Annotated in this window: 130 protein-coding genes and 4 pseudogenes; 102 read left to right on the plus strand and 32 right to left on the minus strand. The window is 33.5% G+C overall.

The annotated features are described in order from the left end of the window. On the plus strand, positions 1 to 859 hold an 859-nt coding region (locus AC3WTA_RS00645; protein WP_492332777.1), incomplete at its 5' end, for a BC_2427 family protein. Between the two features lie 296 nt (positions 860 to 1,155). Here AC3WTA_RS00645 and AC3WTA_RS00650 read toward each other — a convergent pair. Beyond that, the gene (locus AC3WTA_RS00650; RefSeq protein WP_000027171.1) at positions 1,156 to 1,587 is read right to left on the minus strand and encodes a GNAT family N-acetyltransferase; all 432 of its coding nucleotides are present in this window, start codon (positions 1,585 to 1,587) and stop codon (positions 1,156 to 1,158) included. An 834-nt stretch (positions 1,588 to 2,421) separates the two neighbouring features. On the opposite strand from AC3WTA_RS00650, the gene AC3WTA_RS00655 reads away from it, so the two are divergent. Then, positions 2,422 to 3,282 (plus strand): DegV family protein, encoded by an 861-nt coding sequence (locus tag AC3WTA_RS00655; RefSeq protein ID WP_000538283.1) that lies wholly within the window; start codon positions 2,422 to 2,424, stop codon positions 3,280 to 3,282. Positions 3,283 to 3,315: 33 nt separating this feature from the next. Here the strand turns inward: AC3WTA_RS00655 and AC3WTA_RS00660 are convergent, their stop codons facing one another. Then, positions 3,316 to 3,750: an Lrp/AsnC family transcriptional regulator gene (locus AC3WTA_RS00660; protein WP_000357671.1), complete on the minus strand. Its 435-nt coding sequence runs from the start codon at positions 3,748 to 3,750 to the stop codon at positions 3,316 to 3,318. Positions 3,751 to 3,892: 142 nt separating this feature from the next. Between AC3WTA_RS00660 and AC3WTA_RS00665 the strand changes: the two genes are divergently transcribed. From AC3WTA_RS00665 to AC3WTA_RS00690, 6 genes are all read left to right on the plus strand, one after another. Next, entirely contained in the window at positions 3,893 to 5,161 is a 1,269-nt protein-coding gene (locus tag AC3WTA_RS00665; RefSeq protein ID WP_000064915.1) for an APC family permease, read from the plus strand. Between the two features lie 116 nt (positions 5,162 to 5,277). Beyond that, positions 5,278 to 6,867 carry a M3 family metallopeptidase gene (locus tag AC3WTA_RS00670; RefSeq protein WP_001002154.1) on the plus strand — a complete coding sequence of 530 codons (1,590 nt, stop codon included), beginning with the start codon at positions 5,278 to 5,280 and terminating at the stop codon, positions 6,865 to 6,867. Positions 6,868 to 6,897: 30 nt separating this feature from the next. Continuing rightward, positions 6,898 to 7,896 carry a phosphotransferase gene (locus AC3WTA_RS00675; protein ID WP_000566843.1) on the plus strand — a complete coding sequence of 333 codons (999 nt, stop codon included), beginning with the start codon at positions 6,898 to 6,900 and terminating at the stop codon, positions 7,894 to 7,896. 20 nt (positions 7,897 to 7,916) lie between these two features. Then, positions 7,917 to 9,308: a 5'-methylthioadenosine/adenosylhomocysteine nucleosidase gene (locus AC3WTA_RS00680; protein ID WP_001079700.1), complete on the plus strand. Its 1,392-nt coding sequence runs from the start codon at positions 7,917 to 7,919 to the stop codon at positions 9,306 to 9,308. 81 nt (positions 9,309 to 9,389) lie between these two features. Beyond that, positions 9,390 to 9,848, plus strand: a complete 459-nt coding sequence (locus tag AC3WTA_RS00685) for a GNAT family N-acetyltransferase (RefSeq protein WP_000659780.1) — start codon at positions 9,390 to 9,392, stop codon at positions 9,846 to 9,848. A 100-nt stretch (positions 9,849 to 9,948) separates the two neighbouring features. Beyond that, positions 9,949 to 10,446, plus strand: coding sequence for a DinB family protein (locus tag AC3WTA_RS00690; RefSeq protein WP_000504416.1), 498 nt, complete (start codon positions 9,949 to 9,951; stop codon positions 10,444 to 10,446). Positions 10,447 to 10,491: 45 nt separating this feature from the next. Here AC3WTA_RS00690 and AC3WTA_RS00695 read toward each other — a convergent pair whose 3' ends face one another. Further along, positions 10,492 to 10,908 carry a hypothetical protein gene (locus AC3WTA_RS00695; RefSeq protein ID WP_000591751.1) on the minus strand — a complete coding sequence of 139 codons (417 nt, stop codon included), beginning with the start codon at positions 10,906 to 10,908 and terminating at the stop codon, positions 10,492 to 10,494. 121 nt (positions 10,909 to 11,029) lie between these two features. Here AC3WTA_RS00695 and AC3WTA_RS00700 point away from each other — a divergent pair, with 121 nt between their 5' ends. The 3 genes from AC3WTA_RS00700 to AC3WTA_RS00710 all read left to right on the plus strand — a co-directional run bounded on the left by AC3WTA_RS00700 (position 11,030) and on the right by AC3WTA_RS00710 (position 15,053). Further along, positions 11,030 to 11,677: a response regulator transcription factor gene (locus tag AC3WTA_RS00700; RefSeq protein ID WP_000865982.1), complete on the plus strand. Its 648-nt coding sequence runs from the start codon at positions 11,030 to 11,032 to the stop codon at positions 11,675 to 11,677. Continuing rightward, positions 11,670 to 13,046 carry a sensor histidine kinase gene (locus AC3WTA_RS00705; protein ID WP_001037283.1) on the plus strand — a complete coding sequence of 459 codons (1,377 nt, stop codon included), beginning with the start codon at positions 11,670 to 11,672 and terminating at the stop codon, positions 13,044 to 13,046. The genes AC3WTA_RS00700 and AC3WTA_RS00705 overlap by 8 nt, the downstream gene beginning before the upstream one ends. Positions 13,047 to 13,247: 201 nt before the next feature. After that, complete coding sequence (locus AC3WTA_RS00710) at positions 13,248 to 15,053, plus strand: Xaa-Pro dipeptidyl-peptidase (RefSeq protein ID WP_000516708.1); 1,806 nt, start codon at positions 13,248 to 13,250, stop codon at positions 15,051 to 15,053. 62 nt (positions 15,054 to 15,115) lie between these two features. Here AC3WTA_RS00710 and AC3WTA_RS00715 read toward each other — a convergent pair whose 3' ends face one another. Continuing rightward, positions 15,116 to 15,397: a hypothetical protein gene (locus tag AC3WTA_RS00715; RefSeq protein WP_097860265.1), complete on the minus strand. Its 282-nt coding sequence runs from the start codon at positions 15,395 to 15,397 to the stop codon at positions 15,116 to 15,118. A 194-nt stretch (positions 15,398 to 15,591) separates the two neighbouring features. Here AC3WTA_RS00715 and AC3WTA_RS00720 point away from each other — a divergent pair, with 194 nt between their 5' ends. The 3 genes from AC3WTA_RS00720 to AC3WTA_RS00730 all read left to right on the plus strand — a co-directional run bounded on the left by AC3WTA_RS00720 (position 15,592) and on the right by AC3WTA_RS00730 (position 17,426). Then, on the plus strand, positions 15,592 to 16,356 hold the full coding sequence (locus AC3WTA_RS00720; RefSeq protein WP_000490930.1) for a class I SAM-dependent methyltransferase: 765 nt from the start codon (positions 15,592 to 15,594) through the stop codon (positions 16,354 to 16,356). 202 nt (positions 16,357 to 16,558) lie between these two features. After that, entirely contained in the window at positions 16,559 to 16,822 is a 264-nt protein-coding gene (locus AC3WTA_RS00725) for a hypothetical protein (RefSeq protein ID WP_000409900.1), read from the plus strand. A 373-nt stretch (positions 16,823 to 17,195) separates the two neighbouring features. Beyond that, positions 17,196 to 17,426: a hypothetical protein gene (locus AC3WTA_RS00730; protein ID WP_000789031.1), complete on the plus strand. Its 231-nt coding sequence runs from the start codon at positions 17,196 to 17,198 to the stop codon at positions 17,424 to 17,426. A gap of 260 nt (positions 17,427 to 17,686) precedes the next feature. Here the strand turns inward: AC3WTA_RS00730 and AC3WTA_RS00735 are convergent, their stop codons facing one another. Then, the gene (locus tag AC3WTA_RS00735) at positions 17,687 to 18,118 is read right to left on the minus strand and encodes a cytidine deaminase (RefSeq protein ID WP_000939247.1); all 432 of its coding nucleotides are present in this window, start codon (positions 18,116 to 18,118) and stop codon (positions 17,687 to 17,689) included. 170 nt (positions 18,119 to 18,288) lie between these two features. Between AC3WTA_RS00735 and AC3WTA_RS00740 the strand changes: the two are divergent. The 8 genes and pseudogenes from AC3WTA_RS00740 to dltD all read left to right on the plus strand — a co-directional run. Continuing rightward, positions 18,289 to 18,351, plus strand: a pseudogene (locus tag AC3WTA_RS00740) (ankyrin repeat domain-containing protein); the annotation flags it as partial. Positions 18,352 to 18,368: 17 nt separating this feature from the next. Continuing rightward, the gene (locus AC3WTA_RS00745) at positions 18,369 to 18,965 is read left to right on the plus strand and encodes a DJ-1/PfpI family protein (protein ID WP_492332778.1); all 597 of its coding nucleotides are present in this window, start codon (positions 18,369 to 18,371) and stop codon (positions 18,963 to 18,965) included. 394 nt (positions 18,966 to 19,359) lie between these two features. Then, on the plus strand, positions 19,360 to 19,716 hold the full coding sequence (locus AC3WTA_RS00750) for an FtsB family cell division protein (protein ID WP_001228713.1): 357 nt from the start codon (positions 19,360 to 19,362) through the stop codon (positions 19,714 to 19,716). Between the two features lie 259 nt (positions 19,717 to 19,975). Continuing rightward, the gene (locus AC3WTA_RS00755) at positions 19,976 to 20,302 is read left to right on the plus strand and encodes a DUF3870 domain-containing protein (RefSeq protein WP_000271317.1); all 327 of its coding nucleotides are present in this window, start codon (positions 19,976 to 19,978) and stop codon (positions 20,300 to 20,302) included. 154 nt (positions 20,303 to 20,456) lie between these two features. Then, on the plus strand, positions 20,457 to 21,518 hold the full coding sequence (locus AC3WTA_RS00760) for a dipeptide epimerase (RefSeq protein WP_122974116.1): 1,062 nt from the start codon (positions 20,457 to 20,459) through the stop codon (positions 21,516 to 21,518). Between the two features lie 39 nt (positions 21,519 to 21,557). Further along, positions 21,558 to 22,559: a C40 family peptidase gene (locus tag AC3WTA_RS00765; RefSeq protein ID WP_000755434.1), complete on the plus strand. Its 1,002-nt coding sequence runs from the start codon at positions 21,558 to 21,560 to the stop codon at positions 22,557 to 22,559. A 20-nt stretch (positions 22,560 to 22,579) separates the two neighbouring features. Continuing rightward, complete coding sequence (locus AC3WTA_RS00770; RefSeq protein ID WP_000758263.1) at positions 22,580 to 24,202, plus strand: peptide ABC transporter substrate-binding protein; 1,623 nt, start codon at positions 22,580 to 22,582, stop codon at positions 24,200 to 24,202. Positions 24,203 to 24,535: 333 nt separating this feature from the next. Continuing rightward, positions 24,536 to 25,717 carry a D-alanyl-lipoteichoic acid biosynthesis protein DltD gene (gene dltD, locus AC3WTA_RS00775; protein WP_000782287.1) on the plus strand — a complete coding sequence of 394 codons (1,182 nt, stop codon included), beginning with the start codon at positions 24,536 to 24,538 and terminating at the stop codon, positions 25,715 to 25,717. Between the two features lie 39 nt (positions 25,718 to 25,756). Here dltD and AC3WTA_RS00780 read toward each other — a convergent pair whose 3' ends face one another. After that, positions 25,757 to 25,981 (minus strand): hypothetical protein, encoded by a 225-nt coding sequence (locus tag AC3WTA_RS00780; RefSeq protein ID WP_098822469.1) that lies wholly within the window; start codon positions 25,979 to 25,981, stop codon positions 25,757 to 25,759. Between the two features lie 171 nt (positions 25,982 to 26,152). Beyond that, entirely contained in the window at positions 26,153 to 26,758 is a 606-nt protein-coding gene (gene uptA / locus AC3WTA_RS00785; RefSeq protein ID WP_000254807.1) for an undecaprenyl phosphate transporter UptA, read from the minus strand. 277 nt (positions 26,759 to 27,035) lie between these two features. Here uptA and AC3WTA_RS00790 point away from each other — a divergent pair, with 277 nt between their 5' ends. After that, on the plus strand, positions 27,036 to 28,436 hold the full coding sequence (locus AC3WTA_RS00790; RefSeq protein ID WP_000711892.1) for an HD domain-containing protein: 1,401 nt from the start codon (positions 27,036 to 27,038) through the stop codon (positions 28,434 to 28,436). A gap of 191 nt (positions 28,437 to 28,627) precedes the next feature. Here AC3WTA_RS00790 and AC3WTA_RS00795 read toward each other — a convergent pair whose 3' ends face one another. Further along, positions 28,628 to 29,392 carry a DUF1836 domain-containing protein gene (locus tag AC3WTA_RS00795; protein WP_000447228.1) on the minus strand — a complete coding sequence of 255 codons (765 nt, stop codon included), beginning with the start codon at positions 29,390 to 29,392 and terminating at the stop codon, positions 28,628 to 28,630. 259 nt (positions 29,393 to 29,651) lie between these two features. Here AC3WTA_RS00795 and AC3WTA_RS00800 point away from each other — a divergent pair, with 259 nt between their 5' ends. Both AC3WTA_RS00800 and AC3WTA_RS00805 read left to right on the plus strand, forming a co-directional pair. Then, positions 29,652 to 30,101, plus strand: a complete 450-nt coding sequence (locus AC3WTA_RS00800; RefSeq protein WP_000914488.1) for a hypothetical protein — start codon at positions 29,652 to 29,654, stop codon at positions 30,099 to 30,101. Then, positions 30,089 to 30,397: a YxcD family protein gene (locus tag AC3WTA_RS00805; protein ID WP_000447756.1), complete on the plus strand. Its 309-nt coding sequence runs from the start codon at positions 30,089 to 30,091 to the stop codon at positions 30,395 to 30,397. The genes AC3WTA_RS00800 and AC3WTA_RS00805 overlap by 13 nt, the downstream gene beginning before the upstream one ends. A gap of 24 nt (positions 30,398 to 30,421) precedes the next feature. Here AC3WTA_RS00805 and AC3WTA_RS00810 read toward each other — a convergent pair whose 3' ends face one another. The 4 genes from AC3WTA_RS00810 to AC3WTA_RS00825 all read right to left on the minus strand — a co-directional run bounded on the left by AC3WTA_RS00810 (position 30,422) and on the right by AC3WTA_RS00825 (position 33,988). Then, positions 30,422 to 31,657, minus strand: a complete 1,236-nt coding sequence (locus AC3WTA_RS00810) for an NAD(P)/FAD-dependent oxidoreductase (protein WP_001000576.1) — start codon at positions 31,655 to 31,657, stop codon at positions 30,422 to 30,424. Next, complete coding sequence (locus AC3WTA_RS00815; protein ID WP_001080017.1) at positions 31,654 to 31,986, minus strand: (2Fe-2S)-binding protein; 333 nt, start codon at positions 31,984 to 31,986, stop codon at positions 31,654 to 31,656. The genes AC3WTA_RS00810 and AC3WTA_RS00815 overlap by 4 nt, the downstream gene beginning before the upstream one ends. Next, positions 31,983 to 32,255 (minus strand): (2Fe-2S)-binding protein, encoded by a 273-nt coding sequence (locus AC3WTA_RS00820; RefSeq protein WP_000182240.1) that lies wholly within the window; start codon positions 32,253 to 32,255, stop codon positions 31,983 to 31,985. The genes AC3WTA_RS00815 and AC3WTA_RS00820 overlap by 4 nt, the downstream gene beginning before the upstream one ends. Positions 32,256 to 32,326: 71 nt before the next feature. Further along, the gene (locus AC3WTA_RS00825) at positions 32,327 to 33,988 is read right to left on the minus strand and encodes a sigma-54 interaction domain-containing protein (protein WP_000885725.1); all 1,662 of its coding nucleotides are present in this window, start codon (positions 33,986 to 33,988) and stop codon (positions 32,327 to 32,329) included. 180 nt (positions 33,989 to 34,168) lie between these two features. On the opposite strand from AC3WTA_RS00825, the gene AC3WTA_RS00830 reads away from it, so the two are divergent. The 7 genes from AC3WTA_RS00830 to AC3WTA_RS00860 all read left to right on the plus strand — a co-directional run bounded on the left by AC3WTA_RS00830 (position 34,169) and on the right by AC3WTA_RS00860 (position 41,810). Beyond that, positions 34,169 to 35,344 (plus strand): NAD(P)/FAD-dependent oxidoreductase, encoded by a 1,176-nt coding sequence (locus AC3WTA_RS00830; RefSeq protein ID WP_492332779.1) that lies wholly within the window; start codon positions 34,169 to 34,171, stop codon positions 35,342 to 35,344. Further along, on the plus strand, positions 35,341 to 36,378 hold the full coding sequence (locus AC3WTA_RS00835) for a proline racemase family protein (RefSeq protein ID WP_001257547.1): 1,038 nt from the start codon (positions 35,341 to 35,343) through the stop codon (positions 36,376 to 36,378). Before AC3WTA_RS00830 ends, AC3WTA_RS00835 begins: the two co-directional genes overlap by 4 nt. Then, positions 36,375 to 37,316: a proline racemase family protein gene (locus AC3WTA_RS00840; RefSeq protein WP_098822467.1), complete on the plus strand. Its 942-nt coding sequence runs from the start codon at positions 36,375 to 36,377 to the stop codon at positions 37,314 to 37,316. Before AC3WTA_RS00835 ends, AC3WTA_RS00840 begins: the two co-directional genes overlap by 4 nt. A 22-nt stretch (positions 37,317 to 37,338) precedes the next feature. Further along, entirely contained in the window at positions 37,339 to 38,235 is an 897-nt protein-coding gene (dapA, locus tag AC3WTA_RS00845) for a 4-hydroxy-tetrahydrodipicolinate synthase (protein WP_000789607.1), read from the plus strand. Between the two features lie 18 nt (positions 38,236 to 38,253). After that, positions 38,254 to 39,738 carry an aldehyde dehydrogenase family protein gene (locus AC3WTA_RS00850; RefSeq protein ID WP_098116496.1) on the plus strand — a complete coding sequence of 495 codons (1,485 nt, stop codon included), beginning with the start codon at positions 38,254 to 38,256 and terminating at the stop codon, positions 39,736 to 39,738. 113 nt (positions 39,739 to 39,851) lie between these two features. Beyond that, positions 39,852 to 41,342 carry an alanine/glycine:cation symporter family protein gene (locus AC3WTA_RS00855; protein WP_078183826.1) on the plus strand — a complete coding sequence of 497 codons (1,491 nt, stop codon included), beginning with the start codon at positions 39,852 to 39,854 and terminating at the stop codon, positions 41,340 to 41,342. A gap of 102 nt (positions 41,343 to 41,444) precedes the next feature. Then, positions 41,445 to 41,810, plus strand: coding sequence for a carboxymuconolactone decarboxylase family protein (locus AC3WTA_RS00860; protein ID WP_000399731.1), 366 nt, complete (start codon positions 41,445 to 41,447; stop codon positions 41,808 to 41,810). Between the two features lie 146 nt (positions 41,811 to 41,956). On the opposite strand, the gene AC3WTA_RS00865 is transcribed toward AC3WTA_RS00860, so the two are convergent. Continuing rightward, positions 41,957 to 42,253 carry a P-loop NTPase family protein gene (locus AC3WTA_RS00865; RefSeq protein ID WP_176505888.1) on the minus strand — a complete coding sequence of 99 codons (297 nt, stop codon included), beginning with the start codon at positions 42,251 to 42,253 and terminating at the stop codon, positions 41,957 to 41,959. A 107-nt stretch (positions 42,254 to 42,360) separates the two neighbouring features. Between AC3WTA_RS00865 and AC3WTA_RS00870 the strand changes: the two genes are divergently transcribed. The 5 genes from AC3WTA_RS00870 (at position 42,361) to AC3WTA_RS00890 (ending at position 47,538) form a co-directional block, all read left to right on the plus strand. Beyond that, positions 42,361 to 42,864 (plus strand): GNAT family N-acetyltransferase, encoded by a 504-nt coding sequence (locus tag AC3WTA_RS00870; RefSeq protein ID WP_098655826.1) that lies wholly within the window; start codon positions 42,361 to 42,363, stop codon positions 42,862 to 42,864. 399 nt (positions 42,865 to 43,263) lie between these two features. Further along, positions 43,264 to 43,779: a DinB family protein gene (locus AC3WTA_RS00875; RefSeq protein WP_000915564.1), complete on the plus strand. Its 516-nt coding sequence runs from the start codon at positions 43,264 to 43,266 to the stop codon at positions 43,777 to 43,779. Between the two features lie 247 nt (positions 43,780 to 44,026). Beyond that, a complete protein-coding gene (locus AC3WTA_RS00880; RefSeq protein ID WP_000850068.1) occupies positions 44,027 to 44,692 on the plus strand; it encodes a lytic polysaccharide monooxygenase in 666 nt (221 codons plus the stop codon). Positions 44,693 to 44,853: 161 nt separating this feature from the next. Beyond that, positions 44,854 to 45,783: a manganese-dependent inorganic pyrophosphatase gene (ppaC, locus tag AC3WTA_RS00885; RefSeq protein ID WP_000416841.1), complete on the plus strand. Its 930-nt coding sequence runs from the start codon at positions 44,854 to 44,856 to the stop codon at positions 45,781 to 45,783. A 108-nt stretch (positions 45,784 to 45,891) separates the two neighbouring features. Further along, positions 45,892 to 47,538, plus strand: coding sequence for a M3 family oligoendopeptidase (locus tag AC3WTA_RS00890; protein ID WP_070168882.1), 1,647 nt, complete (start codon positions 45,892 to 45,894; stop codon positions 47,536 to 47,538). 18 nt (positions 47,539 to 47,556) lie between these two features. Here the strand turns inward: AC3WTA_RS00890 and AC3WTA_RS00895 are convergent, their stop codons facing one another. Next, positions 47,557 to 47,754, minus strand: a complete 198-nt coding sequence (locus AC3WTA_RS00895) for a DUF4017 family protein (protein WP_000789489.1) — start codon at positions 47,752 to 47,754, stop codon at positions 47,557 to 47,559. Between the two features lie 161 nt (positions 47,755 to 47,915). Between AC3WTA_RS00895 and AC3WTA_RS00900 the strand changes: the two genes are divergently transcribed. From AC3WTA_RS00900 to AC3WTA_RS00910, 3 genes are all read left to right on the plus strand, one after another. After that, complete coding sequence (locus AC3WTA_RS00900; RefSeq protein WP_001059727.1) at positions 47,916 to 49,121, plus strand: hypothetical protein; 1,206 nt, start codon at positions 47,916 to 47,918, stop codon at positions 49,119 to 49,121. Between the two features lie 20 nt (positions 49,122 to 49,141). Continuing rightward, positions 49,142 to 49,591 carry a DUF6884 domain-containing protein gene (locus AC3WTA_RS00905; protein ID WP_000824886.1) on the plus strand — a complete coding sequence of 150 codons (450 nt, stop codon included), beginning with the start codon at positions 49,142 to 49,144 and terminating at the stop codon, positions 49,589 to 49,591. A gap of 305 nt (positions 49,592 to 49,896) precedes the next feature. Then, positions 49,897 to 50,112, plus strand: coding sequence for a hypothetical protein (locus AC3WTA_RS00910; RefSeq protein WP_033657660.1), 216 nt, complete (start codon positions 49,897 to 49,899; stop codon positions 50,110 to 50,112). Here AC3WTA_RS00910 and AC3WTA_RS00915 read toward each other — a convergent pair. The 4 genes from AC3WTA_RS00915 to AC3WTA_RS00930 form a co-directional block, all read right to left on the minus strand. Then, complete coding sequence (locus AC3WTA_RS00915; protein WP_000877592.1) at positions 50,097 to 50,549, minus strand: SET domain-containing protein; 453 nt, start codon at positions 50,547 to 50,549, stop codon at positions 50,097 to 50,099. The genes AC3WTA_RS00910 and AC3WTA_RS00915 overlap by 16 nt on opposite strands. Positions 50,550 to 50,691: 142 nt before the next feature. Then, positions 50,692 to 51,048 carry a hypothetical protein gene (locus AC3WTA_RS00920; protein ID WP_000606236.1) on the minus strand — a complete coding sequence of 119 codons (357 nt, stop codon included), beginning with the start codon at positions 51,046 to 51,048 and terminating at the stop codon, positions 50,692 to 50,694. Positions 51,049 to 51,177: 129 nt separating this feature from the next. Then, positions 51,178 to 51,801, minus strand: coding sequence for a hypothetical protein (locus AC3WTA_RS00925; RefSeq protein WP_000287710.1), 624 nt, complete (start codon positions 51,799 to 51,801; stop codon positions 51,178 to 51,180). A gap of 684 nt (positions 51,802 to 52,485) precedes the next feature. Then, the gene (locus AC3WTA_RS00930; protein WP_000813317.1) at positions 52,486 to 52,647 is read right to left on the minus strand and encodes a hypothetical protein; all 162 of its coding nucleotides are present in this window, start codon (positions 52,645 to 52,647) and stop codon (positions 52,486 to 52,488) included. A gap of 285 nt (positions 52,648 to 52,932) precedes the next feature. Between AC3WTA_RS00930 and recQ the strand changes: the two genes are divergently transcribed. The 19 genes from recQ to AC3WTA_RS01025 all read left to right on the plus strand — a co-directional run bounded on the left by recQ (position 52,933) and on the right by AC3WTA_RS01025 (position 69,569). Further along, complete coding sequence (recQ, locus tag AC3WTA_RS00935; protein ID WP_000494294.1) at positions 52,933 to 55,050, plus strand: DNA helicase RecQ; 2,118 nt, start codon at positions 52,933 to 52,935, stop codon at positions 55,048 to 55,050. Positions 55,051 to 55,075: 25 nt separating this feature from the next. After that, positions 55,076 to 55,459 (plus strand): gamma-glutamylcyclotransferase family protein, encoded by a 384-nt coding sequence (locus AC3WTA_RS00940; RefSeq protein ID WP_000546568.1) that lies wholly within the window; start codon positions 55,076 to 55,078, stop codon positions 55,457 to 55,459. Between the two features lie 183 nt (positions 55,460 to 55,642). Further along, a complete protein-coding gene (locus AC3WTA_RS00945) occupies positions 55,643 to 56,386 on the plus strand; it encodes a class I SAM-dependent methyltransferase (RefSeq protein WP_001004309.1) in 744 nt (247 codons plus the stop codon). A 116-nt stretch (positions 56,387 to 56,502) separates the two neighbouring features. Next, positions 56,503 to 58,578 carry a HelD family protein gene (locus AC3WTA_RS00950; RefSeq protein WP_492332780.1) on the plus strand — a complete coding sequence of 692 codons (2,076 nt, stop codon included), beginning with the start codon at positions 56,503 to 56,505 and terminating at the stop codon, positions 58,576 to 58,578. 81 nt (positions 58,579 to 58,659) lie between these two features. After that, entirely contained in the window at positions 58,660 to 58,983 is a 324-nt protein-coding gene (locus AC3WTA_RS00955) for a DUF952 domain-containing protein (protein WP_098655825.1), read from the plus strand. A gap of 145 nt (positions 58,984 to 59,128) precedes the next feature. Beyond that, positions 59,129 to 59,476 (plus strand): PadR family transcriptional regulator, encoded by a 348-nt coding sequence (locus AC3WTA_RS00960; RefSeq protein ID WP_000339351.1) that lies wholly within the window; start codon positions 59,129 to 59,131, stop codon positions 59,474 to 59,476. Continuing rightward, complete coding sequence (locus AC3WTA_RS00965) at positions 59,463 to 60,464, plus strand: HAAS signaling domain-containing protein (protein ID WP_001048853.1); 1,002 nt, start codon at positions 59,463 to 59,465, stop codon at positions 60,462 to 60,464. The genes AC3WTA_RS00960 and AC3WTA_RS00965 overlap by 14 nt, the downstream gene beginning before the upstream one ends. Positions 60,465 to 60,507: 43 nt before the next feature. Further along, positions 60,508 to 61,020 carry a GNAT family N-acetyltransferase gene (locus AC3WTA_RS00970; protein ID WP_000617497.1) on the plus strand — a complete coding sequence of 171 codons (513 nt, stop codon included), beginning with the start codon at positions 60,508 to 60,510 and terminating at the stop codon, positions 61,018 to 61,020. 204 nt (positions 61,021 to 61,224) lie between these two features. Further along, positions 61,225 to 61,596 (plus strand): hypothetical protein, encoded by a 372-nt coding sequence (locus AC3WTA_RS00975; protein WP_000739872.1) that lies wholly within the window; start codon positions 61,225 to 61,227, stop codon positions 61,594 to 61,596. 32 nt (positions 61,597 to 61,628) lie between these two features. Beyond that, complete coding sequence (locus AC3WTA_RS00980; RefSeq protein WP_000680428.1) at positions 61,629 to 62,045, plus strand: GNAT family N-acetyltransferase; 417 nt, start codon at positions 61,629 to 61,631, stop codon at positions 62,043 to 62,045. A 285-nt stretch (positions 62,046 to 62,330) separates the two neighbouring features. Beyond that, positions 62,331 to 63,137: a GH25 family lysozyme gene (locus AC3WTA_RS00985; protein ID WP_000540640.1), complete on the plus strand. Its 807-nt coding sequence runs from the start codon at positions 62,331 to 62,333 to the stop codon at positions 63,135 to 63,137. Positions 63,138 to 63,377: 240 nt separating this feature from the next. Continuing rightward, on the plus strand, positions 63,378 to 63,782 hold the full coding sequence (locus AC3WTA_RS00990) for a GNAT family N-acetyltransferase (protein WP_000288959.1): 405 nt from the start codon (positions 63,378 to 63,380) through the stop codon (positions 63,780 to 63,782). 15 nt (positions 63,783 to 63,797) lie between these two features. Then, positions 63,798 to 64,151 carry an MmcQ/YjbR family DNA-binding protein gene (locus AC3WTA_RS00995; protein ID WP_492332781.1) on the plus strand — a complete coding sequence of 118 codons (354 nt, stop codon included), beginning with the start codon at positions 63,798 to 63,800 and terminating at the stop codon, positions 64,149 to 64,151. A 21-nt stretch (positions 64,152 to 64,172) separates the two neighbouring features. Further along, positions 64,173 to 64,880 (plus strand): class I SAM-dependent methyltransferase, encoded by a 708-nt coding sequence (locus AC3WTA_RS01000; RefSeq protein ID WP_492332782.1) that lies wholly within the window; start codon positions 64,173 to 64,175, stop codon positions 64,878 to 64,880. 65 nt (positions 64,881 to 64,945) lie between these two features. Further along, complete coding sequence (locus AC3WTA_RS01005; RefSeq protein WP_492332783.1) at positions 64,946 to 65,332, plus strand: ribosomal maturation YjgA family protein; 387 nt, start codon at positions 64,946 to 64,948, stop codon at positions 65,330 to 65,332. Between the two features lie 21 nt (positions 65,333 to 65,353). Further along, positions 65,354 to 65,872, plus strand: coding sequence for a DNA topology modulation protein (locus AC3WTA_RS01010; RefSeq protein ID WP_000821261.1), 519 nt, complete (start codon positions 65,354 to 65,356; stop codon positions 65,870 to 65,872). Positions 65,873 to 65,904: 32 nt separating this feature from the next. Next, positions 65,905 to 66,582 carry a formylglycine-generating enzyme family protein gene (locus AC3WTA_RS01015; RefSeq protein WP_001078763.1) on the plus strand — a complete coding sequence of 226 codons (678 nt, stop codon included), beginning with the start codon at positions 65,905 to 65,907 and terminating at the stop codon, positions 66,580 to 66,582. 69 nt (positions 66,583 to 66,651) lie between these two features. Beyond that, complete coding sequence (locus AC3WTA_RS01020) at positions 66,652 to 67,845, plus strand: macrolide family glycosyltransferase (RefSeq protein ID WP_492332784.1); 1,194 nt, start codon at positions 66,652 to 66,654, stop codon at positions 67,843 to 67,845. A 356-nt stretch (positions 67,846 to 68,201) separates the two neighbouring features. Beyond that, positions 68,202 to 69,569, plus strand: a complete 1,368-nt coding sequence (locus tag AC3WTA_RS01025) for a lytic polysaccharide monooxygenase (protein WP_001065137.1) — start codon at positions 68,202 to 68,204, stop codon at positions 69,567 to 69,569. A gap of 304 nt (positions 69,570 to 69,873) precedes the next feature. Here the strand turns inward: AC3WTA_RS01025 and AC3WTA_RS01030 are convergent, their stop codons facing one another. Then, complete coding sequence (locus AC3WTA_RS01030) at positions 69,874 to 70,338, minus strand: hypothetical protein (protein ID WP_000024964.1); 465 nt, start codon at positions 70,336 to 70,338, stop codon at positions 69,874 to 69,876. Positions 70,339 to 71,039: 701 nt separating this feature from the next. Between AC3WTA_RS01030 and AC3WTA_RS01035 the strand changes: the two are divergent. Beyond that, positions 71,040 to 71,641, plus strand: a pseudogene (locus tag AC3WTA_RS01035) (DUF6944 family repetitive protein). A gap of 179 nt (positions 71,642 to 71,820) precedes the next feature. Here AC3WTA_RS01035 and AC3WTA_RS01040 read toward each other — a convergent pair. The 3 genes from AC3WTA_RS01040 to AC3WTA_RS01050 all read right to left on the minus strand — a co-directional run bounded on the left by AC3WTA_RS01040 (position 71,821) and on the right by AC3WTA_RS01050 (position 73,349). Further along, entirely contained in the window at positions 71,821 to 72,255 is a 435-nt protein-coding gene (locus AC3WTA_RS01040; protein ID WP_000555722.1) for a GNAT family N-acetyltransferase, read from the minus strand. A 106-nt stretch (positions 72,256 to 72,361) separates the two neighbouring features. Then, positions 72,362 to 73,024 carry a ribose 5-phosphate isomerase A gene (rpiA, locus tag AC3WTA_RS01045; RefSeq protein WP_033657767.1) on the minus strand — a complete coding sequence of 221 codons (663 nt, stop codon included), beginning with the start codon at positions 73,022 to 73,024 and terminating at the stop codon, positions 72,362 to 72,364. 4 nt (positions 73,025 to 73,028) lie between these two features. Beyond that, on the minus strand, positions 73,029 to 73,349 hold the full coding sequence (locus tag AC3WTA_RS01050) for a 2Fe-2S iron-sulfur cluster-binding protein (RefSeq protein WP_001125372.1): 321 nt from the start codon (positions 73,347 to 73,349) through the stop codon (positions 73,029 to 73,031). 142 nt (positions 73,350 to 73,491) lie between these two features. Between AC3WTA_RS01050 and AC3WTA_RS01055 the strand changes: the two genes are divergently transcribed. Next, entirely contained in the window at positions 73,492 to 74,178 is a 687-nt protein-coding gene (locus AC3WTA_RS01055) for an RNA polymerase subunit sigma-70 (RefSeq protein ID WP_492332785.1), read from the plus strand. A 21-nt stretch (positions 74,179 to 74,199) separates the two neighbouring features. Beyond that, entirely contained in the window at positions 74,200 to 74,781 is a 582-nt protein-coding gene (clpP, locus tag AC3WTA_RS01060) for an ATP-dependent Clp endopeptidase proteolytic subunit ClpP (protein WP_000991621.1), read from the plus strand. A 44-nt stretch (positions 74,782 to 74,825) separates the two neighbouring features. Here the strand turns inward: clpP and AC3WTA_RS01065 are convergent, their stop codons facing one another. Further along, on the minus strand, positions 74,826 to 75,683 hold the full coding sequence (locus tag AC3WTA_RS01065; protein ID WP_000727304.1) for a glycine betaine ABC transporter substrate-binding protein: 858 nt from the start codon (positions 75,681 to 75,683) through the stop codon (positions 74,826 to 74,828). 171 nt (positions 75,684 to 75,854) lie between these two features. On the opposite strand from AC3WTA_RS01065, the gene AC3WTA_RS01070 reads away from it, so the two are divergent. Both AC3WTA_RS01070 and AC3WTA_RS01075 read left to right on the plus strand, forming a co-directional pair. Further along, positions 75,855 to 77,060: a quaternary amine ABC transporter ATP-binding protein gene (locus AC3WTA_RS01070; RefSeq protein ID WP_000370615.1), complete on the plus strand. Its 1,206-nt coding sequence runs from the start codon at positions 75,855 to 75,857 to the stop codon at positions 77,058 to 77,060. Then, positions 77,053 to 77,889, plus strand: a complete 837-nt coding sequence (locus AC3WTA_RS01075) for an ABC transporter permease (RefSeq protein WP_000095063.1) — start codon at positions 77,053 to 77,055, stop codon at positions 77,887 to 77,889. Before AC3WTA_RS01070 ends, AC3WTA_RS01075 begins: the two co-directional genes overlap by 8 nt. 48 nt (positions 77,890 to 77,937) lie before the next feature. On the opposite strand, the gene AC3WTA_RS01080 is transcribed toward AC3WTA_RS01075, so the two are convergent. After that, positions 77,938 to 78,174 carry a hypothetical protein gene (locus AC3WTA_RS01080; RefSeq protein ID WP_000553347.1) on the minus strand — a complete coding sequence of 79 codons (237 nt, stop codon included), beginning with the start codon at positions 78,172 to 78,174 and terminating at the stop codon, positions 77,938 to 77,940. Positions 78,175 to 78,391: 217 nt separating this feature from the next. On the opposite strand from AC3WTA_RS01080, the gene AC3WTA_RS01085 reads away from it, so the two are divergent. From AC3WTA_RS01085 to AC3WTA_RS01115, 7 genes are all read left to right on the plus strand, one after another. Continuing rightward, positions 78,392 to 78,559 carry a glycine zipper domain-containing protein gene (locus AC3WTA_RS01085; RefSeq protein WP_000508406.1) on the plus strand — a complete coding sequence of 56 codons (168 nt, stop codon included), beginning with the start codon at positions 78,392 to 78,394 and terminating at the stop codon, positions 78,557 to 78,559. A 106-nt stretch (positions 78,560 to 78,665) separates the two neighbouring features. Continuing rightward, entirely contained in the window at positions 78,666 to 79,151 is a 486-nt protein-coding gene (locus AC3WTA_RS01090) for an HIT family protein (protein WP_000367659.1), read from the plus strand. After that, entirely contained in the window at positions 79,135 to 79,971 is an 837-nt protein-coding gene (locus tag AC3WTA_RS01095) for a PP2C family serine/threonine-protein phosphatase (protein WP_000557587.1), read from the plus strand. The genes AC3WTA_RS01090 and AC3WTA_RS01095 overlap by 17 nt, the downstream gene beginning before the upstream one ends. Before the next feature lie 17 nt (positions 79,972 to 79,988). Further along, complete coding sequence (locus AC3WTA_RS01100; protein ID WP_000558206.1) at positions 79,989 to 80,351, plus strand: DUF4181 domain-containing protein; 363 nt, start codon at positions 79,989 to 79,991, stop codon at positions 80,349 to 80,351. A gap of 61 nt (positions 80,352 to 80,412) precedes the next feature. Further along, entirely contained in the window at positions 80,413 to 80,856 is a 444-nt protein-coding gene (locus AC3WTA_RS01105; RefSeq protein ID WP_492332786.1) for an NUDIX domain-containing protein, read from the plus strand. 19 nt (positions 80,857 to 80,875) lie between these two features. Beyond that, positions 80,876 to 81,256, plus strand: a complete 381-nt coding sequence (locus AC3WTA_RS01110) for a DUF4181 domain-containing protein (protein ID WP_000267363.1) — start codon at positions 80,876 to 80,878, stop codon at positions 81,254 to 81,256. A gap of 39 nt (positions 81,257 to 81,295) precedes the next feature. Further along, on the plus strand, positions 81,296 to 81,892 hold the full coding sequence (locus AC3WTA_RS01115) for a uridine kinase family protein (protein ID WP_000523948.1): 597 nt from the start codon (positions 81,296 to 81,298) through the stop codon (positions 81,890 to 81,892). 26 nt (positions 81,893 to 81,918) lie between these two features. Here the strand turns inward: AC3WTA_RS01115 and AC3WTA_RS01120 are convergent, their stop codons facing one another. Together AC3WTA_RS01120 and AC3WTA_RS01125 are read right to left on the minus strand one after the other, a co-directional pair. Next, entirely contained in the window at positions 81,919 to 82,437 is a 519-nt protein-coding gene (locus tag AC3WTA_RS01120) for a GrpB family protein (protein ID WP_000901169.1), read from the minus strand. Between the two features lie 41 nt (positions 82,438 to 82,478). After that, positions 82,479 to 83,324 (minus strand): oxidoreductase, encoded by an 846-nt coding sequence (locus AC3WTA_RS01125; RefSeq protein ID WP_001034790.1) that lies wholly within the window; start codon positions 83,322 to 83,324, stop codon positions 82,479 to 82,481. A 135-nt stretch (positions 83,325 to 83,459) separates the two neighbouring features. On the opposite strand from AC3WTA_RS01125, the gene AC3WTA_RS01130 reads away from it, so the two are divergent. The 7 genes and pseudogenes from AC3WTA_RS01130 (at position 83,460) to lpdA (ending at position 91,103) form a co-directional block, all read left to right on the plus strand. Then, a complete protein-coding gene (locus AC3WTA_RS01130; RefSeq protein WP_098822460.1) occupies positions 83,460 to 84,419 on the plus strand; it encodes a helix-turn-helix domain-containing protein in 960 nt (319 codons plus the stop codon). 123 nt (positions 84,420 to 84,542) lie between these two features. Continuing rightward, positions 84,543 to 85,740, plus strand: a pseudogene (locus AC3WTA_RS01135) (MFS transporter). 41 nt (positions 85,741 to 85,781) lie between these two features. Beyond that, positions 85,782 to 86,261 carry a DinB family protein gene (locus tag AC3WTA_RS01140; RefSeq protein ID WP_000233780.1) on the plus strand — a complete coding sequence of 160 codons (480 nt, stop codon included), beginning with the start codon at positions 85,782 to 85,784 and terminating at the stop codon, positions 86,259 to 86,261. Positions 86,262 to 86,430: 169 nt separating this feature from the next. Continuing rightward, complete coding sequence (gene acoA / locus AC3WTA_RS01145; protein WP_000921268.1) at positions 86,431 to 87,429, plus strand: acetoin:2,6-dichlorophenolindophenol oxidoreductase subunit alpha; 999 nt, start codon at positions 86,431 to 86,433, stop codon at positions 87,427 to 87,429. Positions 87,430 to 87,446: 17 nt separating this feature from the next. Beyond that, positions 87,447 to 88,481, plus strand: a complete 1,035-nt coding sequence (gene acoB / locus AC3WTA_RS01150; RefSeq protein ID WP_000198910.1) for an acetoin:2,6-dichlorophenolindophenol oxidoreductase subunit beta — start codon at positions 87,447 to 87,449, stop codon at positions 88,479 to 88,481. A 27-nt stretch (positions 88,482 to 88,508) separates the two neighbouring features. Beyond that, positions 88,509 to 89,708 carry a dihydrolipoamide acetyltransferase family protein gene (locus AC3WTA_RS01155; RefSeq protein ID WP_000257796.1) on the plus strand — a complete coding sequence of 400 codons (1,200 nt, stop codon included), beginning with the start codon at positions 88,509 to 88,511 and terminating at the stop codon, positions 89,706 to 89,708. A gap of 15 nt (positions 89,709 to 89,723) precedes the next feature. Beyond that, positions 89,724 to 91,103 (plus strand): dihydrolipoyl dehydrogenase, encoded by a 1,380-nt coding sequence (gene lpdA, locus AC3WTA_RS01160; RefSeq protein WP_000041198.1) that lies wholly within the window; start codon positions 89,724 to 89,726, stop codon positions 91,101 to 91,103. An 82-nt stretch (positions 91,104 to 91,185) separates the two neighbouring features. Here lpdA and AC3WTA_RS01165 read toward each other — a convergent pair whose 3' ends face one another. Continuing rightward, complete coding sequence (locus AC3WTA_RS01165; protein WP_000914465.1) at positions 91,186 to 91,779, minus strand: hypothetical protein; 594 nt, start codon at positions 91,777 to 91,779, stop codon at positions 91,186 to 91,188. A 220-nt stretch (positions 91,780 to 91,999) separates the two neighbouring features. On the opposite strand from AC3WTA_RS01165, the gene AC3WTA_RS01170 reads away from it, so the two are divergent. Continuing rightward, positions 92,000 to 92,656, plus strand: a complete 657-nt coding sequence (locus tag AC3WTA_RS01170; protein ID WP_000873317.1) for a DUF4085 family protein — start codon at positions 92,000 to 92,002, stop codon at positions 92,654 to 92,656. Positions 92,657 to 92,704: 48 nt separating this feature from the next. Here AC3WTA_RS01170 and AC3WTA_RS01175 read toward each other — a convergent pair whose 3' ends face one another. Further along, a complete protein-coding gene (locus tag AC3WTA_RS01175) occupies positions 92,705 to 93,196 on the minus strand; it encodes a hypothetical protein (RefSeq protein WP_000835758.1) in 492 nt (163 codons plus the stop codon). 250 nt (positions 93,197 to 93,446) lie between these two features. Between AC3WTA_RS01175 and AC3WTA_RS01180 the strand changes: the two genes are divergently transcribed. The 6 genes and pseudogenes from AC3WTA_RS01180 to AC3WTA_RS01205 all read left to right on the plus strand — a co-directional run bounded on the left by AC3WTA_RS01180 (position 93,447) and on the right by AC3WTA_RS01205 (position 97,909). Then, positions 93,447 to 94,217, plus strand: a complete 771-nt coding sequence (locus AC3WTA_RS01180; protein ID WP_000493613.1) for a DeoR/GlpR family DNA-binding transcription regulator — start codon at positions 93,447 to 93,449, stop codon at positions 94,215 to 94,217. A 13-nt stretch (positions 94,218 to 94,230) separates the two neighbouring features. Continuing rightward, on the plus strand, positions 94,231 to 94,782 hold the full coding sequence (locus tag AC3WTA_RS01185) for a GNAT family N-acetyltransferase (protein ID WP_000586784.1): 552 nt from the start codon (positions 94,231 to 94,233) through the stop codon (positions 94,780 to 94,782). A 4-nt stretch (positions 94,783 to 94,786) separates the two neighbouring features. Continuing rightward, complete coding sequence (locus tag AC3WTA_RS01190) at positions 94,787 to 95,128, plus strand: NIPSNAP family protein (RefSeq protein WP_000499960.1); 342 nt, start codon at positions 94,787 to 94,789, stop codon at positions 95,126 to 95,128. A 311-nt stretch (positions 95,129 to 95,439) separates the two neighbouring features. After that, the gene (locus AC3WTA_RS01195) at positions 95,440 to 97,290 is read left to right on the plus strand and encodes a sigma-54-dependent Fis family transcriptional regulator (protein WP_000881422.1); all 1,851 of its coding nucleotides are present in this window, start codon (positions 95,440 to 95,442) and stop codon (positions 97,288 to 97,290) included. A 112-nt stretch (positions 97,291 to 97,402) separates the two neighbouring features. Continuing rightward, the gene (locus tag AC3WTA_RS01200; RefSeq protein ID WP_000873844.1) at positions 97,403 to 97,648 is read left to right on the plus strand and encodes a DUF3977 family protein; all 246 of its coding nucleotides are present in this window, start codon (positions 97,403 to 97,405) and stop codon (positions 97,646 to 97,648) included. 21 nt (positions 97,649 to 97,669) lie between these two features. Further along, positions 97,670 to 97,909: pseudogene (locus AC3WTA_RS01205) on the plus strand (hypothetical protein). A gap of 28 nt (positions 97,910 to 97,937) precedes the next feature. Here AC3WTA_RS01205 and AC3WTA_RS01210 read toward each other — a convergent pair. After that, on the minus strand, positions 97,938 to 98,135 hold the full coding sequence (locus tag AC3WTA_RS01210) for a hypothetical protein (protein ID WP_001138864.1): 198 nt from the start codon (positions 98,133 to 98,135) through the stop codon (positions 97,938 to 97,940). Between the two features lie 92 nt (positions 98,136 to 98,227). Between AC3WTA_RS01210 and AC3WTA_RS01215 the strand changes: the two genes are divergently transcribed. Then, positions 98,228 to 98,665, plus strand: coding sequence for an NUDIX hydrolase (locus tag AC3WTA_RS01215; RefSeq protein WP_000062931.1), 438 nt, complete (start codon positions 98,228 to 98,230; stop codon positions 98,663 to 98,665). A gap of 35 nt (positions 98,666 to 98,700) precedes the next feature. Here AC3WTA_RS01215 and AC3WTA_RS01220 read toward each other — a convergent pair whose 3' ends face one another. Beyond that, entirely contained in the window at positions 98,701 to 99,312 is a 612-nt protein-coding gene (locus tag AC3WTA_RS01220; protein ID WP_000795026.1) for a TetR/AcrR family transcriptional regulator, read from the minus strand. 159 nt (positions 99,313 to 99,471) lie between these two features. Here AC3WTA_RS01220 and kynU point away from each other — a divergent pair, with 159 nt between their 5' ends. The 5 genes from kynU to AC3WTA_RS01245 all read left to right on the plus strand — a co-directional run bounded on the left by kynU (position 99,472) and on the right by AC3WTA_RS01245 (position 103,937). Next, a complete protein-coding gene (kynU, locus tag AC3WTA_RS01225) occupies positions 99,472 to 100,758 on the plus strand; it encodes a kynureninase (RefSeq protein WP_000276314.1) in 1,287 nt (428 codons plus the stop codon). Positions 100,759 to 100,760: 2 nt separating this feature from the next. Beyond that, positions 100,761 to 101,390 (plus strand): arylformamidase, encoded by a 630-nt coding sequence (gene kynB / locus AC3WTA_RS01230; RefSeq protein WP_000842469.1) that lies wholly within the window; start codon positions 100,761 to 100,763, stop codon positions 101,388 to 101,390. 32 nt (positions 101,391 to 101,422) lie between these two features. Further along, positions 101,423 to 102,262: a tryptophan 2,3-dioxygenase gene (kynA, locus tag AC3WTA_RS01235; protein ID WP_000661964.1), complete on the plus strand. Its 840-nt coding sequence runs from the start codon at positions 101,423 to 101,425 to the stop codon at positions 102,260 to 102,262. A gap of 117 nt (positions 102,263 to 102,379) precedes the next feature. After that, positions 102,380 to 103,297 carry a serine hydrolase domain-containing protein gene (locus AC3WTA_RS01240; RefSeq protein ID WP_000346228.1) on the plus strand — a complete coding sequence of 306 codons (918 nt, stop codon included), beginning with the start codon at positions 102,380 to 102,382 and terminating at the stop codon, positions 103,295 to 103,297. A 16-nt stretch (positions 103,298 to 103,313) separates the two neighbouring features. Continuing rightward, positions 103,314 to 103,937 carry a Pr6Pr family membrane protein gene (locus AC3WTA_RS01245; RefSeq protein WP_492332787.1) on the plus strand — a complete coding sequence of 208 codons (624 nt, stop codon included), beginning with the start codon at positions 103,314 to 103,316 and terminating at the stop codon, positions 103,935 to 103,937. Positions 103,938 to 103,988: 51 nt separating this feature from the next. Here AC3WTA_RS01245 and AC3WTA_RS01250 read toward each other — a convergent pair whose 3' ends face one another. Continuing rightward, a complete protein-coding gene (locus tag AC3WTA_RS01250; protein ID WP_000734895.1) occupies positions 103,989 to 104,321 on the minus strand; it encodes a DUF3889 domain-containing protein in 333 nt (110 codons plus the stop codon). Positions 104,322 to 104,465: 144 nt separating this feature from the next. Between AC3WTA_RS01250 and sleB the strand changes: the two genes are divergently transcribed. The 9 genes from sleB (at position 104,466) to AC3WTA_RS01295 (ending at position 110,813) form a co-directional block, all read left to right on the plus strand. Further along, a complete protein-coding gene (sleB, locus tag AC3WTA_RS01255) occupies positions 104,466 to 105,245 on the plus strand; it encodes a spore cortex-lytic enzyme (RefSeq protein WP_001249038.1) in 780 nt (259 codons plus the stop codon). A gap of 15 nt (positions 105,246 to 105,260) precedes the next feature. Further along, the gene (ypeB, locus tag AC3WTA_RS01260) at positions 105,261 to 106,601 is read left to right on the plus strand and encodes a germination protein YpeB (protein WP_000943711.1); all 1,341 of its coding nucleotides are present in this window, start codon (positions 105,261 to 105,263) and stop codon (positions 106,599 to 106,601) included. A 26-nt stretch (positions 106,602 to 106,627) separates the two neighbouring features. After that, positions 106,628 to 107,224: a YhcN/YlaJ family sporulation lipoprotein gene (locus AC3WTA_RS01265; RefSeq protein WP_000697998.1), complete on the plus strand. Its 597-nt coding sequence runs from the start codon at positions 106,628 to 106,630 to the stop codon at positions 107,222 to 107,224. A gap of 107 nt (positions 107,225 to 107,331) precedes the next feature. Further along, positions 107,332 to 107,688: a hypothetical protein gene (locus AC3WTA_RS01270; RefSeq protein WP_000976462.1), complete on the plus strand. Its 357-nt coding sequence runs from the start codon at positions 107,332 to 107,334 to the stop codon at positions 107,686 to 107,688. A gap of 26 nt (positions 107,689 to 107,714) precedes the next feature. Next, the gene (locus AC3WTA_RS01275; protein ID WP_001020879.1) at positions 107,715 to 108,212 is read left to right on the plus strand and encodes a GNAT family N-acetyltransferase; all 498 of its coding nucleotides are present in this window, start codon (positions 107,715 to 107,717) and stop codon (positions 108,210 to 108,212) included. A 196-nt stretch (positions 108,213 to 108,408) separates the two neighbouring features. Then, complete coding sequence (locus AC3WTA_RS01280) at positions 108,409 to 108,867, plus strand: GNAT family N-acetyltransferase (RefSeq protein ID WP_000402852.1); 459 nt, start codon at positions 108,409 to 108,411, stop codon at positions 108,865 to 108,867. A 152-nt stretch (positions 108,868 to 109,019) separates the two neighbouring features. Further along, positions 109,020 to 109,556, plus strand: coding sequence for a DUF1697 domain-containing protein (locus AC3WTA_RS01285; protein ID WP_000158261.1), 537 nt, complete (start codon positions 109,020 to 109,022; stop codon positions 109,554 to 109,556). Positions 109,557 to 109,703: 147 nt separating this feature from the next. Further along, positions 109,704 to 110,132 carry a hypothetical protein gene (locus AC3WTA_RS01290; RefSeq protein WP_000514638.1) on the plus strand — a complete coding sequence of 143 codons (429 nt, stop codon included), beginning with the start codon at positions 109,704 to 109,706 and terminating at the stop codon, positions 110,130 to 110,132. A 96-nt stretch (positions 110,133 to 110,228) separates the two neighbouring features. After that, positions 110,229 to 110,813, plus strand: coding sequence for an SMI1/KNR4 family protein (locus AC3WTA_RS01295; RefSeq protein WP_000366666.1), 585 nt, complete (start codon positions 110,229 to 110,231; stop codon positions 110,811 to 110,813). A 139-nt stretch (positions 110,814 to 110,952) separates the two neighbouring features. On the opposite strand, the gene AC3WTA_RS01300 is transcribed toward AC3WTA_RS01295, so the two are convergent. Continuing rightward, positions 110,953 to 111,354 (minus strand): hypothetical protein, encoded by a 402-nt coding sequence (locus tag AC3WTA_RS01300; RefSeq protein ID WP_001080450.1) that lies wholly within the window; start codon positions 111,352 to 111,354, stop codon positions 110,953 to 110,955. 210 nt (positions 111,355 to 111,564) lie between these two features. On the opposite strand from AC3WTA_RS01300, the gene AC3WTA_RS01305 reads away from it, so the two are divergent. Together AC3WTA_RS01305 and AC3WTA_RS01310 are read left to right on the plus strand one after the other, a co-directional pair. Continuing rightward, on the plus strand, positions 111,565 to 112,734 hold the full coding sequence (locus AC3WTA_RS01305) for a ParM/StbA family protein (protein WP_000025618.1): 1,170 nt from the start codon (positions 111,565 to 111,567) through the stop codon (positions 112,732 to 112,734). Positions 112,735 to 112,745: 11 nt separating this feature from the next. Then, positions 112,746 to 113,081 (plus strand): hypothetical protein, encoded by a 336-nt coding sequence (locus AC3WTA_RS01310; protein WP_001257747.1) that lies wholly within the window; start codon positions 112,746 to 112,748, stop codon positions 113,079 to 113,081. Positions 113,082 to 113,144 lie beyond the last annotated feature (63 nt).

Raw genomic sequence — 113,144 nt, forward strand, 5'->3', positions numbered from 1 at the left:
AGTATCTGAAGTAAAGAAAGAAGAAGAAGTATCTGAAGTAAAGAAAGAAGAAGAAGTATCTGAAGTAAAGAAAGAAGAAGAAGTATCTGAAGTAAAGAAAGAAGAAGAAGTATCTGAAGTAAAGAAAGAAAATGCAACATCTGAATCACAATTAGAATCTTCAGTGCGTTCAATGGTAGTGAAAACACCATTTTCTATTATTTCTGAAGTGTCTAGTTTTAAAATATTTCCGAAAATAAACATAAAAAATCAAGAAGCGTTTGTTTTTCAAAATGAAAAAGATGTAGGTAAGCGTGAATTAGATTCTAAGTTATTAACTACAGTACAACAGTATCATTCGGAGGCTTATTGTGAAATAGTTTCTTTTAATCTTCATGAAAAGAGAGTGCTTATGGAATTATATAATAAAAAAGTTATAGGGAATATTGAAGAGAAAAAGGTAGAGACATCTTCATGGACCCCAATACATAGCATAGTATTAGAGGGTGAAAATGAAGGAGAAATAAATAATGTTATAACCGCCAAGCTACCAATAGAAATAGGAAAATATAAAGGTGAAATTATTTTACGAGAAAAAGTTGTATTTAAAGAAAAAGTCATAGGAATAAAAGAGGTGGAACAGGAGATTGTTTTGACAAAAACTGAATTCTTAGTGCCAAAAGTAATAAAAAATGGACAAAATACATTTACAGTTGAAAAAGGGAGCTTATTTGTAGAAGGCTATATTTATCAATGTATTGAATACATATCAGAACAAAGTACATTTCATAATAATGTGTATCAATTAATGCAAAATATTGTACTGGAATTAGTCGTTCAAGTAATACAAGAACAGGAAGTACAAGTACGAATGAAATAAAAATGAATATATTCTCTAAATGCTACAAATGGTTTTTCCTCAATAAATTCAGTGTAATATTTATGAATACTAATTTTTGCTAACGGGGATAGTTACTTTATTATATGAATCTATTTAGGTCTATGAAAAAATAAGTGCTAACATGTTTGAAAACAAACTTACTAACACTTATTAAAAACAGATATAAAATTTGGATTATATGTGGTTTAATTTAAGAATTTAATAAAAAACATTGATAATTACTTGTTATAAACTGATGTGTAAAATAAAGTGTATTCACTTCTTTTTTACAGGACTCACAATTTAAATAGTAATACATGTTTATCATAATTTTCTAAACACAAATTATATTTTTTTAGAATAATTGGATGGACAATTTCTTTCGTTGTATCAACATCAGTAAAGCCGTATGTTTTATAAAAACTCTCGAGTTCTTCAAAAGGAAGACAATATACGTTTTGTATTTCTAATGTTTTCGCAGTTTGTATTAAGAATGACACGAGCTTCTTAGCTAATTGTAGACCTCTAAATTTAGGAAGAATAAAAATCCCGCCCATTTCTATAGTATCTTCATCTATTTGGACTAATCGACCCACACCTGCATACTCGTTGTTGTATGTAATAATTGCAACTTTATCACTTTTTAAATCACTTCGTACAAATCCTATTGAATCATATTGATTATTAATCCATTCTAAATCGTTATATGTGGCCAATTGAATACTCATATACATCCTCCTTCGGAATATTAGCGCTATCTTCATTATATAAAACATAAGATGCTATATCAAAAGAACCTTGATATAGCACATTTATTTAAGTTATTAGTTGAAGGTATGGGTTTACTGGTATTGAAATGATGGCTTCACCAAACAGAGGATAATAATCTTGTGAATTTAGTGTTACATAGTCAAAATGAAAATTAGTTTATGCGTATAGAGATCATAGAGTTATTTTAATTAGCAGCTACTGTATTAATTGAAACTATTAAGGAAATGTGGTAATTGCCAGCCTGAGTGATACAAATCGTATTAAGATTTAGTCAAAAACTCCTCTTGAAATAGGGGAAAAGGAAGAGGGATTTAAATATAAGAGCACTTCGAAAAGTGCCCTTCAGTAATGACTACTCATTCTAAAAAGAAAGGATGCAATATATCATATGAAGTTAAGTGTATTTAATTATGGACCCTTTATATAAAAGTTTTATTTTATTCCAAATAAATAGGCGGTTGTTTCCGCAACCTCTTTTCAGTAAAACAAAGCACTACTTTATTGGATTTAGCTTTTAAATTTTAAACAGTATAAATTTGAAAAGATTATCCTAAATTAAATAATTTAAATGCAATTATGTAAAATTCCCATAAAATTATTTGTGTTATAGAAAAAATAACAATAAAAAAATGGTTAAAATGGAATGATTTTTAATAACAGTTCAAGTTTTGAAGAATAGTGCATACAATATAAAGTCTTTTCCTTTCTTCATTTAAGTTTTACGTATATAATTTAAAAGTACTATTTTTATTTTATATTTTTTATATTTATAACAGAATAGAGGTTTAAAAATGGGTGTTAAAATCATTACGGATAGTGCGGCGGATTTACCGGTAGAATTGCTGCAAGCATATGATATTGATTTAATTCCACTCCGTGTTTATGATGAAGCAGAAACAGAGTATTTAGATGGAGTTACATTAGAGTCAGTTACATTATTGCAAAACATGAGAGAAGGCGCTGTTTATAGAACGTCATTGCCTTCACTTGAAACTTTCCAAGAAAAATTTATTTCTTATGCAAAAGAAGGTAATCCTTGTATATATTTAGCTTTTTCATCTGAACTGTCTGGTACATATCAATCTTCAGTTGTTATTAAAGAAGAAGTGAAAGAAACATATGCTGATTTAGATTTAGAAATTATCGATACGAAATGTGCTTCGCTTGGTCAAGGGCTTGTCGTATTAGAAGCTGCTAAAATGGCAAAAGACGGCGCATCAAAGGAAGATATTTTAAAACGTGTTGATTTTCTAATGAACCATATGGAGCACATCTTCACTGTAGCTGATTTACAGTACCTTGTGAAAGGTGGACGTTTAAGTAAAGTAGCTGGTTTTATCGGTGGTTTACTAAATATTAAGCCAATCTTAAACGTGGAAGAAGGAAAGCTTGTACCACTTGAAAAAGTACGAGGGAAAAAGAAAGTACTTGGCCGAATTGTAGATATTATGGAAGAGCGCGGAAAAGACCTTAAAGGTCAAACAATCGCTATGACTCACGGTGATGACTTAGAAACAGCTGAGGCTTTAAAAACATTAATTACGGAAAGATTTGGTTGTGAAGTATTTATTGTAAATACAATTGGAGCAGCAATCGGTGCGCATACAGGACCTGGTGCGTTAACATTGTTCTTCTTAAATGAGGTAGAGTAAAGGATTGGTCTTTTGATCAATCCTTTTTTCTTATTAATCTGTAATAATCGGTCTATATGGTATCGGTGAAGATAATATCATCGAAGTTTTCACCGTGCCAAACGGAATAACGATATCAATTAATTCCTCTAATTCCTTCATAGAGTGAACTGCTACTTTTAAGTAATAGCTACTTTCACCTGTTACTCGATGACATTCGAGTATTCTATATTCTTCGTAGATTTTCTCCTCAAATTTTTTACAAGGAATCTTTAGATTTTCAATTCTTAAAAATGCTTGAATTGATTTTCCAACTGCATCTAATGATATCCGTGCGGTATATTTCTCAATTATTCCTGCATCTTGTAATCTCTTTAGTCTTTCGGTAACACTAGGGCGGCTGAGGTGTAAGTGCTCAGTCATTTCTGTAATTGTCATTCTGGCATCTTCTTGTAGCAATAGGGTTATTTTCTTGTCAATTTTATCCATGAATTATACTCCTTTGCAAAATTGAAAGTAAATTTCTTAAACAAATACATAATATAAAACCTTAAGTTAAATTACATACACTTTTGCATATTGAATAGACTGATAACTCTCTATAATTAAAATATAAATGGAGGTGCTTGTAATGTCTAATCATTTTAATGAAACTATTTCTATTAAAAGGGGAACAGCCTTATACGTCGGAGCGGTTTTAGGATCGGGAATTCTTATATTACCTGGTATGACAGCGAGTATAGCAGAAGGGAATGCGATTGTTTCTTGGCTTGTTATGATATCCCTTAGTATTCCACTTGCATTCACATTCGCTTTTTTATCGATTGAGCATCCAAATACGGGTGGAATTGCTACTTTTTCAGAAAAAGCTTTCGGTAAAAATATTGGTGCTATTATAGGTTGGTGTTTTTTTATTGCGGGTAGCGTTGGGCAAATCGTTGTCTCAATGACTGGTGGAATGTATATAGTGAAAGTGTTTGCTTTATCATCATATTTTTCTTATGTTATAGCGTTTATTATTTTAAGTATTTCAATAGGTTTCAATTTATACGGGTTAAAAATGAGTGGATTGTTTCAAATATGTATTGGTGTATTAACGTTCTTTATTTTAATCGTAACAATTATTAGTGCACTACCTTATATTGAAATGAAAAATATAAATGTACATATTTCTATGCAAGAAATAAATCCGATTTTAGATGCATCTTTATTAATTTTTTGGTCTTTTTTCGGCTGGGAAGCCATTGCAAGTTTGGCTCCAGAATTTAAAACACCTAGAAAAAGAAATATTATTTTATCTACGGGATTTGCGATCGTTATTATTGGAGTTTTATATATTGGTATTGCATTATCAGTAATTGGAACGAAATCTTATCATATAAATACTGATAATACGACAGCTCTCGTGCTTGTAATCAAGCAAACATTAGGCGGCAAATTTTCATGGATAATTGGATTTGTAGCTTTTATCATTTGTTTAGGGACGACAAATGCATTTATCGCAAGTATGGGGCGCCTAGGTTATTCACTAGGAAAAGAAGAAGTTGCACCGCGCTATTTAGCACATATTAATAAAAAAAGAGAAACACCAACAAATGCAGTAAAAGTTGTAGGTTGTATTGCAATAATAGGTTTGTTAATAAGTTTCGTTTTCCATATTAGTATAGATAAAATTGTTTTAATACCGAATTCGTTAGGGATTGTTACATACATAGTAGGTACTGCTTCTGGAATGAAATTAATAAAGAATAGGTTAGGTAAAATTTTTTCTATAGTAGCTTTTACATGTTGTATAGTAGTTTATCCTTTTATTGGAGGAGTAATACTGATTCCAGTAGCCGTAGCATTAATATGTTTATGTTATGTGCGTTTCAGTAGCAGAAGAAAAGAATATAAATAAGAATGTGTTTGTATAAATCGAAATATTTAAAGATATTAAAATTTTTACATTTCGTTTATAATTGTGTGGGGAGAAACATCTGTAACTATTTGTAAAAATAGGAGGCGGCTATAAAAGTGAATGAAATTGCTAAGTGGGATTTAGATCGATTGTATCCGATTGAGAATATTTTAACTCCAATATTGGGGCTGAAAGAACAATATTATGCGACAAAAGATGTAGCGATTCTTTCAAAACTTATACAAGCTATTGAAAAAGCAGAATACTTTTTGTATTGCCGATCAGCTGAAGAAAGTGTTTCATCTGATCTTACCATATTGACTGCTACAGTAAAAAATCTGAAAAGAGAAGTGCAGCAAGTAATACAAAAAAGTGAAGTGGAAACTTCCGATAATATTAATACTAGGTTAATAAAAGATGAACTTAACGCATGGGAAAATATGTACATACAATTAAGGAATAAAATAGAAATAGAGCACGATAATAAGCACTTATCATTTGGCCAAGCAAATAATATTGCAATGAATAGTGATAATGAAAAGGAAAGATTAGAAGTATTCGAGTTATTAACAAGTGCCTTACATAAGGAAAAAGAAATCTTCGCTACTGTCTTAAATCAATTAGGGAGATTACGCAATACAAAGAGTAATGAATTAGAAGATAGAGTGATTTTAACTCAATCTCTACATGCGAATGGTATTTCTGAAACTGTATTATTACAAATGTGGAATGCGACAGAAGAAAATCTTGATACATTAGTAAGTGCTTTAAACGTGTATAAGAAGGGGGAATCTTCAATTACATGGCATGAACTTATGACAGTAAAAGAAAATAATGAGGTTAATATCCCTTTTTCAGTAGCACTTCAAAGCATATACGATGCGTTTGAAAATATAGATAAAGAATTAGCAGAATTTGCACGGAATGCAATAGAGAATGGATGGGTAGATGCGGAACCGAGAGAGAATAAACCACCAGGTGGCTTTTGTGCTCCTTTCTTCGGTGAAAAAGAATCACGGATCTCTATGCGTTATGACGGAAGTATTGATAGTGTAAGAGTACTTGCACACGAACTAGGACATGCTTGGCACTTTTATAATATGAGTTTTGAGCAATCTACTTCTTTTTTAGATGATTATTTGCCAATGAGTACGGCTGAATCGGCGTCTATATTCTTTGAAACCGTGCTTATAAACTATCTAATTCAAACAACAGATAGTATAGATATGAAAAAGTCATTGCTTAGTTGGAAAATAAGAAACTGTTTTAATTATGTAATGGCAATTCGAGCATCATTTGAATTTGAGAAGAATTTTTATGAAAAATGTAAAGAAGGTCCTTTAAGTGCTGATGAAATCGAGAAATTATCTATAGTAGCGCAAGAAAAAGCATACGGGAATGCATTATTAGAATATCAGCCGTTTGTTTGGATGAAATATGTTCAGTTTTATATAGCAGATTTTCCTTTTTATAATTATCCATACACATTTGGCTATTTAGCTAGTTTTAGTTTATTAGAAATAGCTCAAGAAAGTAAAAGTACTTTTCATTCGAAATATAAGGAGTTTTTACGAGAAACAGGAAAAGCTTCAGTGGAAGAGCTTATGAAAAAACATTTTGAAATAGATATAACAAGCTATTCGTTCTGGAATAAAGCTTTTAGACAAATTTCTAAAGATGTTGATGAATATTTGCAATTGATGTAAGGAACGCCACGTAAAGGAAGGATAAGTAAGATGATTGATCCATTATGTAATAAAAAAGCTGCAATGATTTTTCAAGAGCTGAAGGTGGAGTGTGAATTTTTATTTAAGTTTAAAATTCGAAATGCAATACCTATTCATCGTGGTTGGCTAAATTTAAAGTGGAAACTCGAAACGGATGCAGGATCTTTTGTATTAAAGCAATATAATAAAGAACGATACAAAATGTATAACCCAGAAATTTTACTACAAGCATTACAACAACAGCAAAGATTACATAATAATGGTGTAAGTTGTCCAAAGCTCCTAACTTATAAAAATAATGTAATGCATACATCAAAAAATAATGAAAGATTTATAGTTTTAGAACATAAAGAAGGTAATCTAATTTCACCAGGAAAATTGAATGAAAAGGAAATCTACTCTCTTGGTAAGACAATAGGTCAAATGCATGATTTGTTAAATGATGGCTCTTTAATAGAAGGAGAAAAACCTAAATTTGTTCCGCCTACTAAAGAGGAAAGGTTGAAACATTGGGAAGATAAAAGGAGAGAAGCAGAACAGCTAGGAAAAGAACATATTCTCTACCATATAAAATTACAGCAAGAAGCAACACAATTAGTAAATATAGGTCAATTTTATAGTAGTAAAAGAGGATGGGTGCACCGTGATCTATGGGTAGATAATTTCTTATTCCATAACAATGAAGTCTCAGCAATTCTAGATTTTGATCGTATGGATTATGATTATGTAGAGTTGGATATTGGGCGTGCGATTATATCTTGTGCCTTACATGATGGAGTATTAAATAAGAGTCTAGTTGCATCATTTTTAGCGGGATACCGTAATAAATTAGACTTTCCAGTAGGGAGTATTGTTCGGACAATTCAAATGCTTTGGTATATGGAGAGTACATGGTGGATTCATGCCAACATGGATCAGCATAGTGTACCACCTTCACGCTTTGCGGATGAAATGAATTGGATAGCTGAAAATTACGGTGCCTTACATAATATATTGGCAGATTTATAAGAAAAAAGGAGACTACATTCATGAACAGAATCGGCATTATCGGAGCAATGCAAATTGAAATAGACTTACTTTTAGAAAAACTAGCTATACAAGAGGAACAGACGATTGCGGGAATGCCTTTTTACATTGGCGAATTCATGGGAACTGAAGTGATTATTACAAGATGTGGTGTAGGAAAAGTAAATGCAGCCGCATGTACGCAAATATTAATTCATAAATTTGATGTAGATGCTATCATCAATACGGGTGTTGCTGGTGGGTTACATCCAGATGTAAAAGTTGGTGATATCGTTATTTCAACGGATGTTACCCATCATGATGTAAGTAAAACTCAAATGAAAAACTTATTCCCGTTCCAAGAAGAATTTATCGCAAGTAAGAAATTAATAGAGTTAGCAAGTACAGCATGCAATAGTAGTAGTTTACATATGGAGATTCATGAAGGAAGAATCGTCAGCGGTGAATGTTTTGTTGAAGACTCAAAACTAAAAGCGAAATTAATAGACGAATATGCACCGCTTTGTACAGAAATGGAAGGTGCAGCAATTGGACATGTTGCCTACATAAATGATATACCGTTTCTCGTTATACGATGTATTTCTGACAGTGCAGACGATGAAGCGCAAGTTTCCTATGATGACTTCGCGAAAACTGCCGCAAATTATTGTTCAGAAATTATCGTGGAGATGCTGAAAAATATATCGAGTAATACTTATAGTTCAAAAGGAGAGAATGGAATGTTACATGCATTAATTTTTGATATGGACGGAACGTTATTTCAAACAGATAAAATTTTAGAATTATCGTTAGATGATACATTTGATCACTTAAGATCACTACAATTATGGGATACGGTAACGCCTATTGATAAATACCGTGAAATTATGGGTGTGCCTTTACCGAAAGTTTGGGAAGCTTTATTACCGAATCATTCTCTTGAAGTAAGAGAACAAACTGATGCATATTTTTTAGAAAGATTAATTGAAAACATTAAGAGCGGAAAAGGTGCTTTATATCCGAACGTAAAAGAAGTTTTTACATACATAAAAAAAAATAATTGTTCAATATATATTGCTAGTAATGGTTTAACTGAATATTTACGAGCGATCGTATATTATTATTCTTTAGACCAGTGGGTTACTGAAACATTTAGTATTGAACAAATAAACTCTCTTAATAAAAGTGACTTAGTAAAAAGTATTTTGAACAAATATGAGATAAAAGAAGCAGCGGTAGTTGGGGACCGTTTATCTGATATAAACGCAGCTAAAGATAATGGCTTGATTGCGATTGGATGTAATTTTGATTTTGCACAAGAAGATGAACTTGCTCAGGCAGATATAGTAATAGATGATTTAATGGAGTTAAAGGGAATATTGTCTGAAGTGAAGAATACGCACGCTACGAGTTGAATAAGGTAACAATCATAAAAATGCTCAGAATAAATGATTCTAGAGCATTTTTATGTATTTTCAAATTAAGGGGGAAATCACTTGAAAGAAAAGCATATTCAACAAATTGAAGATTTAATGATATACGAACACGATTATCTTGTTCAAGAAAGCAAAGAAGAAGGATTTAATTTCTTAATAAAACTAAAAAGTGAATATGAAAATAAAATAAACATATTTAATAAAACTGGAGAATGTTTATATGGTATTTTTCAAGGGGAAAAGTTAATTGGAATAGGAGGATTAAACGAAGACCCATACTCAGAAAATAATAAGATTGGTAGGGTAAGGAGATTTTATATTGTAAAAGAATACCGAAGGAAAGGATTAGGGAGGTTATTATTAGTGAGAATTATAAGCGATGCGAAAAAACATTTTAATATAGTTGTTTTAAATACAGATACAGTACAGGGGGACAAATTTTATACTTCGAGTGGATTTGTGAAAGGGATAAAATTTGTGGGAGCGAGCCATTATTTGAACTTACATAAAAGGATGTAGTGAATTAATATTTATCCCTCTAACAGAACTTTTGTTCGTTTTTTGTATAGAGTGATGGTATAATTTATTAGAATCTATTATTAGAATGGGGAATTGGATAATGGGGGAGAATAAGATTATTAATGATTTTAATGAATATTCAATTTGGTTAAATACATTGAAAGGTATGAAAAAGGAATTGTGGGTGGCTCCAATATCAGAGGGGAAATGGACTATTAGCGAGATCATATCACATATTATGAATTGGGATGACTATCTTTTACGTGAGACATTATCATCAGTGAGAAATGGACAGGGAATGGAGTTCCCTGATTTTGATACATATAATAAACTAGCATCTAATTATGCTAAATCAGGTATATCTAAGGTGAAACTTCTTGAAGAAGCAAAAGCTAAAAGAGAGTTACTCGTAAAAGAACTTAAATTACTGCCTGATGAAAATCTAAAGAAACCTTTAACAGCCAATGGGGTATCACACTGTCCTCATACTGGAACGCCGTATTCTCTTATATATATAATTAAAGAATTTATAGATCATGATAACCATCATAAAAGACAGGTTATTCATTTTTTAAATGAAAATGTAGTTGCTAACTGATAAATAAAAGATCCCGCAAATGATATTTGTGGGATCTTTCTTACATTATAATTTAACATTCATTTGTTTCAATAATCCCTTCGGATCACCTTTCACATAATAAAAATGCGGATTGTTTTCATCATCGTAAAGCATAATATAAGGCTTTTGATTAAGCGGGAGAAGAATAAGTACTTCATCAATTGTTGTATGTAACCATTGATTTGTAATAGAAACTGGTTTAGATAAAGGGATTTTTATCATGTGACCATCTTTTGGAACGACGTTTAAGTTTTTGAATGGGCCAGTAATCGATTTAGCATATTGAACAGCTTCTTTTTGAATAGCTGGATCTAAAGATTGTTTTTGAACGACCATTTCTTTTTGACAATCAAACACTTCAATTTGTTGATTTGTATTTGCGAACACATTTGTTGATAATAAGAAACAAAGAAGAGTAATGAACCCAATTTTTTTAATCATAGTACAACACCTCGTCTTTACTATACCCTTAAAAAGTTTAAATATTTTTCTGTCACATTTATGTAACAAAGAAGTTGTATAATACAATTGGTTTTTGTTTAATAGCAATGGAGGATAATGTATGAAAGTATTAATAGCAGATGATGAACAAGATATGTTAAGGATTTTAAAAGCTTATTTCGAGAAAGAAGGCTTCGAAGTTTTATTAGCGAAAGATGGAGAAGAAGCACTTCAAATATTTTATGATGAAAAAATTGATTTAGCTATTTTAGACTGGATGATGCCGAAACATAGTGGTATTACTGTTTGTCAGGAAATAAAAAGGAACTCAAGCGTTAAAGTATTAATGCTTACGGCGAAAAGTGAAAGCGAAGACGAATTAGCGGCGCTTCAAAGTGGTGCAGATGAGTACGTAAAAAAACCATTTCATCCAGGTATATTAATAACTAGAGCGAAAAAGCTTATACAGCATAATGATGTCATTCAAGTTCAAGATTTGAAAATAGACTTCACTAAAAATAAAGTTTATAAAAATGACAAAGAGTTAGATATTACAAAAACAGAGCTAGAATTAATAAAGTGTTTTTTAAATCATAAAGGCATGATTTTAACTCGTAAAAAATTGTTAGATATCGTATGGGGATTTGACTATTTTGGAGAAGAGCGAACTGTTGATACACATGTAAGAAGATTACGTAAAAAAGTAGGAGAAAATATTATAAAGACGCATCGTGGTTTAGGATATAGTTTGGAGGAGCAGAGTGAATAAACTTGGAAAAAAGCTATTTCTCAGCATTTCTTTAACTGTTATTCTTATTTTTACAATCTCTTTATTATTAATTAACTATCTTTTACCGAAATATAATATTTACAAAACACGAGAAAGTTTAGAAGGTATTACAGCACAAATACAGTCCATACCGAGCAAACAACTGGATGAAGCAATTACTAGTATTGAAAATAAAGGAAATGTTACGATTGCGTATACATCAATTAACAATTCGGAAGATCAAATTAATGATGAGTTACGTATGCAACTTACAAGGAAAAGGGTTGCCCTTAATAAACTTTGGATTACAAAAGAAGAAGTAATGAAAGTAAAGAACTTTGGGCAAGCGAATAAAATATATGATCAAGAAAAGATTAAATCTAGTTTTTTTGTGAAATACATTGCCAAAGACGATATGTTGATTTTAGTAGGAGTTTCGATCGCACATTCTAATGACGTAATAAAAACGTTAAATTCATTTTATTTTTACATTTTTGGCATTACGATTTTTCTCATTATCGTACTTGTATGGATACTTTCAACAACAATCACCAGACCATTGAAAGAATTAAGTAATGTTGCAGAAGATATTTCAAATTTGAAATTTGAACGAGCGAAAGTGAAAACAAATGATGAAATAGGGGACTTAGCTAATAGTATTAATATCATGAGTGAAAAACTAAATGAAGCCCATGAAGATTTAACAGATCGAAATGAACATTTAAAACGATTTATGGGTGATGTGACGCATGAATTAAAAACTCCAATCGCATTAGTGAAAGCATATTCTATGGGAATAAAAGATGGTTTAGATGATGGTACATACATAGATACAATCATAAAACAAACTGATCACATCTCAAACCTAATTGAAGAGTTATTACGATTTTCTAAACTAGAAAGAGATGTTTTAGAAAAAGAAGAATTCGATATTAAATCACTAGTCCAAAGTATATTAGATAAGCATAAGATTGAACTGGAATCGAAAGAAATCAATTTGCAAGTGAACTATAATGTTAGCGATGCAGTTGTTAATGCTGATGTAAATAAAATGAAAATGGTCTTTCAAAATTTAATATCTAATGCGATAAAATATACAGCAAATCAAAATATAAAAATTACTTTAGAAGATCGACATAAAAATATATATTTTCAAATTCAAAATGGTATGAATGCTGAACAAATGAAAGATATCGATAAAATTTGGGAACCTTTTTACGTCCTAGAATCTTCTCGTAGTAAAGATCATTCTGGTACAGGACTAGGTTTAGCGATAGTGAAAAGTATTTTAGAAAGACATGGTTTTGATTATGGAGTCTCTACAATAGAGGGAGATATAAGATTTTATATTAATATGAAGAATGACTAATTCGAAACTATAAAAAACATCGTCTATTATTAGACGATGTTTTTTTATGATAATATGAGAGCAGTAAATCAGAATATATAACCTCGAAAGCTCGTTTGAAGAGTGTTCTACAAATTTTTCAAGTTATTGCATGGGATATAAACTGAATTTTCTGTGATTTTGTTGTATAGTAAAAGGAGACATATATGGGGAGGAAAAAGTATGGGGAAAAAGAAAATAGCAATTACATTATCAACAATCTTATCTTTATCAGTCACATCAGGAGTTTCTAGTATGACTGCGTATGCAGACAATAAAGAAACAAACTACATAAATGAGAATGATGTGAAGTTAAATGGGAAAGTTTCAGAAGGGGTACAATCAGTACAATCAAATACGAAGATCGAATTAGAAAATGGGATGACAAAACCGATTTACTCGCTTGATGAAGCAATTATCGAAAATCTATTTGTAGAGACGGAAGTTGATAGTGATCGAGATGGAAAAAAGGATCGTGTATCAGTAAAAGTTATGCGTCCAAAAACTGATTCGAATGTGAAAGTTCCCGTTATTTATGAAATGAGTCCATATCGATCTGGCTTAAAAGATGTTCCTGTATATAATGTAGATGAAGAATTGTATGCGTATGAAGGGAAACCGTATGGAGCTGTTAATCTTGGTTCATACGGAAATTATTATGTGCCAAGAGGCTATGCAGTCATTTTAGGTGAAAGTATAGGAACTGGAAAATCAGACGGATGTCCAACTACTGGGGATGAGCAAGAAATATTAGGGACGAAATCTGTCATTGATTGGGTAAATGGGCGTGCGAAAGCATATACAGAAAATGGTGAGGAAGTTAAGGCTAATTGGTCAACAGGAAATGTAGGGATGACAGGAGTATCTTATAATGGTACGTTACCAAATGCTGTTGCGACGACTGGTGTTGAAGGGTTAAAAACAATTATTCCAATCGCAGCGATTAGTAGTTGGTATGATTATTATCGTGCAAATGGTGCAGTCATTGCGCCAGGTGGATACCAAGGAGAAGATACAGATAATATGGCCGAAGCAGTACTAACAAGAGAAAACCCTGAAGTTTGCGGACAAGTAATAAAAGAGTTAACAGCTGGACAAGACCGAAAAACTGGTAATTATAATGATTTTTGGGATAAACGTAATTATGTAAAAGGTGCTAAAAATGTAAAAGCAAGCGTATTTGTTGTTCATGGTTTAAATGATTGGAATGTAAAGACGAAGCAGTTCGCGCAATGGTGGGATGCACTTGGAGAAAATAATGTTCCTCGTAAAATGTGGTTACATCAAGGTGGACATGGTGGAACATCAACGAATGACTGGCAAAGAACACAAAATAAATGGCTCGATTATTGGTTGTATGGAATTGAAAATGGAATTATGAATGAACCAATGGTTGATGTTCAACGTGAAAATAAAACTTGGGATAAAATAAAAAATTGGCCGGATCCAGCAGCTGTACCGTCAAAAGTTCGTATGTATTTAAGTAACAAAGCAGTTAATTTTCCATTAAGTATGGGCTCTGCAAATAAAGTTTTCTCATTCGTAGATGACGCAAAAATGAAATCAAATCAATTAATAGCAAACCCAGAATTAGAAGTAGCCAATCGATTAGTGTATACAATGCCTGTACTTCAAAAAGATACGCGTATAAGCGGTACACCAAAGATTTCAATTACAGGAAATATTGATCGATCTGTATCAAATTTAACTGCTTTACTTGTTGATTATGGTGGAGCAAAGCCGGAAATTGTAACGAGAGGCTGGATGGATCCACAAAACTTAAAGAGTATAGAAAATTCAACAGCGATTCAACCGGGCAAAGATTATACATTTACATGGGATATGCAGCCTGATGATTATGTATTTAAAGCGGGGCATCAAATAGGGGTCATTTTAATCGCTAGTGACTATGATTATACAATTAGACCGAAAGCGGGCACAAAGCTTACAGTAAAATTAAGTGAAGTAACATTGCCGATTGTGAAATAAATAGTTATGAATAAAGAGCTTACTGCATAGTAAGCTCTTTAAACTTTGAAATGGGGAGTTTATTATGAATTTTTATTAGTAGATACAAAAATGCTTACAACAAATAAAAAAATTGCATTCATGATCAATAGACCACTAAAGGTAAGCCCAGCAAAACCTCCAGTGAATCCATCTCCTACTTTTTCACCAATTACGTGCAAAGTGGCGAAGAAAACAACAGGAGAAGAAAGTATGAAAATACCACTGGCTATTTTCCATATCCGTTTATATTTCTTTGCTATAAAGAAAATCAGTGTATTAAAAGTGATAAGAAGAAAAATAAATCCAATTAATGAATTCATCATATCCTCTTTTCAATATAATTCTGAATTTTCGTATGTTCATTTTGAATGGAATATTATACAATATAATTATATTGTATGGAAAGCGAGCGATATATTATGACAGTCAGCTCTTTCGAATTTTTATTAAAAATAAAGGTACAGGAAGATTAATTGAGTTAAAATCTTCCGTACGTATAAAACGGAGGAGAAAATAAATGTTTAGTTTTTATAGTACACTTTGCACGGAACTTTATGATTACACAAAGCCTGTCGGGTATTCTTTAAATGGTGATATTGAGTATTACCAAGAACGTTTAAAAAATGGTAGAGGAAGAATTCTCGAAGCGGCAGTAGGATCAGGGCGTGTTATCATCCCACTTCTTGAAGCTGGTTTTAAAGTGGATGGGATTGACTATTCACCTGAAATGCTAGAATCGTGCCGTATACGATGTAATGAGAGAGGCTTACATCCTCATTTGTATGAAGGAAGTTTACAACAATTTTCACTGCCGCATAAATATGAGGCAATTATCATTCCTACTGGATCCTTTTGTTTAATTGAAAATCGTGCGGATTCTATAAACGCATTGAAATGTTTTTATGAACATCTTAATCCAGGCGGGCGTTTAATCGTAGATATTATGCTTCCGCATGACTGGAAGACTGGAGAGGTTCATACATCGACCTTTTCTTTGCCAAGCGGAGACGGAATTACATTAGAAAATAAATCAATTGAAATAGATTGGTTGAACCAAGTTACTCTATCATATTTAAAATATGAAAAATGGAGTAAGGGACAGTTAGTACAATCAGAACTGCAACGCTTTGCGGTGCGCTGGTATGGAATAGACGAGTTTAAAATTCTGTTAGAAAGTATAGGTTTCTCTAACATTACTTGTTCGGCTGACTATGTTTATGAAAATGAACCGTCAAATGCAAATCAAATGTTTACTTTTGAAGCTATGCGAAACGAAAAATAAAGAACTATCTATGATAACAAGGCAGTCGATATAGTATCGATTGTCTTGTTTCAATTGTATAGTACCTATATGTTATTACGTTTTCATTGTCCAAGCATTCTTCTACTAACTACATATACTATTTATATTAAAGACAGTCGCTCTTTTCAATGGAACTGTTATTTTTCTATAAATGATATTTTAGAGGAGTAGGGGGATAAATTTGGAAAAGGAAGCACAAGGAAGAATTGAAAATCAAGTGTATTCAAATCGTGTATTAAGATCAGAATTTGATGCAAATTGGGAAACATGTATATCAAAAAGTGGTTATGTAATTTATGTAGCGACAAGTAATAATGCTGAAGTAATTGTCCTTCTTGGAGATGGTTCAAGTAAATTATTAATATTTGAAAAAGGCGGTAAAGTAGTAGTAGGCGGCGGTGGAACAAGTCATTACAGTAAACCGCATATCGCAAGAAATATTTAAGGTAGAACGCGTTAATTGAGAAGAAGCTGGAAAACGGTTCGTCATTCATGTTTAGAGCATGATAGACTAACCGTTTTTATTTCTTTAAATCATTTTAGAGGAACTTGATTTATTACAAATACATCGGGATGACTAGCGAAAATTGGAAGGGAATTGTACGGATAAGAATTCGAATTATAATATAAGTTTGGAAGAAACATAAAAGCAATATAAAAAAGCATTTCCTATTTCGGGAAATGCTTTTTCTATGTTATAGTATAATAGTGTTTCGAAAAGATGTTATTTTAATATACTTCAAATCTTGTTGTGTATTATTTTTATATTAAATTAGTCGTGCAAGTATTTTTTTATATAAGGAGTAACAATTAGAGAAATGAAAAATATAGACTTTATACTAGAAAGTGATGAGGCATTAAAACCGTCTGAACGATTAGTACTATTATTATTAGAGAAGCATAGAATGTTATATACGAACGATCTATTAGCGTTATCTAATTTATCATATAAAACATTAACGGATTCATTAACAGCGCTTGTTTTAAAATCATATGTGTTAAAGGAAACAGGTAAAGGAAGAAGACAGAATTGTTATAGATTAGTATGATAAGACTGCTTATTTTAGAGAATTTATATTGATATTTTTCGAATGTAAGGAGAAATAGAATTTTAATTTTCAAATGAAAAACGCGCCCGATGCGTACTTAAATATTTGAATTTCATTTTTATTAATGATAATCCTATCAGTAATAAGAATAGAAAAATAAAATAAACTGCATAAAAAAGAAATAAAAAAACAATCCATTTTAAAAATGGATTGTTTTTTTATTGGAATAATATTATTTGATGAATGGAAAACAGGAATGATTATTCTACTTCACTTGTGTACTTTTCAGGTAATAATTCCATTACGTTACATTTTACAAGTTCACCATTATAAGAAAGTATAACGTTTGTATTTTTTCCGTAATCACTTATTAATTCTCGACACATACCACACGGAGCAACAACCCAACATTTTTCTATGTCTTCATGAGGGTGTGGGTGAGCAACTGCTACAATGGTATCAAATTCATGATCGCCTTCTGAAATAGATTTTCCAATCGCCATAGCTTCACCACACACTGTAATTCTTCCAACATTCGCTTCAACATGCACTGCTGCATAAATATTACCTGTTTTAGTACGTACAGCGGAACCGATATGATGACGGCCATATTTATAGTTTTTTTCAATTACTTTTTCAGCAGATGTAATTAAATCATAGTCCTCACTATTTAAAGGTATTATTTGTAACATAATTTCTCCTCCTTATTAAACATAATTACCGCTATTTTAACAGAAAATTTTAATATTTAAAACAAAAGATGGAAATTGAAGATATAATATTATTATGTAAACTGTCGTTTTGACAGGAAAATATAGTAATTAATAGAACATATAGAAGAGTATACTTAAATATTTTGAAAGATGAGAGAATAGCATATGATATTGCATTAGAAAAAGGATACGAGCACCTTTTAAAACATTAAAAACAGGAAGTGAACGTATGATAAATAAATGGAGTGTAGGCATATTTTTATTTAACGAGGTAGAAGTGTTAGACTTTGCTGGGCCATTTGAAGTTTTTTCTGTAACCGAAGCGGATGAAGAAAAACCATTTACTGTTTATACAGTTAGCCAAAATGGAGAAATGCTTACAGCAAGAAATGGATTAAAGGTAAAACCGGATTATAGTATTGAAGATTTACCACCAATTGATATTTTAATCATTTCAGGTGGTAAAGGTGTTAGGGAAAATGAAGTGCAAAATGATATTATAATAAATTGGGTTCGTCAGCAAATGAAGGAAGTAAAGCTAATGACTTCAGTTTGTACGGGTGCGCTATTACTTGCGAAAGCCGGTTTATTGGAAGGCTTAAAAGCAACAACGCATTGGGCTAGTATTCAAACTTTCAAAGGTGATTTTCCGAATGTAGAAGTTATGGAGAATGTGAAATTTGTAGATGAAGGACACATTATTACATCTGCAGGTATTTCAGCTGGTATTAACATGTCATTTCACATTGTAAAAAATTTGTTAGGTGTGGAGATTGCTGAGGAAACAGCAAAAAGCATGGAATATGATATTGACTTACAAAATTAAAAAGCCCGATTTGGGCTTTTTTTATTATATTGAATGTATATAGGTAAGTTCCATTACAGATAATTTATGCTCCAAATCTTAGTTCTGAAACGATAGTATCGAATGTACGAAAATGCAGCTTTTTTCTCCTTGTAAGCATGTTAAAACGAGGAGAAATTTCGTATGTAAAAAAACTCTTCTACAATAGTAGAAAAAGAATAACAGAAACTACTATTTTATGGCAGCATACATAAAAAAATTCAAAGTAAATATGGAAATGTCGTCGAATGCTATCTTTAATTGGTTAATTTGTGAGATATTTTTGTGAAGGAGCTTATTTTATAAGAATAGAATTAAAGTTAGTAAGGGATTATGCCGAGGGTAGTGAAAATATATGTGTTAGGGGGATTTCATAATGAGGAAACTCAAGCGAATAAATGTTCCTAATATAGAAGAGCAACTATCACAGCCTAATGAGAAGCGAGCAATTAATAAGAAAAAACTAAGAAGATTTATATTCATGTTTATATTTATTGCGGCGACTACTTTGTACGTTCAATTTATTTTAACGAAACAACAAGAAATAATCGTAGAAAAAAAAGATACAATAACGAATCAAAAAAAACAATTGGTCTCTTTAAAGAAAGATCAGGATTCTTTAAAGACTAACATAGAAAATTTAACAGACGATGAGGAAGAAATTTTGAAGTTTGCGAGAAAAGAATATCAATTTTCTAAGTCAAATGAAACTATATTTGTGTTGCCGAAGTAGTGTAATAGAGCAGTTAGCGATTGCTAGCTGTTTTTTCATGTATGAATGGCATGGTACAAGTAACAATCACATATTGTAAAAATGAAGAGTTTGAGCTGTTTTTATAATTATGGAATATACACCGAAATAAATGTTGTTAAAATTCTGTCAATTGTATTATAATACAAGGTAAGCGGATACATTTTTTAATCAACGTTGAGTTTATCACTCATACGACTATTAAGAAAACCGTTATCCCGTATTAGAAAGGAAGGTAGCTGTGTACGCTTCAAATACAATTTATATCGTAGGGGATGCGAAAGCACCTCAAAATAATCCTATTACCGAAAAGTTCAAAAGTTATTTTGTAGCGTTTGTACTTGTTAAGGAGACAGGGGAAATTGTAGATGCAGATTGCTCAGCGACAATTGCGTTAACATCTCAATTCGTTAAATATTTGTTTCTACATAAAAATATTAATGATCCACTATTGGTAACTGAAATAAAAAATAGATACTTCGGTTCGTCTCAAAAAGCACTACTTGTAGCATTAAAAGATGCACAGAAAAAATATAATCAAATCGCTGCTTTGTCTACCCATTCCTAGACAAAATCCAGCCATAAGAATCTTCTTATGGCTGGATTTTTTTATTTCACATTAACTTCCTACATGAAAAGTAAGCGAAAGAGGAGATTTATTGCTCCCAAAAAATTAATTATTTTTTGGGGATTAAGGTTCCACTTTGTCAGACAACGAAAGGATGAGCAATATGAAAATTACCGATGTAAAAGTAAATCGTAGACGTGTAAATCTTCATACACCGTTTAAAACGGCGCTTCGTACCGTAACCGAAATAGAAAGTATAGATGTATATATTTATACAGATGAAGGAATTGTTGGGAAGGGTGCTGCAACCGCAACACCAGTTATTACGGGGGATTTCGCTAACGGGATTGAAGAAGCAATTTTAGGACCGATGCGTTCCTGTTTAATTGGTCAAGATATCATTCAATTTCAGCAGTTACTGCAGCACATTCAAATGAGTTGTATTGGAAACCCAAGTGCGAAAGCGGCGGTAGATATCGCTTTATATGATGTGTATTGTCAACACCAAAACGTTCCACTTTACGCATTATTAGGCGGGAAGAAAGAAATTTATACAGATATTACGGTGAGTGTAGATGAGCCTTTTATTATGGCGAAAGAGGCAAAGCAACATGTAGAAAAAGGATTTCAAACTTTAAAAATTAAAGTGGGAAAATCTGCTCATTTAGATTTAGAACGTATTGAAGCAATTCGAAATAGTATACCAAAAAATACGACGTTACGATTAGATGCAAATCAAGGGTGGAACCGAAAAGAAGCGGTTACGATCATTAAAGAGATGGAAAATCGTAATTTAAATATCGAGTTTATTGAACAACCTGTTCATGCGAAAGATTGGGATGGGTTAAAGTATGTCAAAGATCATGTACAAACGCCCATTATGGCAGATGAAAGCATATTTTCAGCGCGTGATGCATTGAAAATCATTCAAGGAGGATATGCAGACTTAATTAATATTAAATTAATGAAATGTGGTGGCATACGTGAAGCGTGGCGTATTGCCGATATTGCCGAAACAGCTGGCGTAAAATGTATGGTCGGAAGTATGATGGAATCTTCACTTTCTGTTAGCGCTGTAGCCCATTTAGCAGCTGCCCATCCTAATATTCATTACTTCGATCTTGATGCACCGCTTTGGTTAATGGAAGAACCGGAAGGAATGACGTATTCAGGGTCAAAGGTAAACCTTCAATCGACAGTGAATAGTAAATCTTAGGAGAAGAGACTAGTAAACTATCTTTTAAGGGGGATATGTATGAAAAAAGTAGGAACTGCATTTTTAACAACTTTATTTATATTTTCATCGTTTACATCAGCAAATGCTGAAGAGAAGAAAGATAGTAAAGCGTTTATCGATGTATCTGCCGCAACACTTTGGACTGCGCCTGATTCATTACGGCCAATAGATGTACCGAGCGCTACAAATCCAGTTGATTTATGGAAGTGGACGAAATCGATGACGCTTGACGAGAAACTTTGGTTAACAGATGCAAATAAATTAGAAACGCAAGCACTATTAGGTCAAGAAGTAACGGTTGTTGATAAAAAAGGCGACTGGGTGAAAGTGTTAGTCCATGGTCAACCAACACCACGAAACGAAGAAGGTTACCCGGGATGGATGCCTGAAAAACAATTAACATATAATCAAGAATTTGCAGATAAAACAAATGAACCTTTCGTATTAGTAACGAAACCGACAGCTATTTTGTATATTAATCCTTCTGAAAAACATAAATCGCTTGAAGTGAGTTATAATACGCGACTGCCGCTACTTAGTGAAGATACAATTTCGTACCGCGTGTTGTTACCAAACGGACAGAAAGCTTGGCTACGAAAAAATGATGGAACGGTTTACCGTTCTCAAAATGATATTCCAACTCCGGCGGCTGATGATTTAATAAACACTGGAAAAATGTTTTTAGGATTACCGTATATATGGGCTGGTACGAGTGGTTTTGGATTTGATTGTTCTGGATTTACACATACGATTTATAAATCGCACGGTATTACTATTCCGCGAGATTCTGGTCCGCAATCGAGAAATGGAATTGCAATTGATAAAGAAAATTTACAAAAAGGCGATTTAATCTTCTTTGCACATGATCAAGGAAAAGGTAGTGTTCACCATGTTGCTATGTATATTGGTGACGGAAATATGATTCACTCACCAAGAGCTGAAAGATCTGTAGAGATTATACCGCTAAATACACCAGGATATATAGAAGAATACGCTGGTGCTCGTCGTTACTTACCTTAAAAAATAGAGGGGGTTTTCAAATGAAAAAAGTTGTTCGTTACTCATTAGTTAGTACTCTATTAGTTTCTTCATTTTTAGTAGGATGCGCAAAAGAAAAAACAACGACAAAGCCGAAAGATGAGAAGAAAGTATTACAGTTACTAGAAACTGGTGAAATTCCTTCATTAAATTCAGGGAAAGTAACAGATGCAGTATCATTTAACGTTTTAAATAACGTAATGGAAGGATTATTTCGTTTATCGAAAAATGATGAAGTGATTGAGGCTGGAGCACAAAAATATGAAGTAAGTAAAGATGGAAAAACATATACATTCCACTTGCGTGAAGCGAAATGGTCTAACGGAGATCCAGTAACAGCACAAGATTACGTATACGCTTGGAAGCAGCTTATTAATCCGGATACTGCTTCTCAATATGCATACATTGCGTACGATGTGAAAAATGCGGAGAAAATAAATAAGAAACAATTAGGGTTAGAGGAATTAGGAGTGAAAGCGACGGATGATAAAACATTCGTTGTAGAACTAGAACATCCAGTGCCGTATTTTACGAAATTACTTATTTTACCGTCCTTCTATCCAATTAACGAAAAATATGCGAAAGAGCAGGGCGATAAGTACGGATTAGAAGCAAATAAAGCGGTGTATAACGGGCCATTTACATTATCAGAGTGGAAGCATGAAGCAAGCTTTACAATGAAGAAAAACGATAAGTATTGGGATAGAAAAGAAGTGAAGCTAGATGAAGTAAACTATCAAATTGTTAAAGAAATTTCAACTGCGGTAAATTTATATGAAACAGATAAAGTTGATAGAGCTGTCATTTCTACAGAATTCGTCGATAAATATAAAAATAATAAAGAGCTAAAACAATATACAGATCCGGTTATGTACTTCTTCCGATTCAATGAAAATGTACCGATTCTTAAAAATAAAAATGCACGTCTTGCGCTAAGTACAGTGTTTGATAAGAAAGGACTTGCGAATTCATTTTTAAATGATGGTTCGGTTGCTGCTAACTATTACGTACCAAAAGGATTTTTAAAAGGTCCAGATAAAAAAGATTTTAGAAGTACAGCAGGTGAGTTTAATAAAACTGATGTAAAACAGGCGAAAGAATATTGGGAAAAGGCGAAGCAAGAGACTGGTACAAATGAAGTAACGCTTGAGTTATTAAACTATGATTTGGAAAACTTTAAGAAAGTAGGAGAGTACATTAAAGAACAGCTAGAGAAAAACTTACCAGGCTTAAAGGTAAATGTAAAATTACAACCACATACGCAAAAGCTAGCGCTAGAGAAGAAGAAAGAATATGAAATGTCATTATCACGCTGGTTACCGGATTATCCAGATCCAATGACATACTTAGAAGTATTCCTTTCTGGAAGTAGTGTGAACAATACAGAATATGCAAACCCAGAATATGATGCGTTAATTAAGAAGATTAAAACAGAATTAGGTAATGATGAAAAAGCTCGTTGGAAAGCAATGCAAGATGCTGAGAAAACGTTACTGGATGATGCAGTAATTGCACCGGTATTCCAGCGCGGATTATCATACTTACAAAAGCCATATGTGAAAGATTTATATGTACATCAATTCGGTCCAGCTACAAGTTTAAAATGGGCAGATGTACAAAAATAAAAGTATAGAAAAACAGACTTCACGTATGTGATAGTCTGTTTTTTTGTACAGTTTCAAATGTAGAGACATTTTATATATTTTTTCATGTCTTAAAAATAAAATTATTAGTAAAATTCCAGTGTGAAATTTATGTAGAATCTTGTATAATTAACGTGTTTCTATGGAAACATTTTCTTGTGTTATTTATATAGGACTTAATAGAACAAGGAAAGAAATACATACATGTATATAATAGATAAATAGAATGGAACATGTATAGAGAAAAAGGAGAGAAATGATGGCGTGTCAAAAACAAGGGTTACAATTTAATAGCGATAGAAAGAGGAAGAGACGATGAAAATGAAGCATGCTTTTGGTCCCATAATTTTAGCGTGTGTGTTTTTTTTCATTATCATACTCATCCCATCGAAAAGTTTAGTATCACTTATTAGTGATAAGAAGGTAGAAGATGCGGCAACTTCCTTACAAAAAGAAAAATTGCAAAGTGTTTTCTTACAGCAAAAAATGTTAGAGAATTCGCAGTATTTACCGATGTATGGTTCATCTGAATTTTTACGAATGGATGCATATCATCCGTCTAATTACTTTAAAGTAAATCCCGCAGGTTTTACACCATATTTAATGGGGATTGGCGGTACGCAAAGTTTAGCTCATATATTAAATATGACGTCTACAATGGATGAGTTAGAAGGTAAAAAAGTAGTCTTTGTTCTATCACCACAATGGTTTACAAAGACTGGGGTATCACAAGGGGATTTTACGAACAATTTCTCTAAGCAACAAGCATATCATTTTATTTTAAATGATGAAATAAATGCTGAAATGAAGAAGCAAATTGCGAAACGACTATTAGACTATAAAGTTGTTCAAAAAGATGATATATTAAAGCATTCATTAGAAGGTATTGTATATAATGATACGAAACATAACATAAAAGCAGGTTTAGTTAAACCACTTGCTTATATGCATCGAAATATATTAGATCATAGAGATTTATTTAACTCTTTATTTAAGATTGAACCGATGAAAGAAAAAACTAATATGGGACTACGTTCAATATCTTGGGTAGATGCACGTAAACATGCAGAAGAAGAAGGGAAATTGGAATCTACTACAAACACATTCGGAATTGAAAATCCGTATTACTATAAACATAATTTGAAGAAAAAATTAAAAGGTTTAAAAAACTTTAGAGCAAATGAATCATATGAAGAATCACCAGAATATGATGACTTACAAATTGTTTTAAATATATTTAAAGAGAAAAATGTTAAGCCACTATTCATTTCTGTACCTGTAAATGGACCGTGGTATGATTACGCTGGTTTCCCTAAAGAACGCCGCGAAGTGTATTATAAAAAAGTTCGGGAACAAGTTGAGAAAGCAGGATACCCAGTAGTTGATTTTTCTGGCCATGAATATGATAAGTATTTCTTAAAAGATACAATTCATTTAGGTTGGAAAGGCTGGATTTACTTTGATGAAGCAGTGCATAACTTTTATACTGAAAAATAAGTGTGGAGAAAAAGGAACGGCTATAAGCTGTTCCTTTTTTTAGTACAGAGGATTTTGATGTGGGCAATTCGGAAAGGCATGTATATCTTGAATTTGTCTAAAATCATAATGCTTCATTGCGAATTGAGCTTGATAAAGGTATTCATACACATATAATTGACCATCATGTACTGAACATAATACACCAGAAGTTCCTTGCCCGTTCATGAAAGAAATGCCGATAGGGCGTCCGATTAAGTATTGTATTTTTTGTTGCCAATGCATAGGGGAATCACTCCTTTTTGAGATAATATACGAAATGGACGAGTGAATTGTTGCTTATCCATGTAAATGTTAAACTGAAGGGTTTTCTTGTAATTTCTACAGATTAGTCAATTTAAACATAAAAAACCGCTATAGTTCGTAATGAATGTATAGCGGTTTTTATTTATTATCTTAAGCAAGATTTTTACGTTTTTTTGTCCATTTTTTAATGATGAAGTATAAAAGAACGAGTATGACACCGCCAATTGCGAATGATTTCACATATGGCCCAGCAATATCATTAATATTCTCCCAATTTTGACCTAGTTTTTCACCTAAATAAATGAAAATGATAGACCAAGGGATGATTGCAAGTGCTGTTAATGTAGTGAAACGTAATAATGGCATTTTTGTAATACCAGCAGGAATTGAAATCGCATGACGTACTACTGGAATAAAGCGTGCAGTGAAAATTACACCAGTCCCGTAACGGTTAAACCAATCTTCAGCTGCATCTATATGTTTTTTATGAATGAAAATATATTTTCCGTATCGTTCTAATATAGGTCGTCCACCGTATCGTCCAAGCCAATAAATAAAGATTTGAGCAATAACGCCGCCAATTGTACCGAATGCAACGGCGCCTACAAATGAGATACTACCATTGAATACTAAGAATCCCGCATAAGCAAGGACGATTTCACTTGGAATAATCTCAATCATTAGACCAAGCATAATGCCCCAATAACCTAATCCTTCAAAAAACGTTAATACTGAATGAATAAAACTACTTACCATTGTTGCACCTTCTAGTTTATGTATTTTTGAATAAATGTCCCTTTATTTAACAATGTAAAAGGTTCACTATATGTAGATTATACCTTATTTATATAGGGGATTGCTATTTCAATTCTTTTATGTCTTGCATTAGTAGTTTAGTAAAGGATATAAGCCCAGTTTTCATGAAGAGATAATAAATATTCTCTTATCACTTAGACAGGTACTTCACTTTCAAAAAACGAATTATAATGTTAATAAAATTTTTATAGAAAATTAACATGATGAAGGTGAAAATATGAAAAAGGAATTATTAGAAAAGGCCTCATATCTACATAAAGCAGAATTAGAACAACTACATAAAGCTATATTAGTTTCCGAGAAAGCTCATGAAGGACAATTTCGCGTTTCAGGTGAGCCGTATATTACTCATCCATTTGCAGTTACAGAAATTTTGTTAGATTGTAAGGCAGATATTATAACTTTAGTTGCAGCATTATTACATGATGTGGTGGAGGATACAGATTATACAATTGAGTATATACGTGATATATTCGGTAAAAAAGTGGCTGATATTGTAGAAGGGTTAACTAAAATTGATAAAAAACAAATCCCTAATAAAGAAGAGTATGAAGCAATAAACTTAAAGAAATTATTGTTAGCTACGCAAGGAGATATAAGAGTAGCTATTATTAAAGTGATAGATCGTCTACATAACATGAGAACTTTACAGGTGAAAGCTGTAAAGAAACAAATTCCTTATGCAAATGAAACACTCAAAATTTTCGCTCCGATTTGTAAAAGGCTAGGGATATTTCATATTCAACACGAGTTAGAAGATTTAGGCTTTTTTTATCTTAATTATTCTAAATATAAGGGAATGAAAATTCTTTTACAAAAGTATGTTAAGTTGTTAGAGGATTTGTCTCAAAATATAATGCAAGATATAAATACTTTTTTAAATACATCTTTAATATTTGAAGTTGACTATGAAGTAAGCCCTATTTATACAGCTTATTCTCGTCTCCAAGATATTCAAGACATTACAGCAGTGTCAAAAATAATTATCACGGCCTCAAATAATTTAGACTGTTATAAAATATTAGGAATTATACATCAGCTATACAAACCAATTCCATATCAATTTGAAGATAATATAGCAATTGAAAGTGATGTATTAAACAAATACTTAAAGACCAAAGTGGTAATCAATAACCATGAAATAATGATATGTATTGAAACAAAAATAAATCAGGAGATACGAGATAAAGGGGTATTTCATATTCTTACAAAAAGTATAACTGATAAGGATATGCAAAATATAATTCATAAATTGATGGATCATTTTATTAAGACAAATGATCTAGTAACTCAAGATGCGATTGAATTTTATGATTTAGTATCATATGAACTATTCCAAGATAACATTGTAGCATTTACTCCTAAGTTAGATTCCGTGAACTTACCGCAAGGTTCTACTGTAATTGATTTTGCTTTCGCATTAAACCCTGAGATTGCTAAGTATATGTCAGGTGCCAAAGTTAATGGTATAAATAAACCGATAACAACGAATGTTTCACATCTAGATATCATTGAACTTTTGGTAACTGAAAACATTAGTAATGTGAGACAGGATTGGTTAAGTTTTGCTAATAGCTCAAAAGCTCAAATCGAAATTTGTAAAGAGTTACAAAGATGAAGGAATTAAATTTATCGAGAAAATTTTTTCGGAATTTAATAGAATGAAATAATCATTTTTGAATTAATAATAGGCGCTTATGATTTTTCATAATTAATACCTAGAAAAACAAGTATCCACCTGTTATATATTAGGACAGGTGGATACTTGTTTTCATTATAAAAAAATAGAAGCATTTCTGCTCCTATTTTTTACGGTTTCACTTCTAAATTTTGTAAAAATAAAGTTGCTGTTACGTAACGTTTCGCTAACATTTGTACATAAGCGGTATGTACAGAAAGTGTCGCAATAATAATAGCGTTACGAATTGCTTCACGTTGTTCGTTGTTAACCTGATCGAACTTGCTTGCGATTTTATCAGCTTTTTCTTTTACGATGTTTTCAATTGTATGAACTGTATCTGTTGCATTTAGTTGTAAGCAATTCCCTTGATTGAGTTCTTCAAATAGGGAAGAGTATGCTCCATATAAATGAACAGGATTGATTAAGTCATCACTTCGATCGGCTGGGTCATTTACGATAAGGCGTAATAGCTTACGAATGGATTCAAAATCAAGTGCTGTTTTTAAATCTTCGACAATGAATAGTAAGGCTGCTTGTTCAATTGAATATTTTTTCCCTTTTTGAGGGGAGCCAATCATTTCTTTAATATCTCGTTTTACCCAGTTTTGCATGGCCGTTACTGAGAAACTTGTATTTTCAATCTGATTTCCAAGCGCAACTATTTCATTTAATGAAAAACCGACGTCTGTATCATCAATTTTAATCAGTTTTTCAAAAATAGGTGAAAGTGCGGTAGTAATAAAAGCAGTTACGCTTTGTCCGCTTTCAATATCTTTTTTATGTGACTTTGCCCACGCTTCTTGTAAAATACCGAGAGGCTTTTTCGTATTCCATCCTCTTAAAGATAGAAGAAGGGTAGCCATTTCGTTTCGTGTGAGATGAAATGTTTCCATCTTTTCACCTCCAAAAATATTAAAAAGTTCTTATGAACCTATAATATGTTTTGTTTCATTTAAAGTCAATTCTGTTTTGCTTAATTTTTCCTTTGTCACCAAACTGTTGTAAGTAAATAATGCTTGCATATTTCGACAAAAGTTCATATAATAAGTTCATAAGAACCTTTAAAATGTTTTTAAAAACAAATCTATCATTCTGAATTTACTAGAAAGGTAGATTTCACATATATCTATATAAAAGGAGAATGGATATAATATGTTGAAAAAACTTGTAGCAGTCATGACAGCATTCATGGTTATCTTTGGAGCTAGTAGCTTCATGTTTGTAGATCACGCAGCAGCGAAGAGTTACAAATCTGGTAAAAAATCATACACACCAAGTTCTGGTCAAAAGTCAAAAGTTGATTTGAACAAAAAAGATACTAACGTGAATTCACAAAAAACAACAACAGATTCAAAAAACAAAGCAACAAACACAGCACCAAAAAGTAATAAAGGAAGCTTTATGAAAGGTTTATTACTAGGTGGTCTTGGTGGTTTACTAATGGGTAGCTTATTTGCAAATATGGGAGCTCTTGGTTCTGTATTAGCGTTTATGGTAAATATGTTAGTAATGGCTGGTATCGTAATGTTAGCAGTTCGTGCATTTAAATACTTCAAAGATCAACGTAAGAAAAAGGCAGATGAAGTAGCATGGAAACAATAAAAATTTCTGAACAAGAATTAATAAATGCACTTTGCGTATATATCGCTGAAAAAAGACAAGTTGGTCCAGAAGAAGTTTTAGTTGAATTAATGTATGACGATGACTATGGTTTCTCTGCTGAAGTAGAGGTAAATGGTCGCAAACAAATTTTAATTCAAGCGAACTTAATCGAAGCACTACGCTTATTGCTTGATAGAGAATATAATGTCAATTCATTTGCAGCAAGGTTACAACTTGAATTAGACGATGAAGAAGGCATTTACGCATTAGCAAAGTTTAATAACTCAAATGAGTAGAAAAAAGAGCTGTTGAGAGTAATCTCAGCAGCTCTTTTTAGTATGTGCATATGCTTGGGAATAATCACGCCAAATTTCATTCATTTTCCGTCTACCGACATCAATCATCGGGTTAAATTGAATGGCAGCTTGTTGTCGTACGGTATGTACATGTTGGATCGCCTGTTGCAAGTGTTGTTCAACCGAATGGGATTTTGTATTTGCTTGTTTTACGATTGAATATCCAGCAACAGTTCCTTGTGCCATAGCGATTTTTCCGCTTTCAATGCCAGTTATATTGCCGGCTACAAATAAACCGGTAAGAGGGGTTTCCATCGTTTCGGAATGGAGAGGAACGTGCCCGCCTAATTCCGGAATGTAACGGAAAGGACAACCAGCTAAAGCGGCTAGCTCAGCAAGAGGGTATAAGCCACCGGCAATACAAACGAAGTCTGCCTCATATATTTGTTCCGATCCAGTTATGATGTTTCCTTTCGTATCAATAGTAGCAACGCGTACACCTTCAACTTGATCTGTACCGATAATTTCAAGAGCTGCTTTTCGAAGGTGAAGTGGTGTGCCATTTATTTTCATACCGTTATTTGGATAGAAGTTTAATCCAGCTTGTTTCGCCCAATTATATTTCATCAATCGACTACCTATACGTAATAAAGGCGAAGGGGCAAGGTGTGCAGCATGTAATAGAGAGTTTAAAACTTCTTCTGGTTCACCAGCCTTTTGACTTAATTCACTTTTTTCAGGAAGTACGATATGTTCCACTTTAATACCTGCTAATTGTAATTCATTTAAAATAGCGAAGGACAAAATGTTAGCACCAATGATTACTCCTTTTCGCCCAACTTGAACGCGATGTACATTTGTCATTACTTGGGCTGCCCCGATTGACATGACTCCTGGAAGTGTCCAACCAGGAAGGGGAATGGAGTATTCAGCAGCGCCAGTAGCAAGTAAAACGAACGGTGCTTTTAACGTACCGATATTCGTATGTACGAACCAAGAACTTTCATCTTTATCTAAATTATAGACGGAAATGCCGCATCGAATATCAACTGAAAGTGATTTTGCTTCTTCGTGAAGGCGTTTTGATTCTTTTATTCCGTTCCACCATTCTCCAGTAGGTTCTTGATGTAATTGTCCGAGCAACCTTCCGCCAGGCTTCATAAATTCATCAATAACAAGTACATTTAGTCCAAAGTGAGCACAAGAGATGGAGGCTGACAAACCTGCTGGTCCAGCTCCGATAATAATGACATCATTCATCGCTTTTTCACCATCTCTCTCACGATATTTGGATGCTGTTTACCACTATCAACTACCATATCTTTTTCTACAACAGTTAAGCATGCTCGTACGTTCGTTTGATTGTTTACTGTGACGCGGCATTCAGAACAATGTCCAATATTACAGTAAATACCTCGTGGCGTCCCGCTATCTTCATGCACTCTTAAAGTTCTTATTCCGTTTGCAAGTAAAGCCGCCGCAATGGTTTCATGTTCATAGGCTTCATATTGTTGCCCGTTAAATTGGAAAGTGATGCGCTTACTACTATTTAAACTTCCTAAAATAGGGTGATGTGTAATTCTATTCATTGATTTTCACCTACCGCTCCAAAGGTAACTGCGCGAACTGGTGGTTGATATTTTAATGGCATTTCATTAGTGTTTACGTCGGGATTTGCACTTTCAATCATTCGATCTATCATCATTCTACATGTGCGGCCACCGCAAAATCCCATGCCAGCACGTGTTCTTAGTTTTAATTCTCTTGCCGAGCATTTATATTCAGCAATTGTCGATTGAAGTTGTCCGTATGTAACTTCTTCACATCGACAAACAATTAAGTGATCTTTATTCGTCATATGTATTCCTCCTCTAGTTCGGTTTGCACAAATTATTATGCAAAAACTATGCCATAGTAGAGAAGGAATGTTTATTGTAATCCGAGTTTTTTTAGGCGGTTATATAAAGTGGCCCTCGTAACACCAAGCTGTTTTGCGCATTCTAATTTATTCCCATTCAAAATACGTAATGCCCTCTCAATGACTTTTTTCTCATGTTCATCCATCTCTTCTTGCAAAGAGAGAATTGTATGATTGTTGCTGAGTAATAGGGAATGAGCCGTATGATTGTCTAACGTTTCAGTTGTATGAAATGGTAAATATTCTTGTTTTATAATACCGTCAGTTGCAAATACGACAAGTCTTTCAACAACGTTTCGGAGCTCGCGAATATTACCTGGCCAATTGTAATGAAGCAGTTCATGCATAATGCTTGAAGGCAAGTCACGAATTGGTCTGTTATAGTTGATTGAAAAATCGTTTAAGAAAGAATATGTTAATTCAATAATATCTTCGCGTCTTTCACGCAGCGGTGGAATATGCAAGCTAACTACATTTAGGCGATAGTATAAATCCTCTCGAAACGTACCTTTTCTCATTTCTTCTTGTAAATCACGATTTGTAGCAGCGATAATACGGAAGTCAATATTGATCTCTTTTTCTCCACCAACTCGGTAATATTTTCGTTCTTGTAGTACACGCAACAGTTTTACTTGCATATCAAGTGGCATTTCTCCTATTTCATCAAGAAATAATGTACCGCCTTGTGCGAGCTCTATTTTCCCTTTTTTCCCTTTACTACTTGCACCAGAAAACGCCCCGCGTTCATACCCGAATAATTCACTTTCAAATAACGCTTCTGGAATGGCGCCGCAGTTAATTGAAATGAAAGGTGCCTTTGCTGCCTCGCTTGCTTCATGTATCGCTTTTGCAAATACTTCTTTTCCAACACCACTTTCGCCGAGTATTAAAACAGTTGATTTCACCGAACAAACTTTTCTAGCTAATTGTATCGTTCTTTGTATAACAGGGCTTTTTCCATTCATCGCAAGGAAAGGGTCGGATTCATCTTTGTACTTTGCAACCTCTTGTTCTAAACGGTGCATTTCATGTGACATATTAAATAGTTTTTCGTTTAAAGCAACTTGATTTGTAACATCTGTTTCTGAAACGACCGCTCCTATAATTTCATCGTTACAATACACTGGGTTTGAATTTATTAATACGAACAAATCTGGACGGGGCTGATGGAATTGAGCGATTATGCTTTTTCCGTCATGTAATGATTGCAAGATTTCCAAATCTTTATAGTCAAAAAAACGAGTGATAGGTTGTCCAATAATTTCAGTATGGTTGACTGAAAAAATCTTTTCGGCGCCATCTGTCCAAGTGCGAACACATTCTTTATCATCGATAACTGTAACAGAAGAATCCGTTGTTTGTATTACGGTGTTATAAAAAGATTGTAGTTCATTGTAAGTCTTAACAAGGAATGGAATAATTTGCTGAGCCATTATACAACATATAGGCTCTTTATTTTCGTTCATTACGATAACGGCCATTTCATTAGAAAACGCGTCAATTAAAGCGGTGAATGAGTCATCTTCATATATAACTGTGCAGTTATATTTTTCTGTAGTAGAAGGGTGGTAATAAAATTTTCCGTTAACTTGTTCAATATGTTGCATGTTGTATGTACGATCAATTGATAAAGTTTTTAGAAATTCTTTTATTGTAGGAAATGAGAATGCCATATTGTCCTCCTGTTATGTATAAAAATTTTGACAGTGATAAAAAAATAATACACCTATTTACGATAAATTTAAAATATTTTTACAAATAAAAATATTTTTTATAAAAAGTGTATGTAAGTAGAGTTGGCATGTCAATTGCATAAAAGAAAGTGAGGGAATAAAAGAAGGGAGGGGTGCTACGTGAGGCACTGTGACGTTTTAATAATAGGTGGTGGAATTATAGGTTGTTCTATCGCTTATTACACTTCAAAATACGGAAGAGACGTAACAATCATTGAAAAAGGGGAATTTGTCAGTGGAACGTCTTCACGGTGTGACGGGAATATTTTGGCTATTGATAAAGATCCAGGCTTTGATAGTCAAATGTCTTTAGTTAGTCAAAAATTAGTAACAGAATTAAGTGAAGAGTTGGAGCACTCATTTGAATATAGAGCGCCAGGAAGCATTCTCGTATGTGAGTCAGACGAAGAAATGGAAGCTGCACAGCAATGGGTGAATCGTCAAAAGGAAGCTGGATTACCGTTTCGAATGCTTGATAGACACGATATAAGAGAAGAATCGCCATTTTTTGCAGATGATTTATTAGGCGGGTTAGAATGCGCAACGGATTCAACTGTAAATCCATATCTTCTTGCTTTCTCACTTCTTGCAGAATCGAAGAAATTTGGTACGAAAGCTTTTAATCATACGGAAGTAAAAGAAATGAAAAGAGATATAGACGGTTCCTTTATTGTAGAAACGACAAATGAGACGTTTACTGCGAAGCAAGTGGTGAACGCAGCCGGTGTATGGGCTCCAAAAATCGGACAAATGTTAGATGTAAATGTCCCAATTGAACCGAGAAAAGGGCATATTATTGTAGCTTCAAGGCAACAACACGTTGGCTGTCGAAAAGTAATGGAATTTGGTTATTTAATTTCTAAATTTGGCGGAAAACGAAAAGTGGATGCTTTAACTGAAAAATATGGGGTAGCTCTTGTATTTGAGCCGACAGAGAGTCAAAATTTTTTAATTGGTAGTAGTAGAGAGTTTGTAGGGATGCATACGAGGATAAATAACGAGGTTATTAAATGTATTGCGAATAGAGCAATTCGCTTTTATCCGAAAATGGCGGATATGATGGTGATTCGTTCATATGCTGGATTACGCCCGTGGACAGAAGACAATTTACCGATCATTTCACGTGTGGAACATATCCCGAATTACTTTATAGCGGCAGGGCATGAAGGAGATGGCATTAGCCTTGCAGCTGTTACTGGGAAAGTGATTGAAGAATTATTAAATGAAAAAGAAACAATTATTCCTATTGAACCACTTCGTTTGAGTCGTTTTACAGAAAGGGTGTTAAACGGATGAGGTCACAAAGAGTCTTTACGACGATTGATACACATACGGGCGGGAATCCAACGAGAACATTGATTAGTGGACTTCCTAAGTTAATTGGAGAGACGATGGCAGAGAAGATGTTACATATGAAAAAGGAGTATGACTGGATTCGCAAATTGTTAATGAATGAACCACGTGGTCATGATGTAATGTCAGGAGCATTATTAACAGATCCATGTCATTCTGAAGCAGATATTGGTGTTATTTACATAGAAACAGGTGGATATTTACCGATGTGTGGTCACGATACAATTGGTGTATGTACAGCTTTAATTGAATCAGGTTTAATTCCGGTAGTTGAACCGATTACTTCGTTAAAGTTAGATACACCAGCCGGCTTAGTTGAAGTTGATATCTTTGTTCAAGATGGAAAAGCGAAAGAAGTCTCTTTCTGTAACATACCAGCTTTTTTACTGAAACATATTACTGTACAAGTCGAAGGAATTGGAACTGTAGAAGCAGATATTGCGTATGGAGGGAATTTTTATGCCATTATCGATGCGAAGTCAGTAGGTTTAGAGTTAGTACCAGAAAACGCATCTACAATTATCGATAAGGCAATTCATATTAGAAATATCATTAATGAGGAATTTGAAATCATACATCCGCAGTATTCGTTTATTAGAGGGTTAACCCATATTGAATTTTATACAGATCCTACTCATGAAAGTGCTCATGTGAAAAATACAGTTGTCGTTCCGCCAGGAGGAATTGATCGTTCTCCATGTGGTACAGGAACATCAGCGAAGTTAGCTGTATTATACACAAATCAAAAAATTAAAGTGGATGAAGAGTTTATTCATGAGAGTATCGTGGGCTCTTTATTTAAAGGGTGCGTCATAAATACAACATCTGTAGAAAATATTGAAGCTGTCGTAACGAAAATTACAGGTTCAGCTTGGCTTATGGGGATGCATAGATTTTTTTATAATGAAAAGGACCCACTGAAAGAGGGCTTTTTGCTAATTCCGCCGATGGAACATGAAACGGAGGATGTAAAATGAACATTCAAAAAATGTATACAGCAGTAGACGTACATGTAAATGGTGAAGCATTTCGTGTAATGAAAGATGTACCATGCAAATACTACTACAGTTTAGAGCAATTAAACGAACAATTTTCAGGTGAATTAGCAGAAGAAATGAAGCTTTTATTAAATGAGCCACGTGGTTTTATCGGATTAAATGGATGTATTGTCGTTCCTTCTATTCATATGGAAGTCGATGCCGCTGTATTATTTTTTAATCATGAAGGATCCATTCCGCTTCATTATGGAGGCATTGTCGCAGTCATAACGACGTTACTAGAAAGCGGGTATTTAAAAAAGAGAGAGACGAACCAATACAAAATCGAAACGCTATCTGGTATATTTTCAATCCATGCGTATGTAGAGAATGATGAAGTTGTATCAGTTTCGTTTGAAAGTAAACTATGTTATATGATTGAGAAAAATTTACAAGTGGGTAATATAAGTTACTCTCTCATTCAGGCAGATAAAGTATATGCAGTTGTAGAAAAGGATGCATATTCACCAGAAATCAGTTTTGAAAATATCTCTAAATTAAAAAAATGGGGCGAAGTTACACTTCAAGCTATACAAAAACAGTCATTAATAAAAAGACTTATTTTAGTAGAATCTATGCAAACAGAAAAGAACCATATAAAGTCGATTACATTTCATGAAGATAACTTTATAGTACGTTCGCCTGGTTTTGTTTCTACTATTGTATCTTATGTTCATACATTATTTAAAAATGATTATATAGCGGATAAAGCTTTTAAAAATGAAAGTATTTTTAATAGCTTTATAACAGTGGAACAAGTGAAGAAAGAAGAACAAGGATACATTTTTCGCTTTGAAAGTAGAGGGTTTATTACAGGAATGCAGACGTTTCTATTAGACTCTACAGATCCGTTTCCGACAGGATTTTTATTAAAATAAAATAGTAAAGGGAGAGATAAATATGAAAAACATTAAAGGAGCATTTCCAGTATTAATCACACCGATGGATGAGTTTCAAGAAATTAATTGGAACGGTGTAAAACAAAACGTAAACTATTTTATCGATCAAAAGGTAGCTGGCATTATTATTAATGGAAGTACAGGAGAGTTTGTTAGTTTATCAAAAGAAGAACGATTTAAAATGGTAGAAAAAGTATTAAAAGAAGTTGATGACCGTATTCCAGTTATTGTAGGAACTGCAGCAGAAACGACGAAAGAAACGATTGAATATACGAAACATGCAGAAGCACACGGAGCGGATTGCGCATTAATTATTAACTCGTACTATTGTAAGCCGAAAGAAGAGGAAATTTATTTTCATTTTAAAGAAATCTCAAACGCTGTAAATATACCAATTATGTTATACAATAATCCGTTTACATCTGGTATTAATATGAGTACAGAGCTCATGCTACGTATTGGAAAAGAATGTGAAAATGTTACACATATTAAAGAATCTAGCGGAGATATTCGTAAAGCAAGAGATTTAGTACGACAAGGCGAAGGTGCTTTTCAAGTATTCTGTGGATCTGAAGATTTAGTTATGGAATCTTATTTAGTAGGTGCAACGGGATGGGTTTCAGTAGCAGGTAATATCGTACCGGGACTTGTTACGAAAATGTATGAGCATTTCCAAAATGGTGAATTAGAAAAAGCTTGGGAAATAAACGATGCTATTTTACCTCTTTGCGAGTTTCTTGAAGGATCAGGAAAATATGTACAAATCGTTAAACGCTCAATGGAATTACACGGGCAAGCCGGGGGACCTTCTCGTTATCCGAGACTCGGATTAACTAAAGAAGAAGATCAAAAACTTCAAATGATTATTTCAAAAATTGCAGCTCATGCAGCTGTTTAAATAAGGAGGAAATCATATATGTTAACGACAAACATTGAGTTGAGACCAAAAGTAAAAGCGTTTTTAAATGAAGAAATTAAAATGTTTATTAATGGTGAATTTGTACCTTCCATTAGCGGGAAGACATTTGGAACATACAATCCAGCAACAGAAGATGTTCTAGCTATCGTATGCGAAGCGCAAGAAGAGGATATTGATGTCGCAGTAAAAGCGGCAAGATCTGCATTTGAATCAGGGCCTTGGGCAGAGATGACTACCGCTGAAAGAGCGCACCTTATTTATAAATTAGCAGACTTAATTGAAGAGCATGGAGAAGAATTAGCGCAATTAGAAGCTTTAGATAATGGGAAGCCATATCAAGTAGCACTGGATGATGATATTGCAGCGACTGTAGAAAATTATCGCTATTATGCGGGATGGGCTACAAAAATTATCGGGCAAACAATTCCGATTTCAAAAGATTACTTAAATTACACACGCCATGAACCCGTTGGCGTTGTAGGTCAAATTATCCCATGGAATTTTCCACTCGTTATGTCTTCTTGGAAAATGGGAGCTGCACTAGCAACAGGATGTACGATCGTATTAAAACCAGCAGAGCAAACGCCTTTATCGTTATTATATACAGCGAAGCTCTTTAAAGAAGCAGGTTTTCCAAACGGTGTTGTAAACTTTGTTCCAGGTTTTGGCCCTGAAGCAGGAGCTGCAATCGTAAACCATCATGATATTGATAAAGTAGCCTTCACAGGTTCAACAGTTACAGGGAAATATATTATGCGTCAATCTGCAGAAACAGTTAAACATGTAACGTTAGAACTTGGTGGTAAATCACCAAATATCATTCTAGAGGACGCTGATTTAGAAGAAGCGATTAACGGCGCATTCCAAGGCATTATGTATAATCACGGCCAAAATTGTAGTGCCGGTTCTCGCGTGTTCGTTCACCGAAAACATTACGAAACAGTCGTAAATGAACTAGTGAAAATGGCGAATAACGTGAAACTTGGAGCAGGTATGGAGAAGGAAACGGAAATGGGTCCACTTGTATCTAAAAAGCAACAAGAGCGTGTGCTACATTACATTGAACAAGGAAAAGCAGAAGGCGCTACTGTTGCTGCTGGTGGTGAACGTGCATTTGAAAAAGGTTATTTTGTACAGCCGACGGTATTCACAAATGTTACTGATGATATGACAATTGTGAAAGAAGAAATTTTTGGACCAGTTGTTGTAGTACTTCCATTTGATTCAACAGAAGAGGTCATCGAAAGAGCAAATCGCTCTTCATACGGACTCGCTGCGGGCGTATGGACACAAAATATTAAAACTGGACATCAAGTTGCTAATAAATTAAAAGCAGGAACAGTATGGATTAATGATTATAATTTAGAAAATGCAGCTGCACCATTTGGTGGCTTTAAACAATCTGGTATCGGTCGTGAGTTAGGTTCATATGCGCTTGATAACTATACAGAAGTGAAGAGTGTTTGGGTAAATATAAAGTAATAGAGAGTCTAACTGTTAATGAATAGAGATACGGACAACTGGAAGCTTTAATAATAGTTGTCCGTTTTCTTATATATAAAATAGCTTTTAAAAGAATGATAAGGGGGATTTGGATGGAGCAATTAGTAGAGTGGTTAGTAGGGCAAGTATGGAGTATTGGGTTAGTTGTTTTTGCATTAGGAGCAGGTGTGTATTTTACAATTGCCACTCGTTTTCTGCAAATTCGTTATTTTAAAGAGATGATTAAACTATTATTTGAAGGGAAGAGCTCGGAGACGGGAATTTCATCCTTTCAAGCATTTTGTTTAGCCTTATCAGGTAGGGTTGGAATAGGTAATATCGCAGGGGTGGCGACAGCTATCGCTTTTGGGGGACCAGGAGCCGTGTTTTGGATGTGGGTAATGGCTCTTTTAGGAGCAGCGAGTGCATTTGTTGAATCAACATTATCTCAAGTATATAAAAGTAAAGTCGGAAATGAATACCGCGGTGGTACACCATATTTCATTGAAAAAGGCCTGAAAATGAAATGGTTTGCAGTCATTGTAGCGGTTGTTGTAACACTTTCATATGGCGTTTTATTACCAGGAATTCAGTCTAGTAGTATCGCAATTGGATTTGAAAACTCTAATGGCATTAGCAAATATATAACTGGAATATTATTAGTTATATTATTAGCATCAATCATTTTTGGTGGCGTAAAGAGAATTGCAGGCGTTTCACAAATGCTTGTTCCATTTATGGCAATTGGATATGTAATTGTTACATGTATCGTATTAATTGCGAATGTAACGGAAATTCCAAGTATGTTTGCTTTAATTTTCTCTAGTGCTTTTGGTGTAAATGAAATGTTTGGTGGAATCGTCGGTGCAGCAATTGCATGGGGTGTAAAGCGCGCTGTATTTTCAAATGTAGCTGGTGTTGGAGAAGCGACGTATAGCTCCGCTGCGGCTGAAGTATCTCACCCAGCAAAACAAGGGTTAGTTCAAGCATTTTCTGTATACATTGATACAATTGTCGTATGTACAGCGACAGCTCTTATGATTTTAATAACAGGTATGTATAATGTTATACCTGAAGGGAAAAGCGCTATTGTAAAGAATATAGGGGATGTTGATGCTGGTCCAATCTATACACAACAAGCAGTTGAAACTGTTATAACGGGATTTGGTCCATTATTCATTTCAATCGCAATTTTCTTCTTCGCATTTACAACTTTACTCGCTTACTATTATATCGCTGAAACGACACTTACTTATTTAGATCGTGAGCTTAAATATAGCTGGTTAAAACCAGTATTAAAAATTGGATTTTTAATTATGGTTTACATCGGTAGCGTTGAATCAGCGTCGCTTTTATGGAATCTTGGAGATTTAGGAATCGGTAGTATGGCATGGTTAAACTTAATCGCGATTCTACTATTAAGTAAAATTGCATTAAAAGTGTTAAAAGATTATGAAGCGCAGAAAAAAGAAGGGAAAGATCCCGTGTTTGATCCTAAAAATGTGGGAATTGAAGGTTTAACATTTTGGGAAGAAAGAAGTAAAGAACTTGAAAGGAAAAATTATAAAGAACAAACAGTAGTGGATGATAGCTTGAAATTTTAGTATAAATAAACTGAATATTCGTTCTATTTAACGAGGTATATTGCCTTCTTTTCATCACATACTACAATAGGTACACATAATTGGAATGGGGGTAATAATAAGATGGAACACGAACAACATAGTTCAGTAAATGACGTTCTACATCATTATAAGGAGGGTATCGGTAGTTTTACAAACCAAATTCCTGAAATTGCTGAAACATATAATGCATTCACGCAAGCTTGTTTTCAAGAGGGGTCTTTAACAAAAAGGGAAAAACAACTTATCGCATTAGGAATTAGTCTAGCAACTCAAGATGAATATTGTACCGTTTATCATACAAAAGGTTGTCTTGATCAAGGGTGTTCAGATAAAGAGATTCTGGAAGCATGTGGCGTATCAGCAGCATTTGCTGGCGGAGCTGCAATGAGTCAAGCAGTAACATTAGTACAAGAGTGTTTAAGTGAACTGAAAAATCAAAAGCATTGAATATAAAAGAACGTTTTAAACTTTATGTTTAAAACGTTCTTTTACGTGAGATTAAATTTGAGTATAAAAATTACCTAGTATGTGATGTATTAAAGTAAGAATTTAAAATTTAGTGGGAATGTGAAATCACAACTATTTATTTAGTTTTAAGTTTTCTGAAAAAGTTTCAATTGTTTCATATAGTCAATAGCTTTTGTTTTGTTCTTTTGTTTACATACATATTCGAATTCATTCTTATCTCGATAATAACTATTCATTATTTCTTCTGTAAGAATTCCATCGGAAATAGCTTTTTTAATTGCACAATGTGTTTCATTTGTATGAGAGCAGTTAGAAAACTTACATCTCTTAGATATCGCCTCTATATCTTCATATCCAAGATCAAAGTCATCCTTATGATTTATTAAGTCAAATCCAATTTTGTTAATTGTTAATCCCTCCACTTTCCATACATTCTATAAGTATGTTTTATCTAAATATATATTTCATTTTCGTATTCCGTTATTCCTTCTTTAAAAATTGGTACAATGAAACAAAAGGGGGATTAGTAATGCAAAATTTAGTAATTGAAGAGATTAAGCAAATAAAAGATGACGTGGAGGAGCTTTCGAATCTTTTGAAAACGGTTGTAAATGGTGGGGCGTCAATTGGTTTTTTACCTCCACTGGAACAGAAAGAATCAGAGAAGTATTGGGAAACTGTTTTAACACCCGAAGTGATTTTATATGTCGCTAAAATAAATAATGAAGTGGCAGGGAGTATTCAATTACATCTAGCTACAAAACCTAATGGGATTCATAGAGCTGAAATTTGTAAGTTAATGACTCATCCAAACTTTAGACGTAATGGCATTGGACGTTTACTTATGCAAAAAGCAGAGGAAAGAGCAAAGCAAGAAAACAGGTCTCTTTTAGTGTTAGATACTAGAGAAGGAGATCCTTCGAATAGATTGTACAAGTTATTAGACTATCAAGAATCCGGAAAAATACCAGGGTATGCAATTTCTCCGAATGGTGAGTTAGATGCAACGGTAATTTATTATAAAATGATTTAGTTTTTTATTTGAAAAGGGAAAAAATTTCAAACGACACATTTGTTATTATGTTTGTGTGTTGATTTATAAAAAATATTGATAATTTAAAACAATGTTTAATAAAACCTTGTAACTTCATCTGGAGCGTTCAATTAAAGGGCTAGTTTGTAGGGGGGATAACAGGTTTTTTAGAATTATTATTTAATGTATTATCCAAAAGAAGTCTCCTTCCTCAAGCGTGTTACCTCGGCTGTCTGCCCTAGGACAAATTCGTTAGCTATTAAAAGTAGCGATGAACCGAGAAGTCCCCACTTCGGGGTAAGCTCGTAAGTGATACTAAGTGGGTGGTAGTTTCACATAGGAATTTTGAAGTCTTTTGGTGAATAGTAAATGTTAATCTAAAAGATGGAGGTTGCTGTGATGTTGAAACTGTTTCAATATAACTGGCAAGTTCGTAATGATTGGTTTACATGGTGCGAAGACATCTCGGCCGAAGAACTGGTAAAGAAACGGGTCGGTGGGTTCGGCAGTATACTACATACTCTATTTCACATTGTAGATGTGGAATATATGTGGATCTTAGGGTTGCGTGGTGAATTAGTGCCTGAGGAGCCATCGTTTGAAGAGTATGCTAGCTTACAAAAAGTGAAAAATCTTTCAGCTCAATACCACGGGAAAGTGAAGCCATTTGTGACCTCTTGGACAAATGAAATGGATTCTCGAAAACTTTCAAAAGCTGACTTCAATGAAGAGCCAATTAGCTCAAGAGACGCACCAATTAGGCGCCGAGTCATTGAATGTACACATGGAGAGTTAATACGTCATGTCATTATCCACGAAATCCACCATATCGGCCAGTTATCTATATGGGCACGAGAGGTAGGAAAGGAGCCAGTTTCCGCAAATCTGAGAGGGAGAGGGCTATTTGATAACTAGACTAACTTTGCCAATTTCGTAATTTATTTATAAACGAATAGTTTAATTGAGTATATTTAACACCGCCTATATTTCTCTAGCGGTGTTATTTGAATGTATCAATAAAATTTATTTAATGTACTAATTGAATTTGAGAAAGTTTTTAGAGGGTTATGTTTGTATAGTCTCTCATCTTATAATGAATGTAGAGGAGATGACTAGGCAACTATAGTTGTTTTCGCTTTATTATGCGAAAGGGGATGTCGGGATGAAAACGAAAGGTTTACAGAAAGTGAAGAAAGTTATGTTAAGTGGTAGCATATTACTTACGGGATTGTTAACTTTCGGTTTTTCAGAAAAGGCTTCAGCTCATGGTTATGTAGAATCACCAGCGAGCCGCTCTTATTTATGTAAGCAAGGGGGAAATGTAAATTGCGGTCCAGTTCAATATGAACCACAAAGTGTAGAAGGAATAGGTGGATTCCCGCAATTAGGACCTTCTGATGGACAAATAGCAGGAGCAGGCCATTTTCCTGCTTTAGACGTTCAAACAGTTGATAGGTGGAAGAAAGTTACGTTAAACGGCGGGACGAATACATTTAAGTGGAAACTAACGGCACCTCATAGTACGAAAGAATGGAAATACTATATTACGAAAAAAGATTGGAATCCAAATAAGCCGTTAACAAGGTCTGATTTAGATTTAGTGCCATTCTATGTGAAAAATGATGGAGGAACTAGACCAGGAACTTCAGTAACACATGAAGCAAATGTACCTACTGATAGAAATGGATATCACCTTATTTTAGCTGTTTGGGAAATTGCAGATACTGGGAATGCATTTTATCAAGTTATAGATGTTAACCTCGTAAATAACGGTTTGACATCGAATTTCGCGCTAAATCATGTAGTGCAGGCTCCTACACTATTTTAAATAAAAAATACATTTTGATCATCTAATTCATTTTAGATGATCTTTTTTCCGAAAAACGATGAAAAATATAGAAGAAAGTGCAATTATTTATAAAAAAATGGGCTTTAAATATTGTCATATTTGCTTCTTTAAGATATCCTTTTCATGAAGAGGTGGAAAACATGGAAAAAGTACTAGTTTTCGGGCATAAAAACCCAGATACAGATGCAATTTGTTCTGCAATTGCTTATGCAGAATTGAAAAAAGAATTAGGAATGAATGCTGAGCCTGTACGTTTAGGCGAAATCAGCGGTGAAACTCAATTTGCGTTAGACCATTTTAAAGTAGAAGGACCGCGTTTTGTTGAGACAGTTGCAAGCGAAGTGGACAACGTTATTTTAGTTGATCATAACGAGCGTCAACAAAGTGCTAACGATATCGAATCTGTTCGTGTGTTAGAAGTTATTGACCATCACCGTATTGCTAACTTTGAAACAAGCGATCCTATTTACTACCGTTGTGAGCCAGTTGGTTGTACAGCTACAATCTTAAACAAAATGTACAAAGAAAATGGCGTTACAATTCGTAAAGAAGTTGCAGGTTTAATGTTATCTGCAATCATTTCAGATTCTTTACTATTCAAATCTCCAACTTGCACAGAGCAAGACGTAGCAGCAGCTCGTGAATTAGCGGAAATCGCTGGTGTAGATGCTGATAGCTACGGCTTAGAAATGTTAAAAGCTGGTGCTGACTTAAGCGGAAAAACAATGGAGCAATTAATCTCTCTTGACGCTAAAGAATTCCAAATGGGTAATGCGAAAGTTGAAATCGCACAAGTAAACGCTGTTGATACAAACGACGTTCTTGTACACCAAGCGGAACTTGAAAAAGTTATCTCTGCAGTAGTAGAAGAAAAAGGTTTAGACCTATTCTTATTCGTTGTAACTGATATCTTAACTAACGATTCTGTCGGTCTTGCGATCGGTAAAGCAGCAAACGTTGTTGAGAAAGCATACAACGTATCTCTAGAAAACAACACTGCTACATTAAAAGGTGTTGTATCTCGTAAAAAACAAATCGTACCAGTATTAACAGAAGCATTCCAAGCTTAATTTTATTGAGTACAGATAAACAGCAAGGACAAGTAGTCAGATTGGCTACTTGTCCTTTTCTATCTCTAAAAAACAGAAAATTAAAATTTTAAAACGGGAGGATTGTGTATGCTTAATGATTTGGAGAGTAAATTACAGTCACTTTTAGAGCGAAATATTACTGCTGTTTCAGAATTAGAGAATTGGCTTTTGGATGAACAGAGTGTAACCGCTGAAATAGAAGAGGAGATAACAAGTAGTTTAATCGCCACGTATAGAGATACAAATGATAGAAATAAACGTAATTTACATATGTATAATCAAAATACAATTCAACCACTTTTAAAAAGATACAATGCAAAATTTGACCAGAAATTTATAGAGTCTCCGTTTTCCGACTTATTAGATGAGCAGAAATACAGTTTTATGAAAAAAGCAAGATTGATAAAAAGTAAAATGTTTAATGACAAGAACATTGCTCTTACCATTAAAGAGCAAGAGCTTATTGCGAAGTATAGAGAAATAATGTCTAACATATCTATTAATTGGGAAGGCGAGCAAAAGACGTATGCATACGTAAAAGCAAAGCTAGATAACCCCAATAGAACTATTCGTGAAAAAGCTTGGTATGCTTTATGTGAAGCAAGAAGTATAGTGAAAATAGAAATAGATTGTATTATGAATGAACTCATACAATTGCGGAATGAGATCGCTTTACATGCAGGATTTAATAATTATAGTGAATATGCTTTTAAGCAAAAAAATAGAGATTATTGTATTGAAGAGTGTTATAAGCTTCATGAATCTATAGAAAAGTATGTTGTACCAATATGGGAACAGTTAGGAAGTCTTTCTAAAAAGAATCTCGGTGTAAAAAAATATCGCCCTTGGGATCTTACTCCAAGTAATTTACCAAAAACCCCGTTTCAAAATGCCATTGATTTATTGAATGGGGTGGAAGAAATATTTCGGAAGACAGATTTATATTTTTATGAGAAATTTATTCATATAAGGAAAGCTGGATTCATTGACGTAGAAGAACGTGAAAATAAAGCGCCAGGAGCCGCTTGTTTTACCTTGCCTCATAGTAAAGAGGTTTTTGTATATTCTAATTTTAGTCCATCATTTTATGCAATTAATGCACTCATACATGAAGTAGGGCATGCCTTTCATTTTTATAAACAATTTAACAATGATAGTAGTATGCAAGAAAAATATCTTCGCGAAGAAGTGGCTGAGCTTTATTCTCTCAGTCTTGAGTTGCTAGTAATGGATAAGCTGGATATCTTTTATAAGCAAGAGGATGAATATAAAGAAGTACAGCGCGTACAATTATATCGTGCTTTCTCACTGTTAATGTCGTCAATTGCAGGAGATGTATTTCAGCACTGGCTGTATTCAAATCCAAACCATACTCCAGGAGAACGTGATAAGAAATATATGGAACTATGCGAAAGGTATCAATATTCATCAGTCGATATTGCTGGATTAGAAGATGAAATTAGTTCAAGTTGGTTAGAATCATTTCATTTTATTCAGTTTCCTTTTTATAAAATTGAATATGCAATTGCACAAATAGGAGCAATGCAATTGTTTCAAATTTATCGAGAAGACCCAGAAAAAGCGATTGCTTTCTTTAAAGAAGGCGCGAGTGCAGATTGGAATTTATCCATACAAGAAATATATGAAAAAACAGGTATCACGTTTGACTTTTCGGAAGAAAGGATAGAAAGTACTGCGAGTGTAATTTTTGATCTAATTAATGAATTAAAATAAGGATAGCATTTGCTATCCTTATAACTGTTTGTTCGTAGATTTTTTCTTGTTTATATAAAATGTAATAATAGCCGCAATGATGAAAATAGGTATGGCATACGCTTGCCCAACAAGCAACTTCCAGCCAATATGATTATAACCTTCAGATGCTGGAGCAATCATAGCGATTATGCAAACAATAATATAGAGTACTAGTGCAGGGATTATATTTTTCATTTGTTCACCTCCTTTTCATAAAATTATTACATGTATATTTGTATAATACATTATAGTTTGAGAAAAGATATATGTTTTTCTAACATTTATGTAAATAAAAGGGTTGTTATTAAGTGGAATAGAATAGGTGTATGTAGAATGATATAGGGGTGTTACATATAATGAACAATATATTAAATCGAATAAAGAAAGATGTAAGTATAGAATTATTGAATACGCTATGGCCTGGTTTTAATAGGGCTGCATTTGCATTATATAATGATGAGCATGTGTATGTATTTCATCATCCATTATTTTTGAAAGATGATGGTGAGTATGCCGTTTTAAAGCGGGACGAACAATTTAAGGCTGATACATTTATCCTATTAAAAGATTATCCGACTGCCATCGTGAATATGAATAGGCATAGAGATTATGAAAGTTTACTTGCAGTTGTGGTGCACGAACTTTTTCATTGCTATCAATATTTGAATAAAGAAAGTAGATTTCCAAATGAATCTTTAGGATTTCAATATCCTATAATAGAAGAAAATATAGAATTGCGAAATAAAGAACGATTTTGTTTATATAATGCTGTGCACTGTAAGTCACAAGCTGAGAAAAATAATTATATTAAGCAATTTATCGAATTAAGAGAACAAAGAGCTCGTTTTATAAAAGAAGAGTTTATCACTTATGAGTGTATGGTTGAAAGTATAGAGGGGCCTGCTTGGTATGTTGAAATGAACGCTTACAATGCAGTATGCGAAAAGGATGAAAGCGAAACAATACGAAAATATAGCGGATTTATTTTAGATGCATATGAAGCTAATTATAACATTAGGAAGAGCTGCTATAGCTCAGGAATGCTTTTATGTTTATTATTAGATGAAATCCATCCTGAATGGAGAACGAACTTCTTTAATAGTGATAAATCGTTATATGCTTTTTTAAAACAAAATATAAATGTGGATTTGAGTTTTAATAAAGAAATTGCAATAAGTAAAGAAACACAGCAAATCCTTCATTTTGTTCAAAACGAAAGAGACAAGGATTTTAAACAATTTTATAAGGAAAAAGGATATCATTTGTATATTGTAGGGAATATAAAATTAAATTCGTTTAATCCAATGAATGTAAAATTAAACAAAAATAAAGCGTTACATAAAACCTTTTTAAGTGTAAGTATACATAATAAAACATATATGATAAATCAACCTGTTTTAGCATCTTTTGAAGAAGATTTTAAAAATATGAAACAAGTTCATATTATAATGAATGAAAAGCCAATAGAAACAAATAATGGTTGGAACGTAGTAGGGATTGGAGATATAGAAGCTGAGTATGAAGAAGTAGGGAATTCTATATTTTTATATTTAAAAAGTTAGAAGTGAGGTAAGAAATAACGATGAAAAGGTTATGCATAATTCCATGCGGAAAAAAGAAGATTTGGGATAAGTATCCAGATTACGGACCGATGGAGGCAAAAGATGTATATATTAGTCCATTCGGAAAAGCATGTCAGGCGTATGCAACTATGTTTTTCAAGAATTGGGTTATATTATCGGCGAAGCATGGATTTTTAAGACCAAATGATATTGTATTAGAAAACTATGATCTTGCCTTCGATTCAAAGAGTGATGAAATTATTAGCATGGAACAATTAAAACAACAGATGATTGAAAAAGACTTGCTTCAGTTTGATGAAATTGTTTTACTTGCAGGCAAGAAGCATAAGAAAGTAGTGACACAATTATATCCAGAAGAAAACCTTACGTATCCGTTAGCAGGATGTAAAGGAATTGGATATATGTTACAGAGGTTGAAAGGGGCTGTGGGGGAAGGAAGGGAACTATAGCCAACTTGTTGTATGAGCTTTTTAGTTATATATATTGTGAGCAAGGAGATAGAAAATACATATTAATTTAAAGCCCAAATATTGGGCTTTTTTCTTTGTAGTAATCTCTTTAAATATATTAGGTACAACTAATAGAAAAGTATAACATTTATAACTATACATATAAATCTAGAATATAGACTAGTAAACAAACCTCTTTCTACTTTTAATCATAGAATATGATGAATTCTATTTAGGAGGAATATTTATGGGGAATCATTGTAGTTGCAGGCGTTCATTTTGGGATGATTTAATGTTCGGAAGATGTGGATGTAAATGCAGGGATTGTCACGAATGTCGTTGCAAAGAGAAACCGAAATGCGATTGTGACGAGTGTTGCTGCAAGGAGAAACCGAAGTGTGATTGTGAAAAATGCAATTGTAAAGAGAAACCGAAATGTCATTGTAAACATGAAGGGTATTAATAATAAAAAAGAGTACGCTAAGTACTCTTTAATTTTTTATGGTTATATTCCATCTTGAACAGATTTTTTTACAATTTCCCACGTGTCTTGTTTTTTAATCTTGATAGCTACATTAGTTCCGGTAGATTCCTTATAAAAGATATATCCATTGTTTTCGTCCACATATGTCAATGGTTCACTTATGCAATCTCGCGAACAAGATGTATTAATTAGCTCGATTAATGATAGTTCGCTCGGATCGGTTTTACTTGCATCTATAATAGTATCAACGTCTATTTTACGGTAACCTTGTAAGTTTACATGGAAACTTTGTTCAATTTCACCTGTAATGCTAGTATTCATTACTTCAACAGAATTTTTCTTTTCTTGAAGAAATCCATTCTCATAAAGTAATTTTGTATATCCAAGCCATCCGATTAAAACTAGCATAATAAACATACTAAATATTTTAAGTGTTCGAAGCCGTTTACTAACAATCGTTTCTGAGTATTTCATTCAGTTAAATCCTCCATTGTTTTTAATTAAAAGTATGCCTAGATACATACTTTTAGAAGAAGGATAGAACTTAACGAGTTCTATTCTAGATTCAAAAAAGAAAGCATCTGAAGTTAGATGCTTTCTTTTTAAGTATTTTTCGCTATCTGTTCGTTACTTGTTTCATAAGTGGTCTAATTTCTTTAACAGGTGGTTTTTTATCATAGGCATCAACGTATGAGAAATAGTAATTTAAATTTCTGAGAAGACCTTTTCCTATTTTAGCGCTCAAGAACGGAAATACTTGCCCAGTATAATCATCGAGAGATTTACAGTAATATTTTTCATCTAAATATATACTGTATTTACATGTTAGTTCAACTAGTGAGTTACTGTCATCATCAATTACTTCCTTAGAATCAATAATGTCTATTAATGCAAATTTTTCATTTAGATAAACTTTCTTCTTTTTCTCGTGTTTATTTGTGAGGATAAATACGAGACCAATGGCGTTAATCAAAAGATTTCCTCCTATAAAAAACGGATATTAATAAAATATATCGATATACGTTAAATGTAAAGAGGAGAGGTGAAATTTCATTGATACAAAGTTTAATAAGCCGATTTGTGTTTTCAAATCGGCTTATTATTATTGAAACACTTGAGGAAATTGCTTTACGATTGCGTTTGTTATCATATCAGCCATTTCTAATGCTTCTTTTTCAATTTTATCATATAGTTTTACGCTTGCTTCAAAATCTTTATTTAGGAAGGCAAGCGCTTCTGCTTTCGTAAGTGCTAAATGTTCATAAAACATTTTTCTGAATTCTTCTTTTTCTATATATGGGTTGATGCTAGTAAGAAACGCCACAATTTCATCACCATTAGCGTACCATTTTTTCTCTATAGCGGCAGCTGTATTTTGATCACCAGCTTTTGCGGCTTTAACTAGATCCGCTGCAATGACTAAGTGGTCTTTAATTAGTGAACTATATTTTTTTACAGCATCCTCACCATAGAATGGTTCAAGAGATAGTCCCATATGTGTTGCATTTTGAAGAAGACGCCCAACTGTAACGTTAACGTCTGGTAAATTAAAGACAATACTTATAATAGCTAATCTCGTCCAAACGACGTGTTGTTCCCATAAAGAACGCATATAACCTTTTAAAAAGTTTTCATTTTTACTAATTCGGTAATTACGTACAGATGTATCAAAGTGTACATAAGGGTTATGATAGGGGGAGTAATACGATTGCCAATAAGAATACATAAACGGTAACACTCCTTTGAACATGTATAACTCAAAGTATGATGGGAATTTATTTTTAGTTACGTGTCCTAGATTAATTTCTGAAATTGATATGGAAAAAGATGAAGAATTTTATTGTGGTATATATAAATAAAATGAATACGATAATAAACAAGGCTCTGCAAGGGAAGTTGCAGAGCCTCAAAAGGGTATTGCCGAGATGTCGGACTCGACTAATTAATGTTATCATAAAATTCTATTAAAAAAACCTGGTAAATGTGTCCAAATGAAAGTGGATCTTTAATAAAGTCAAAGGGATCCGCTTCCCGCAGCAGATCCCTTTAACTAGATAATGTTGATGAGCAAAAACTCATCTAGAGTACTTTTATAGTAACAAGTGAAATTCGTTTTGTGTATTGAGAAAAAAAGAATTACTTCAATAAACGCTTAGAACTTATATTTTACTTCTTGTTATTATTATCATTTGTTGTGAGTGGAGTATGGTTATAAAATGGAGAAAAGAATTGCAAGCATCTAAAAGCGTAATGAAATATATAATAATTAAAAAAGACCTGCTTATATAAGCAGGTCAAATTAAGGGGTTTTATCCAACAGAATATGTCATATGATATCAACTGTATTGTATTAAGTCTATAAGGTTTATATTGAGAAAAGTTTTGTGAATGGATATATTTCGCACACGTATTAACGTTTAAAAAGTTGAGAAAGAAAATGAAAAAGCTTTTTATAAGAAAATAATGGCTGGTATTTATAATACGATTCATATTTCCACGCATCATGATTCGAGAATTGGAGTTGGTTCGGTACTGTTTTCTGCTTGATGGAACTAATATTCTGCTGCTTCATATAGTAACCTCCTGAATTCATATGTATAAGATTAGTAGTATTCAAGGAAGAGTAATAAAATGTATATTTATTTTGTAATTCATTTTATATGTGCTTTATTTATGTTTTAAAATTCATAAATATAAATAGCCATTAAAACACCGTTGCTAAACAACCTTTAAAACGTAGAAAAGCATAAAAAAATGAAAAAGCAAGCTGTTAGTCATGTATTCATCACTTTCATGACGCATAAGTGATGATATAATAGGAATAGATGAAAGATATAGAAAAGCAGGTGACTCTTTTTTGTTTACAAAAGCACAAGAACTTTTAGCGTCTTATTTCGGTTATTCGTCATTCCGAAGAGGACAAGATGAAACAATTAAAAATGTATTAGATGGGAAAGATACGGTTTGTATTATGCCTACAGGTGGTGGTAAGTCAATTTGTTATCAAATTCCCGCATTAGTATTCGAAGGAACGACATTAGTTATTTCACCTTTGATTTCACTTATGAAAGACCAAGTAGATACATTAGTACAAAACGGTATTTCAGCTACTTATATTAATAGTTCTATTTCAATTACAGAAGCGAATCAACGCATTCAATTAGCGAAACAAGGACATTATAAGTTACTTTATGTAGCGCCTGAGCGTCTTGATTCAATGGAGTTTGTTGACCAACTTATCGATATGAAAATCCCGATGATTGCAATTGATGAGGCGCACTGTATTTCACAGTGGGGACATGATTTCCGTCCGAGTTATTTACATATACATCGCATAGTAGATTATCTTCCAGAAAAGCCGCTCGTATTAGCATTAACTGCGACGGCAACACCACAAGTTCGTGAAGATATTTGCAACACGCTTGGAATTAATCAAGAAAATACGATTATGACAACGTTTGAGCGCGAGAACTTATCATTTTCTGTTATTAAAGGACAAGATCGTAATGCATATTTAGCGGATTATATTCGTCAAAATCAAAAGGAATCTGGGATTATTTATGCAGCTACTAGAAAAGTAGTTGATCAGTTGTATGAAGATTTAATGAAAGCGGGAGTTTCGGTATCAAAATACCATGCTGGTATGAGTGATAACGATCGAAATGAGCAGCAAGAACTCTTTTTACGTGATGAAGTGAGTGTAATGGTAGCGACATCTGCATTCGGGATGGGGATTGATAAATCGAATATTCGTTACGTTATCCATTATCAACTGCCAAAAAACATGGAAAGTTATTACCAAGAAGCAGGACGTGCTGGCCGTGATGGATTAGATAGTGCATGTATATTGTTATATTCTTCTCAAGATGTGCAAGTACAGCGCTTTTTAATTGATCAATCGACAGGTGAATCTCGATTTTCAAATGAACTTGAAAAACTGCAAAATATGACTGATTACTGTCATTCAGAACAATGTTTACAATCATTTATTTTGCAATACTTTGGAGAAGAACCGAAAGAAGATTGTGGTCGCTGCGGTAATTGTACGGACGACCGCGAAAGTATCGATGTGACGAGAGAATCACAAATGGTTCTATCTTGCATGATTAGAACGAACCAACGATTTGGAAAACAAATGATTGCACAAGTTTTAACTGGTTCGAAAAATAAGAAAGTTATTGAATTCAATTTTCATACTTTACCAACATACGGGTTACTATCAAATCGTAGCGTAAAAGAAGTTAGTGAATTTATTGAGTTTCTAATTTCAGATGAGTTAATTGCAGTTGAACATGGTACGTATCCAACATTAAAAGTAACAGAAAAAGGGAAAGAAGTATTATTGGGTAAAGAGAATGTTTTACGTAAAGAACGAGTAGAGACAAGACAAATTGTTCAAGATCATCCTTTATTTGAAGTGCTTCGCGAAGTACGTAAAGAAATTGCGCAAGGAGAAGGTGTACCTCCATTCGTTATTTTCTCTGATCAAACGTTGAAAGATATGTGTGCAAAAATGCCGCAAAGTGACTCTGAACTTTTAACTGTGAAAGGGATCGGCGAACATAAACTTGCGAAGTATGGTTCTCATTTCTTACAAGCAGTTCAGCACTTTATTAAGGACAATCCAAACTATGCTGAAACAGTTAAAACAGAAGTGGTGACAGAGCGGAAAAAGTCAGGGAAAGCTTCAGCAAATTCTCATTTAGAAACGTATGAAATGTATAAACAAGGCATTGATCTAGATGAAATTGCGAAAGAACGTGGCTTATCAAGACAAACAATTGAAAATCATTTAATTCGCTCTTTTGAAGATGGAATGGGAATAGACTGGAACAGTTTTGTTCCTGCAGAATATGAATCACTGATTGAAACTGCCGTGCAAAATGCAGAGGGTGGTCTGAAATCAATTAAGGAACAACTTCCAAATGAAGTGAGTTACTTTATGATTCGTGCATATTTACAATTTAGAAAGTAGATAGATATAAAGGGGATAGGGATATATGCATCACGTTTTCGTGTATGGCACATTAAGAAAAGAGCAAACGAATGCTCATTTTATGCAAGGTGCAATATGCATCGCAGACGGAGCATGGACGTATGGTAAATTATTTGATACAAACGAAGGGTATCCGGCAATGATTTGTTCAAATGAGGACAAAGTATACGGAGAAGTTTATGAAGTAAATGAGGTTGTTCTGCAAAAATTAGATGAACTTGAAGAATATACAGGTAATGCAGAAAGTGATTTATATGACCGAATCACCGAAACGGTTTATTTAGGTGATAGAGAAATACGTGCATTTGTGTATGTTGCTCAAGATAAAAAAATGCTAAAGAAAGTTATCATTTCTGGTGATTGGGTGAAGTATCAACAAGGACAATAAAGGCAGCCGTAGAAGCAGATAGTGGGAACATCCATTATCTGTTTTTTAAATTGACAATTTCAAAATTCTGATTATTTTGATAAAATGTAAATGAAGGGAAATCAAAAGGAGGATTTTTCATGGGTATCAGAAATTTAGTTTCCCACCTGTAGCAGAAAAATAATATACAGGAGGAGAATATTAATGAACGAATTAAATGTAAAAGAATTTTATAAAAAACAATTTGAACTACTAAGCTATGATGTAAATAATGAAAATTGGTTACAGGAAGTTGCGAAAGAAGTTAAAGAACAAGTTGGATATCCATTTCAGTCGATGTTAGAACTAGGAGCAGGAAATGGTGGATTTGCAAGAGCGATGTCTAATTTGAATGTAAAGATGACTACAGTTGAGCTAGTACGAGAATTAGTTATGTTTGCGAAAGAACATTCTACTAATGATATTGTTATTCACTGTGCTGACTTTTATAAAATTAATTTTGAAGAAAAGTTTGATGTCGTTACTTATTTGGACGGATTTGGTGTAGGAACGGATGCAGAACAATTATTTTTATTAAAACGCATCCATAGTTGGTTGAAAGATGATGGGTGTGCACTTATTGATATTTATCAACCTTTATATTGGGAAAAAGCAAGTGGGCAAGAAATGACCTTAAGTGCAGCTATGCGAAAATATGAATATGATAGTATAAATGAAAGAATGTTAGATCATTGGTGGCATCCTAATAATCCAAATGATATAGTTACACAGTCTTTACGTTGTTATACGGTAGATGAGATTAGCAATCTATGTGCTGAAGCTGGTTTAAGTATTGTAGGAGTCTTCCCAGGAGGAGCATATGATTTTGAAAAACGAAAATATAAAGAATTAGCAACTTTAAATGAATGTTTGGCGTACCGAATTAAAATAAAGAAGAGTAGAGATTAATCTCTACTCTTCTTTATTTTGGAAAATTCTTACTGAAACTATTGACTTTATAAATGGATTTTTAATACAATTGTATTTCGACTGAAAAATTAGAACGGACAGGAGGGAATCATCAAATGAACAACATTTTTGAAGAAGAGTTACAAAGGATGAAAGATACATTAAGTACGATGGATGATCAATTAGAACAGCTCGAAAACATTCCGGTTTATTATGGAGATGATTTTAAAGAACAAATTCTAGAAAGTATGAGGGAGTCTAATAGACAAAACTTACGTATTGGTGTGCATGAGCCATACTTTGGGAGACTAGACTTTCAAGAGGATGGCAAGGAAGAAGTTATGCCGATTTACATCGGTAAAGTAGGTGTTTCACATAAAGACACAATGAAACCAATTGTAATTGATTGGCGGGCACCTGTCGCAAGTATGTTTTATTCATTTACCGGCGGTGATGAATTAGCGTTTTATCAATCACCAGACGGATTAGTAGAAGGTGATGTGTATTTAAAGCGGAACATCTCGATCCGAAGAAGAGAACTAGAACGTGTTGTTGATACATACGTGAAAGGAAATGAAGATGTATCGCATGCCGATGATTTTCTTCTATATCGATTAGGTGAGAATAAAGATAATAAACTAAAGGATATTGTTTCGACGATACAATCAGAGCAAAACGATATTATTCGTGCGGAAAGAAACTTACCATTATTAATTCAAGGGGTTGCAGGGAGCGGAAAAACAACAATCGCTTTACATCGCCTTGCTTTTTTAATTTATGAATATCGTGAGCAGCTAGAAGCTGAGAGAATGATTGTATTCGCTCCGAATAGTCTGTTTTTGGACTATATTTCGAGTGTACTTCCTGAATTAGGTGTAGGGAATATTAGTCAAACAACATTTCCGGATTGGGCATTACGCATGTTAGATGATTCGGTGAAACTGAAGCAGACAGAAGAAAAATTGAAAGAAGCATTTTCTATTAATCGTGATGAAGAAAAGGTTATGCTCGGTAAATTGAAAGGCACGCTGGAATTTAAGTCCTTTATTGAAGAGAGAATGGTTCAATTTGAAAAAGAATTAATACCAACAAGTGATTTTGAGGCATGGGACAAAGCTATTATTCCAGTAGAAGACATAAAAAAATGGATGCAAGTTGAATATAAACACTATCCATTAAAGAAAAGAAGAGAAAGATTAGTCGGCCGAATGAAGCGCTGGATTGAAATTGAACTGAAAAAGTATGGAGAAACAAACGAGAAGAAATTATTAAAAAAAGAAGCGACAAAGAGATTGAACACCTATATGAAGTTTTGGCCGAAAATGAGCCCACTTTCACTATATAGTTCAATATTGAAAAGTAAAGAAATACTCGAAGTATTGCCTGAAGAACTTGTGAAAGAAACTGAAAAGAGTTGTCGTAAAAAAGAAGTGTATGTAGAAGATTTACCAGCTTTAATTTACATACATCACCGTATAACAGGTATTGAAATCGGACAGAAATTCCATCACGTCGTTATTGATGAAGCGCAAGATTTTTCACCATTCCAAGTGTATGTATTAAAAGAAATTACACTAGGTAATTCTTTTACTATATTAGGTGATTTATCTCAAGCAATTTATGATTATCAAGGGATTGAAGATTGGGATGCTTTTAAGGAAGTATTCCAAGAAACAGGTTATTATGAACTGACAAGAAGTTATCGTTCTACAAAAGAAATTATTGAATTTGCGAACGAAATAATTAAAAATGCAGAGATTCCAGTTGGACTCGCAACACCAGTTTTTCGTAGTGGTGAAGAGGTTAAAATAATCCATGTAGAGGATCAATTTAATGAGATTATGAAGACGTTAAAACATCTACAAAATGAAGATGTGAAAACAATTGCGGTAATAGGAAGAACAGACGATGAATGTCGCGATATATATAAGAAATTAACAAATGCAGGATTAGCTGTAAACGTCATTGAAGCAGATCAAAGTAAATATGAAGGTGGTATTTCAGTAGTACCTGTATACTTGGCAAAAGGGCTAGAATTTGATGCGGTACTTCTCATCGACGTTGATGAAGTGCATTACAAAAATACAAAACACGATGCGAAGTTACTATATGTCGGATGTACAAGGTCGCTTCATGATTTATGGATTTTTCATAGCGGGAAAGCATCGCCTTTAATTAAAGGAATAAAATAAATATGAAAAACAAGAGGCTTTTCTAGTAACAAAAAAAGAACCTCTTGTTTTTCTATATAAAGACATGGAGAGAAAATAACTATGATTACAAAGATAAATGGAGAAATTAATGAAACTTCACTAAAAGAAGAGGGATTTATTCATTGCTCATTTTTAAAACAGGCTTTAGAAGTTGCTGAAAAACATTTTAGTCATGAAGAAGATGTGTTATTACTGACAATTGATCCATCCTTAATAAAAGCAGAAATAAAATATGAACTCGCTTCTAACGGTCAAGAATATCCGCATGTATATGGAGTAATTAATATTGAGGCAATTGTAGATGTTACCCCATTTACTAAAGAAAAAGGAGAGTTTATATTACAAGAGGTACAAAATTATGATTGTAATAGCCGTTTAAACTAACAAGAAAAGCACAAATTATATAGTTTGTGTTTTTTTATTATCTATTTTTTGTAAATACGTATTGTTTTTAGCACATTAATACTGTACGATACATAGTATAAAACACATACTGTATGACATATAGTAATGGAAATGAGGTGAGTGAATGGATGCTTTATTAAATTCGTTAATTACTGAACTAAGAAGAGGTACATTAACATTAGCGGTTTTAAGCCAGTTAAGAACACCGCAGTATGGGTATTCACTTGTCCAATTATTGGAACAATCAGGGATTATAATCGATCAAAGTACTTTATATCCACTACTTCGCCGATTAGAAAAGCAGGAGCTAGTAACGAGTAGTTGGGATAAAACGGAGAGTAGACCTCGTAAGTATTACGTTTTAAGTGAATACGGATTAGATATATTTTTGCAGCTGAAGAAAGAATGGATAAAGGATTCGAAAGAGCTTTATAACCTATTAAAGGAGGAGGACAAAAATGAATTTGATTGATATTTATGTAGAAGAAGTAGCGAAGAGATTACCTGAAAAAAATCGTGAAGATATTATTCTTGAATTACGGTCAACAATCGAGGATATGTTACCTGATGATTATAGTGAAAACGACGAAAAAAGAGTTCTTGAAAAATTAGGAAGTCCCGTTTCATTGGCTAATGGATATTTGGATAGACCGATGCATTTAATTGGACCACGTTATTTTGATGTATATACGACGTTATTAAAAATGATTATACCAATTGCAGCTGTAATCGCACTCATTGCAATGGTTGCAGAAAATTTTGTAGGATATAATGGTGAGCAAGCGGTATTAAATGTTATTTTAAATTTGATAGGTAAAGGAATTGGGGAAATTATCGAAGTAGGCCTCCATGTATTTTTCTGGTTGACACTTGTATTTGCTGTTATAGAAAGAACGGATAAAGAAAAGGACCCACAACCATTAACAACAAGTTTAAAAAAATGGACGCCAGATGATTTGAAAAATATTTCGTATATCCCGAAGAAAAAGGCGATCTCAAAGTTTGAAGTGTTTGGAGGTTTGATGTGGACTGCAATATGGGCCACACTTTACTTTTATGCGAATCATCTTGTAGGTGTATATCATGGTACAGAAAGCGGACTGAAGTTTGTCGCGCCAACTTTTAATCAAGATGTGTTACTTCAGTATTGGCCAATCGTTTTAATTATGATCGTGTTTGAAATAGGTATATCTCTTTATAAGTTAGTACAAGGACAATGGACGAAAAAGTTGGCACTTGGGAATGCTATACTTCAAATAGCTGGAACAATAGTATTCATTGTAATTGTAGTAAATCCGCATTTATTTAACGAAGGATTTATTACGTATGTGGCAAATGTGTTTACTACTTCTCCAGAGGAATTTAAAAAGTGGTTAATTGGTGGAGGTATTATCATTTATATTTTATCTGCGGTATTAAATATATTTGATGGTTTCCGAAAAGCTCGTATTCGTATGTAGTAGTGAAAGGAAAGAAGATATACTTTATGAAAGGAAGAAAGCAATGATAAGGGAAGCAAGGAAACAAGATGTAACATACATGTTAGATATTTATAATGATGCTATATTGAATACAACAGCCGTCTATACGTATAAACCTGTAACCCTTGAAAATAGAATAGATTGGTATGAACAAAAAAAGGCTAACGGCTATCCGATTTTAGTATGTGAATTAGATAATAAAATAGTAGGATTTGCGACATTTGGCCCGTTTAGAGCTTGGCCTGCCTATAAATATTCAATTGAGCATTCTGTGTATGTTCATAAGGAATATAGAAAAAATGGGATAGGAACTTCTTTAATGAAAGCATTGATTACAGTTGCAAAAGAAAGGGAATATATGACCTTAATTGCTGGAATTGATGCAGAAAATGAGAAAAGCATTGTCTTACATGAAAACTATGGATTTGTTCATGCGGGGACAATTAAGAAGGCTGGTTATAAGTTTAACAGGTGGTTAGATTTAGCTTTTTATCAATTGGAGCTTAATGGTCCTAAAAAGCCTACGGAAGAGTAAATGTTTGCGTTATGCGAATTATGTATTTTAGAAAGATAGTATGGGAAAATTTCATGCTATCTTTTTTATTGTATGGATAAATAACATGTAATAAAAAAGGTTTTTTTATATTCTATATCGAATTTTGAGAAGATGATAAAACTATATAAAAAAAGGTATGAATATATACAAAAAGTATAGTGAAGGCATGCTAGGGGTGAGCGATTGAAAAAAAACTTAAAAACTTCAACAATTATCATATTAATTTTAACAATTATCGCTATTGAAGTTGGAATCGCGATTTATGATCATAATCTGTCATTGGATACGATTTACTTTGCAGCAATCCTCATTTGTATTGTATTGCTTTTTGGCACACGTGTTTCTGAAGAGAAAGCAAGTACATCGAAACAGAGACGAAGAAAAACAGCACTTATATTTTGGCCATCTATTTTATTGTCTATCGTTAGTTTTGCTGTTATAAGTTATATAAGAATAGGCTATGTATCTGTACCAGGGATAATTGGTTTTTCATGCTTTGTTACTTATGGTGGATTCGTATTTATTAGTATTATAAAAAGGAAAAGTAAAAATTAAAGGTAGCTTACTAAGTTGAAAGGAAGAAATATATGAAACATATAGAAAGTGGTACTCGAACTGAAGGAGAATACATAAAAAATAAAGTAATTCAATATAACATGTCGATTTTAAAAGATGAAGCAAAACAGTCGATGGAGCAAGTAAGTTTCGTAGTAAAAGATGAGGATGGAAAAATATTTGGTGGGGTAACAGGAACGATGTATTTTTATCATCTTCATATAGATTTTTTATGGGTTGATGAAACAGTTCGTCATGATGGTTATGGCAGTCAACTGTTACATAAAATCGAAGACATCGCGAAGGAAAAAGGGTGTAGATTAATATTATTAGATTCATTTAGTTTTCAAGCACCCGATTTTTATAAAAAGCACGGCTACCGAGAATATGGTGTTGTTGAAGATCATCCTAAAGGACATAGTCAACACTTTTTAGAGAAGCGGTTATAGTAATAGTATTCGTGCTCTAGAAGAAAAATTGATTTTAAAAGCATCACCAAACAAGGTGATGCTATTTTAATTTTAAAGCAACTACTCAAGCTGATGTAATTATGGGGACAAATAGTACGATTCGTATAGCTATGATTTTCTTTTTTAATGGAAATAAGTTACTGTCTTTGTAGAAGACACTTGTCGTATTTACTATATGTACTAGCAAATACTATTGAATTTTTAGGAGAGGAAGAGCAATAAGACGAGCTCTGAATATAATACTAATAAAGGAGGTGTTTAGCAATGGGTTACATTGTAGATATTTCAAAATGGAACGGTAACATTAACTGGGATGTAGCCGCTCCACAACTAGATTTCGTAATCGCTAGGGTACAAGATGGATCAAATTATGTAGATCCTTTATATAAAAATTATGTCCAAGCAATGAAAACTAGAAATATTCCATTTGGTAACTATGGATTCTGTCGCTTTATTTCAATTGCTGATGCGAAGAAGGAAGCGCAAGATTTTTGGAATCGCGGTGATAAGAGTGCTACAGTTTGGGCTGCTGACGTAGAAGTGAAAACAATGGATGATATGAGAGCTGGTACACAAGCTTTTATCGACGAGTTACGCCGATTAGGTGCTAAGAAAGTTGGCTTATATGTTGGGCATCATGTATATGAGCCTTTCGGTATGGCGAACGTAAAAAGTGATTTTTTATGGATTCCTAGGTATGGCGGTAATAAACCAGCATATCCTTGTGATATTTGGCAATACACTGAGACAGGTAATGTACCAGGTATCGGCAAATGTGATTTAAATCAATTAATAGGAAATAAACCACTTTCCTGGTTTACTGAATCAGTACCAAAACAAGAGAATGTACAAGCACAAGTTTCTAAACAAAACATCATTCAATCAGGTGCTTTCTCACCATATGAGGCTCCTGAAGCTATGAAAGCTTTAACATCAGTTAAAATGACTGCTACCTTCATTTTACAATCGGATGGCTTAACGTATTTTATTTCGGATCCAACTAGTGATGCGCAATTAAACGGTATGAAAGGTTGGCTTGATCGAAAAGGTTGGTGGTATGAAGTTAAATGAAGATAAAAGCCGTCCTATTGGGCGGCTTTTATCATTAGTCAACTTAATATATTATGTGCTATTTTTAATATAGAAGAAATAGGAAAGGATGAGAGAGGGAATGTTTATATTGCAATTGTAAAATCGGTATTATAAATTAATTTTATAAAGGTTTTTTATAATAGGTTGGATTCTATAGTTTTATATTGAAGTAAGGTAAGACAAAATAAATATAATGAGCAATTTGATAGGGGAAAGAAAATGTACACGTATAAATTGCAACATGAACAACCAATCTACGTAGAAAAAATAAGAAAACTTTATGACTCTGTCGGTTGGTGGCCAGAAAGAAAAGAAATCGATATTCAAAAAATGTTAAAGAATAGTATAGCGATTGGGGTATGGGAAGAAAATGAATTAATCGGATTTGCCAGGGTTGTTTCTGATGGTGTTTTTCGAGCGTACATAGAAGATGTTGTTGTACATGAAAGTGTAAGAAATAAAGGCATTGGAGAGAAAATGCTAACAATATTACTTCAAGAAATATCTCATGTTCATATTGTTAGTCTATTTTGCGGAGAGAAATTAATAAAGTTTTATGGTGAGCAGCAATTTCATGCGACAAAACAAATTGTAATGCACCGTAATCAAATCGTGAAAGAATAAGAGGTGTCAATTAGAATGGATGCAACTAGAACATATTGTTTATCAAAAAGAAAAGCGACTGAAGATTCTCCTGATGGTTGGAATGCAACATGTATGAGGCTTAATAATAAAATATTTGCGATAATAAACCATGAAGAAGGAGAAAAAGCTGCGATTACATTAAAATGTGATCCAGAACTTGCACTAAGATTAAGAGAAGAGTATCTAGAAGCAATCACTCCGGGGTATCATATGAATAAAAAACATTGGAATACAGTGTATATACATAAAGGTGTAGAGCAAGAGCAAATTAATAAGATGATTAATTGGTCATATAATTTAGTTCTACAATCATTTTCAAAGAAAAAGCAGCAAGAGTTATTAGATTAGTATGTATAAGGGGTGGATGATTTGAAAGACACAATCAAAAGTACATATGATAAATTAGCGAGTACATATAAAGAAAATCTAGACTTGGCAAATCAATATAACAGTTATTATGAAAGACCAGCGATGATGGAGATGATTCCAAAGAATTTAGAAGGGAAGAGTATATTAGATGCTGGATGTGCAGCTGGGTGGTATACTACTCAATTTGTAGAAAGGGGAGCAAATGTTACTGCAATTGACGTAAGTTCTGAAATGGTAAAAGCTGCAAAGGAAAGTACGAGTAATAAAGCAACGTTTCTTTGTCATGATTTGCAAGAAGTATTACCATTTGAAGATAATACTTTTGATGTTATTGTAAGTTCGTTAACGCTTCATTACTTAGAAAATTGGAATAAAGTATTTCAGGAGTTTCATCGAGTATTGAAGCCAGGTGGCGAATTTATATACTCCATTCATCATCCTTTTATGGATTTTACGAAGTTTACTAGTGAAAATTATTTCGAAAAACAATTATTAGTAGATACGTGGACTAAACCAAATATTACAATAGAAGTTAGCTTTTTTAGAAGATCACTCCAAGATATAATTAATGAAACAACAAATTATTTTGTGTTAGATAAAATGGAGGAACCGAGGCCAGTTGAAAAAATGAGAGAAGTAAACGAAAAATCATATCATTATCTAAATACAAACCCACATTTTCTTATTATGAAAGCCATTAAAAAATAGCTAGTAAAATAATTATATTTTACTAGCTATTTACAGTTTTAAATTACATATTAGGGGATATTGAGATGAATATGAAAAGAAATAGATTATTATATGCATTGTGTACTATAGTTGTAATTATTTTAGGTCTATGTTCCAGAAAATTTGCATTTACGTTACCTCATCTATTAAATGACTACTTAGGAGATGCTTTATGGGCATGTATGATTTTTACTGGATTCGGATTTTTATTTCCTAAAATGTACACGTATAAATTGGCTTTTATAAGCTTGCTGTTTTGTTATGGGATTGAATTGAGCCAATTGTACCATGCCGAATGGATAGATAGCATTCGTGCAACAACCTTAGGTGGATTCGTATTAGGTTACGGATTTTTGTGGAGTGATTTAGTTGCTTATACAATTGGTGTTGGGATTGGAATGTTTTGTGAGTTTATGTTACGGAAGAAATAAAAGATGTAAGAAGGGGTATTTATGAAAAGAATAATATTAATAGGTTCTGGTGGTTCAGGAAAATCTACATTAGCAAAACAGTTAGGGAATAAATTAAATATTAAAGTACATCATCTTGATGCGTTATTTTGGAAACCGAATTGGGAAGGTGTACCGAAAGAGGAGCAAAGAACGGTTCAAAATGAATTAGTTAAAGGGGAAAATTGGATTATTGATGGGAATTATGGCGGAACAATGGACATAAGAATTAATGCAGCTGATACAATTATCTTTCTTGATATTCATAGAACAATATGTGTTTATCGTGCTTTTAAAAGGGTTGTACAATATCGGAATAAAACAAGACCGGATATGGGGGCTGGATGTGAAGAAAGATTTGATTTGCAATTTTTCAAATGGATATGGCAATATCCTAAAACGAAACGACCCTCAATTTTAAAAAGGCTAAATCAATTGAGTAAGGAAAAAGAGGTTATTATTTTAAAATCTTCAAATGAAGTAAGACTATTTTTAGAGAAGTACGATACCATAGATAGTTAGACTATAAAAAGAAGTAACATGGGGGAATAGGATTGAATAGATTCATTGGCCCGGTTGATTCTAATATGGTGAAAATTCCAGCAGGAAAAGTAGAATTAAGAGATGATCGAATAAAAAAACAATGGCAAGTTCAAGTTAAACCGTTTCTTCTTGCAAAGTATGTTGTAACAGCGGAATTATATTATGCTATTATGAATCGTGCACTAAATGGTAATGAAAATAGTAATAAACCAGTTGTAAATATTTCATGGAATGATGCCATTATATTTTGTAATTTACTTTCCAAAAAAGCGGGATTAAAAGAATATTATTCTATTAGTGAAGATGGTCTAATTGTTAGTTGTAATTTAGATTCAAATGGCTACCGATTACCTTTTGAAGCAGAGTGGCAATATGCGTGTAAGGCAGGAACTACGGGATACATATATGGAGAACTGAAAGAGATTGCTTGGTACAATGAAAATTCAAGTGGATATATTCATGAGGTCGGAAAAAAAGAACCGAATGCATGGGGACTTTACGATATGTTAGGAAACGTTTGGGAATGGTGCTATGATTTATATGATGAACAAGTGTACGGATCATACCGAATTTTCCGCGGCGGTAGCTGGGCTGAAGCAGCTAGAGGTTGCGGTGCGACTTGTCGTCGCCGTAGTCATCCTACATTTCATATAGATGACCTTGGGTTTAGGCTTGCTAGGTCCATTTAGAAGAATAAGACAAAATACCTATAATACTAATGGCAACATAGACAAGATTTAAATTAAGGAGTGTTTAAAGTGGCACGTGTTTTATTCATTAATGCTGGATCAGAAGGACATATAAATCCAACGTTGCAAGTTGTAGAAGAATTAGTTTCACGCGGGGAAGCGGTAGTTTATTTTTCAATTGAATCTTTTAGAGATCGTATTGAGAGAACGGGTGCTACTGTACGAACAATTGACGAGCAAAAGTTTTTAAAAGCTTTTCTTTCTGGTGGTCGAAATTATTTATCAGAGAGAATAAATGGTCTTTTACATACGGCAGAGGTTATTATACCAAATGTTCTTGAACAAATTGAAGGGGAACATTTTGATTACATCATTCATGATTCAATGTTTGGTTGTGGACATATAATTGCTCAAATTTTAAAGCTTCCAGCAATAAATTCCTGTACATCGTTTGCACAGGATGAAAAATCATTTGAACAAATGTTAGACCACTTGTCTAAAAATATCCCAGTGGAAGTTCAGGATAAGATACATAATGATTTTGAAAGCTTAACGAAGGGAATTACAGAAAAATATGGTGTTGAAATAAACTCACAGTATGAAGTTTTCTGTAATCCAGCGCCACTTACTATTGTGTATACAATAAAGGAATTCCAACCTTTTGGAGATATGTTTGATGAAACTTTTAAATTTGTAGGTCCATCCATCTCTACACAAGTAAAAAATAAAGAGTTTGATATTACTACACTTGAAGAAAAAAGCCCGATTTTCATTTCATTAGGTACTGTTTTCAATGAAGCGCTTGATTTTTATAAACTTTGTATGAAGGCGTTCGAGAATAGTGATCATACAATTGTGATGTCTATTGGTAATAAAACGAAAATAAGTGATTTAGGTAATATTCCTAAAAACTTCATTGTGAAAAACTATGTACCACAAACGAAACTACTCGCATATGCAAAGTTATTTATTACACATGGCGGGATGAACAGTACACATGAAGGATTATATAACGGGATTCCACTCATTGTAATTCCGCAAAGTGCAGATCAACCAGTAATCGCAAAGCAAGTGGAGAATCTCGGAGCTGGGATTAAGTTGTCTATGAAGGAATTAACTGAGGAACAACTACGTGAAAGTGTAGAAATCGTATTAAATAATCCTTCATTTAAAGAAGCAGCTTTGAATTTGAAGGAGTCTTTCCAAAAAGCAGGTGGATATAAGCAAGCTGTTGATGAAATTACTACATTTGCAGGCCAGTAATAATTAGAAAATTATACATGAGAAGAGTGTCTATATGAAAGGATATAGGCACTCTTCTGTTATATGAAGCGAAGAATCGATTGTTTTGAAAGGTTAAATATCTGCATTATAAATTTAGGCGATAGTTTTACGTATTAGTAATGCTTTCACAGTTTCTGCACAACTTCTGCACATATTTTAGTGATTTCTATGTCATGATATATTCATTAAGTGAAATATTTCACAAGAAACGAAATATATTCTCACTATGGTGTATGAATAAATAACACATACATCGATACAAGATTGTCTCTTGTTATTCTTTTACATCAAAGCCCACATTACACTACGAAGTATAACAAGAAGGGGACAGGAACATGAATAATCGATTTTTAAAACAACTACAAAACATGAAAATGAACAAAAAAAGTCTAGGAGCTGTTGCATTAACAGCCGGAATTATTGGCACGACACTTATTCCTCAAAACGCATACGCGCATGGTTTTGTTGAAAAGCCTGGTAGTCGATCTGCTTTATGTAGTCCAACTTATGGTGCACTAAATGTAAACTGCGGAAGTGTTATGTATGAACCACAAAGCTTAGAAGCACCAAAAGGATTCCCGCAAGGTGGCCCACTTGATGGACAAATCGCTTCTGCAGGTGGAAAATTTGGTGGTATTTTAGATCAACAAACTGCAAATCGTTGGTTTAAAAATACAATCACAGGCGGGGAAAATTCTTTTACTTGGAAGTATACAGCACCGCACTTAACGAGCAAATGGCATTACTATATTACAAAAAAAGGATGGAATCCAAATAAAGCGCTCACAAGAGCAGATTTTGAACCAATTGGAACTGTACAACATGATGGTTCTGCAGCCTCAAATCATTTAACTCACAAAATTAATGTACCTACTGATAGAAGTGGATACCATGTGATTTTAGCAGTATGGGATGTAGCTGATACAGCAAATGCATTCTATAATGTAACCGATGTTAATCTTATCAATGATGTGAAACCAGATATAGAAGCTCCAAGTAGTCCAAATGGAATTCAGACACAAAACGTAACAGCGAATAGTATAGAACTAACGTGGAACGCTTCTACGGATAATATAGGGGTAAAAGGGTATCAAATCTTCCGTAACGGAGTGATGATTGATACAGTACCAGGAACTCATTTTATTGATAAAAAATTACAACCAAGTACAGAATACTCTTATACTGTAAAAGCAATTGACGTAGCTGGAAATGTCTCGAAAGAAAGTGCAGCGCTTTCAGTAAAAACAAAAGTTGAGGCTCCTGATACAGAAGCACCAACACAACCAAAAGGATTACATAGTATGGGAACGACAGCATCAAGTGTAGATTTAATGTGGAGTCCATCTGACGATAATATTGGTGTAGACCGTTATGATATTTATAGAGAAACAGAAGGATCAATGAAAAAGATTGCAACATCTAATACGACTTCTTATATGGATAAAAATTTACTCTCTAATACTACTTATAAATATGTAGTGAAAGCTGTTGATGTAGTTGGAAATGAATCTGTACAGAGTGATATATTCACAATTACTACAAAAACTGAGAGCGCTTCATATGAAGGTTGGGATGCAAAGAAAGCATATGAAAAGGGAGATAGAGTTCTACACGAAGGAAAAGTATATGAAGCAGTCCAGAGCTATCAAGGAAATGGGGATCCAAACTGGATTTATGCCTTATCATTATGGAAAACAGTGTAAGCTTTACCTAGGTATGAACTAAGAGATGATGGGCTTTGATGCAAAAGGAAATTTTGAGAATTCACTTTTCTGTTTATAAAAAAGACGACGTTGAATACGTCGTCTTTTTTTCTAAATTTTACTTTCCTTCATTAAATGATGATAAGTCCCGTAATTAAACTAAAGTGTTATTTTCATAAAATAACGGGGAAAGGAGAGATTTAAAGAAAAATCATAGTGTATGATTCTAAAATGTTTTTGAAAATGTATGGAGCGAAATAAAAAGAACCCTGTATAAAACGGTTTCTTTTGCTGCGTTAATCTATTAATTACAATCTTGATAATATTCATCACATGAATCCTTATTATCGTTACAGCAAATACAAAATGTTTTTTGCACAAATAAACTAACTATACTAGTAGGACCTTCCTGTTTGGTAAAAGTAAGACTTTGAAAATCTTTAACTTGAAATATTTTTGTTTGAACAGGTTGTAATGTTGCAGTAATTGGGCGGCTAGATTTTCTTGTTAGAATAGTTACTTGAACGGGTGCACTCATCCCGACAACGAATAACTGAATTAATGTTTTATTATGATTGTTTGTGAAATCCTCAAATACAGTTTGTGGCGCGGTGGTTTCAAGGAAAATAGATAAAGGTATATTTCCATTTGCATTTTCTGCAGAACCAGTTATCGTATGAGTTTCAATAAAACAGTTATTTTTTTGATCGTTCGAATGCGATTGATTTTTATAATATTTTTTACCATCTTTATAAAAATAATTAGCCATAAATATTTTGCTCTCCTTTCTTTGGAATATTAATATATATTATTAATTAAAAAGAAAGAGTGCTTGTACAAAAGAATAATATCCGCTTTTGTAAAAAAAGAAATATATTTGAGGATGTTGTAGTTTCTAACTAAAAATAAGCACACATTGAAGTGTGCTCTAGATAAGAAAGGTAAGAATCTTATGAATGGAGAATCTCCATTCAATAACATATGCTTGTCTAATTTTAAGGTGAAAACTTTTTAACAAAAAAGTTATTCGGAAAATTTTCCTGTGATGATACAATTATATTTTTTGATTTTAGATGTTTGGAATTATGAATATCGAGATGGATTTTAAAAAAATTCAGAAATTTAATTTCATTGCAAATAATGAAGCGGTTAGCCAACTTTAACTAATCGATACAGGGGTAGTAATCTAGATACATAGATATTATATTGAGTTATGTATTGTATTCAAGGGGGAATACAGAATGTGTACGTATGGGGAAACGTATTTAAAGAATTCTTCGAGAAGCAAGAACGAAATAAAAGAGCGATTAGCAAAAGCTAACTGCTCCAAACAGAGATGTCACACTTGATGTATTTATAGTATTGACGAAATATCGAGTTTTATTCAAATGGAGAGTAGTAGGCTATTAACATGGAGATGCATAAATTCATATCCTGTAAGTAGTAAATTAATGACGGGATAGATTGAAAATGGATGATCCGATTAAGGAGATAGTTGGTGCTTGGTTTGTTGCAGTAGGGACAATTATTGCTGCGATTGGTAGTACACCTTTTAAAAAATTGAACGACGAATTAAGAAGAGATTTAAACGTATGGGGGAATGTATTACAGGCAACAGGGAACGGCCTGGAAGCTGATGGACAAGGGGAAATATCTCTTGAAAAAATCGGTAATGAAATCCAATCAATTGGTAATATAACGGTTTTAACAGGACTCATTATAGAATTTGAAGATAATACACAAAAAAAGTAGTGATTGCAGGAATTTGGATACAAGCATTAGGTGGTATTACATCAATAGGTGGGGAATTAGAGGATAGTTCCGATATAGATGAATCGTATAACATTGCCGGGAATGTGTTACAAGCGACTGGAAATTCATTACAGGCAATTGGTGGAATAGATGAATTGAAAACTAGTCGGGATAAAGTGGAAGAAATTTCGGAAGGAAATGAGGAGGATGGACAGATTATAGTGATTATGGGGAGCTGGATTCAAGCAGTTGGTTCTGTAGTTTCATTAATCGGTCAAATAAGAGAAGAAAGAGAAGAGATAGTAGAGAACAATTCATAGTGAGTTTAATAAAATAATCTTTTTAAAGTGAAAGCAAACAGAATATAGTGCGAATAGAAAACTAGAGAACACCAATTCATTAAGGTTGTTTTAAGACTATGTATGATAGGTTCTTTGCTTTCAAGTGAATAAGATACAGAAAGGTGACTATATGAATAAACAATATAGTCACCTTTCTGTTATGATAACACTTTCATCATAAGTATATGTGGAATACCATCTTCCATAAATATATCAGAAGAAGTTTCATAGCCTAATTTCCTATAAAATCCTTCAGCTTGTGTTTGCCCGTGTAATTTCACTTTTGTAGCTTGTTCATTACGAGCAATTTCTTCTAACGTTTGAATGATGACTTTACCTAATCCATATTTACGATAGTCTTTTAAAATACAAATTCGCTCTAATTTTCCTGCGCCGTCAACAAATCGTATACGACCTGTACCTACAGGAAGCTCGTTATAAAAAACTAAAATATGTTTACATTCCTCACCGATTTCATCGAATGTATCGAATTCATCTTCAAGAGGGACATTTTGTTCTTTTACAAATACTTCTTTTCGAATATGAAAGGCAGTTTCTAAATCTGTAAGTTCTGTTATGAGTTTGGAGTGCAAATTGTTCAGCCCTTTCTATTGTGGTGTGCTTTTGTTTTCATAGTATATCATAATGATACGCCATTAAGAGAAAATATAAAAAGCTGACTGTAAGAGTCAGCTTTCATTATAGTTCCTTTATCCCGTTTTTTGTTCCAATAATCGCCTTACTAGTCATATTAACAAACAACCCTGTTTCAACTACACCTGTAATCATTTTTAATTGAGTGTGTAAATTGGTAGGATTAGTTATGTTATAAGGGAATATACAATCAATAATCATGTTATTGTTATCGGTAATAAACGTTTCATTATTTTTTAAACGTAACGTTGTTTGACAACCTAAAGATTGAATTTTCCTTTCGGTTTGTTTCCATGAAAAAGGTATAATTTCAACAGGTAATGGGAAAGTACCTAAATGTGTTACAAGTTTCGATTCATCAGCAATAATAATTAGTTCTTTGGAGGAAGTGGCAACAATTTTCTCGCGAAGTAATGCGCCACCACCACCTTTTATAAGCTGTAAATTAGCATCAATTTCATCCGCTCCATCAATTGTAAGATCAAGACTTTGTACGTCGTTTAACGAAATTAGAGAGATGTTTAGTTGTTTAGCTAATACTTCCGTTTCTTTTGACGTTGGTACAGCTTGAAATGATAAGCCTTCTTTTATACGCTCACCTAATTTTTGTATCGCCCAATATACAGTAGAACCTGTACCAAGTCCAACTTTCATCCCATCTTTTACAAAGTTAGCAGCATATTCACCAGCGAGCTGTTTGAAATTCAGCATATCATTCTGCTGGACGTGGGCCTGCATCAAGACCTGAATTTTCTACTGTAAGTATAGGACGAATGACTATATCTTTATGTACGTGCATTTGGCATGATAAACGTAAGTGATCTTCAATTCCTTTTTCTGTAATCGCATTTTTTTCATTTGTGCTCGCTTCACAGAAATCACCCGCTATAATTTCAACTCTACAAGTAGTGCAACGTGCTTTACCACCGCAACGATGGAGAATATGTACACCGTTATCTTCAATCGCTAATACTAACTTTGTTCCTTCTTTCACATCAAAAGTTCCCGCACCTTCAATTGTTAATTTTGGCAAATTTGTTCCTCCTCACGTAAAATTGTACATAACATATTTATGACCGCGAATTATTGAACATAAACATAATTTTTTTATATGCCCGTAACTTTTTTATTTGTTGAATCGTTAATTAAGTAAGCGCTGAAAAGGAGTGGTTATTTTGTGCACAAAAGTAACTCATATTTTAAAGAATCATATCGATATGAATCATTCAAATATGAACTTTTTAATTGAGCAATATGGAGAATTGAAAAGGTATTGTACATTTTTAACGAAAAATAAATGGGACGGCGAAGATCTTGCCCAAGAAACAGTTTGTAAAGTTCTTCAAAAATATAGTAATAAAGATATTTGTATGACGCTTGTATATAAAATAGCTAGAAATCGCTGGATAGACCAGATGAAATCAAAATCAGTTCATGAAAAAATAAAGGAACAAATTATTTTTGATGCCCCACAAGAGAACATTGCAGATTTGCATGAAATGGTAGGGAAAGTATTATCGTCATTAAATGTACAGCAATCCGCAATTTTACTATTAAAAGATGTGTTTCAATATAGTATAGCTGATATTGCTAAAGTATGTTCCGTATCAGAAGGTGCAGTGAAAGCTTCTTTATTTCGGAGTAGAAATAGGCTGAAAACTGTAAGCGAAGAAGGGATAGAGATTGTCGAATTCACAGATGATATTGAAGTTGTAGTAACGTCTATTCGTGAGGAGAGACCAGAATTATTAACGAAACTCCTTCCGACAATAGATTTTACTAAGTTACCATCTATACAGCCAGTCTTATTGTTTTATGCGAAAAACCCTTCTTCTTACAGTTGTATGCTTTGTGCGGCATAACAATTATTGGAGGGATTTAAAATGAATGCAATTCCATATGTAGTAGAACAAACGAAATTAGGAGAACGTTCCTATGATATATATTCAAGGTTATTAAAAGATCGCATTATTATTATCGGTTCAGAAATAAATGATCAAGTAGCGAGTAGTGTCGTAGCTCAATTATTATTTTTAGAAGCGGAAGATGCAGAGAAAGATATATATTTATACATCAATAGCCCAGGTGGTTCAACAACAGCGGGTTTTGCCATATTAGATACGATGAATCTCATTAAACCAGATGTACAAACGCTATGCATGGGATTTGCAGCATCATTTGGTGCATTGTTATTATTATCAGGTGCAAAAGGAAAACGGTTTGCGCTCCCTAACAGTGAAATTATGATTCATCAGCCACTTGGTGGTGCGCAAGGCCAGGCAACAGAAATTGAAATAACAGCGAAAAGAATACTAAAGTTAAAGCGTGATATTAATAAAATGATTGCAGAAAAAACGGGGCAATCAATTGAAAGAGTAGCACATGATACAGAAAGAGATTATTTTATGACTGCTGAAGAAGCGAAAGAATATGGGATTGTAGATGATGTTGTTACGAAAAAATAAGATAAAACAGGCTAGAGGAATAGCATATCCTCTAGCCTGTTTTATTAATCTTTTACCCATTCATCAACTAGCGCTTGATTCTTTTCAATCCATTTGCGCGCCGCTTCTTCAGGGTCTTTCGTTTTATTTAACATGACCATTAATGTACCAAGCTGCTCATCATTCATTTTCCATTTATCAAAGTATTTTATAACATCCGGGTGATCTTTTTCGAAACCTTTACGAACAGAGTAATAAATGTCATCTTTTTCACCATATACTTTCTTAGGGTCTTTTAAATATTTTAAGTCAAATTCTGAAAAGCCCCAATGTGGATTCCAAAGCGTAACAGCGATTGGTTTCTTTTTCGTATATGCTTTCTTTAGTTCACTCATCATCGCAGCTTCTGAGGATTGGACAAGTTTTAATTTTATATCATATTCCTTCATCGCTTTATTCGTTAAATTCATAAGACTACTACCGGGTTCGATACCGACAATTTTATTATCTAGTTCATCTTTATGAGCATTTAAATCTTCGATACTGTTTATGTTTTTCACATAAGAAGGGACGACAAGGCCAAGTCCAGTACCTTCATACCATTTTGATTTTAAGACAATATCATCTTTATAACGAGCATTTAGCGGTTTATCCGTAACAGGTAGCCATACTTCTAAATTCGCATCCACATCACCGCGAGCAACGCCAGTCCAAATTGCAGCTTTTTCTAAATACATGAGCTCAACTTTGTAGCCTTTTTGTTCTAATAGAACTTTCCACATGTTTGCCGTTGCAATGTTTTCTTTCCAACTTGTTACACCAAGTTTAATTTTCCCTTTCGAATTTGCATTTGTTGCATTACATGAAGAGAAAATCATAGTAATAAATAATGCAAGGCATATAAGCCATATTTTCTTTTTCATCGAAACCCTCCTAAGAAACGTTTGCCTTTTTAAATAAATGTATAAGTAAGCATTCTTATTATGAACGGAAACGAGAATTTTAAAGAAATCTTATGAATGTCATTTTTATGTAATATTTCTTTGCAAAATCGCAACACTATATGAATAGATGGGTAGAAAAGGAGTAGTGACATGGATAATACAAAGGTGCGTGTTGAAAACGTAACAAAAGTATTTGGGAAACACCCGCAAAGAGCGCTGTCTTTATTAAAAGAAGGAAAAAGCAAATCGGAAATTTTGAAAGAGACAGGAATGAACGTTGGTGTAAAAAAGGCAACCTTTGAAGTATATACTGGAGAGATTTTCGTTATTATGGGTTTGTCTGGTAGTGGGAAATCTACGTTAGTTCGGATGTTAAACCAATTAATTAAACCAACAGCAGGGCATATATACATAGATGGTGAAGATATCGCAACTATGGGAAAAGAAGAGTTGCGAAGAGTGAGAAGAACGAAGATGAGTATGGTGTTTCAAAAGTTCGCTTTATTTCCACATCGTACAGTGATACAAAATGTTGCGTACGGGTTAGAGATACAAGGAGTTCAAGTAGAGGAACGGGAGAATAAAGCATTAGAATCGCTACAGTTAGTAGGACTTGATCATCATAAAGATAATTATCCTAGTCAACTTAGTGGCGGTATGCAGCAGCGTGTTGGAATTGCAAGGGCATTAACAAATAATCCAGATGTATTGTTAATGGATGAGTCATTTAGTGCTTTAGATCCACTGATTCGCAAAGAAATGCAAGATGAATTGTTAGAGCTACAAGATAAAATGGAGAAAACAATTATATTTATTACACATGATTTAGATGAAGCGCTTCGAATTGGTGATCGGATTGCGTTAATGAAAGATGGAGAGATTGTTCAAATTGGAACGCCGGAAGAAATTATGATGAGCCCTGCCAATGAATTTGTTGAGAAATTTGTTGCGGACGTAAATTTAGGAAAAGTAATTACGGCGGAATCTATATTAAAACGACCAGAGACTTTACTAATTGATCGTGGACCGCGTGTAGCACTTCAAATTATGAGGAATGCAGGTGTTTCAACTGTATATGTTGTAAATAAAAAATATGAATTTTTAGGTATATTAACTGCGGATGATGCGAGTAAAGCCGTTCAAAAACAATGGCCAATTGCTGATTTATTACTTAACGATATTCCGCACGTGTATTTAGATACTTTACTGGAAGAAACATATGCAAAAATGGCGGAGATGAAATATCCGTTACCCGTAATTGATGAGAAGAAAAGGCTAAGAGGAATTATTAAACGCGAAAGTGTCATTCAAGCTCTTGCAGGTAATATTGAGGAAGAGGTGAAAGACGATGAGTAGTATACCACGTATTCCATTAGGGGAATGGGTCGATTCATTTGTTGCAAGTTTATATGAGCACCTTGAAGGCTTATTCCGAGGATTCTCTTATATTATCGGTGGATTCGTTGATTTACTCGCTAATTTTTTAACAATAATACCAGCTATATTGATGATTATTATCCTTTGTTTCCTCATTTGGTACACAACGAGAAAAGTATCTTTAATTGTTTTTACACTCATCGGTTTATTATTTATTTTAAATATTAACTACTGGGCACAGACGATGCAAACATTAGCACTTGTACTTACGTCTGTTATTATTTCAATCATTGTAGGAATCCCAATCGGAATTTTAGCTTCTCAAAATGAACGTTTTTCAAAATTTTTAAAACCGACATTAGATTTTATGCAAACAATGCCGGCTTTCGTATATCTTATTCCTGCGATTACATTTTTTGGAGTAGGTGTTGTACCTGGGATTATCGCATCAGTAATCTTTGCAATGCCACCGACAATTCGTTTTACTGACTTAGGAATTAGACAAGTTCCAGAAGATTTAATTGAAGCAGCGAATGCGTTTGGCTCTACCGCATCACAAAAATTATTTAAAGTACAATTACCACTTGCAACTGGAACGATCATGGCTGGTGTGAACCAAAGCATTATGCTTTCTTTATCTATGGTAGTAACAGCATCTCTTGTAGGAGCACCAGGTCTTGGAGTTGATGTATACCGCTCTGTAACACAAGTTAATATCGGAATGGGATTTGAAGCCGGACTAGCTATTGTTGTCATTGCGATTATATTAGACCGTATTACACAAGGATTTCATCAAAAAAGAAGATAAAAGAAAAACACACTTTATCATACAAAGTGTGTTTTTTTGTTCAAAAAATTACATACGAACGATAACAGAACCGCCAGCTGGTGCATAAACATGGTTTTGTTGTTGTTCCATTGATTTAATTAAATGATTATTCTCTTCGATTAATGAGATTAATTTCGCTAATTGACTTTCAAGACTTGCGATACGCTGCATCATATATTGTGAATCATGATGCAGTGTATTTCTTACGGGATGGGGGGAATACACATATTGTTGATTTATATTTGGATTCCAGTGAGGATGCATTTAAATCTTTCCTCCTTCAATAAATTACGAAGCTTTCTTATAGTAAATGCCTATGTATAATTAGTGGTTACTTGAAATTTTATTATGATAAAAGGATTATGTACAGAAAATGGAAAATGTTATATATGAAGTTAAAGTATATTTTGGGGAAATATTCAAGTGAGATAGTGAATATATTAATACATTCAAGTAAGTGTATGTTATTTAGGGAGAAACGATGGGAGGCGATGCAATTTTGGCTAAAAATAAAAAAAGAAATAATGCATTGGCGATAGGTGTCGGTATAGGGGTTGTAATTGGTGTGTTTCAAGGGTTCTTTACTAATAATTTAGTAATCGGAATTGTGATTGGAATTGTAATTGGGATTGCGTTTTTGAAGAAATAGTGAGTTGTAAATTTATTTGAAAAATCGCTTCGTTAAAAGAATGAATTTTCGGAATATAAATCCTGTTTTTCCTTTTTTTATGATATTATAAATAAAAAGGCTGGTGATGGATATGTCAACAAACAATCAAGTAGAACAAAACTGCTTTATTTGCGAAAAACATAGAGGAAACATAATAGTTCCAGGTGGAGCTATTTACGAAGATGAACTCGTTTACGTAGGACATGTCCACTGGGATAGTGAAGAAATATACCTTGGTTATGTAATGATAGATATAAAAAGACATGTACCTGGCCTTGCCGAACTAGCAGATGAAGAAGCAAAAGCGTTCGGACTTATAACAAGTAGAGTAAGTAAAGCGCTAAAAGAAAGTGAAGGTGCAGAACATATTTACACTTTTGTTTCAGGGAATGGTGTACCACATATGCATATGCACATCATACCGCGTTATCCAAATACACCCAAAGAGTTTTGGTCACCAACTGAAGTAGCGAAATGGACTGGTGCGCCATATGGTGACGCAGAGAAAATCAAAAAACTATGCGAAAGAATACGAAAGTATATGGTGAGTGAATATGCATACAACAAATAATAGACAATATTCATGGGTTGGAAATAAGAAGATGTGTTTAGACGAAGTTTCAGTAAAACAATATGGTGATATCGCACTCGGTGCATATGGCGGGAATATAAGTGCTGGAGCAAAAAAGAATGAAGATGGTGCGTTAGTTTGGTCAAATGGTGATTGGGAATTTGCAGCTATTTTAGATGGACATAATAGTGCGGAAAGTGTTGATTTAGTAGTAAATACAATCCAAAAGGAATATGAAAATATAAAAGTAATGATGAATGAATCGATTGATACAGTATTTCGATCTGTTGAAAATCATCTACTTACAATTTTTCAATCCTCTTCATTTAAGGAAAAGTGCCAAAGCATTAAAGGTGAAACAGCTTGCTTAATATGTGTAAGAAAAGAAAATTATATATGGTGGTTATCTATTGGCGATTGCCTCATTTATGTATTTCATGAAGAGTTACATAAGTTAGGACAATATGCATTAAATCAACGTCATTTTTACGAATGGATCGGAAATGTAAACACTTTCACTTTACCAGTCCCTTGCTATTCAACAGGAATTCGTGAATTACGTGCTGGAAAGAATCGAATTGTAATGGTTACAGATGGAGTATTAGAATGCGGGGAACGTCATTATGAAACACCATTGAATCTGTATAACGATATGAACGGAAGTAATGTAGAACTAAAAGAAAATGTTCATAATGTTTTAGAACACGTTCATCAGCAATTAGGGAGAGATAGTGCGACTATTATTAGTTGGGACGTAGAGAACAAAATGAGTACTACGTATCCGAGTGATCAGCCGGAGAAAATCCAGACGATAAGATAAAGGAGGTGATCTCTCTAATGCATGTGAAAGTAATTGTATTAGTTTTATGGATCATATTCTTATTTGTTTTAGAAAATATAGTGAGAAAAAGGCTAAATATACCGAAACAAAAAGGATGGAATAATAAATATGTAAATAAGCTGCATAAATGGGGAAACAGGATTATTATTTTTTCGTATATAGTAGTTATAATTATATGCTCTTCTCTTTCGAACCCTCTATACATGGGCTTCCTACCCTTTCTCTTTTTAATTACGTTGTATAGTTTCGAATCATATATGGAATGGAAATATGATAGAGAATCAAGGGAGTTTTTGATGTCCTTAGGCGGAGTTGTATCACTATTGATAACGGGGATAATTCTATATTTCCTTATTTAATACGTATTGATTAAGACACTATGGCAATATCATAAAATGAGCAATTATAGGCAGAGAAGAAATGAAAAGTCCTCGATTACGTGCTGAAGTAATGATTTTAAATGAAGATCATTCTAAAGTACTTGTACAATGTGATTTAAGAGAAACATTTTATCGTTTTCCAGGAGGTTCTATTGAATTTGGCGAGATGGCACAAGAAGCAATAATGCGGGAGTTGATGGAAGAATATGATTTAAAAGTTGATGTTCAAAAGTTAGCAATTGTAAGTGAGCATATTTTTGAGTGGAAGAATGAAAAAGGACATCACTGTACATTGCTACATTGGGGAACTGTTGAAGCGATAATTACCAATGAAATAAGACATAAAGAACATGTGGATATTATATTAATATGGAAAAGTATAGAAGAATTAAAAACGAAGCCAACATGCCCTGAAGGGATTGTAAGTTATTCACAAAAGGATAACTGTCATGTAATCCGCTTTATTTTAAATAATGCAACGTAGTAATAGGAGGGGATTGAACATGTGGAATTCTTCTGTTTGGATAATAATTATAGGAATTGCTATAGGCGGATATTTTTTAGAGCAGTTTTTAAGAAGAAAGTTGAATATGGAGAAGAGAGGTTTCTTTGGATATAAGTATGTAAATAGCTTGCATGTAAAATTGGAAATTGTATTGTTTATTATTTATTTTGTAAGTAGTATGATTTATGTTAATAGCGATGAAAATGCAAACATAGGGTATGCCTTTTTCATTTTTTTTGCAACGTTATGGACGTTACGCGCATGGATGGAGTGGAAATTTGATAGAGAATCGAAAGAATACATCCTTTCAACAATCGGTTTACTTGCATTTGTAGTTATGATTTCATTGCTACTTTACTTCGATCCGATTTCAGCGTAAAAGTAAGTCTATAGATATAAAACGAGGGGATGAAATAGTTTGGGGTTAAATAAAATATTAGAACAAATTCGAGTGAAGTCTGTAGAGCAATCACTACTAATAATAGGTATTGATGGTTGTGGCGGCGCAGGAAAAAGTACGTTAGCTAATAAAATAAAAAGTAAGTTTTCAACTGTAACAATTGTTCATATGGATGATTTTTATTTAACATCCTCACAAATTATAAATGAACATCCTATGAATAAATCGATTGGTGCAGATTTTGATTGGAAACGCCTTTTACAAGAAGTTTTAGATCCGATTAGTAATGGCATTGAAGGATGTTATAAACGTTACGATTGGGAAACGGATTCTTTAGCAGAAACTCATACTGTCCCTGCAATCGGAATTGTTATTATAGAAGGTGTATATGCAGCACGTCAGGAACTGGCGGAGATGTATGATTTGAAAATATGGGTGAATTGTCCTCGTGAAACACGTATAAAAAGAGGGATTGCTAGAGATGGCGAAACAGCACGTGATATGTGGGAAAACAATTGGATGGTTGCTGAAGATATGTATGTAGAAAGTCATAAACCACATGAATTTGCAGATTTTATAATTGATGGTATAAATCAAGAGTTAACTAATAAATAAGAAACCATTGAGTAGTAAATGGTTTCTTATTTAAATTTATCATTTATTTTAGCTAAAATGGATGTAACGAAATTTGTTTTATCCTCTGCATATTGATGTTTATCATTAGGATTAGCTTGTGAAAGTTGAACCTTTAACTGTTCATACTGTATACGAGAAGTTTTGTTGTCAATTAAGTAATCTCTGAATTGTAATTGTTCTATTAAATATGTGTTTCCTTGTTCATACATATGAATTTGATGAGTTCTTGGCTCTCCTTTATTAAAATAGTATCGTTCAGGCAGTACATCTTTTCTGTATTTATAGTTTAGTAGTTCTAACTTGTTTATACATTTTAAACCGTCCGTATAATTTTCTAATTCGATTGCAATATCAATAATTGGCTTTGCACTTAAATGTGGAATAGAGGTACTACCAATATGGTGTATCGCTAAAATATGTTTGCCAATTTGTTCTTCAATGAGTTGTTTTTCTTTCATAAACTCAATTTGCCATTCTTCAGTCCATGGAACTAAAAACACTTTTCCAAACGGTAAACCTAACATTTGATTAGCACCTCTTTCAAAATGTTTATCAAAAAAGTAAACTACATTTTCTTAAAGCTTCTCAAAACAAGGTATTCCCACAATCTCCAAGGAAGAATCTTCTTCGCAAAGATCATAAATTTTACACCTTTTCCAATCGGATATCGTAATTTCGTACGCTTAGATTCAGCAATTTCTACAATTTTATTAGCAACATCTATCGGATTACCAAATGTATCACTGCCGCTATTAATATGTTTTTGTATTTTATCCATATATTCTTTGTAAGGAGAAGGTGTATCAGATTGGTTTGTAGCTAGTTGTTTACTAACTTCCCAAATATTTGTGTTATAAGAACCAGGTTCAATTAAAGCAACATCTATTCCGAACGGTTTTACTTCTAAACGAAGTGATTCACTCCAGCCTTCTAACGCATATTTTGAAGAAACGTAAGGGGATAGACCAGGGAATCCAACTTGACCACTAATGCTGCTTATATTTATGATTTTTCCACTTTTTTGTTCTCTCATATAAGGTAAAACAAGTTGAGTGATTGAAATAGCACCAAAAAGGTTCGTTTCAAATTGTTTACGGTATTCCTCTACTGGAATTTCTTCTACAAAGCCCCCATTTGCATATCCTGCATTATTAATGAGAAGATCTACTCTGTTTATTTCTTTTAAAAATAATTGGAAGTTATGTATAGAACTTTGATCTGTTACATCTAATTGTTGAACTCTTATATTTTGTTGTAAATTGAGTTTGGTAGCATGAGATAGTAAGTTTACTTGTTTTTCAAGGTTTCGCATTGTAGCAATGACAATATAGTCTTTTTTTGCTAGTTCAAGTGTCGTTAATAGTCCGAATCCACTTGATGCGCCTGTAATAATCGCGATTTTTTTATTCATTGGTCGCTCGCTTTCTTTTTCTTTTATCATAACGAGTTATAAAGGGAAAAGCTATTTAATGTATAAAGATATTTGTTATAATTGAAAATGGTTATCAATTAAATTTAGTTTTCACATAAAAGGAGTGTGGATTTCATGGAGACTAACGGTTTTCATGATATTTTTCATAAATATTTTCATGGGTTACAAGTTGTAGAAGAAAGATATATGAATGTGCCAAAAACAATAGGTAAGGGTGATGTGCGAAGATGGACCTCGTTTTCTGGAATGGAAATTGTGTTTTCAAATTATCAATTTCATAATAATTATCGCATTCAGTTTGCATCTGATGCAGCAATGGTGGAACTTAATTTTTGTTTACAAGGATCTGGGGAAGTGCAAATTGGTCATACATCGTATGAATTAATGTCTGGCAATAGCTATTTATATTTTATGAATGATTTTGATGTGTTATTTGAATATGAAAAAGAAAGGCCTCTATATTCATTGGCAATTGGGATTCCTGTACAATTATTTAATCATTTCATGATGAATAATGCTATTGAAAAAAGTCTTGATTTTCATTCTATATTAGGAAATCAATCTTTTAAAAAGTTTCAAAATCCAATTGATTCTATAACATCTAATCTTATTAAGAGTATGATAGAGCATCCCCAAAAGGATCGTATTAGTCAACTAGAATTAGAAAGTAAAGCGCTCGAATTGCTTTCTATACATTTTGGGAGAGTGTTGCTTAATGATTGTGACGCAAATAAAAGGAGTCAATTATCAAAAAAGGATTTGAATAAAATAAAACAGGCTGAAGAAATTTTACTTCAACGAATGGAATCACCCCCATCATTATTAGAATTGGCTAAAATAGTAGGAATAAATGATTATAAATTAAAAATTGGATTTAAAGAATTATTTGGGATGTCCACGTTTGCATATTTACGAGAAAAACGTATGGAACATGCGATAGATTTACTACGTTCGGGAAATAGTAATGTGACCGAAACGGCATTTGCAGTTGGGTACAATAATGTCAGTCATTTTTCAGAGTTATTTCGTAAAAAGTATGGAATGAATCCATCAAAACTTTTACGTATTTATTAACGTAAAACAGGAATAATCCGCTATACCGTAAATTCCTCCGTTATTTGGTAGTTGCTTTTTGTAATGGTCATTATAATTACAAACAACATCCAATTGGAAATAATTTTTTATGGAGGAATTTAAATGAAAGAGCGGAATGAAAGTCATTTTTGGCTATTTGTATTAACAGGGATGTTTCTTATTATAACAACAACCGGTTTTGCACGTATGGCATATGGAATTATATTGCCATTTATGCAAGAGGGACTTCATTTATTTACAGCTCAATCAGGTATGTTAGGAACAATACTTTTTTTAGGCTATTTATTAACTGTAGGAACATCTGGAATATTTACTATCCGTTTTGGCGCAAAATCCGTTTTATTAATAGGGAGTTGGCTTGTTGTTGTAAGCTTATTGGGATTAGCCTTTGTTTATTCATTTTGGCTAGTCGCTATTTGTATGCTATGTGCTGGAGCTGGTAGTGCTTTAGTATATACACCACTCATGTCAATAACGGTAGGATGGTTTCCGGACAAAAGAGGAACTGTAATGGGGCTGTTATTAAGCGGTGCTGGCATAGGTATGTTATTTAGTGGGATAATTGTTCCTTATGTAGTACGTACATTTCCTGAGTACAGTTGGCGTGGTGTATGGTTTTTGTTTGGGGTTATTACATGTATCGTAGTATGTATCACTTCAATTATTTTGAAAAATCCTGATGTAACCGAAGATGAGGAAAAAAGGGAATCATAAATCGTTTTTATGGAAAACAAAAGAACTATATGTTATTGCATGGATGTATTTTATTGTGGGAATTGTTTACTTAATTCCGAATTTATATCAAACTAGTTTTATGATTGATAGTGGTATTTCGGCAGCAATGTCAGGAACCATTTATGCAATTGCCGGTATGTTTTCAATAGTAGGAGCTCCTATCTGGGGATTGATTTCAGATCGGATTGGCATAAAGAAAACGTTATGTATTGCACTTATTTTAGCTGTAATAGGTGATGTGGCACCAATCCTTTTTGGAAACATAATGGGTTTTATCGTATCGGCAATAATTTGGGGTTCAAGCCTCGGTGGTATCCTTTTATTAATACAAGTTGCAGCATCAAAGCAAGTATCCCAAAAGTATGTATCAATGGCAATTAGTTTTATATCTGTTTTTTATGCAGTTGGTCAAATGATTGGACCAGGACTTGCAGGCTGGATTATTGGAACAAGTGGTTATACAGCTGCTTATGGATTAGGTGCGTTCGGTTTCTTTATATGTATATGTATGGGATTGCGTTTAAAAAGAGGAAATCTTACAAACTCAGCGTATTTAGAGAAGTGAGTATTGTCTTGAAATGAATCTTTTTAAAGGAGGGACGTAAAGTGGTACATGTGAAAGATGTATTAGCAGATCAATTATTGGCGAATGCAAACGATCCTAGTTGGTATATTCCATTTTCAGATGCAGTGAAAGACCTACCTGAGAGAGAAGCTTTTTGGAAACCGAATGAAGAGAGTAATAGTATAGCTGAAATTGTACAACATTTACTGTATTGGAATTCAACGTGGCAAACTAGGTACAAAGAATCGAATGTGGATGCCGTGCCCGCTATTGGTGATAATAACAAAAGTTTTATGCTTTCAAATAATCAAACCTTCGATGAGTTGAGAGAAAAACTACTAGAGAAACTGTTACAATGGCAAAAGCTTATAAATGAAGAGAAGGTTGAAAGTGATGTAGTTGGATTTCCTGTTTCTGCAAAGTGGTGGGAAATATTAGCGAATGTAACAACTCATAACGCTTATCATATTGGTCAAATTATTTACATCCGGAAGTTACAGAAGAGTTTTGAGAATGAATAAGATAATAATTCTCAAATTAGGTGAACAAAAGTGGACAAAACGAGACATATGTCTCATTTTGTCCACTTTTTTATTATGAAAGAAATGAGAAAACAAATGAAATCAAGGATTAGAATTTGGCACAGTACTTGCAATATAAAAGATGAACAAGAAAATAGGAGGGCTGAACATGTTAAAAACAACTGAAAGTAAAGGGAATGAAATTACGAAAGAACAAGCTCGTTGGATGTATGAAAAAATGTTAGAGATTCGTAAGTTTGAAGATAAGGTGCATGAATTATTCGCCCAAGGCGTTCTGCCAGGTTTCGTTCATTTATACGCAGGTGAAGAAGCGGTAGCAGTTGGTGTATGTGCCCACTTAACAGATCGTGACAGTATTACAAGTACGCATAGAGGACATGGACATTGTATCGCAAAAGGCTGTGATTTAAACGGGATGATGGCTGAACTTTTCGGGAAAGTGACAGGGTTATGTAAAGGTAAAGGCGGTTCCATGCATATTGCCGATTTAAATAAAGGAATGCTTGGTGCAAATGGAATTGTAGGCGGAGGTTTTCCACTTGCTTGCGGCTCAGCATTAACAGCTAAATATAAAGGAACGAAAGATGTGAGTGTTTGCTTCTTTGGTGACGGAGCAAATAATGAAGGGACATTTCACGAAGGGGTTAACTTAGCAGCGATTTGGAAGTTACCAGTTATTTTTATCGCCGAAAATAACGGGTACGGTGAAGCAACGACATTTGAATATGCGTCAAGTTGTGATTCCATTGCAGATCGAGCGAAAGCTTACAATATTCCGGGTGTTCAAGTGGATGGAAAAGATCTACTTGCAGTATATAAAGCAGCAAAAGAAGCGGTGGAGCGCGCACGTAATGGCGGTGGTCCAACAATAATTGAATGTATGACCTATCGTAATTACGGTCATTTCGAAGGTGAAGCGCAAACATATAAAACTTCAGAAGAAAAAGAAGAACATTTAAATGAAAAAGATGCGATTGTGAATTTCCGTAAGCATTTAATTCATGAAGCTTTATTAACTGAATCTGAACTTGTCGATATGGAAAAGGCAGTAGATGAAGCAGTGCAAAGATCGATTGAATTTAGTGAAAATAGTCCATATCCAGAGGATGAAGAATTATTAAAAGATGTATACGTTTCTTACAAATAAGAGGAGGGTGAAAAATAATGACTAGAACAGTAAGTATGTCAACTGCAATTAATGAAGCGATGAAAATTTCAATGCGTCGTGATAAAAATGTAATTTTGATAGGAGAAGACGTTGCAGGCGGTGCACAAGTTGATCATTTGCAAGATGATGAAGCATGGGGCGGTGTACTCGGTGTTACGAAAGGACTTGTACAAGAATTTGGCCGGAATCGTATTTTAGATACTCCAATTTCTGAAGCTGGTTATATGGGAGCGGCGATGGCAGCGGCTGCAACAGGATTACGTCCGATTGCTGAATTAATGTTTAATGATTTTATCGGTAGTTGTCTTGATCAAGTGTTAAACCAAGGCGCAAAGTTCCGCTACATGTTCGGTGGTAAAGCGAAAGTGCCAGTTACAGTACGTACGATGCATGGTGCTGGTTTTAGCGCAGCGGCACAGCATTCACAAAGTTTATATGCGTTATTTACGAGCATTCCAGGTATAAAAGTTGTCGTACCTTCCACTCCTTATGACGCAAAAGGCTTATTATTAGCGGCAATTGAAGATGATGATCCAGTAATCTTCTTTGAAGATAAAACACTTTACAATATGAAAGGCGAAGTACCAGAAGGGTACTATACAATTCCTTTAGGGAAAGCAGATATTAAGCGTGAAGGTTCTGATGTAACAATCGTCGCAATTGGAAAACAAGTTCATACAGCACTTGCAGCTGCAAAGCAATTATCGAAAAAGGGGCTTGAAGTAGAAGTAATTGATCCACGTTCTTTATCACCACTGGATGAAGATACGATTTTAGCATCTGTTGAAAAAACGAATCGCCTAATTGTTATTGACGAAGCAAATCCAAGATGTAGTATCGCAACGGATATTGCAGCAATTGTAGCGGATAAAGGATTCGATTTGTTAGATGCACCTATTAAACGAATTACAGCTCCACATACACCAGTTCCGTTCTCGCCACCACTTGAAAAGTTATATTTACCAACACCGGAGAAAGTAATTGAAACTGTATCAGAAATGATCGGAGACCAATCTTTATTACATGTGTAATGAAACGATTAGAAGGGAGAGAGAACTATGGCTGTAGAAGTTGTAATGCCAAAGTTAGGTATGGCGATGAAAGAAGGTATTATTACGAGCTGGAATATTAAAGCAGGTGATAATGTAGAAAAAGGTGAACTAATTGCTAGTATTAACTCGGAAAAAATCGAAACTGAAATAGAAGCACCGGCGGATGGAACTGTTCTGGATATAGCTGTAAGTGAAGATGAGGGAGTGCCGCCGGGTACTGTAATTTGCTATATCGGTAAACCGAACGAAAAAGTAGAAGTAAATGAAAGTACACAAGTTGTAGTAGAAAAAACACCGAATCTAGAGCCTAAAAAGGTCCAACATCCAGAACCATATGCGATAGATGTGGCGAAGCAAAGAATCAAAATTTCACCTGTAGCGAAGAAAATTGCAAAGTCTGAAAATCTGGATATCAAGGCATTAGTTGGTACAGGACCTGGCGGAAGAATTACAAAGGTAGACGTATTAAAGGCGCTTGAAGAAAGAGTTGCAATTCCAGAAGTACTTGAACAAGAAGAAAGTAAAGTCATTCCTGTTACTGGTATGCGGAAAGCAATTGCAAAACGTATGTATGCAAGTTTACAAAATAGTGCGCAATTAACATTAACAATGAAAGTAGATGTAACAGATTTAGTTGCTTTACATAAAGACATAGCGGAAGTTGTACAAAAACGATACGATAACAAACTAACCATTACAGATTTCGTTTCTCGTGCTGTTGTATTAGCACTTAGAGAGCATAAAGAAATGAATAGCGCTTATATAGATGATGCAATTCATCAATTTGAACATGTTCATTTAGGCATGGCAGTCGCGTTAGAAAAAGGATTAGTCGTTCCGGCTATTCGCTTTGCTAATAATTTATCTTTAGTAGAGTTATCTAAAGAAATTAAAAACGTTGCACAAAAAGCAAGAGAAGGTAGTTTAAGTAGTGATGATATGCAAGGAACAACCTTTACAATTAGTAATTTAGGTAGCTTCGGTATTGAATATTTCACACCAGTATTAAATACGCCTGAAACTGGTATTTTAGGTGTTGGGGCAATGGAACATGTTCCAGTATATAAAGGGAAAAAATTAAGAAAAGGAAGTATATTACCTTTAAGTTTAACATTCGATCATCGTGTATTAGATGGTGCACCAGCAGCTGCATTTTTACGCACAATTAAACGTTATTTAGAAGAACCTGTAACAATTCTTTTATAAAGAGAAGGTGAGAGAATGAGTAAATTAGTCGTTATTGGAGGCGGACCTGCTGGTTATGTAGCAGCAATTACTGCGGCTCAAAATGGAAAAGATGTCACTCTTATTGATGAAGCTGATCTTGGTGGGACTTGTTTAAATGTTGGTTGCATGCCTACAAAATCATTGTTAGAAAGTGCGGAAGTGCATGACATTGTGAGAAAAGCGAATAATTATGGAATTACACTTAACAATGGAAGTATATCAATTGATTGGAAGCAAATACAGGTGAGGAAATCACAAATCGTAACGCAGCTCGTCCAAGGAATACAATATTTAATGAAAAAAAATAAAATAAAAGTTATACAAGGTAAAGCGAAATTTGAAACGGATCACCGTGTGCGAGTTACAAACGGTAATAAAGAAGATGTAGTAGATGGAGAACAGTTCATTATAGCGGCAGGTTCAGAACCGACTGAATTACCTTTTGCTCCATTTGATGGGAAGTGGATTTTAAATAGTAGTCATGCAATGTCCCTAGAAAATATACCGAAATCATTATTAATCGTTGGCGGTGGTGTAATAGGTTGCGAGTTTGCAAGTATTTATAGTCGCCTTGGAACAAAAGTTACGATTGTTGAAATGGCACCGCAATTATTACCTGGTGAAGATGAAGATATCGCAAATATTTTAAGAGAGAAACTAGAAAAAGATGACGTGAAAATATTTACAGGAGCTGCTTTAAAAGGATTAAATAATTATAAGAAGCAGGCTTCATTTGAATATGAAGGAAGTATCCAAGAAGCCAATCCGGAATTTGTTCTCGTTTCTGTTGGCCGAAAACCACGTGTACAACAATTAGATTTAGAAAAAGCAGGCATTCAATTTTCAAATAAAGGAATTTCTGTGAATGAACATATGCAAACAAACAGATCACATATTTACGCAGCGGGTGATGTGATTGGTGGAATACAGCTTGCTCACGTTGCCTTCCATGAAGGAACGACAGCAGCATTACACGCGAGCGGAGAAGATGTGAAAGTAAACTATCATGCTGTACCTCGCTGTATTTATACAGCTCCAGAAATTGCTAGTATCGGTTTAACAGAAAAAGGAGCAAGAGAGCAATTTGGGGATATACTAATTGGAGAATTTCCTTTTACAGCGAACGGAAAAGCGCTTATTATTGGAGAACAAACGGGGAAAGTAAAAGTTATTGTGGAACCTAAATATCAAGAAATTGTAGGAATTTCTATTATCGGTCCTCGTGCAACCGAACTAATCGGACAAGGAACGGTGATGATTCATACAGAAGTAACCGCTGATATAATGAGAGATTATATTGCAGCACATCCAACTTTATCTGAAGCAATCCATGAAGCATTATTGCAGGCGGTAGGACATGCTGTGCATGCTTAAATAGAAATATAATAACCCACTATTCTCTACATTAATAAGAAAATAGTGGGTTGGATTTTTTCAATTAGTAAATATACAATTATTATTTTATTTCAATAGCTGAAGTAATGTCGTTCCAATCAGCAGCTAAATTTGCAGTTTGACCATACCAATCAGAGTGTCTAAAGGAGACACCTTTTCCATATCCTTGAGTTGAAGAATGTTCCCATAGCGTTGTTGAATAACTTGCAGAAGGTGAAGCTGTACTTACAGAAGAAATTCTGTCGTTCCAGCTAGAAGGTAAGTTTTTAAAGCCGCTGCTCCAATAAATATACTGTCCACCTTTATTTTGATGCTCATAAAAATCGGTACTACCAGCACCACTACCTAAAGGGTTAATTTGATTTTTAAGTGCCTTTTTATCCTTTTCAATAAAAGCATTCAATGTTTCTCTGCTAGTAAAGCCATAAGCTAACCAATCTCCATTTTCATTTTGCTTAGGTAGTACCATAGTAATTTGGATGTCTTTTTTTGATTGATCGCTTAATTTTGTGAATGAATTAACATTCTTTTCATCAACTTTTAAATAATCAAATGATTTAATTGTATTACCTTTTTCCTCAGCACTTGCTACGCCTAGTCCGCCAGTTAATACAAAACCTGCTACTAATGTCCCTGCTACTAATTTCTTCAACATATAACCATCCCTTTTTGTTTAGATTTTTGTACAGGTGAATCTTGTACAACTAAAATGTATTCTAATTTTTTATTTTTGTAAATATTCTGAAGTTTTAGAAATAAAAGGCGGAATATTTACAGTTTTGCATTTTTTCTTTAGAAAAAATAGTTATTGGAATGATATAATAAATAGATATATCACTTTTGTTGGATGTTAAAATGTTTTAGGAGGGAAGGGATTGAAGTATTTCAATAAAGATTGGTATAAAGAAATGCAAGTATCTGGATTTTTAATTTTCCCAGAAACAGTAGAAGAATGGGAAGAGTTGTTGCGAGAGAGAGAAAAGATAGGAATGGATTACAAGCAAAGTTTAAGAGAAGACGTGGAAGAAAAGAAAGAAGATCTATTAAAGTTTCTACCTAAGTCATTACATCCATACATTCATGAAAATACAATTAATTCAGAATACCCATCGGAAAAATTAAAGAAACTTATGCTTGAGTGGACAGTAGATTATGAGAAAAAAATGAATGATTTAGAACAAACGTATTTAGATAATTATAATACTATAAAAGAAAAGCTTGCGCAGAATGTCGTTCAACTACATGAATACTCACTACATGACAGTGTAGTCAAATCAGTAGAAAGAAGGTCAGAAGATAAGCTAATAATAACTTTAGATTGCAGTGGTACTTTAAGTGAATTTGATAAACTGGAAGTAACTTTTATAGGCGTAACGAAATGTTCTATTCCGGAACATTTTGAAGGTGCTTGGTGGTTATGTCATGAAATAGATCTTATTAATGAAGGTTTCGAATTGGGTGTTTTATTTGATTGCCCATTTGAAGAAGTGACGATTTGTGCAAAAGACGTATTGCTTGAGATAGGTAACTAGTAAACTTTATAACTTTATAAACAAAAAAAAGTCTTATAAGACTTTTTTTTATTTAGATGCTAAATTATCAAGTTTCCAATAAGTATCTATTAACGGCGCAGCTTTGCTATCTATGTATAAATACATGGTATTTAAATCTTTTGGAGAAGCTTTCATATTAAATACAATGTCGGTAGTTAAAGAAAACTCAGAAGGAACCTTTTTAGCATTTTCATTTTGTATAACTTCACCTTCGTATTTTTCACTCGTTTTTTCATCTTTTATGAAATATTTTATTTCTGAAAGATCTATCGTTTGTCCGTCAGCACGAGCATTATTTATAGTAACCCGAGCTGTGAGACGCCACTCTTTGTCTATTTTTTCGAATTTAGCATTTTCAACAGTTGCTCTATAGTATTCATTTTTATATATTTCCCCATAGTGCATTGAATCCTTTTCAAGAGCGCTCTTTTCTTGTTTTGGTGCAGTATTCCCATTACATCCTGCCATTAGTCCTGTAAATAATAATGCGGTACAAGTTACTTTAATTATAGATTTCATAATAATTCCTTTCTGTGTTAAAAAGTAAAACATAGGAATAATTTTACATCAATAGGAAGTTAAATGGAAGTGTGTTTGTGGAATATGCAAATATGCATTTATTTCGTTCTGAAGTTAACGGAATAGAAAGAGGGAAAAAGCTGAATAAAACGGAGTGAATAAGAATTGAAAATATTGTAAAACGGAAGAGACATACATATAATTAAAATAAGGATGAGATTTCAGAATCTTCAATAACGGCGGTGGGTACATGTTTACTGAAGAGCGTAGAGAGAAAATTTTAGAGTTACTTAAGAAAGATGGAAGGGTAATTGCTAAGGATCTTGCGGAAAGTTTCGATATGTCTATTGATTCGATAAGAAGAGATTTGTCTATTATGGAGAAGGATGGTTTGTTAAAAAGAACGCACGGAGGTGCAGTTGAACTTACGCGAGTGAGAAACTTAGCTACTGAACCATCGAAACGTTATCGTGATAGTTCAATAGAGGAAGATACGATTGCGAAAGTTGCTGCATCCTATATACAAGAAGGAGATTCCGTTTTTATTGGCGGGGCTTCAATTCATTATGCCATGTTAAAGTATTTACCTGAAACATCATTTACAGTGATTACGAATGCTTTAGAAATTGCTAGTAAGTTACGGGAATATAAGAACATTGATACGTACTTAATTGGTGGAAAGGTGAAACCATCAGGAAATATGACAGATACACTTGCCTCAGAATTGATCAGTAGATTATCTATTGATCTGTATTTCTCTACAGGTGGTGGTATTTCATTGAATGGTATAAGTACTGCAACGCCGGAAGTTGCTTATTTTGGAAAAACAGTAAGTAAAATTGCTAGAAGAAACATTTGTTTAGCTCCTCATAATAAACTCGGAATAGACTGCTTTATAAAAGGAGAATCACTAATAGAAATTGACCTTATAATAACTGATGAAGAGGCAAGTAAAGAAACGATTCAAGAATTTGAGAAACGAGGTAAAGAAATTATAATAGCATCAATAGACTGCATTTAAAAGGGAGTTTGAAATGATAATAAGAGGACAGAAGTTTCATATAAATGGATTAACTTATACAATTCGTTCTGCAGCTGCAACGGATGCTGAGCAGTTATCGGAAATTAGAGCTCAGATCGATGGCGAAACTGAAAATATGGATAGAGAAGCTGGAGAGGGATTTATAGATAAGATAGGTTTTCAAAAAATAATAAAAACAGATAGTGAAGAGACGAAAAATCTCTTTTTAGTTGCAGAAGTGGACAAGCGAATCGTGGGATTTTCAAGATGTGAAGGATCAAATTTGAAGAGATTAACTCATAAAGTAGAATTTGGTGTTTGTATTTTAAGAGAGTTTTGGGGATATGGAATGGGCAAGAGTCTCTTGCAACAATCTATTCAGTGGGCTGATGAAAATGAAGTGAAAAAGATATCATTGCAAGTGCTAGAGACAAATGAAAAAGCTATTCAACTTTATAAAAAATTAGGTTTTGAAGTAGAAGGTATTTTGAAAAATGACAAAAAGCTGTCGGATGGGAAGTATTATAATACGGTTGTAATGGGAAGATTCATAAAAGAGGTGTAGTGGAATGTTTTACAGAAGAAAGTGCTATATGGTAAAGAATGAATTTATAGAAATATTTAATGAGCATTTTACTAACACGAACTTACCCAATCAATTAAAGCATGGTTCCAGGCTAATTGGCCGCTGGATGAAAGATAATAATGATGGTACAACTGAAATATTCGCCATATGGGAATATGATAATTATGAACAGTATAAAGAAATTGAATCGAAAATTAGAAGTGACGAGAAGCATGTTAAAAGAATACATGATTGGTATGAAAAACATGGCGGAAGAGAATATGTTTTACAGAAGTACATAGTAGAGTTAAAAAATGAAGAGTTAGTATGTACTGTAAAGCGATAGAGGAGTGAGGGATAATGAAAATGAAAACAAAATTATATTTTAGTTTAGCGTCCAGCATTTTATTTTCCATAGCTGTAATAGTCTTCTTCATAGACGGCAATCCACAAAAGTGGTTTTGGCTATGTATTTTCTTTGCGTCCATTATACAAAATATAGTTTTACTAAAAAAGAATAAAGAAGTTCATTAATATATGCTAATTATTAACATGTTTGTGTCATCTTTCTAGTTTTATTGAAAACGCTTTTATTCAGTTTTATAATAAAAGTATGTTTTTACAGATCTCCAAAACAATAAATAGGGAGATGATACAATGTTAGCTTCACCGTTTTACTTACATACATGGAAAAAGTTTGTTGATGAAGGTGTCCTGGATTCGAACCGTATAAACGAAAGAATTTCAGAGTCATGGTATCGATGTAAACAGGCCAATGTGAATCCTCATATGAATAAAGGTCAGAAAATTTTGTCTTCTAATATTTTTCAGAATCAAAAGAAAAAGAGTGAAATCTTCCTTGATATAGCAATACCTCAAATACAAAATATGAGAAAAACCATTGATGAACTGCAAATGATGGCATTATTAATTGATCCTGATGGTTACGTTCTATCGTTAAGTGGAAATCAACAAACGTTGAAACGAGCAAAACATATTAATTTCATTGAAGGTGTGAAATGGACGGAAGCAGCTGTTGGTACAAATGCGATAGGAACCGCGTTACAGATTGAAGAGGCTATTATGATAAGTGGTACAGAGCATTATTCTGTTGCATCTCATAGCTGGAGTTGTGCGGCCGCTCCCATTCATAATGATGATGGGAAATTAATTGGAGTTTTAGATTTCTCCTGTCCAATTGAATTTTCACATCCATATATGCTCGGAATGGTAACTTCGATTGCACATGCGATTGAACGTGAATGTAGCATTCGAGTGCATCAAAACGAACTACACTTAATCCATCGTTTTTTAGATGTAATTGACAGCGATGAACAAGTTGTTATTTGTAATCATCGTGATGTTATCGTTTCTGCAAGCAAGAAGGTTCGAGAACGAGTTTCTAATTGGTCACGAATGAAACTTGAAGATTTAATGCAAAATGGATTGAAATCTAAATTAGAAGTACCAGTATATAGTAATGATAGAATGATCGGGAAATGTATTTATGTAAAGGAAAATAAACAAGGAAATGTATTTTCTACTTCTCCATATATAAACGGAATTACTTTCCCTGGAGTTATTGGGACAAGCAATGCATTTCAACATACTTTAGAAGAAATTAAGCTAGTATCTCCAACTGACGCTAGTGTATACGTTTGTGGTGAAACAGGTGTAGGGAAAGAATATGTAGCGAGAGCGATTCATGAAAATAGTCCAAGAAAAAATGGTCCTTTTATAGCTGTTAACTGCGGTTCATTGCCGAAAGAATTAATGGAAAGTGAATTGTTCGGTTATGCTGAAGGAGCGTTTACAGGTGCGCGGCGCCAAGGGTATAAAGGGAAATTCGAACAAGCAGACGGAGGGACAATATTTTTAGATGAAATTGGTGAAGTACCGCCAGAGATGCAAGTAGCATTATTGCGTGTTTTACAAGAACGAACAGTAACCCCAATTGGTAGTTCAAAAGAGGTACCGGTAAACATTCGTATTATTACTGCGACACATAAAGATTTACTGCGATTAGTTGAGGAAGGCAAGTTCCGTCAAGATTTATATTATCGTTTACATGTGTATCCGCTATATGTTCCATCGTTAATAGAAAGAAAAGAGGATATTCCGTACTTCATACAACATTTTTGTGAACGAAAGAATTGGAATGTTGTATTTCCGACGAGTATTTGTAATCAATTTTCACAGCATACATGGCCCGGAAATATTCGAGAGTTATTAAATGTGTTAGAACGTATTTACATTTTGTCGCAAGGACGGGAAATATGCGAAAAACAAATCTCTTTTTTATTACAAACAATGATGGGAAATCAACATCAACTTGCATTGCAAACAGAAAATCAAACAGAACATACATTAAATTTCCGTGAAAAAATACAGCGTGATAGTATGGTTGAAGCGCTAGAAAAGACGAATGGAAATGTTTCATTAGCTGCAAAACTTTTAGATGTACCTCGAAGTACATTCTATAAGCGAATGCAAAAATATAAGCTATAAAGTAGATTTTTGTAATCTACTTTTTCTTTGTGAGCTCATGTTCTGTCGGAATGTGCGCTTACCGGGGAAATAATTGAATAGTTGAAAATTAATTTCCGAAAGGGGAACTTATGTGAAGTATATTGAAATCGGCATCGGAAATAGGTGGTTCGTTCGAACAGAAACTGAAAATAAAGATGGAACTGAATTTGAGGAAAGAGGAATTATAAAACCTATTTACTTTGAGTCTTTATATGTACGGATTTGGTTTCGGAAAACGTGTTTTATTTTTGATACGAAAGAAGGGTTTAAGAAAGTAAGAAAAAGTAGAGATGAGTATAAGTTTATTGTTGGAATTGTAAGTAGGTTAAAACAATAGAATTAAATAGGGGGTGTTCTTATGATTAGAATCACCACATTCATACTCGCTATTATTGTAATGGGCTATTCTATTTACAGTTGGAATGATGATTCGAAGCAAAGTATGCTTATTTTGCAATTATTGTTATGTTTTATGCTAGCTGGTATGGGGATATAAATTGTTAAGAAGGATGAAAAAGAGAATAAGAATATGGGGCTGTTACTTTTACTTACAACGCTATTTTGTATTGCTGTATCGTTAATGAAATATTTAAAATAAGCTGTTACTTAATATGTTGAGTAACAGCTTATTTTTTTGAAGTTTTCTCATTAAAAATAGTAGTTGCTGTTTGGTACATTTCTTTATCAATACAAAATTTTTCTGTTATCCAATAAGCAAGTTCAGAAGAGGTAAGACTATGTTCGCTTTTCTTACCTTGGAAATATTGTTTTAAAACATTATCATTAAATGATAGAAATTTGTTTACTAGTTTTTCTGACGGCATATTCTTTTCCTTTCAATATAGAAGTTAGCATTAAGAATATTATACAATAAATATCGGAAAATACAGTTATTAATAGAGTGGGAGAGAATTATATGTCTATGTCGCTATATTATAAAAAGATCCGGGAGCAATTAGGTCATGAACTAATTTTTATGCCGAGTGTAGCTGCTGTTATAAAAAATGGGCAAGGAGATATTTTGTTTCAATATCCTGGCGGGGAATACTGGAGTTTGCCAGCTGGAGCAATTGAACTTGGGGAAACTCCAGAAGAAGCAGTAGTTCGGGAAGTTTGGGAAGAAACAGGATTGAAAGTGCAAGTGAAAAAACAAAAAGGGGTATTTGGAGGAGGAGAGTACCGTCATATATATCCGAATGGCGATGAAGTAGAATATTTAGTTGTTGTGTTTGAGTGTGAAGTTATTAGTGGCGAGCTAAAATCGTTAGATGGTGAATCTTTAAAACTAAAATATTTCTCTTTATCTGAAAAGCCACCATTAGCATTACCGTACCCAGATAAAATATTTTTATAGATGTAAAATAGCACACCTTACTTATTGAAGGTGTGCTATTTATATAATCCGGTCGTATACATCTCAGTTAACGTATGTACAACCTCTTCTAAGTCGATCTTTTTATCATTTTTCACAATTGTCCAAAGAAACATCTCATTCATCGCGAACCAAGCACGAGCTACAATTTCTTTATTTAATTCAGGATGTGCTAATCCACCTTCTTGAGAGTATGTAATATCCTGCGCAATATTGTTTATAAAGCGTTCCCGTATCTCGTCCCACTTTTGACGTATCTCTTTTGATAATCCTATAGCTTCTTGAACAACTTGCAATATAGCTCGTTCTTTTTCTGCTAGTTGTAGGAATGCTCTAACTTGATTTTGAATCATTTTATGTGCTTCTTTTTTCGTTTGAGGCGAAAAGGAGCGCTCAGCAATATCATAAAATTGAATCATAACATCTTCCATTAAAACGATGAGGAGATCATCTTTGTTTTTAAAGTATACATATGCCGTTCCATAACCGGTTTCTGCATGTTTAATAATTTGTGTAATTGTCGTTTTTTGAAATCCGTTATGTATAAAAATAGTGTAACCAGCGTGTAATAGTTTCTTCTTTGTCTCTATGGAGCGGTGTTTTCTTGATGAAAGAGTATTGTTTTTCAAAGAATCACCTCTTTATACTGAAATATCTGAAAATATAACTGTATTGTAAAAGAAATTCATATATAAAGTCAACTGACATAATATCATTGACGTTATATCAACTATGGTGATATATTTCAATTAGTTAGAATAAAAAGAAAATTAAAAGAAGGTGACACCATGTATAAAGAACCATTTCAATCAACTTATGAATATGCGCTTGAATGTGATAAACATGATGAACTGAAAGATTTTCAAACTGAATTCTATAAAAAAGAAGGAACAATATATTTAGATGGAAACTCATTAGGACTACTTTCAAAAAGAGCAGAGAAATCGTTACTTACGTTGCTCGATTCATGGAAGGAGTATGGAATTGACGGCTGGACTGAAGGAGAGCATCCGTGGTTTTTCCTTTCGGAGAAATTAGGTGAATTGACAGCGCCTCTTATTGGAGCTTTACCGGAAGAAGTTATTGTAACCGGTTCCACAACGACGAATATACACCAAGTTATTGCGACATTTTATGAGCCGAAAGGAATACGTACAAAAATTCTTGCGGATGAATTAACATTCCCGTCAGATATATATGCACTTCAAAGTCAAATTCGTTTAAAAGGATTAGATCCAGATGAGCATTTAGTACGAGTGAAAAGCCGAGATCGTAGAACACTTTCTGAAGATGATATTATTCACGCAATGACAGATGATATCGCGTTAATTTTATTACCTTCTGTACTATATAGAAGTGGCCAAATTCTTGATATGAAACGTTTAACAGCGGAAGCACATAAGCGTGGTATTCATATCGGATTCGATTTATGTCATTCAATCGGTTCTATTCCGCATCATTTCAAAGAATGGGATGTTGATTTCGCAATTTGGTGTAATTATAAATATTTAAATGCAGGACCTGGTGGAGTTGCGGGGCTTTATGTAAATAAAAAGCATTTTAATAGACTCCCTGGATTATCAGGGTGGTTTAGTTCTAGAAAAGATAAGCAGTTCGATATGGAACATACATTAACAGCTGCTGATCATGCAGGTGCTTATCAAATTGGTACACCGCACGTATTAAGTACTGCACCTTTAATTGGTTCTCTTGAAATATTTAAAGATGCTGGTATAGAACGTTTACGTGAAAAATCGCTACATATTACAAGATACATGCTGGATTTAATTGATCATGAATTAAAAGATTTCGGATTTATAATTGGAAATCCATTAGAGGATGAAAAACGAGGCGGGCATATTTATTTAGAGCATGCAGAAGCAGCACGCATATGTAAAGCGCTAAAAGCAAATGGAGTTATCCCTGATTTCCGTGCGCCTAATGGAGTAAGACTTGCGCCAGTTGCTTTATATAATACATACGAAGAAGTATGGCATTCTGTTCAAATTTTAAAGAAAATCATGAAAGATGAAGAATATAAGCAGTTTGAAAATAAGCGAGAGGTTGTGGCATAAACATGAAATCATCAGAGTGGATTGATATTTCACAACGGCTAAATAATGATATTGCCACTTGGCCAGGAGATACACCGTTCTCGTATGAAGTTTCATGGTCAAAAGAAGAAAGTGGTTCAGTAAATGTCGGAAAGTTAACGATGAGTATTCATACAGGTACTCATATTGACGCACCGTTTCATTTTGATAATGATGGAAAGAAAGTAATAGAATTAGATGTTCAAGTTTATGTCGGTCCAGCACGGATCATTGATGTTTCTAATCTTGAAAGCATTGGGAAAAAGGAATTAGAAAACTTTCATTTAGAAGGCGTAGAACGCTTGTTGTTACGCACATCTTCACATGGTAAAGCTAATGAATTCCCAGTTGTAATCCCGCATTTACGTGCTGATATCGCACCATTTCTTTCTGAAAAGGGAATTCGTTTAATTGGGGTTGATGTACCATCAGTTGATCCATTAGATGATAAAGAATTAGCAGCGCACCATCAATTGTTTAAACATGGCATACACATTTTAGAAAATGTCGTACTAGATCATGTAGCAGACGGTGATTATGAATTAATCGCATTACCACTTGCCTTAACAGATGCAGATGGAAGTCCAGTTCGAGCAGTTATTAGACCAATATAAGTAGAAATATATATAAGGGGCGTTTGGCTAATATGAAAGAAAACGAAAAGGTAATTATGGAAAAAGGAATTCATACGGACTTTAAAGAGAATATGACGTACGGGGAGTATTTACAATTAGATAGTTTACTATCTTCTCAAAAGAGATTATCAGATCATCATGATGAAATGTTATTCATCGTGATTCACCAAGCAAGCGAGCTTTGGATGAAATTAATTTTACATGAGTTAAATGCAGCGATTGAATCTATTAAACAAGATAAATTACAACCAGCTTTTAAAATGTTAGCACGTGTATCAAAAATTCAGTCGCAAATCATTCAATCTTGGGATATTCTTGCGACATTAACACCATCTGAATATATTGAGTTTCGTGATTCACTCGGTCAAGCCTCAGGGTTTCAATCGTATCAATATCGTATGATTGAGTATGCACTTGGCTATAAAACACCGCACGCATTAAAAATTTATGAAAAGGATCCAGAATTACACGCTCGACTTCATACAGCACTACATGCACCAAGTTTGTATGATGTGGCAATTCAAGCTCTTGTAAAAGAAGGATTCCCTATTCATAAAGATGTGTTAAATCGTGATATTACGCAGCCTTATGAAGAAGACGCAACAGTAGAAGCAGCATGGATAGAAGTGTATGCAGATGTGAAGAAATATTGGGATTTATATCAGCTTGCTGAAAAATTAATCGATATTGAAGACTGGCTACAACAATGGCGTTTCCGTCATATGAAAACGGTAGAACGCATTATTGGTCATAAAATGGGAACAGGTGGATCTTCTGGTGTATCTTATTTGAAAAGGGTACTTGATCAATGTTTCTTCCCAGAGCTTTGGAATGTTCGTACGAAATTATAAAAAACAAACCTGTCAGTTTATTACTGGCAGGTTTGTTTTTTATTTGAACACATTTATGTTTTAATTAAAGCTACAAGATATAATAAATAAGGTAATGATTTAATTGGAGGTAAAGTTTTGGATTTCAAGCAACTAGAAAATAAATTTGAAAAGAAAAAAGTAAATACATTTCTCGTTTATCAAAAAGGTGAGCTAACCAATGAATATTATAAAACGATAGAATGTTCAAGTAATTTATATAAAATAAATTCGATTACAAAAAGTATTGTATCCATATTAATAGGTATTGCAATCGATAAAGGATATATAAATGATATACATACACCAATTACAAAATGGATTCCAAATATACCAGAAGAAAAAAACGAATTAACAATTTATCATCTATTAACGATGACTACAGGTGAAGATTGGAAAGAGTTCGGAAATGGAGTAGTGTTCCCAAATGATTTTGTAGAATCGGAAAACTGGGTGCAATACATATTAGAAAAAACAATAATTGAAGAACCCGCTACAAAAATGAATTATAACTCAGGGTCTTCGCATTTGCTTAGTTATATTATTCAAGAAGCTGCTGGAATGTCGACAGAACAATTTGCCAAAAGATATTTATTTGATTCGTTAGAAATTACCGAATATGAGTGGCAACAAGATCCTCAAGGCATACATGTCGGTGGTTTCGGTATGAAAATGAAATCTAAAGATTTATTAAAGCTCGGAATTTTATGTTTGCAGAATGGATATTGGCAGGGGAATGAAATTGTATCATCGAAATGGTTAGAAGAATCAAGTACACCTCTATTTGAAACGTATAAACATGTCGGGGCATATGGATATCACTGGTGGGTATTGAATAACGAAAGATTTCACATACCGTATTGTATGTACTTTGCTATGGGGTACGGCGGACAATACATCGTTATCATACCTCAATTAGAGCTTGTTGCTGTAATAAGTAGTCATATGCCAAAACGTGGACTCGTTCCATTGAAATTATTTATTGAACATGTACAAGAGAATGATAAGTTGATATAAGAAGAGGAGAGAATGTATGAGAAGTGTAAAAACATTATCTTTATTTAGACTATGTTTAAGTCTTCTAGCATGTAGCGCCATTATTACGCAATTTATAATAAGGGCACAAGTGAAACCGTTCAATCCAGTTAACTTTTTTAGTTTCTTTACGATCGAAAGTAACATCTTAGTTGCATGTATTCTCCTTTTAAGTAGCATTGGAACAGCTACATTTGGCCGGTCAGAGCAGTTTAGTATACTTCGTGGTGCCGCAACTGTATATATACTTACGACAGGACTCATTTATTTTTTGCTATTAAGAGGATTAGAAGAATCACTTCAAACCGCAATACCATGGGTAAATACGGTGCTACATTATATCATGCCAATTGCCATGCTTTTAGATTTGATTATAAATCCACCTAGTAAGAAAATCACTTGGAAACAAGCTGCAAGTTGGCTCTTATTCCCGTTCTTTTACGTTGTGTACAGCTTAATACGTGGCACGATTGTGAATTGGTATCCTTATCCGTTTTTAGATCCGAGAATAGGCGGATATGGTAGAGTGCTTTTATACAGTATAGGGATAGCGATTGTAATTAGTGCTATTTGTATATTGGTAAGATTTTTAGGGAATCGAGATTTTAGGAAAGAATTTTAGAAATGAAAGAACCCCCACTGTTAACATTTTAATAGTGGGGGTTCTTTCATTTTATCTACTCGTCTTCTGAAATGACATTTTTATAAATTTATCTGTCTTCGTTTCAAATTCTACATCAACAAAAACACCATATTCTTTTCCATCTTCACGTAGCCACAATTTAAATTTTTCAACCGTTATTTGAACGGTTTTCGGTTTTCTACCTATATGAAGGTAATCAATAATCTCCGCTTTTGGGTATTGTTCTTTCGTCTTTTCTACAGCAAGTTTACCCCATTTGGCATACGGTGGCTGCGCATGAACAATTGATGGACCGATATATATATTTGAACATGTTGTTATGAACAGAATGACGAGTACGATACGCTTTAACAATTTCTTCATGATGAACTCCTTTTATCTTTTTTTATATTGTTTACATATTTTTTCAACGATATGAGTTTGGATTTTTTTGTCTTCTTTACATAAAAGTGAAGCTTTTACAAAACATAACCAAGAAATCATTTCCGTAATTAAGGAGGGAAAACCATGCGTCAAAAAGCTATTTTTAAAATAGCAATTTTACTTGCGTTCATAGGACTATCTTTGATGGTAAGTAGTATACAACTAAAAAATGTTGAAGCTTTTTCTAATCAAGTCATTCAAAGAGGAGCATCTGGCGAAGATGTCATTGAACTGCAATCTCGTTTGAAATATAACGGATTTTATACGGGAAAAGTGGATGGTGTTTTCGGATGGGGTACATACTGGGCACTTCGAAATTTTCAAGAGAAATTCGGATTACCTGTTGATGGTTTAGCTGGAGCTAAAACGAAGCAAATGCTAGTAAAAGCAACGAAGTATGATAAGTCAACTGCTAATAAAGGAACGACAACGAATAAAGGAAATAGTGGTGGTACTGCACAAGAAAATAAACCATCTCAAAATAAAGGGACAAATGTTCCAAATGGTTATTCTCAAAATGACATTCAGCTTATGGCAAACGCAGTATATGGAGAATCTCGTGGTGAACCGTACTTAGGGCAAGTTGCAGTAGCTGCAGTTATTTTAAATCGGGTTACAAGTGCATCGTTCCCAAATACCGTTTCGGGTGTCATCTTTGAGCCAAGAGCATTTACAGCGGTAGCAGACGGACAAATATATTTAACGCCAAATGAAACAGCGAAAAAAGCTGTATTAGATGCAATTAATGGATGGGATCCAACAGGAAATGCATTGTATTATTTCAATCCAGATACTGCAACGAGTAAATGGATTTGGACTCGTCCACAAATTAAAAAGATTGGGAAACATATTTTCTGTAAATAGAGCGGAGGTGGAACTATGTTACGAGGTATTATAATCGTATTATTAACAGTCGGTGTAGTTGGAACGGGATACTGGGGCTATAAAGAGCACCAAGAGAAGAATGCTGTATTAATTCGAGCGGAAAATAGTTATCAACGTGCGTTTCATGATTTAGCATACGAAGTTGATTTATTGCACGATAAAATTGGAACAACGCTTGCGATGAATTCACGTGCATCTTTATCACCTGCATTAGCAGATGTATGGCGTTTAACATCTGAAGCTCGTTCGGATGTAGGACAACTTCCTTTAACATTAATGCCTTTTAATAAAACGGAAGAATTTTTAGCAAATATCGGCGATTTTAGTTATCGTGCAGCCATTCGTGATTTAGAAAAAGAACCGTTAAATGATCAAGAATACAAAACGTTGGAAACTTTATATTCAAATGCAGGAAATATACAAGATGAGTTACGAAAAGTACAACATCTAGTTTTGAAGAATAATTTACGCTGGATGGATGTTGAGATGGCACTCGCATCAAATCGTGATCCTGCAGACAATACAATTATTGACGGATTAAAAACAGTAGAGAAAAACGTAACATCGTATTCATCTACAAACTTCGGACCGACCTTTACTAGTGCACAAACAAATAAAAAAGGCGGATTTGAAGCAGAAGGGAAAGCAATTTCTAAAGATGAAGCGGCGAAAATCGCAAAATCATTTTTGAATTTAAAAGGAAATGAAAAAGTAGATGTTGAGAAAAGCGGAAAAGGTGCGAAAGAATCTTTCTATAGTGTGAAAATTAAAGATAAAGCAACGAATAATGAGTTTTATATGGATATTACCGGCAAAGGCGGATATCCAATTTGGGTAATGAATAATCGAGAAATTAAAGAACAGAAAATTAGTTTAAACGATGCAGGAAATAAAGGTTTGACATTTTTAAAGGACCATAAATTTAATAATATGGAGATTTTTGATAGCTCGCAATATGATAATGTTGGTGTATTTACGTATGTAGTAAATGAGAATGGTATACGAATTTATCCAGAAGCAATCCAAATGAAAATTGCTTTAGATGATGGTTCTATCGTTGGTTTTTCAGCAAAAGAATATTTAGCATCACACCAAAAACGAACAATTCCCTCAGCAAAGCTAACTGCAGCAGAAGCAAGAAAGAAAATCAATCCAGATGTTAAAGTTATGGAAGAACGTAAAGCTGTAGTTGTAAATGATTTGCATAATGAAGTACTTTGCTATGAATTTATAGGTACTTTAGGGAAAGATACGTACCAAATTTTCATTAATGCAAATAGCGGAGCAGAGGAAAAAGTGAAGAAAATGCAAGCTGTTGAAAAAATTTATGATTAAACTTTAATAGTAAAGTGGTGAGAATAATGAAGATTCTAATATATATGTTGATGCTTTGCTTGTTTATAACTGGATGCAGTATTGGAAAAAAGGACAATCCAAACGAAAAACCAGAGCAAAAAAATGTTTCGACGAAAAATATTAATTATACGAACAAACCAAATAAGCCAAATGAAAAAGCAGCGGATCATTTAGCATCTTTAGCCGCAAGTGTGCCAGGTGTAAATGATGCAACAGCCGTAGTAGTCGGCAAATATGCTATTGTAGGTATTGATGTAAAAGCGAAACTCGATCGAACTCGTGTTGAGTCCATTAAATACTCTGTAGCAGAAAGTTTAAAAAACGATCCGGATGGTGCTAATGCAGTCGTTGTAGCGGATGTTGATACGTATGAACGACTGAAACAAATTGGAAAGCAAATTAAAAAAGGAAAAACAGGTGAAGGTATACTTGATGAGTTAGCAGCAATTGTTGGCCGAGTAATGCCACAAGTTCCAAATGACATGATTGAAAATCGAGAAACGAATCCAATTAAAGATAATGATAAACAATTACCAAAAGATGAAGAACAAGAACTAAGAAAAGAACAGAATGACCAATCAAATAATCATTTGAATAAATAAAACTAACCCCGTACTAAAATGTGCGGGGATTTTCCAACATAATATTTAATATTCAGTTTATTTTTAAGGGAATATATGGTTTAATTATGATGGGAGGGACAACTGTTATGATGAAAAAAAGCGCATTAATAGTATGTAGTTTATGCTTAGGTTTCAGTATGACAGCGTGTGAACAGAAGAAAGAAGTGAAAAAACAAACAGCGACTTCTTCTACTGTGATGGAAAGGCAGCAGAAAGATTCTATCAATATAAATCATTTCTCGAACATAAATGAAGGAATGACTTATACAGAAGTGAAAGATGTAATTGGTTTTGATGGTAATTTACTTATAGAAGAAGGTGTAGAAGATTCTACACAAATTAAACAAATTTTTGCTTGGAAGGGAAGCGATCCAACTTCATTAGTTGAAATTACCTTTTTAGATGGAAAAGTGCATTCAAAAGAGCAGCAAGGTTTAAGTTAATAAGTTGAAAAATGGGAGAGTTTCGCATGAACATACATACAGGGGAAATTCAATTAGTTCCGTATAAGGAGAAATATAAAGAAGTTATACAAACATTTACTTTACCAAGTGAACAAGTTCAATTTACATCAGACCCAGGTGAATTATTGGAGAAAGCAAAAAGTGATCGAACAAAAAATGTGATTGTTATTTTAGATTACAACGGGGTACCTGTTGGTCTTTTTGCATTGCAAACTGGGGATAGAGTACAGGAATTCACAGACAATCAAGATGCTTTACTTTTAACTTCGTTTTCTATAAATCACAATAGGCAAAGAAAGGGATATGCTAAAAAATCATTGGCATTATTACAAGAGTTTGTAAAACGTTATTTCCCGATAAAAAATGAGGTTGTACTTGCTGTGAATGAAAAAAATATTCCGGCACAAAATTTATATGAAAAAGTCGGCTTCCAAGATAAAGGCTTTAGAAGAATGGGACCAATTGGTCAACAAATTATAATGCATTTACCTATCATAAAATAATGAGAAGAAAAACTTACTCTTGAAAAACAAGATAGTAAGTTTTTTTATTTAGAACGATAAGAGAATATATATGAAAAGGCTATATTTAAGAGTAAAGAAATTATAGCTAGTTACATAAAAAATAAAGATACTTGAAAAACTTTAAATTTAGTAAGTTCTACAATCATTAAATAATACTTTTTGGGGGCGTAGCTTTATGGAAATTATTCAATTACTAAAGAAGGATGACTTATTTAATAAGGCAATAGATGTTTTTTGGAAAGAATGGGGGGAGGCAGGTGGGCGTGCATTTTATGAAGATTGTATGACTAATGCTTTAACTGATCCAAATGACATACCAAGTTTTTACATTGCAAAAGTAGATGATAAGATTGTCGGAACGTATGCATTAATTCGCAATGATTTAAATAGTCGTCAAGATTTGAGCCCGTGGCTAGCGTGTTTGTTTGTAGATGAAAAATTTAGGGGCAACTCTATAGGAGCAAAATTGTTGAATCATGGACTGCTAGAAGCTGCAAAGAGAGGGTATCAATTTCTTTATCTTACTTCAGATCTTAACGGATATTATGAAAAATATGGATGGAAAGAAATTGGAGTTGCTTATGGGCCTAGTGGAGGGTACATACCTTTGTTTAAAAAGTCAACGGCTCTATAACGAAAGCACTTTTTATTCAACAAACAGGTGCTTTCGTTAAATGAAATTAAACACCAAGAACCTTACTACAATAAAATGTAGCAAGGTTCTTATAGGTTATATTAAATAACTTTACATCAACTTTGAAACACATTTAAACGAGGAGAAATGATATGACAATTTATATTGCATTACTAAGAGGAATCAATGTAGGCGGACATAAGGTAATCCAAATGGCTGATTTAAAACAAATGTTTGAATCAATAGGGTTAAAACAAGTAAAAACATATATTCAAAGCGGTAATATCGTGTTTGAATATGATGAAGATATAAAATTTCTAAAGGAAAGAATACAATCTGAAATTAAAATCACTTTTGGGTATGATGTTCCAGTCATGTTAAGAATACATGAGGAATTTATAAATATTATAAAAAGTTGTCCTTATGAAGCCGATTCATTGCTAGAAGGTGAAAGTATACATGTTGCTTTCTTAGCAAATGAACTTTCTGAAAAAGAAAAAGATCAGCTGCTTATGCAAAAAAATGAGACTGAAGATTGCTATATTCATGAAAAAGTTGTGTATTTATTTTTCAAAAATAGCATTCGAAATTCTAAATTAATGAACCAGTTTCAGAAGTTACATACACCAGCTACAGTAAGAAATTGGCGGACTGTGAATAAATTAAAAGTGATAGTTGAAGGTATGTAAAGAAATACGGTAAAGTATATTGGAATACGATTGACAATATACTAACATCTACAGAAACAAACTCTTAGGGACGTATTACTTAGGGGTGATAAATGTTTCAGAGACTATAGTTATAGTATAAAATAAACAAATTAAGGGGTAGGTAAGATGGGGAAATTTGTGAAAGACCAAAAGGTAGTTGCACTTACATTAGAGGGTTTAGCACCATGTACGGTTGTAAGAGTTGGTTGGATTTTTATCATGGTACAAGTAGAAGAAACGAAGCACCTATACTCACTTACAAAAGGTAAGATAACGTCTATAGAAGAAGATAAACACTATCTTTTAGAAGAGAGTTTTGATGAAGAGGACGTTTATGATATAGGTAGGGTATTTGGTGCAATTGAAACAACAGACATGGAACTTGCAAAGAAATCATTTGAAGAAAATGAAGACTTCAAGAAATACGAAGATTTTCACAATCCATCAGAAGGGAAACTGTATGGTGGAGAGTACTATACTACAATCAAAACAGGTAAAGAGTTACTAGAACAATACTTTAATCGAGAAGGAATAAGGCGTAATGGTACAAATTAAATTAGATGCGAAAACAATTAAAAGTCAAATCTTATTTATGTTAGGTATATAGCCTAATAAAAAAATTTTATATTTTATTATTGGGAGGACGAAATAATGGATTTGGTAAACAAATTTTTAAACGGCTTGAGAGCAGCATTATCAACAGATGATCTCGAAATACTAAATAAAGCGTGCGGTGCTACAAAAGAGGATATTGATACATTAAGGTCAGAATATCCAAATTGTCCAGAATCACTAATCTCTTTTCTTGAAAATATTGATGGTACATATTGGCGGAAATATGGAGAAAACGAAGTTGCGGTATGTATTTTAGGCTCAGATGTTGAAGAGTATCCATATTATTTGCTTTCTACACAGCAGATGCTCGAAAGTTCAAAAGAAGAAGAAGACGTATCCTATCTTTTAGAATACCAAGATGACGAGGATGCTGTTGATTCTAAGATAAATCCAAAAGGACTTCTCCCTGGCACTTATATTCATTTTTCAGACTGTATGAACAATGGTGGAACATCAAGACTCTATATTGATTTTAACCCTTCTGATGAAGGTATATGTGGTCAAATCATTCGTTTTTTGCACGACCCTGATGAATATGAAGTGATTGCAAACAGCTTTGATGAGTATTTACAGAATCTTATTGATGGTGATTTTAATTTTCTAGAAGAAGAATCTCAATAATTTGTCTACAAACTCATTTAAATAGTTAGAAATTAAACAACTTTAAAGAGCCTTACTACAATATGATTTGTAGCGAGGCTCTTATATTTTTTAATCAAAATTAAATAACATTATTATTACTTTACAAAATCTCATCTTTTTATTTATATTGTTTTGCGACTATAAGTTCGACGATAGGATAAATAAAGAATGAAGAACAAAGTGCGATAAAAAGAGGAAGATTCTTTATTTTATCGAGTAATAGGAATGCAAATCCTTCTGATAATATTAAAATAAAAAACATAAGGCATATAAGTGCAAAATAAGAAATTTTAAAACTTTTATATTGGATTTGCTGTCCCATTCCATCTTTGCTTTCTTCCGATACTCCGTTTGGATCTCCCCAAGTCATATGATTGATGAGGTAGCTAATTATTATTGCGCTTGCGAAGATTGTTCCACCTAAAATCGCACCTTCAGAGATGTATTTATAGACTCCATGTATAAGTACTCCAAGTAACGATAAAGTGATTGTTAGTAAAATGAAATTTTTGCGATTCATATTAGAAACGGCAACTCCATAGTTGTAAAAAACTCTTTACACCCATAGTATAAAATTGAAAAACCTTTATGTCAAATGTTTTTTACATGAAAGGTGTAATAATATGATATTTTGTTTTTACGATTAATAAAAAATTACATTACATTTGAATGTAAAAGAATGGGCTCGCATATATTTGGAAGGGATGTCAGATTAATTTAGGGGGTAGTTATGTCTATTCTATTAAAAGCTGGTGCTGATGCAGGAAATAACGGTTTGAAGTTAATGGTGAAAGGGCAAGACCCTATTTTTATTCCGAGTATATATTCTTTATATATAGGAGAGCCTACAGGATTGTTAGATGAGAGTGATGTTTCATTATCCGAATTAGAAAATCACATTGACGTGACCATTAGTTCTCCATCGCTAATGTTAAATAATGTGCGGTATATCGTAGGTGAAAAAGTCATTCAAGATCAATTAAAAGGTACTGAGGTTGAGAAGAAATCAAATAAGTCAACTGATGAGTTAATGGTTATTACAATTCTATCTGGTTTAGCGGTGAGTGCTATGCGTCAAAGTCCAACTTCTAGTCATATTAATATTCGTTATGATTTATCTGTTGCTCTTCCTATGCAGCTTATTACACAAGAAATAGCTGCGGAAAATGCGAAGCGTTATATGGGCAATCATAAGGTTGTGTTCCATTATCCAAACGGACGTGATGTGACAATTAATATTTCAATCGAATATTGTAAATGCCTGCCTGAAGGCGCTTCTGGTACGTGGGGCATTGTATATGATGAAGAAGGAAATGTTGTGAAACATAAAATTGAATGTGAACAAAATCAAGTTTCAGAAGTTGATTTTGTTGATAAAACTTTATTGTCTTTTGATATTGGTGCAGGGACGACAGAAGAAGTAGTTTCACTAGGTGTGAACTTTAGACCACAACTAAGTAAGGGCTTATCATATGGTGTGAAAGAAACGTTACTACAAATTATTACAAGATGGAACCGGAAGTATCCAACAAAGACGATTGATAGTATTACAGAGTTTAACCAAATTTATTTAAATGATAAGCATCCGAGAAATGCATTATTAGTTGAGGAATCACAACCAGCATTATTAGGATTAGCAGCGCGTGTCGCAACGGATATTATAAATAAAATTGATGACATGAAAGACGATCCATACGTATTTATTTATGGCGGGGGCGCAGTAATTATTAAAAACAGTTTAAAAATGATTTTAAAACAAAAAGGACGACTAACAAATGTAATCTTTGTAGATAATCCATTATTTACAAATGCACGTGGATTATTAGTCTACACTTGTTCACCAAAATATAGAGAGCATAAGCAAAAAGAGTTAGGATTTACAAACTTAACGATAAGTTAGTTGGTGGAAGTATGCGATCTAGGCGATATAAACGTGGTGATCGAGTAAAAATCAATATTCATAAGTCAGTATCACCTGAAATGATTGCATGGCTAAATAAACAATCAAATCCAACCAATTTCTTTTTCTTTGCAGCGCAGCAACTCTTTAAACAAGTAGGAGATATTGATGTGTCAAAAGCTATACCAAGTAGCCATGTTTTCTCATTATACGTAGAGCCATCTTCCTTATTAAAGGTCGAAGTAAATCCTTTTAAAAATGTACCACTAGAAGCTAATAAATCCACCGATAATATTAAAAAAAAATCATGGGAATCTGTTGATCAATTAGATTGTCCGTTTTTTTAAACATAGAAAAAATAAGTATTGCCCATCACTATACATACGGATACAGTGATGGGCTTTTTTACA

It is taken from the genome of Bacillus sp. EB106-07-01-XG149 (assembly GCF_058791555.1).

What these genes read in the sequence shown, in the direction of transcription:
- AC3WTA_RS01305 (WP_000025618.1), top strand. Translation starts at nt 111,565, where the DNA reads ATGTCTATTCTATTAAAAGCTGGTGCTGATGCAGGAAATAACGGTTTG.
- AC3WTA_RS00700 (WP_000865982.1), top strand. Translation starts at nt 11,030, where the DNA reads ATGAAAGTATTAATAGCAGATGATGAACAAGATATGTTAAGGATTTTA.
- AC3WTA_RS00870 (WP_098655826.1), top strand. Translation starts at nt 42,361, where the DNA reads ATGCAAAATTTAGTAATTGAAGAGATTAAGCAAATAAAAGATGACGTG.
- sleB (WP_001249038.1), top strand. Translation starts at nt 104,466, where the DNA reads ATGCGTCAAAAAGCTATTTTTAAAATAGCAATTTTACTTGCGTTCATA.
- AC3WTA_RS00995 (WP_492332781.1), top strand. Translation starts at nt 63,798, where the DNA reads ATGGATGCAACTAGAACATATTGTTTATCAAAAAGAAAAGCGACTGAA.
- AC3WTA_RS00895 (WP_000789489.1), bottom strand. Translation starts at nt 47,754, where the DNA reads ATGAAAAATATAATCCCTGCACTAGTACTCTATATTATTGTTTGCATA.
- AC3WTA_RS01175 (WP_000835758.1), bottom strand. Translation starts at nt 93,196, where the DNA reads ATGAAATCTATAATTAAAGTAACTTGTACCGCATTATTATTTACAGGA.
- ypeB (WP_000943711.1), top strand. Translation starts at nt 105,261, where the DNA reads ATGTTACGAGGTATTATAATCGTATTATTAACAGTCGGTGTAGTTGGA.
- AC3WTA_RS00660 (WP_000357671.1), bottom strand. Translation starts at nt 3,750, where the DNA reads ATGGATAAAATTGACAAGAAAATAACCCTATTGCTACAAGAAGATGCC.
- kynB (WP_000842469.1), top strand. Translation starts at nt 100,761, where the DNA reads ATGAAATCATCAGAGTGGATTGATATTTCACAACGGCTAAATAATGAT.
- lpdA (WP_000041198.1), top strand. Translation starts at nt 89,724, where the DNA reads ATGAGTAAATTAGTCGTTATTGGAGGCGGACCTGCTGGTTATGTAGCA.
- AC3WTA_RS01210 (WP_001138864.1), bottom strand. Translation starts at nt 98,135, where the DNA reads ATGCCGTCAGAAAAACTAGTAAACAAATTTCTATCATTTAATGATAAT.
- AC3WTA_RS01030 (WP_000024964.1), bottom strand. Translation starts at nt 70,338, where the DNA reads ATGGCTAATTATTTTTATAAAGATGGTAAAAAATATTATAAAAATCAA.
- AC3WTA_RS00765 (WP_000755434.1), top strand. Translation starts at nt 21,558, where the DNA reads ATGAAAAAAGTAGGAACTGCATTTTTAACAACTTTATTTATATTTTCA.
- AC3WTA_RS01125 (WP_001034790.1), bottom strand. Translation starts at nt 83,324, where the DNA reads ATGAATAAAAAAATCGCGATTATTACAGGCGCATCAAGTGGATTCGGA.
- AC3WTA_RS00855 (WP_078183826.1), top strand. Translation starts at nt 39,852, where the DNA reads ATGGAGCAATTAGTAGAGTGGTTAGTAGGGCAAGTATGGAGTATTGGG.
- AC3WTA_RS00805 (WP_000447756.1), top strand. Translation starts at nt 30,089, where the DNA reads ATGGAAACAATAAAAATTTCTGAACAAGAATTAATAAATGCACTTTGC.
- acoB (WP_000198910.1), top strand. Translation starts at nt 87,447, where the DNA reads ATGACTAGAACAGTAAGTATGTCAACTGCAATTAATGAAGCGATGAAA.
- AC3WTA_RS00930 (WP_000813317.1), bottom strand. Translation starts at nt 52,647, where the DNA reads ATGAAGCAGCAGAATATTAGTTCCATCAAGCAGAAAACAGTACCGAAC.
- AC3WTA_RS01065 (WP_000727304.1), bottom strand. Translation starts at nt 75,683, where the DNA reads ATGAAAAAGAAAATATGGCTTATATGCCTTGCATTATTTATTACTATG.
- AC3WTA_RS00675 (WP_000566843.1), top strand. Translation starts at nt 6,898, where the DNA reads ATGATTGATCCATTATGTAATAAAAAAGCTGCAATGATTTTTCAAGAG.
- AC3WTA_RS00745 (WP_492332778.1), top strand. Translation starts at nt 18,369, where the DNA reads ATGATAAATAAATGGAGTGTAGGCATATTTTTATTTAACGAGGTAGAA.
- AC3WTA_RS01265 (WP_000697998.1), top strand. Translation starts at nt 106,628, where the DNA reads ATGAAGATTCTAATATATATGTTGATGCTTTGCTTGTTTATAACTGGA.
- AC3WTA_RS00900 (WP_001059727.1), top strand. Translation starts at nt 47,916, where the DNA reads ATGAACAATATATTAAATCGAATAAAGAAAGATGTAAGTATAGAATTA.
- AC3WTA_RS01005 (WP_492332783.1), top strand. Translation starts at nt 64,946, where the DNA reads ATGAATATGAAAAGAAATAGATTATTATATGCATTGTGTACTATAGTT.
- AC3WTA_RS00735 (WP_000939247.1), bottom strand. Translation starts at nt 18,118, where the DNA reads ATGTTACAAATAATACCTTTAAATAGTGAGGACTATGATTTAATTACA.
- AC3WTA_RS00905 (WP_000824886.1), top strand. Translation starts at nt 49,142, where the DNA reads ATGAAAAGGTTATGCATAATTCCATGCGGAAAAAAGAAGATTTGGGAT.
- AC3WTA_RS00970 (WP_000617497.1), top strand. Translation starts at nt 60,508, where the DNA reads ATGATAAGGGAAGCAAGGAAACAAGATGTAACATACATGTTAGATATT.
- AC3WTA_RS01095 (WP_000557587.1), top strand. Translation starts at nt 79,135, where the DNA reads ATGCATACAACAAATAATAGACAATATTCATGGGTTGGAAATAAGAAG.
- AC3WTA_RS00710 (WP_000516708.1), top strand. Translation starts at nt 13,248, where the DNA reads ATGGGGAAAAAGAAAATAGCAATTACATTATCAACAATCTTATCTTTA.
- AC3WTA_RS00835 (WP_001257547.1), top strand. Translation starts at nt 35,341, where the DNA reads ATGAGGTCACAAAGAGTCTTTACGACGATTGATACACATACGGGCGGG.
- AC3WTA_RS01180 (WP_000493613.1), top strand. Translation starts at nt 93,447, where the DNA reads ATGTTTACTGAAGAGCGTAGAGAGAAAATTTTAGAGTTACTTAAGAAA.
- AC3WTA_RS01120 (WP_000901169.1), bottom strand. Translation starts at nt 82,437, where the DNA reads ATGTTAGGTTTACCGTTTGGAAAAGTGTTTTTAGTTCCATGGACTGAA.
- AC3WTA_RS01295 (WP_000366666.1), top strand. Translation starts at nt 110,229, where the DNA reads ATGGATTTGGTAAACAAATTTTTAAACGGCTTGAGAGCAGCATTATCA.
- AC3WTA_RS00650 (WP_000027171.1), bottom strand. Translation starts at nt 1,587, where the DNA reads ATGAGTATTCAATTGGCCACATATAACGATTTAGAATGGATTAATAAT.
- AC3WTA_RS00760 (WP_122974116.1), top strand. Translation starts at nt 20,457, where the DNA reads ATGAGCAATATGAAAATTACCGATGTAAAAGTAAATCGTAGACGTGTA.
- AC3WTA_RS01105 (WP_492332786.1), top strand. Translation starts at nt 80,413, where the DNA reads ATGAAAAGTCCTCGATTACGTGCTGAAGTAATGATTTTAAATGAAGAT.
- AC3WTA_RS01070 (WP_000370615.1), top strand. Translation starts at nt 75,855, where the DNA reads ATGGATAATACAAAGGTGCGTGTTGAAAACGTAACAAAAGTATTTGGG.
- AC3WTA_RS01310 (WP_001257747.1), top strand. Translation starts at nt 112,746, where the DNA reads ATGCGATCTAGGCGATATAAACGTGGTGATCGAGTAAAAATCAATATT.
- AC3WTA_RS01290 (WP_000514638.1), top strand. Translation starts at nt 109,704, where the DNA reads ATGGGGAAATTTGTGAAAGACCAAAAGGTAGTTGCACTTACATTAGAG.
- AC3WTA_RS00875 (WP_000915564.1), top strand. Translation starts at nt 43,264, where the DNA reads ATGTTGAAACTGTTTCAATATAACTGGCAAGTTCGTAATGATTGGTTT.
- AC3WTA_RS01215 (WP_000062931.1), top strand. Translation starts at nt 98,228, where the DNA reads ATGTCTATGTCGCTATATTATAAAAAGATCCGGGAGCAATTAGGTCAT.
- AC3WTA_RS01275 (WP_001020879.1), top strand. Translation starts at nt 107,715, where the DNA reads ATGAACATACATACAGGGGAAATTCAATTAGTTCCGTATAAGGAGAAA.
- AC3WTA_RS01185 (WP_000586784.1), top strand. Translation starts at nt 94,231, where the DNA reads ATGATAATAAGAGGACAGAAGTTTCATATAAATGGATTAACTTATACA.
- AC3WTA_RS00955 (WP_098655825.1), top strand. Translation starts at nt 58,660, where the DNA reads ATGATTACAAAGATAAATGGAGAAATTAATGAAACTTCACTAAAAGAA.
- AC3WTA_RS01190 (WP_000499960.1), top strand. Translation starts at nt 94,787, where the DNA reads ATGTTTTACAGAAGAAAGTGCTATATGGTAAAGAATGAATTTATAGAA.
- uptA (WP_000254807.1), bottom strand. Translation starts at nt 26,758, where the DNA reads ATGGTAAGTAGTTTTATTCATTCAGTATTAACGTTTTTTGAAGGATTA.
- AC3WTA_RS00795 (WP_000447228.1), bottom strand. Translation starts at nt 29,392, where the DNA reads ATGGAAACATTTCATCTCACACGAAACGAAATGGCTACCCTTCTTCTA.
- ppaC (WP_000416841.1), top strand. Translation starts at nt 44,854, where the DNA reads ATGGAAAAAGTACTAGTTTTCGGGCATAAAAACCCAGATACAGATGCA.
- acoA (WP_000921268.1), top strand. Translation starts at nt 86,431, where the DNA reads ATGTTAAAAACAACTGAAAGTAAAGGGAATGAAATTACGAAAGAACAA.
- AC3WTA_RS01250 (WP_000734895.1), bottom strand. Translation starts at nt 104,321, where the DNA reads ATGAAGAAATTGTTAAAGCGTATCGTACTCGTCATTCTGTTCATAACA.
- AC3WTA_RS00780 (WP_098822469.1), bottom strand. Translation starts at nt 25,981, where the DNA reads ATGCATTGGCAACAAAAAATACAATACTTAATCGGACGCCCTATCGGC.
- AC3WTA_RS01080 (WP_000553347.1), bottom strand. Translation starts at nt 78,174, where the DNA reads ATGCATCCTCACTGGAATCCAAATATAAATCAACAATATGTGTATTCC.
- AC3WTA_RS00820 (WP_000182240.1), bottom strand. Translation starts at nt 32,255, where the DNA reads ATGACGAATAAAGATCACTTAATTGTTTGTCGATGTGAAGAAGTTACA.
- AC3WTA_RS00815 (WP_001080017.1), bottom strand. Translation starts at nt 31,986, where the DNA reads ATGAATAGAATTACACATCACCCTATTTTAGGAAGTTTAAATAGTAGT.
- AC3WTA_RS00985 (WP_000540640.1), top strand. Translation starts at nt 62,331, where the DNA reads ATGGGTTACATTGTAGATATTTCAAAATGGAACGGTAACATTAACTGG.
- AC3WTA_RS00770 (WP_000758263.1), top strand. Translation starts at nt 22,580, where the DNA reads ATGAAAAAAGTTGTTCGTTACTCATTAGTTAGTACTCTATTAGTTTCT.
- AC3WTA_RS00860 (WP_000399731.1), top strand. Translation starts at nt 41,445, where the DNA reads ATGGAACACGAACAACATAGTTCAGTAAATGACGTTCTACATCATTAT.
- AC3WTA_RS00950 (WP_492332780.1), top strand. Translation starts at nt 56,503, where the DNA reads ATGAACAACATTTTTGAAGAAGAGTTACAAAGGATGAAAGATACATTA.
- AC3WTA_RS01195 (WP_000881422.1), top strand. Translation starts at nt 95,440, where the DNA reads ATGTTAGCTTCACCGTTTTACTTACATACATGGAAAAAGTTTGTTGAT.
- dltD (WP_000782287.1), top strand. Translation starts at nt 24,536, where the DNA reads ATGAAAATGAAGCATGCTTTTGGTCCCATAATTTTAGCGTGTGTGTTT.
- AC3WTA_RS01300 (WP_001080450.1), bottom strand. Translation starts at nt 111,354, where the DNA reads ATGAATCGCAAAAATTTCATTTTACTAACAATCACTTTATCGTTACTT.
- AC3WTA_RS00655 (WP_000538283.1), top strand. Translation starts at nt 2,422, where the DNA reads ATGGGTGTTAAAATCATTACGGATAGTGCGGCGGATTTACCGGTAGAA.
- AC3WTA_RS00850 (WP_098116496.1), top strand. Translation starts at nt 38,254, where the DNA reads ATGTTAACGACAAACATTGAGTTGAGACCAAAAGTAAAAGCGTTTTTA.
- clpP (WP_000991621.1), top strand. Translation starts at nt 74,200, where the DNA reads ATGAATGCAATTCCATATGTAGTAGAACAAACGAAATTAGGAGAACGT.
- AC3WTA_RS00880 (WP_000850068.1), top strand. Translation starts at nt 44,027, where the DNA reads ATGAAAACGAAAGGTTTACAGAAAGTGAAGAAAGTTATGTTAAGTGGT.
- AC3WTA_RS00695 (WP_000591751.1), bottom strand. Translation starts at nt 10,908, where the DNA reads ATGATTAAAAAAATTGGGTTCATTACTCTTCTTTGTTTCTTATTATCA.
- AC3WTA_RS01155 (WP_000257796.1), top strand. Translation starts at nt 88,509, where the DNA reads ATGGCTGTAGAAGTTGTAATGCCAAAGTTAGGTATGGCGATGAAAGAA.
- AC3WTA_RS00810 (WP_001000576.1), bottom strand. Translation starts at nt 31,657, where the DNA reads ATGAATGATGTCATTATTATCGGAGCTGGACCAGCAGGTTTGTCAGCC.
- AC3WTA_RS01010 (WP_000821261.1), top strand. Translation starts at nt 65,354, where the DNA reads ATGAAAAGAATAATATTAATAGGTTCTGGTGGTTCAGGAAAATCTACA.
- AC3WTA_RS00800 (WP_000914488.1), top strand. Translation starts at nt 29,652, where the DNA reads ATGTTGAAAAAACTTGTAGCAGTCATGACAGCATTCATGGTTATCTTT.
- kynA (WP_000661964.1), top strand. Translation starts at nt 101,423, where the DNA reads ATGAAAGAAAACGAAAAGGTAATTATGGAAAAAGGAATTCATACGGAC.
- AC3WTA_RS00690 (WP_000504416.1), top strand. Translation starts at nt 9,949, where the DNA reads ATGGGGGAGAATAAGATTATTAATGATTTTAATGAATATTCAATTTGG.
- AC3WTA_RS00960 (WP_000339351.1), top strand. Translation starts at nt 59,129, where the DNA reads ATGGATGCTTTATTAAATTCGTTAATTACTGAACTAAGAAGAGGTACA.
- AC3WTA_RS01270 (WP_000976462.1), top strand. Translation starts at nt 107,332, where the DNA reads ATGATGAAAAAAAGCGCATTAATAGTATGTAGTTTATGCTTAGGTTTC.
- AC3WTA_RS00750 (WP_001228713.1), top strand. Translation starts at nt 19,360, where the DNA reads ATGAGGAAACTCAAGCGAATAAATGTTCCTAATATAGAAGAGCAACTA.
- AC3WTA_RS00790 (WP_000711892.1), top strand. Translation starts at nt 27,036, where the DNA reads ATGAAAAAGGAATTATTAGAAAAGGCCTCATATCTACATAAAGCAGAA.
- AC3WTA_RS01090 (WP_000367659.1), top strand. Translation starts at nt 78,666, where the DNA reads ATGGATATGTCAACAAACAATCAAGTAGAACAAAACTGCTTTATTTGC.
- AC3WTA_RS01025 (WP_001065137.1), top strand. Translation starts at nt 68,202, where the DNA reads ATGAATAATCGATTTTTAAAACAACTACAAAACATGAAAATGAACAAA.
- AC3WTA_RS00665 (WP_000064915.1), top strand. Translation starts at nt 3,893, where the DNA reads ATGTCTAATCATTTTAATGAAACTATTTCTATTAAAAGGGGAACAGCC.
- AC3WTA_RS01280 (WP_000402852.1), top strand. Translation starts at nt 108,409, where the DNA reads ATGGAAATTATTCAATTACTAAAGAAGGATGACTTATTTAATAAGGCA.
- AC3WTA_RS01075 (WP_000095063.1), top strand. Translation starts at nt 77,053, where the DNA reads ATGAGTAGTATACCACGTATTCCATTAGGGGAATGGGTCGATTCATTT.
- AC3WTA_RS00925 (WP_000287710.1), bottom strand. Translation starts at nt 51,801, where the DNA reads ATGTATTCTTATTGGCAATCGTATTACTCCCCCTATCATAACCCTTAT.
- kynU (WP_000276314.1), top strand. Translation starts at nt 99,472, where the DNA reads ATGTATAAAGAACCATTTCAATCAACTTATGAATATGCGCTTGAATGT.
- AC3WTA_RS01085 (WP_000508406.1), top strand. Translation starts at nt 78,392, where the DNA reads ATGGGAGGCGATGCAATTTTGGCTAAAAATAAAAAAAGAAATAATGCA.
- dapA (WP_000789607.1), top strand. Translation starts at nt 37,339, where the DNA reads ATGAAAAACATTAAAGGAGCATTTCCAGTATTAATCACACCGATGGAT.
- AC3WTA_RS00680 (WP_001079700.1), top strand. Translation starts at nt 7,917, where the DNA reads ATGAACAGAATCGGCATTATCGGAGCAATGCAAATTGAAATAGACTTA.
- AC3WTA_RS01165 (WP_000914465.1), bottom strand. Translation starts at nt 91,779, where the DNA reads ATGTTGAAGAAATTAGTAGCAGGGACATTAGTAGCAGGTTTTGTATTA.
- AC3WTA_RS01110 (WP_000267363.1), top strand. Translation starts at nt 80,876, where the DNA reads ATGTGGAATTCTTCTGTTTGGATAATAATTATAGGAATTGCTATAGGC.
- AC3WTA_RS00825 (WP_000885725.1), bottom strand. Translation starts at nt 33,988, where the DNA reads ATGGCATTCTCATTTCCTACAATAAAAGAATTTCTAAAAACTTTATCA.
- AC3WTA_RS01285 (WP_000158261.1), top strand. Translation starts at nt 109,020, where the DNA reads ATGACAATTTATATTGCATTACTAAGAGGAATCAATGTAGGCGGACAT.
- AC3WTA_RS00940 (WP_000546568.1), top strand. Translation starts at nt 55,076, where the DNA reads ATGCATCACGTTTTCGTGTATGGCACATTAAGAAAAGAGCAAACGAAT.
- AC3WTA_RS00840 (WP_098822467.1), top strand. Translation starts at nt 36,375, where the DNA reads ATGAACATTCAAAAAATGTATACAGCAGTAGACGTACATGTAAATGGT.
- AC3WTA_RS00720 (WP_000490930.1), top strand. Translation starts at nt 15,592, where the DNA reads ATGTTTAGTTTTTATAGTACACTTTGCACGGAACTTTATGATTACACA.
- AC3WTA_RS01245 (WP_492332787.1), top strand. Translation starts at nt 103,314, where the DNA reads ATGAGAAGTGTAAAAACATTATCTTTATTTAGACTATGTTTAAGTCTT.
- AC3WTA_RS00945 (WP_001004309.1), top strand. Translation starts at nt 55,643, where the DNA reads ATGAACGAATTAAATGTAAAAGAATTTTATAAAAAACAATTTGAACTA.
- AC3WTA_RS01100 (WP_000558206.1), top strand. Translation starts at nt 79,989, where the DNA reads ATGCATGTGAAAGTAATTGTATTAGTTTTATGGATCATATTCTTATTT.
- AC3WTA_RS00715 (WP_097860265.1), bottom strand. Translation starts at nt 15,397, where the DNA reads ATGATGAATTCATTAATTGGATTTATTTTTCTTCTTATCACTTTTAAT.
- AC3WTA_RS01130 (WP_098822460.1), top strand. Translation starts at nt 83,460, where the DNA reads ATGGAGACTAACGGTTTTCATGATATTTTTCATAAATATTTTCATGGG.
- AC3WTA_RS00965 (WP_001048853.1), top strand. Translation starts at nt 59,463, where the DNA reads ATGAATTTGATTGATATTTATGTAGAAGAAGTAGCGAAGAGATTACCT.
- AC3WTA_RS00730 (WP_000789031.1), top strand. Translation starts at nt 17,196, where the DNA reads ATGAAAAATATAGACTTTATACTAGAAAGTGATGAGGCATTAAAACCG.
- AC3WTA_RS00890 (WP_070168882.1), top strand. Translation starts at nt 45,892, where the DNA reads ATGCTTAATGATTTGGAGAGTAAATTACAGTCACTTTTAGAGCGAAAT.
- AC3WTA_RS00980 (WP_000680428.1), top strand. Translation starts at nt 61,629, where the DNA reads ATGAAACATATAGAAAGTGGTACTCGAACTGAAGGAGAATACATAAAA.
- AC3WTA_RS00915 (WP_000877592.1), bottom strand. Translation starts at nt 50,549, where the DNA reads ATGAAATACTCAGAAACGATTGTTAGTAAACGGCTTCGAACACTTAAA.
- AC3WTA_RS00990 (WP_000288959.1), top strand. Translation starts at nt 63,378, where the DNA reads ATGTACACGTATAAATTGCAACATGAACAACCAATCTACGTAGAAAAA.